General features: G+C 43.3%; 99 protein-coding genes, 2 tRNA genes and 1 other RNA gene (1 of these 102 running past the window's edge). 45 read left to right on the top strand and 57 right to left on the bottom strand.

The features are described from left to right. The 5 genes from H6F41_RS00510 to arsS all read left to right on the top strand — a co-directional run. Positions 1-78 carry the final stretch of a hybrid sensor histidine kinase/response regulator gene (locus tag H6F41_RS00510; protein WP_190401511.1) on the top strand. It extends 1,032 nt beyond the left edge of the window, so only the last 78 of its 1,110 coding nucleotides appear in the window; its start codon lies off the left edge, out of view; its stop codon occupies positions 76-78. An 83-nt stretch (positions 79-161) separates the two neighbouring features. Next, a complete protein-coding gene (locus tag H6F41_RS00505) occupies positions 162-1,358 on the top strand; it encodes a Coenzyme F420 hydrogenase/dehydrogenase, beta subunit C-terminal domain (RefSeq protein WP_190401510.1) in 1,197 nt (398 codons plus the stop codon). A 214-nt stretch (positions 1,359-1,572) separates the two neighbouring features. Next, a complete protein-coding gene (locus H6F41_RS00500) occupies positions 1,573-2,730 on the top strand; it encodes a pyridoxal phosphate-dependent aminotransferase (RefSeq protein ID WP_190401509.1) in 1,158 nt (385 codons plus the stop codon). A gap of 108 nt (positions 2,731-2,838) precedes the next feature. Then, a complete protein-coding gene (locus H6F41_RS00495; protein WP_190401508.1) occupies positions 2,839-3,279 on the top strand; it encodes an Hpt domain-containing protein in 441 nt (146 codons plus the stop codon). Between the two features lie 28 nt (positions 3,280-3,307). Next, complete coding sequence (arsS, locus tag H6F41_RS00490) at positions 3,308-4,300, top strand: arsenosugar biosynthesis radical SAM (seleno)protein ArsS (RefSeq protein WP_190401507.1); 993 nt, start codon at positions 3,308-3,310, stop codon at positions 4,298-4,300. 73 nt (positions 4,301-4,373) lie between these two features. On the opposite strand, the gene H6F41_RS00485 is transcribed toward arsS, so the two are convergent. Then, positions 4,374-5,171, bottom strand: a complete 798-nt coding sequence (locus H6F41_RS00485) for an ABC transporter permease (protein WP_190401506.1) — start codon at positions 5,169-5,171, stop codon at positions 4,374-4,376. A 63-nt stretch (positions 5,172-5,234) separates the two neighbouring features. Between H6F41_RS00485 and H6F41_RS00480 the strand changes: the two genes are divergently transcribed. Then, positions 5,235-6,071, top strand: coding sequence for an inositol monophosphatase family protein (locus H6F41_RS00480; RefSeq protein ID WP_190401505.1), 837 nt, complete (start codon positions 5,235-5,237; stop codon positions 6,069-6,071). 29 nt (positions 6,072-6,100) lie between these two features. Here the strand turns inward: H6F41_RS00480 and H6F41_RS00475 are convergent, their stop codons facing one another. Next, positions 6,101-6,598 (bottom strand): TIGR02652 family protein, encoded by a 498-nt coding sequence (locus tag H6F41_RS00475; protein WP_190401504.1) that lies wholly within the window; start codon positions 6,596-6,598, stop codon positions 6,101-6,103. Between the two features lie 171 nt (positions 6,599-6,769). On the opposite strand from H6F41_RS00475, the gene H6F41_RS00470 reads away from it, so the two are divergent. Together H6F41_RS00470 and H6F41_RS00465 are read left to right on the top strand one after the other, a co-directional pair. Further along, entirely contained in the window at positions 6,770-7,606 is an 837-nt protein-coding gene (locus H6F41_RS00470; protein ID WP_190401503.1) for a DUF3598 family protein, read from the top strand. 105 nt (positions 7,607-7,711) lie between these two features. Beyond that, on the top strand, positions 7,712-9,217 hold the full coding sequence (locus H6F41_RS00465) for a bifunctional aminoglycoside phosphotransferase/ATP-binding protein (protein WP_190401502.1): 1,506 nt from the start codon (positions 7,712-7,714) through the stop codon (positions 9,215-9,217). A 68-nt stretch (positions 9,218-9,285) separates the two neighbouring features. On the opposite strand, the gene H6F41_RS00460 is transcribed toward H6F41_RS00465, so the two are convergent. Continuing rightward, positions 9,286-11,808: a U32 family peptidase gene (locus H6F41_RS00460; protein ID WP_190401501.1), complete on the bottom strand. Its 2,523-nt coding sequence runs from the start codon at positions 11,806-11,808 to the stop codon at positions 9,286-9,288. A 386-nt stretch (positions 11,809-12,194) separates the two neighbouring features. Between H6F41_RS00460 and H6F41_RS00455 the strand changes: the two genes are divergently transcribed. The 3 genes from H6F41_RS00455 (at position 12,195) to H6F41_RS00445 (ending at position 15,279) form a co-directional block, all read left to right on the top strand. Then, entirely contained in the window at positions 12,195-13,094 is a 900-nt protein-coding gene (locus H6F41_RS00455) for a type IV toxin-antitoxin system AbiEi family antitoxin domain-containing protein (RefSeq protein WP_190401500.1), read from the top strand. Further along, complete coding sequence (locus H6F41_RS00450) at positions 13,094-13,963, top strand: nucleotidyl transferase AbiEii/AbiGii toxin family protein (RefSeq protein WP_190401499.1); 870 nt, start codon at positions 13,094-13,096, stop codon at positions 13,961-13,963. Before H6F41_RS00455 ends, H6F41_RS00450 begins: the two co-directional genes overlap by 1 nt. 122 nt (positions 13,964-14,085) lie before the next feature. Further along, on the top strand, positions 14,086-15,279 hold the full coding sequence (locus H6F41_RS00445) for a class I SAM-dependent rRNA methyltransferase (protein ID WP_190401498.1): 1,194 nt from the start codon (positions 14,086-14,088) through the stop codon (positions 15,277-15,279). On the opposite strand, the gene H6F41_RS00440 is transcribed toward H6F41_RS00445, so the two are convergent. The 6 genes from H6F41_RS00440 to H6F41_RS00415 all read right to left on the bottom strand — a co-directional run bounded on the left by H6F41_RS00440 (position 15,276) and on the right by H6F41_RS00415 (position 20,282). Then, positions 15,276-15,971 (bottom strand): hypothetical protein, encoded by a 696-nt coding sequence (locus H6F41_RS00440; protein ID WP_190401497.1) that lies wholly within the window; start codon positions 15,969-15,971, stop codon positions 15,276-15,278. The two genes, H6F41_RS00445 and H6F41_RS00440, sit on opposite strands and share 4 nt — an antisense overlap. Before the next feature lie 40 nt (positions 15,972-16,011). Further along, a complete protein-coding gene (locus tag H6F41_RS00435; protein ID WP_190401496.1) occupies positions 16,012-16,944 on the bottom strand; it encodes a M15 family metallopeptidase in 933 nt (310 codons plus the stop codon). 110 nt (positions 16,945-17,054) lie between these two features. Continuing rightward, positions 17,055-17,465: a VOC family protein gene (locus H6F41_RS00430; protein ID WP_190401495.1), complete on the bottom strand. Its 411-nt coding sequence runs from the start codon at positions 17,463-17,465 to the stop codon at positions 17,055-17,057. After that, positions 17,456-18,814, bottom strand: a complete 1,359-nt coding sequence (locus H6F41_RS00425; RefSeq protein ID WP_190401494.1) for a folate/biopterin family MFS transporter — start codon at positions 18,812-18,814, stop codon at positions 17,456-17,458. Before H6F41_RS00425 ends, H6F41_RS00430 begins: the two co-directional genes overlap by 10 nt. 215 nt (positions 18,815-19,029) lie before the next feature. After that, complete coding sequence (locus H6F41_RS00420) at positions 19,030-20,004, bottom strand: CobW family GTP-binding protein (RefSeq protein WP_190401493.1); 975 nt, start codon at positions 20,002-20,004, stop codon at positions 19,030-19,032. Beyond that, positions 20,001-20,282 (bottom strand): hypothetical protein, encoded by a 282-nt coding sequence (locus H6F41_RS00415; protein WP_190401492.1) that lies wholly within the window; start codon positions 20,280-20,282, stop codon positions 20,001-20,003. The genes H6F41_RS00420 and H6F41_RS00415 overlap by 4 nt, the downstream gene beginning before the upstream one ends. An 82-nt stretch (positions 20,283-20,364) precedes the next feature. Here H6F41_RS00415 and H6F41_RS00410 point away from each other — a divergent pair, with 82 nt between their 5' ends. The 4 genes from H6F41_RS00410 to H6F41_RS00395 all read left to right on the top strand — a co-directional run bounded on the left by H6F41_RS00410 (position 20,365) and on the right by H6F41_RS00395 (position 23,847). After that, the gene (locus tag H6F41_RS00410) at positions 20,365-21,105 is read left to right on the top strand and encodes a metal ABC transporter ATP-binding protein (RefSeq protein WP_190401491.1); all 741 of its coding nucleotides are present in this window, start codon (positions 20,365-20,367) and stop codon (positions 21,103-21,105) included. Between the two features lie 182 nt (positions 21,106-21,287). Continuing rightward, the gene (locus tag H6F41_RS00405) at positions 21,288-22,160 is read left to right on the top strand and encodes a metal ABC transporter permease (RefSeq protein WP_190401490.1); all 873 of its coding nucleotides are present in this window, start codon (positions 21,288-21,290) and stop codon (positions 22,158-22,160) included. A gap of 327 nt (positions 22,161-22,487) precedes the next feature. Beyond that, positions 22,488-23,309, top strand: a complete 822-nt coding sequence (locus tag H6F41_RS00400) for an FAD-dependent thymidylate synthase (RefSeq protein ID WP_190401489.1) — start codon at positions 22,488-22,490, stop codon at positions 23,307-23,309. Between the two features lie 79 nt (positions 23,310-23,388). Continuing rightward, positions 23,389-23,847: a DUF29 domain-containing protein gene (locus tag H6F41_RS00395; protein WP_190401488.1), complete on the top strand. Its 459-nt coding sequence runs from the start codon at positions 23,389-23,391 to the stop codon at positions 23,845-23,847. Between the two features lie 61 nt (positions 23,848-23,908). Here the strand turns inward: H6F41_RS00395 and H6F41_RS00390 are convergent, their stop codons facing one another. Genes H6F41_RS00390 through H6F41_RS00380 form a run of 3 tightly spaced genes read right to left on the bottom strand, consistent with a single transcriptional unit; the run spans position 23,909 to position 26,408 of the window. Next, positions 23,909-24,688 (bottom strand): ABC transporter ATP-binding protein, encoded by a 780-nt coding sequence (locus tag H6F41_RS00390; protein ID WP_199288598.1) that lies wholly within the window; start codon positions 24,686-24,688, stop codon positions 23,909-23,911. Positions 24,689-24,732: 44 nt separating this feature from the next. Continuing rightward, positions 24,733-25,392, bottom strand: a complete 660-nt coding sequence (locus H6F41_RS00385) for a L,D-transpeptidase family protein (RefSeq protein WP_242022855.1) — start codon at positions 25,390-25,392, stop codon at positions 24,733-24,735. A 29-nt stretch (positions 25,393-25,421) separates the two neighbouring features. Further along, positions 25,422-26,408 (bottom strand): branched-chain amino acid ABC transporter permease, encoded by a 987-nt coding sequence (locus H6F41_RS00380; protein WP_190401487.1) that lies wholly within the window; start codon positions 26,406-26,408, stop codon positions 25,422-25,424. A gap of 395 nt (positions 26,409-26,803) precedes the next feature. Here H6F41_RS00380 and H6F41_RS00375 point away from each other — a divergent pair, with 395 nt between their 5' ends. From H6F41_RS00375 to H6F41_RS00360, 4 genes are all read left to right on the top strand, one after another. Continuing rightward, entirely contained in the window at positions 26,804-27,967 is a 1,164-nt protein-coding gene (locus tag H6F41_RS00375) for a GuaB3 family IMP dehydrogenase-related protein (protein ID WP_190401486.1), read from the top strand. 200 nt (positions 27,968-28,167) lie between these two features. After that, complete coding sequence (locus H6F41_RS00370) at positions 28,168-29,493, top strand: glutamate-5-semialdehyde dehydrogenase (RefSeq protein ID WP_190401485.1); 1,326 nt, start codon at positions 28,168-28,170, stop codon at positions 29,491-29,493. 101 nt (positions 29,494-29,594) lie between these two features. Next, complete coding sequence (locus tag H6F41_RS00365) at positions 29,595-29,837, top strand: hypothetical protein (protein WP_190401484.1); 243 nt, start codon at positions 29,595-29,597, stop codon at positions 29,835-29,837. Further along, entirely contained in the window at positions 29,824-30,276 is a 453-nt protein-coding gene (locus tag H6F41_RS00360) for an HNH endonuclease (RefSeq protein ID WP_190401483.1), read from the top strand. The genes H6F41_RS00365 and H6F41_RS00360 overlap by 14 nt, the downstream gene beginning before the upstream one ends. Before the next feature lie 291 nt (positions 30,277-30,567). Here H6F41_RS00360 and H6F41_RS00355 read toward each other — a convergent pair whose 3' ends face one another. Next, the gene (locus tag H6F41_RS00355) at positions 30,568-33,948 is read right to left on the bottom strand and encodes a UvrD-helicase domain-containing protein (protein ID WP_190401482.1); all 3,381 of its coding nucleotides are present in this window, start codon (positions 33,946-33,948) and stop codon (positions 30,568-30,570) included. Positions 33,949-34,216: 268 nt separating this feature from the next. On the opposite strand from H6F41_RS00355, the gene H6F41_RS00350 reads away from it, so the two are divergent. After that, positions 34,217-34,477, top strand: coding sequence for a hypothetical protein (locus H6F41_RS00350; protein WP_190401481.1), 261 nt, complete (start codon positions 34,217-34,219; stop codon positions 34,475-34,477). A 162-nt stretch (positions 34,478-34,639) separates the two neighbouring features. On the opposite strand, the gene H6F41_RS00345 is transcribed toward H6F41_RS00350, so the two are convergent. Further along, a complete protein-coding gene (locus H6F41_RS00345) occupies positions 34,640-34,960 on the bottom strand; it encodes a DUF5615 family PIN-like protein (protein WP_190401700.1) in 321 nt (106 codons plus the stop codon). Position 34,961: 1 nt separating this feature from the next. Further along, positions 34,962-35,180: a DUF433 domain-containing protein gene (locus H6F41_RS00340; protein WP_190401480.1), complete on the bottom strand. Its 219-nt coding sequence runs from the start codon at positions 35,178-35,180 to the stop codon at positions 34,962-34,964. 132 nt (positions 35,181-35,312) lie between these two features. Here H6F41_RS00340 and H6F41_RS00335 point away from each other — a divergent pair, with 132 nt between their 5' ends. Next, positions 35,313-35,624, top strand: coding sequence for a hypothetical protein (locus tag H6F41_RS00335; protein ID WP_190401479.1), 312 nt, complete (start codon positions 35,313-35,315; stop codon positions 35,622-35,624). Beyond that, on the top strand, positions 35,624-35,860 hold the full coding sequence (locus tag H6F41_RS00330) for a DUF2283 domain-containing protein (protein WP_190401699.1): 237 nt from the start codon (positions 35,624-35,626) through the stop codon (positions 35,858-35,860). The genes H6F41_RS00335 and H6F41_RS00330 overlap by 1 nt, the downstream gene beginning before the upstream one ends. Here H6F41_RS00330 and H6F41_RS00325 read toward each other — a convergent pair. Together H6F41_RS00325 and hisD are read right to left on the bottom strand one after the other, a co-directional pair. After that, entirely contained in the window at positions 35,840-36,076 is a 237-nt protein-coding gene (locus H6F41_RS00325; protein ID WP_190401478.1) for a hypothetical protein, read from the bottom strand. The genes H6F41_RS00330 and H6F41_RS00325 overlap by 21 nt on opposite strands. Before the next feature lie 573 nt (positions 36,077-36,649). Continuing rightward, positions 36,650-37,948: a histidinol dehydrogenase gene (gene hisD, locus H6F41_RS00320; protein ID WP_190401477.1), complete on the bottom strand. Its 1,299-nt coding sequence runs from the start codon at positions 37,946-37,948 to the stop codon at positions 36,650-36,652. Positions 37,949-38,115: 167 nt separating this feature from the next. Between hisD and larE the strand changes: the two genes are divergently transcribed. From larE to H6F41_RS00295, 5 genes are all read left to right on the top strand, one after another. Then, on the top strand, positions 38,116-38,946 hold the full coding sequence (gene larE, locus H6F41_RS00315) for an ATP-dependent sacrificial sulfur transferase LarE (RefSeq protein ID WP_190401476.1): 831 nt from the start codon (positions 38,116-38,118) through the stop codon (positions 38,944-38,946). Between the two features lie 9 nt (positions 38,947-38,955). After that, positions 38,956-40,452, top strand: a complete 1,497-nt coding sequence (locus tag H6F41_RS00310; protein WP_190401475.1) for a DEAD/DEAH box helicase — start codon at positions 38,956-38,958, stop codon at positions 40,450-40,452. 194 nt (positions 40,453-40,646) lie between these two features. Then, positions 40,647-41,348 (top strand): peptidoglycan-binding domain-containing protein, encoded by a 702-nt coding sequence (locus H6F41_RS00305; protein ID WP_190401474.1) that lies wholly within the window; start codon positions 40,647-40,649, stop codon positions 41,346-41,348. Between the two features lie 102 nt (positions 41,349-41,450). Then, complete coding sequence (locus H6F41_RS18845) at positions 41,451-43,286, top strand: peptidoglycan-binding domain-containing protein (RefSeq protein ID WP_190401473.1); 1,836 nt, start codon at positions 41,451-41,453, stop codon at positions 43,284-43,286. A gap of 5 nt (positions 43,287-43,291) precedes the next feature. Further along, positions 43,292-44,095 carry a hypothetical protein gene (locus tag H6F41_RS00295; RefSeq protein ID WP_190401472.1) on the top strand — a complete coding sequence of 268 codons (804 nt, stop codon included), beginning with the start codon at positions 43,292-43,294 and terminating at the stop codon, positions 44,093-44,095. Between the two features lie 37 nt (positions 44,096-44,132). Here H6F41_RS00295 and H6F41_RS00290 read toward each other — a convergent pair whose 3' ends face one another. The 3 genes from H6F41_RS00290 to H6F41_RS00280 form a co-directional block, all read right to left on the bottom strand. Continuing rightward, a complete protein-coding gene (locus H6F41_RS00290; RefSeq protein WP_190401471.1) occupies positions 44,133-44,534 on the bottom strand; it encodes a DUF2996 domain-containing protein in 402 nt (133 codons plus the stop codon). Positions 44,535-44,591: 57 nt separating this feature from the next. Then, the gene (locus H6F41_RS00285) at positions 44,592-44,942 is read right to left on the bottom strand and encodes an NAD(P)H-quinone oxidoreductase subunit M (RefSeq protein WP_190401470.1); all 351 of its coding nucleotides are present in this window, start codon (positions 44,940-44,942) and stop codon (positions 44,592-44,594) included. A 204-nt stretch (positions 44,943-45,146) separates the two neighbouring features. Next, positions 45,147-46,157: an RNA polymerase sigma factor, RpoD/SigA family gene (locus H6F41_RS00280; protein ID WP_277873970.1), complete on the bottom strand. Its 1,011-nt coding sequence runs from the start codon at positions 46,155-46,157 to the stop codon at positions 45,147-45,149. 1,145 nt (positions 46,158-47,302) lie between these two features. Here H6F41_RS00280 and H6F41_RS00275 point away from each other — a divergent pair. The 5 genes from H6F41_RS00275 to H6F41_RS00255 all read left to right on the top strand — a co-directional run bounded on the left by H6F41_RS00275 (position 47,303) and on the right by H6F41_RS00255 (position 50,601). Beyond that, positions 47,303-48,106 carry a DUF928 domain-containing protein gene (locus H6F41_RS00275; RefSeq protein ID WP_190401469.1) on the top strand — a complete coding sequence of 268 codons (804 nt, stop codon included), beginning with the start codon at positions 47,303-47,305 and terminating at the stop codon, positions 48,104-48,106. A gap of 220 nt (positions 48,107-48,326) precedes the next feature. Beyond that, the gene (locus H6F41_RS00270; RefSeq protein ID WP_190401468.1) at positions 48,327-48,644 is read left to right on the top strand and encodes a hypothetical protein; all 318 of its coding nucleotides are present in this window, start codon (positions 48,327-48,329) and stop codon (positions 48,642-48,644) included. A gap of 92 nt (positions 48,645-48,736) precedes the next feature. Continuing rightward, the gene (locus tag H6F41_RS00265) at positions 48,737-49,012 is read left to right on the top strand and encodes a YggT family protein (protein ID WP_190401467.1); all 276 of its coding nucleotides are present in this window, start codon (positions 48,737-48,739) and stop codon (positions 49,010-49,012) included. 55 nt (positions 49,013-49,067) lie between these two features. Next, positions 49,068-49,844 (top strand): enoyl-ACP reductase FabI, encoded by a 777-nt coding sequence (fabI, locus tag H6F41_RS00260; RefSeq protein ID WP_190401697.1) that lies wholly within the window; start codon positions 49,068-49,070, stop codon positions 49,842-49,844. A gap of 73 nt (positions 49,845-49,917) precedes the next feature. Further along, positions 49,918-50,601, top strand: coding sequence for a Crp/Fnr family transcriptional regulator (locus H6F41_RS00255; protein ID WP_190401466.1), 684 nt, complete (start codon positions 49,918-49,920; stop codon positions 50,599-50,601). Positions 50,602-50,645: 44 nt separating this feature from the next. On the opposite strand, the gene H6F41_RS00250 is transcribed toward H6F41_RS00255, so the two are convergent. Together H6F41_RS00250 and H6F41_RS00245 are read right to left on the bottom strand one after the other, a co-directional pair. Continuing rightward, positions 50,646-51,653 carry a zinc-dependent alcohol dehydrogenase family protein gene (locus H6F41_RS00250; RefSeq protein ID WP_190401465.1) on the bottom strand — a complete coding sequence of 336 codons (1,008 nt, stop codon included), beginning with the start codon at positions 51,651-51,653 and terminating at the stop codon, positions 50,646-50,648. A gap of 9 nt (positions 51,654-51,662) precedes the next feature. Further along, positions 51,663-52,247, bottom strand: a complete 585-nt coding sequence (locus tag H6F41_RS00245; RefSeq protein ID WP_190401464.1) for a hypothetical protein — start codon at positions 52,245-52,247, stop codon at positions 51,663-51,665. 178 nt (positions 52,248-52,425) lie between these two features. On the opposite strand from H6F41_RS00245, the gene H6F41_RS00240 reads away from it, so the two are divergent. Beyond that, the gene (locus H6F41_RS00240; protein ID WP_190401463.1) at positions 52,426-52,884 is read left to right on the top strand and encodes a single-stranded DNA-binding protein; all 459 of its coding nucleotides are present in this window, start codon (positions 52,426-52,428) and stop codon (positions 52,882-52,884) included. Positions 52,885-52,940: 56 nt separating this feature from the next. Here the strand turns inward: H6F41_RS00240 and H6F41_RS00235 are convergent. The 3 genes from H6F41_RS00235 to H6F41_RS00225 form a co-directional block, all read right to left on the bottom strand. Then, positions 52,941-53,012, bottom strand: a tRNA-Thr gene (locus tag H6F41_RS00235). Between the two features lie 181 nt (positions 53,013-53,193). Then, entirely contained in the window at positions 53,194-54,810 is a 1,617-nt protein-coding gene (locus H6F41_RS00230) for a tetratricopeptide repeat protein (RefSeq protein WP_190401462.1), read from the bottom strand. 72 nt (positions 54,811-54,882) lie between these two features. Further along, complete coding sequence (locus H6F41_RS00225; RefSeq protein ID WP_190401696.1) at positions 54,883-55,257, bottom strand: phasin family protein; 375 nt, start codon at positions 55,255-55,257, stop codon at positions 54,883-54,885. A gap of 78 nt (positions 55,258-55,335) precedes the next feature. Between H6F41_RS00225 and menE the strand changes: the two genes are divergently transcribed. Beyond that, a complete protein-coding gene (gene menE / locus H6F41_RS00220; protein ID WP_190401461.1) occupies positions 55,336-56,868 on the top strand; it encodes an o-succinylbenzoate--CoA ligase in 1,533 nt (510 codons plus the stop codon). Here the strand turns inward: menE and glcF are convergent. From glcF to H6F41_RS00190, 6 genes are all read right to left on the bottom strand, one after another. Then, complete coding sequence (glcF, locus tag H6F41_RS00215; protein ID WP_190401460.1) at positions 56,853-58,226, bottom strand: glycolate oxidase subunit GlcF; 1,374 nt, start codon at positions 58,224-58,226, stop codon at positions 56,853-56,855. The two genes, menE and glcF, sit on opposite strands and share 16 nt — an antisense overlap. A gap of 61 nt (positions 58,227-58,287) precedes the next feature. Next, positions 58,288-59,646 (bottom strand): FAD-binding oxidoreductase, encoded by a 1,359-nt coding sequence (locus H6F41_RS00210; RefSeq protein ID WP_322095852.1) that lies wholly within the window; start codon positions 59,644-59,646, stop codon positions 58,288-58,290. A 43-nt stretch (positions 59,647-59,689) separates the two neighbouring features. Next, positions 59,690-61,297, bottom strand: a complete 1,608-nt coding sequence (locus H6F41_RS00205; RefSeq protein WP_190401459.1) for a serine/threonine-protein kinase — start codon at positions 61,295-61,297, stop codon at positions 59,690-59,692. 208 nt (positions 61,298-61,505) lie between these two features. After that, positions 61,506-62,273, bottom strand: coding sequence for a Ycf66 family protein (locus tag H6F41_RS00200; protein WP_190401458.1), 768 nt, complete (start codon positions 62,271-62,273; stop codon positions 61,506-61,508). Positions 62,274-62,495: 222 nt separating this feature from the next. After that, a complete protein-coding gene (locus H6F41_RS00195; RefSeq protein ID WP_190401457.1) occupies positions 62,496-62,615 on the bottom strand; it encodes a photosystem II reaction center X protein in 120 nt (39 codons plus the stop codon). 109 nt (positions 62,616-62,724) lie between these two features. Next, entirely contained in the window at positions 62,725-63,198 is a 474-nt protein-coding gene (locus H6F41_RS00190) for a phosphate-starvation-inducible PsiE family protein (protein ID WP_242022853.1), read from the bottom strand. Positions 63,199-63,457: 259 nt separating this feature from the next. Between H6F41_RS00190 and H6F41_RS00185 the strand changes: the two genes are divergently transcribed. Next, positions 63,458-64,402, top strand: coding sequence for a LysR family transcriptional regulator (locus H6F41_RS00185; protein WP_190401456.1), 945 nt, complete (start codon positions 63,458-63,460; stop codon positions 64,400-64,402). A 44-nt stretch (positions 64,403-64,446) separates the two neighbouring features. Here the strand turns inward: H6F41_RS00185 and H6F41_RS00180 are convergent. The 9 genes from H6F41_RS00180 to mutS all read right to left on the bottom strand — a co-directional run bounded on the left by H6F41_RS00180 (position 64,447) and on the right by mutS (position 75,240). After that, positions 64,447-64,517: transfer RNA gene (locus H6F41_RS00180), tRNA-Cys, on the bottom strand. A 124-nt stretch (positions 64,518-64,641) separates the two neighbouring features. Further along, entirely contained in the window at positions 64,642-64,866 is a 225-nt protein-coding gene (locus H6F41_RS00175) for an NIL domain-containing protein (RefSeq protein WP_322095858.1), read from the bottom strand. A gap of 64 nt (positions 64,867-64,930) precedes the next feature. Further along, entirely contained in the window at positions 64,931-65,800 is an 870-nt protein-coding gene (gene cysW / locus H6F41_RS00170) for a sulfate ABC transporter permease subunit CysW (protein ID WP_190401455.1), read from the bottom strand. Further along, positions 65,793-66,611: a sulfate ABC transporter permease subunit CysT gene (gene cysT, locus H6F41_RS00165; protein ID WP_242022851.1), complete on the bottom strand. Its 819-nt coding sequence runs from the start codon at positions 66,609-66,611 to the stop codon at positions 65,793-65,795. The genes cysW and cysT overlap by 8 nt, the downstream gene beginning before the upstream one ends. A gap of 46 nt (positions 66,612-66,657) precedes the next feature. Continuing rightward, positions 66,658-67,716 (bottom strand): sulfate ABC transporter substrate-binding protein, encoded by a 1,059-nt coding sequence (locus tag H6F41_RS00160; protein WP_190401692.1) that lies wholly within the window; start codon positions 67,714-67,716, stop codon positions 66,658-66,660. A gap of 195 nt (positions 67,717-67,911) precedes the next feature. Beyond that, on the bottom strand, positions 67,912-69,258 hold the full coding sequence (locus tag H6F41_RS00155; RefSeq protein ID WP_190401453.1) for a hemolysin family protein: 1,347 nt from the start codon (positions 69,256-69,258) through the stop codon (positions 67,912-67,914). A gap of 136 nt (positions 69,259-69,394) precedes the next feature. Continuing rightward, on the bottom strand, positions 69,395-70,924 hold the full coding sequence (gene malQ / locus H6F41_RS00150) for a 4-alpha-glucanotransferase (protein ID WP_190401452.1): 1,530 nt from the start codon (positions 70,922-70,924) through the stop codon (positions 69,395-69,397). A 141-nt stretch (positions 70,925-71,065) separates the two neighbouring features. Continuing rightward, on the bottom strand, positions 71,066-72,352 hold the full coding sequence (locus tag H6F41_RS00145; protein ID WP_190401451.1) for a late competence development ComFB family protein: 1,287 nt from the start codon (positions 72,350-72,352) through the stop codon (positions 71,066-71,068). A gap of 230 nt (positions 72,353-72,582) precedes the next feature. Then, entirely contained in the window at positions 72,583-75,240 is a 2,658-nt protein-coding gene (gene mutS, locus H6F41_RS00140; RefSeq protein ID WP_242022849.1) for a DNA mismatch repair protein MutS, read from the bottom strand. A 252-nt stretch (positions 75,241-75,492) separates the two neighbouring features. On the opposite strand from mutS, the gene H6F41_RS00135 reads away from it, so the two are divergent. Then, positions 75,493-76,575, top strand: coding sequence for a metallophosphoesterase family protein (locus H6F41_RS00135; RefSeq protein ID WP_190401450.1), 1,083 nt, complete (start codon positions 75,493-75,495; stop codon positions 76,573-76,575). A 53-nt stretch (positions 76,576-76,628) separates the two neighbouring features. Here the strand turns inward: H6F41_RS00135 and recN are convergent, their stop codons facing one another. The 8 genes from recN to rnpB form a co-directional block, all read right to left on the bottom strand. Further along, positions 76,629-78,428, bottom strand: coding sequence for a DNA repair protein RecN (gene recN, locus H6F41_RS00130; RefSeq protein ID WP_190401449.1), 1,800 nt, complete (start codon positions 78,426-78,428; stop codon positions 76,629-76,631). Between the two features lie 59 nt (positions 78,429-78,487). Next, positions 78,488-83,959, bottom strand: a complete 5,472-nt coding sequence (locus H6F41_RS00125) for a hybrid sensor histidine kinase/response regulator (RefSeq protein WP_190401448.1) — start codon at positions 83,957-83,959, stop codon at positions 78,488-78,490. A gap of 53 nt (positions 83,960-84,012) precedes the next feature. Further along, positions 84,013-86,370, bottom strand: coding sequence for a methyl-accepting chemotaxis protein (locus H6F41_RS00120; protein WP_190401447.1), 2,358 nt, complete (start codon positions 86,368-86,370; stop codon positions 84,013-84,015). A gap of 82 nt (positions 86,371-86,452) precedes the next feature. After that, the gene (locus tag H6F41_RS00115; protein ID WP_190401446.1) at positions 86,453-86,980 is read right to left on the bottom strand and encodes a chemotaxis protein CheW; all 528 of its coding nucleotides are present in this window, start codon (positions 86,978-86,980) and stop codon (positions 86,453-86,455) included. Between the two features lie 412 nt (positions 86,981-87,392). Next, positions 87,393-88,916, bottom strand: a complete 1,524-nt coding sequence (locus H6F41_RS00110; RefSeq protein WP_190401445.1) for a YifB family Mg chelatase-like AAA ATPase — start codon at positions 88,914-88,916, stop codon at positions 87,393-87,395. Between the two features lie 112 nt (positions 88,917-89,028). Beyond that, positions 89,029-89,313, bottom strand: a complete 285-nt coding sequence (locus tag H6F41_RS00105; RefSeq protein ID WP_190401444.1) for a hypothetical protein — start codon at positions 89,311-89,313, stop codon at positions 89,029-89,031. Between the two features lie 451 nt (positions 89,314-89,764). After that, positions 89,765-92,167 (bottom strand): HD family phosphohydrolase, encoded by a 2,403-nt coding sequence (locus H6F41_RS00100; protein WP_242022848.1) that lies wholly within the window; start codon positions 92,165-92,167, stop codon positions 89,765-89,767. Positions 92,168-92,473: 306 nt separating this feature from the next. Next, positions 92,474-92,922, bottom strand: an RNA gene (rnpB, locus tag H6F41_RS00095) — RNase P RNA component class A. Positions 92,923-93,359: 437 nt separating this feature from the next. Between rnpB and H6F41_RS00090 the strand changes: the two genes are divergently transcribed. Then, positions 93,360-94,109 (top strand): SpoIID/LytB domain-containing protein, encoded by a 750-nt coding sequence (locus tag H6F41_RS00090; protein ID WP_322095851.1) that lies wholly within the window; start codon positions 93,360-93,362, stop codon positions 94,107-94,109. A 132-nt stretch (positions 94,110-94,241) separates the two neighbouring features. Beyond that, positions 94,242-94,526, top strand: coding sequence for a 4a-hydroxytetrahydrobiopterin dehydratase (locus H6F41_RS00085; RefSeq protein ID WP_190401441.1), 285 nt, complete (start codon positions 94,242-94,244; stop codon positions 94,524-94,526). 31 nt (positions 94,527-94,557) lie between these two features. Here the strand turns inward: H6F41_RS00085 and galE are convergent, their stop codons facing one another. The 5 genes from galE to H6F41_RS00060 all read right to left on the bottom strand — a co-directional run bounded on the left by galE (position 94,558) and on the right by H6F41_RS00060 (position 98,494). Then, positions 94,558-95,547 (bottom strand): UDP-glucose 4-epimerase GalE, encoded by a 990-nt coding sequence (gene galE / locus H6F41_RS00080; protein WP_190401440.1) that lies wholly within the window; start codon positions 95,545-95,547, stop codon positions 94,558-94,560. 135 nt (positions 95,548-95,682) lie between these two features. After that, entirely contained in the window at positions 95,683-95,976 is a 294-nt protein-coding gene (locus H6F41_RS00075) for a YlxR family protein (protein ID WP_190401439.1), read from the bottom strand. Between the two features lie 181 nt (positions 95,977-96,157). Then, positions 96,158-97,381 carry a transcription termination factor NusA gene (nusA, locus tag H6F41_RS00070; RefSeq protein ID WP_242022847.1) on the bottom strand — a complete coding sequence of 408 codons (1,224 nt, stop codon included), beginning with the start codon at positions 97,379-97,381 and terminating at the stop codon, positions 96,158-96,160. 53 nt (positions 97,382-97,434) lie between these two features. Then, positions 97,435-97,902 carry a ribosome maturation factor RimP gene (rimP, locus tag H6F41_RS00065; RefSeq protein ID WP_190401438.1) on the bottom strand — a complete coding sequence of 156 codons (468 nt, stop codon included), beginning with the start codon at positions 97,900-97,902 and terminating at the stop codon, positions 97,435-97,437. 373 nt (positions 97,903-98,275) lie between these two features. Continuing rightward, positions 98,276-98,494: an indolepyruvate ferredoxin oxidoreductase subunit alpha gene (locus tag H6F41_RS00060; RefSeq protein ID WP_190401437.1), complete on the bottom strand. Its 219-nt coding sequence runs from the start codon at positions 98,492-98,494 to the stop codon at positions 98,276-98,278. 441 nt (positions 98,495-98,935) lie between these two features. Here H6F41_RS00060 and H6F41_RS00055 point away from each other — a divergent pair, with 441 nt between their 5' ends. Together H6F41_RS00055 and H6F41_RS00050 are read left to right on the top strand one after the other, a co-directional pair. Next, entirely contained in the window at positions 98,936-99,568 is a 633-nt protein-coding gene (locus H6F41_RS00055; protein WP_190401436.1) for a hypothetical protein, read from the top strand. A gap of 135 nt (positions 99,569-99,703) precedes the next feature. Continuing rightward, the gene (locus H6F41_RS00050) at positions 99,704-100,837 is read left to right on the top strand and encodes a glycosyltransferase family 4 protein (protein WP_190401435.1); all 1,134 of its coding nucleotides are present in this window, start codon (positions 99,704-99,706) and stop codon (positions 100,835-100,837) included. A 20-nt stretch (positions 100,838-100,857) separates the two neighbouring features. Here the strand turns inward: H6F41_RS00050 and H6F41_RS00045 are convergent, their stop codons facing one another. After that, complete coding sequence (locus H6F41_RS00045; protein WP_190401434.1) at positions 100,858-104,583, bottom strand: WD40 repeat domain-containing protein; 3,726 nt, start codon at positions 104,581-104,583, stop codon at positions 100,858-100,860. Between the two features lie 367 nt (positions 104,584-104,950). Between H6F41_RS00045 and H6F41_RS00040 the strand changes: the two genes are divergently transcribed. From H6F41_RS00040 to hepC, 3 genes are all read left to right on the top strand, one after another. After that, complete coding sequence (locus H6F41_RS00040; protein ID WP_190401433.1) at positions 104,951-106,051, top strand: glycosyltransferase; 1,101 nt, start codon at positions 104,951-104,953, stop codon at positions 106,049-106,051. Between the two features lie 48 nt (positions 106,052-106,099). Then, positions 106,100-108,283, top strand: coding sequence for a GumC family protein (locus tag H6F41_RS00035; protein WP_190401432.1), 2,184 nt, complete (start codon positions 106,100-106,102; stop codon positions 108,281-108,283). Between the two features lie 522 nt (positions 108,284-108,805). Continuing rightward, entirely contained in the window at positions 108,806-109,726 is a 921-nt protein-coding gene (gene hepC, locus H6F41_RS00030; protein ID WP_190401431.1) for a heterocyst development glycosyltransferase HepC, read from the top strand. Between the two features lie 80 nt (positions 109,727-109,806). Here hepC and H6F41_RS00025 read toward each other — a convergent pair whose 3' ends face one another. The 3 genes from H6F41_RS00025 to pyk all read right to left on the bottom strand — a co-directional run bounded on the left by H6F41_RS00025 (position 109,807) and on the right by pyk (position 113,371). Then, positions 109,807-110,271 (bottom strand): low molecular weight protein-tyrosine-phosphatase, encoded by a 465-nt coding sequence (locus H6F41_RS00025; RefSeq protein WP_190401430.1) that lies wholly within the window; start codon positions 110,269-110,271, stop codon positions 109,807-109,809. A gap of 62 nt (positions 110,272-110,333) precedes the next feature. Then, complete coding sequence (locus H6F41_RS00020; protein WP_190401429.1) at positions 110,334-111,488, bottom strand: iron-containing alcohol dehydrogenase; 1,155 nt, start codon at positions 111,486-111,488, stop codon at positions 110,334-110,336. 110 nt (positions 111,489-111,598) lie between these two features. Beyond that, on the bottom strand, positions 111,599-113,371 hold the full coding sequence (gene pyk, locus H6F41_RS00015) for a pyruvate kinase (RefSeq protein ID WP_190401428.1): 1,773 nt from the start codon (positions 113,369-113,371) through the stop codon (positions 111,599-111,601). A 928-nt stretch (positions 113,372-114,299) separates the two neighbouring features. On the opposite strand from pyk, the gene def reads away from it, so the two are divergent. Together def and H6F41_RS18840 are read left to right on the top strand one after the other, a co-directional pair. Beyond that, entirely contained in the window at positions 114,300-114,866 is a 567-nt protein-coding gene (gene def / locus H6F41_RS00010; RefSeq protein ID WP_190401427.1) for a peptide deformylase, read from the top strand. A gap of 262 nt (positions 114,867-115,128) precedes the next feature. Beyond that, on the top strand, positions 115,129-115,343 hold a 215-nt coding region (locus H6F41_RS18840; protein ID WP_242022845.1), incomplete at its 3' end, for a helix-turn-helix domain-containing protein.

Here is a 115,343-nt window from a genome sequence, read left to right as displayed (position 1 = left end):
GATAGTCAAGAGAATATCGGCACAAATCTCCAGATTTCGATTCCTTGCGATCGCAATTTGCCACCTACCGAAGCCTGATCACCGAAGCATGATCGTTGGGATCGCCAATCACCCAAAAAAGCTATGATCTACCTAGCTCTCTATAGTCAGAAAATAGCAAAATGTCGGTTGTCCCATCCCATCGCAAAGCCAAAGGGCTTGCCGATGCCCAGCGTCGTCCTGCCAAAGAATTATGTAGTGAATGTGGTCTCTGTGATACTTACTACATCCATTACGTCAAAGAAGCTTGTGCGTTTATCACGCAGCATATTGATGAGCTAGAAACGCAATCCCACGGGCGATCGCGGGATCTAGATAATGAACAGGAACTCTATTTTGGCGTGCATCAGGAAATGATCGCCGCCCGCAAAACTGAACCCATCGAAGGCGCACAATGGACAGGCATTGTTTCCACCCTTGCAATCGAGATGCTCGAAAAGGGACTAGTCGAAGGCGTGGTTTGTGTGCAGTCTAGTAAGGATGATCGATTTAAACCCCAGCCCATCATTGCCCGTACCCGCGATGAAATTTTGGCAGCACGAGTCAATAAACCCACTCTTTCCCCCAACCTCTCCATTTTAGAACAGATTGAGCAGTCAGGAATTAAGCGTCTACTCGCCATTGGTGTGGGTTGCCAAATTCAAGCTTTACGCACAGTCGAGAAGGAACTCGGCTTAGAGAAGCTGTATGTATTGGGAACACCCTGTACTGATAATGTGACGCGATCGGGCTTGCAAAAATTTCTCGATACCACCAGTCGTTCGCCTGAAACTGTTGTCCACTATGAATTTATGCAGGACTTCAATGTTCATTTTAAACATTCCGATGGTTCTACAGAGCAAGTACCTTTCTTTGGCTTGAATACCAAGGAACTCAAGGATGTATTTGCCCCATCCTGCATGACTTGTTTTGACTATACCAATGCCCTCGCCGATATTGTGGTGGGCTATATGGGCGCAACCTATGGCTGGCAATGGATTGTGGTCAGAAATGAGACAGGAAAAGAGATGTTGGAATTGATTAAGGATCAATTGCAAACGCAGCCAGTAATTTCCAGTGGCGATCGGCGGGCGGCTGTGCAGCAGGGCATCTCAGCCTATGACAATGCTATGACTATTCCCATTTGGCTAGCTTGGATCATTAGCTTTGTGGTGAATAAGGTAGGGCCAAAGGGTCTGGAATATGGCAGATTTTCCATTGATTCGCACTTTGTCCGCAACTTCCTATATGTACGCCGCAACTATCCTAAAAAATTAGAGGCGCATGTGCCTGAGTTTGCCAAGCGAATTATTGCTCAGTATCAATTACCCAAGCATTAATAGGACTTACTCAAAAATTGGTAAGACCCTCTCCCCTAGCCCCTCTCCCTGAAAGAGAGGAGAATCAGAAAAGGAGCTTACTCCCCTTCTCCCGTTCTGGGAGAAGGGGATGAGGGCAACTTGGTTACTTGACCAGCCATAGTCATTTCGCTTAGGATTTAGTAAAGGCGGCGCATCGCGCCGTCTTTACTTTTTGAAGTGTAGAGATATTACCTTGACTACTGTTTCGCTATCACAACGCGCTATTCAAATAAAAGAATCTCAAATTCGCGAAGCCTCCCGTTATTGTGAAAAGTTTGGAGCAATTAATCTTGCTCAAGGTCTGCCCGACTTCCCTGCACCAGAAGCGATCAAAGAATCGGCAAGAGCAGCGATCGCCGCAGATTTTAATCAATACGCAGATAGTTGGGGCTGGGAAAAGTTGCGCGTGGCGATTGCCGAAAAAATGCACCGTGACAATCAAATTATGATCGATCCTGATACTGAGGTGACGGTCTGTTGCGGTGCAACTGAAGGACTAAATATTGCGCTGATGACCTTGATCAACCAAGGCGATCGCGTGTTGATTTTTGAGCCTTTTTACGAAAATTACATTCCCAACTTGGCAACCGTCGGCGGTATTCCTGAATTTATTACGCTGCATCCGCCGCAATGGGAAGTCACTCAAGAGCTCCTTGAGCCAGCCTTTAAAAAAGGGATTAAGGCAGTGATTATCAATACGCCCGCTAATCCCACAGGTAAGGTTTGGACAAGAACTGAACTCGAACTAATCGCTAAACTCTGCCAGCAGTACGATGTCTATGCAATTACCGATGAAATTTATGAATACATCATCTATGAAGGCGAACATATCAGCTTGATGAGTATTGAGGGAATGCGCGATCGCACAATTGTGGTCAATGGCTTTTCCAAAACATTTTGCATTACAGGTTGGCGCTTAGGCTATACCGTGGCAAATGCAGAACTAACTGCCGCCATGCGACGGATTCATGACTTTATTACTATTTGCGCTCCTGCCCCCCTGCAACATGCAGCTTTGACAGCAATGGAATTTGGTCGAGAATATTTCACAAAGTTAGCTTTAGATTACAAACGCAAGCGAGATTTGCTTTATCCTGCCTTGGTAAAACTAGGTCTATCCCCTGTATTACCGAGAGGTGCATATTACATCTGGACTGATAGCTCGGCGATCGCTGCCGATGCCGACAGTGCTGCCTTCCGTCTTGCTAAAGAAGCGTTAGTGGCGGCTGTCCCCGGTTCATGTTTTAGTCATCCTGAAAGAGAAAAAGTGAATGGGTTAAGGTTCTGTTTTGCTAAGAAAGATAGCACTATTGAAGCGGCGGTCGTAAACTTGAGTAAACTCAAACTATAAGACAATTTATCAATTAAAGTAACCAAAGCTCTTTCCGCCCGCGTCGGGGGTAGAAGGAGCTTCTGGGTTTAGAGCATCTATCTACCTTTCTTGTTGACAATTAAGAATATGCTTCAGCCGTCGGAAAGTTCAAAAAATAATGAAATTGCTAACTCAGATGAATTGCTCAATGCGTATCCAGAATTTGCAGGTTTACCAGTTCTAGATGATTTGACATTTCAAGAATTGCGGGAAACGATTGGCGATGATCTGATATTTTCTGATTTAGTTACGGTTTATCTGAGTTCGGCAGAGGGTCTGCTGGAATCAATTAAGGATGCCCTCAGCAACCAAGACTATCAAAAACTATTTTTATCAGCCCATTCCCTTAAATCAACTAGTGCCAGTATTGGCGCATTGAGGTTAGCAAGTATATCTAGATATTTAGAAATGCTAGGTAAGGCTGAAGATACTCAAAATTTACCCAAAATAGTTGATCTAATTGTTAGTGAATATCCAAAAATGACTGCTGCGCTGCAAGCTCTTGTAATTGGGCTTATGTCAGAATAAGGGGCAGTTAACTTAAGATTTTTGGACTATGCAAACTTCTGCGATCGCAATTACGCCATTTTCTCAAAAACTACCAACGCCACTTGTAAAACAGCATATTTCGGTCTTGCAGATTAATTTGGGGAAAATTTGTAATCTTGCTTGCAGTCATTGCCATGTTGATGCTAGTCCCACTCGTACCGAGCAGCTTTTACCTGAGGTTTGTCAGCAACTAATTGAAATTATTAACCGCTTCCCCCAGATTGAGACCGTTGATTTGACGGGGGGTGCGCCAGAGATGCTGTATGGATTTCGGGAACTGGTCGAAGCGGCGAGAACCCAAAATAAAGAGATAATTATCCGCTCTAATTTGACGATTTATTTTGAAGATGGCTATGCCGATCTACCTGATTTTTTTGTACGGAATCAAGTACGGGTAGTGGCTTCTCTGCCCTGCTATTTAGAAGATAATGTCGATAAAATGCGCGGCAGAGGTGTGTTTGACAAATCCGTTCAGGCTTTGCAATGGTTAAATCGTTTGGGTTATGGCACTGATCCTGATTTAAGCTTAGATTTGGTCTACAATCCACCATTACCAACCACCAATAGGTTTTCCCTAGCGCCGAATCAGCAGGGATTGGAACTCGCTTACAAACAGCATTTACATGATAATTTTGGGATTGTGTTTAATCATCTATTCACGATCACCAATCTCCCTATTGGTAGAAGCAAGTTTCATCTCGAACACCGCAAGTTAGATGGGGAATACACCCAGTTTCTAGAAGATAATTTTAATCCTGCCACGTTAGCGAATCTGATGTGTCGCAATCAACTCTCAGTCGATTATCGAGGCAAAATCTACGATTGCGATTTTAATCAGATGGAAAATCTGCCTGCAAGATTAAGTAATGGTGAGGTTTTGACCCTAGCCAAGATTCTTGATGTTGGGGATTTAGATTTAATCCAAACCATTCAAACAGCTGATTTTTGCTATGGCTGTACGGCTGGCAGTGGCTCTAGCTGCGGTGGGGCTTTACTTTAAATAAGTTTAGTGGTCGCGGCGAAGCCGCGACCACTAAACTTTCTCTAGATTTTGATCGCAATACTCGAAAAAATTAAAACTGACGACGGGCAAAGATGAGAATTGCGATCGCAAGGGTCAACAGGGCATAGCTGAGAATATAAACGCCATTGTTAAACATATCGAATAAACTTGGCAAAATATTGTAAACCGCTTCATTTTTAAGATTTGCTCGCGATAAATCGGGTAGAACCATATAAAAGGTACGGGTTACGGCTTGCAAGCTCGGATTTTTGGAAATTTCACCCAGTAGTAACAAATCGCGACTAAAGTTACCGATGAAATAGGCGGCTAGGGTCAGCAATGAGGCAATCAGTGAACCTGTGAAGGAACCAAAGAAAATTGCGATCGCGCCCAACAGCATAATTTGCCAAAAGATAAAAAAGTTGGCAGTGAGAATTGCAGGCACTGGGATCGGAATTTGTCTAATTGCCATCAGGGCAATAAAAATTGCCGTCATAATCGACACTAATGCACCAACCACAGCCGTTAAGCCCAAATGCTTACCAATCACAAACTCAGCGCGGTGCATCGGCTTGGCAATGAGAATAAAAATTGTGCGTTTATCAATTTCCTTATTAATTAAATTTGTGCCAACTAGCACCGCCACCAGCAAACTCACCACCTCGATCGCTGCCACGCCCACATCAACAATCATCTTTGCCGATGAGTCATAGGAAAACTGCGGCAGTAACATCATTGCCGAAACCAAGATCAGGGTATATAGCAACGACAGATATAGCACCTGCTCCCTAACGGTTTCTCGAAATACATTAGTGGCGATCGCCCAAACGCGACCTAAACTTAGACTAATATTCAGGCTAAAGTTCATAGGTCTACAAAATCCTCATACATCCTAATATGCTTGCATTTTACAGCGCTTTCCTAAAAAACAATGACTAAATGGCAAACAATTCTCCTCTTCATTCAAGAGCTAACTCAACAGGTTGGCGATCGTCTCCTTAACGATTTTGAACAGGCAAGGGTGGCGATCGCCAAGGATGATGGTAGCTTAGTCACCAAAAGCGATCGCTGGGCAGATGCCTATATCAAAGCGTCTCTAGAAAAAGAATTTCCTGAATATGGGGTATTAACTGAGGAGTCCAATCAAACCTTAGGTACGCAGGAATGGTCATGGGTGGTTGACCCCCTTGATGGCACGACCAACTTTGCGAGGGGAATCCCGATTTGGGGTATATCCTTGGGGCTGTTGCATCACGGCACACCTGTATTTGGTTATGTTTCGATTCCACCACTGCGCCAAGATATTTATGGTTGGTCAGATGCAGATGGCTCAGCCGCGTTTTTAAACGGGACACCGCTACATTTGTCCGCAGAATCCCCAGATCCGCAAGCCTTGGGCAATTACTTTTTTAGCGCCTGTTCCCGCAGTCTCGAAAAAATGGGCAGATCCAAATTTCCGTTTAAATTGCGAATGCTGGGTGTGGCAAGCTACAACATTTTGACCGTGGCGCTCGGTTCTACTATTGGCGCAGTGGAGGCGACTCCCAAGATTTGGGATATTGCGGCGGTTTGGGTAATCCTCAAGGCAGTCAGCGCAATTTGGATTTCCTTAGACACAACTCAAGGGGAGAATCCCAATATCTTTCCTTTAGCAATGGGACAAGATTACAGCCAAAGAAATTTTCCGACTTTAGTCGTTAGCCATCCTGAAATTCTCAATGTTGGTCAAGAGATCACCATGCCTTTTACAGTCCGTACAAAAGTTTGAAAGTGGCGCTTTACGCCACTTTCAAATAACTAAAAAGAGCGGAAGTATGGATAACCTTTAGGCACTCCCAATTCCTTATCCAATTCAAAATTAACAATTCCCCATTTTGTCTCCTGTTCTTCAGGAACGCTAAATTCAACAACTAAACCATACAAACGTTGAGAATCAGGATTAGTAGGATTGATTTCGAGATAGGGACGCACTAGCTCACTATAGCGCTGGGCAATAATCACTTTGGTAGCCCGATAACCTTGGGTATATAGCCGATCAATGCTTTCGTGAATTTCAAATCTAAGACCATCAGGATGGGTATGTTGGCGATACCACTCATCATTCCAGAGTCGCCATTGTCGCTCGGATTGGAGATGAACCAAATCCTTACCATTGGGCTGTACCTCAAACGCACCATGTCTTGGGCAAAGATAGGTGTCAGTCAAAATCAAGGCAGGGATAATTTGCCGACAATGGGGACATTTAATTTCAGAACCAAAGATCGGATATTGCTGCGTTGATGTGACTATCCCCATAATTTATTCCGTTGTTTTATCAGAGATCTTAACATGTCCCCAATTTGCCAGAAAATCGTCGTTTCGGGATGATAAGTAGCTAGCCTAAAATCTGTGGCGCACGCTGCGCGTGCGCCACAGGTTTTAGATTTGGGTTTTAATTATGCCTAGTTAACTTAAGGAAAAAAATTTATGCGATCGCAATGGCAATGTTTACTGCAAAATCTCGGTTGTTGGCAAGGCTCTTTTACGCAGCTATCGCCACAGGGAAAATTTTTAGAAGATATTCCTAGCGAAACCAGCTTAGAACTAAAGGAAGATGGTCTGACCATGCGCCAAGTCGTGCGCCGCTTTTATGACGGTCAGCCCAAGGACTTAGTGCTAGAGTATCGATCCCTCAATAAAAGTATTTTGTTATTTGAGAATGGGGCTTTTTCGCAAGGTTCGATTCAATTTTCACCTGTTGCCGAATTTGGTGCAGAACTAGGCTTAATTGCCAATGGGCGACGGTTACGACTGGTGGCACTCTATGACAAGTCTAGCCAGCTCGATCGGTTTACTTTTATTCGTGAAAAATTACCACACAGCAACAGTCCTGAACGTCCACCCCTAACCTTAGAAAATTTATTGGGTAAATGGGAAGGCGAAGCCATCACGATCTCTCCTGATTGGCTCGAACCAGAGGTCATGCCCACCGTAACCGAATGGCGACATGATGGTGAGCAGATAACTATGTCTCTGCAAATGCAAACATCCATGGGAGCGCCCATAATTACTGCGATCGCAAAAACTGATCTCCACAATGCCAATATCCTCAACTTCGAGCAAGATCAGTTGCCAATCCAAACTTTATTTCTACCCGATGGCGCATCCGTCACCTGTCCGACCGACCTTAGCGCTCGTCAACCCTTTCGGATCTCGTTGTCATGGTTAATCGAACCAAACTTACATCAACGTCTAATTCGGGGCTACGATGCCAAGGGAGCATGGACTAGCCTCACCTTAGTGACTGAGCGCAAAGCGTTATAATCAGAGCCAAATAATTATAAAAAGCCTTGCTAAGCAAGGCTTTTTATAATTATTTGCGAATAGAAATTTATGTAATCCCACTGCGATCCAACTGCTACTTAACTTATGTCATTACCGCCGATCATTGAGCAGATGCTCACCCCAGAGTTTTATGCTCATCCTGTGACTGAGCCAATTCAACTACTGCAAACCCATATTTCCTTTGTGCTACTCACAGGGCAGTATGCTTACAAAGTTAAGAAGCCGATGAATTTTGGCTTTCTCGACTTTTCTACCCTCGAAAAACGCAAATATTTCTGCGAAGAAGAATTACGTCTCAACCGTCGGCTTGCCCCTGACCTCTATCTCTCCGTGTTGCCCATTGTCGAAACCGATGGCAAATATGGCTTTGATACAACAGGTAATGGCGAGGCAGTAGAATTTGCGATCTCAATGCCAGAATTTTCGCAGTCAGATCTGTTAATCGAGATGTTTGAAGCGGGGCGGCTAACGGCTGACCATGTCAAACAAATTGGCGAGCAGTTGGCGGTATTCCATCAAAATGCCCTGACCAATGACCATATCAATAGTTTTGGTACGGCGGAAGCAGTTCGCGCTGTGGCTAACGATAACTACGCCTCCACTGAAAAGTATGTAGGGTTGGCTCAAACCCAAACTCAGCTCGATCAAACCCGTAACTACACCGAGCAGTTTTTTGCGGACAATGTCGACTTATTTTGCGATCGCATCGCCAAGGGTAAAGTCCGTGAATGTCACGGCGACGTACATCTCAAAAATATTTGTCTCTATCAAAATCAAATCCAAATTTTTGACTGCATCGAATTTAATGAGCCATTTCGTAACAGTGATGTACTTTACGATGCGGCTTTTCTATTAATGGATTTACAATTCCGTGGTAGAAGAGATCTCGCCAATATTTTCCTAAATACCTATTTGGAAAGAACTGGTGATTATGAAGGTGCAGTGTTGTTGCCGCTCCATTGCAGTATGCGAGCCTATATCCGCGCCAAGGTGACATCTTTCCTATTGGATGATCCGAATATTCCATCTGACGTAAAGACCAATGCCCAAAGGGAAGCGGCGGCATATTACAAACTCGCATGGGAATATACTCAACCCAAGCAAGGCAAATTGATCATCATGTCGGGCGTATCTGGCTCTGGCAAAAGTACCACAGCAAGAAAAATCGCCGCCGAGCAGGATGGAATTTATTTACGATCGGATGCGATTCGCAAACAGATTGCAGGTATTGACTTGATGGAGCGTGGCAGCGATGACATTTACACGCCAGAGATGACAGCAAAAACCTACAGCAAATTGGCAGATTTAGGCGCTTTACTGGCTAGCAAAGGCTTTACAGTCATTCTTGATGCAAAATACGATCGCATTAGTTTACGCAGTGAAGTGATTGATTCAGCAAGTTCTCAAAATATTCCCGTAGAAATTATTTACTGTACTGCACCTACAGAAGTTTTACAGCAACGTTTGCATGATCGGGCTAAGGCAAATAATGATATTGCTGATGCCACAGTTGAACTACTAGCTAGTCAGCAAGCGACCTTTGAAGACTTCACAGAAGCAGAATTATTGCTAGTGAAAAAATCTATCTAAATCAGAGAGTGAGTCGCCCGCAAAGCGGGCGACTCACTCTCTGATTTCTGTATTCATTTGCCTTGCGTCTATTCTTCCAAAGAACCTCTGGTTACACCAAGCTGATTTTGTAACTTTAAATCTTTCCAAAGTTTAGAACCAGAAATTTTGCCAGCTAAAAGTTGTTGATAGCGGTTAATTGTCTCTAATACCTGCGAAGGTGACTCATTAACAAACTCTAAACGGAAATGCCGCACGCCAAGTTCCAGAAATCGCTGCACAAATTCTGCACCTGTTTGAGCAGTGCCATTAAATACCGTATTGCGACAACCAGCGTCAGCTAATAAGACATGTTCGGCTCCCGTGCGATCGCGCAATTTTACATCATGCTTATCGCAGGGACGACCGCAATTAGTGTAATCAGTTCCCTCCGAGAGAAAGGCGCAAAATACGCAATGCTCCATGTGGAACATGGGCATATGTTGGTGGATCGTGATTTCAAACCATTGGGGAGGACATTTTTTGAGTAAGGATTCCAATTGGTGAATGCTGAGATCGTAGGAAGCGGTGAGGCGTTCGAGAGGGAAAGATTGTTTGAAGTAGTTGGCGGTTAAAGGATTGGCGATATTAAAAGAGAAGTCGGCAATGATTCTTGATTCAGCAAAAAATTGCAAATGGTCGTAATTGCGAATTAGATAGCCATCAGCATTACTAGATAGAACTTGCTGGAGAATATAGTTTTCATTGGGCTTGGTAATGCGTGGTGGTGCTACCCAAATACTCGGTGCATGGGCAGCTTTTCGGGTAATTTCCACCGCAGATTTATAGGATGTGGGATCTTCAAATTCGCAATAGATGGTGGCAATATCGGTAGTGAGAACTGCTTTTAATTGTTCTAAATTTCGCACTAAAACAATAGCTTGGGGAGAAATCTCAGGACTAGATTCAGGCTTGGGTAATAAATCAGTATAGGAATGAGAATTTAATTGCCAACGTTTGGGACTGCTGCGAAGGGTGTCTAATTTTTCGACCAGTTCGCGACGGATGCGATTTAATTCACTCACAGGAAGCATCGCCGCACCCTGCAAATGATTGTGCAGAGTTCCCAAACAGAAAGGCGTATTTCCCAATCTTCCCAACTGTTCTGTTAACCGTTCCGTTGTTAAAGGTTTATTATTCGCTGACTCTAACAACATTGCAGAATCCACTTGAGCGATATTCCCTTGAGCATCACGGGCGATCGCCGTTAGAGCTTGTCCAATTTCGCCGTGAATTTCGATGTCAATGGGACGCTGAAAGAGAATCTTTTCGCTGGTATAGGTTTGACGCAATTGTTTATCGAGGTCAGGATCGTTGGTTTTCCAGAGACGATTGCCTACGCGCACACGCCGCAAATCCACATCGCGCCGCCCAAAAGTGACAAGCGTATCTTTTTCAGAATTTTTACCCATTGATTCCACTGCATAAACCCGTCCGCCTTCTTCGCGATCGGCAGGTTTACCCGCATCAAAAACTACACCATCTCCTGCTTTCAGTGGTGATTGCAACCGCAGCACCACCTGTTTATCGCGCCCATCACGAATCTCGGTGATTTCGCCCAAATATACACCACGTTTTTTGCCAAACCTTGCATGGACAAGAGCTTGATTGTCGATACCGTCTAGCCAACCTGTGTATAGACCTCGCGAAAATGCCATTTCTAATTGGTAGCGATCGCTTGCACTCACTTGATTTTCTAAACCCTGAACCACGCGATCGATGGCTTGGCGATATACCTGCGTCACACTTGCCACATATTCAGGATGCTTCAAACGTCCCTCAATCTTTAGAGATACCACTCCCGCCTCGATCAATTCTGGTAAAACTGCTAACCCCGCCAAATCTTGGGGACTAAGCAAATAACGGCGATCGCCTAAATCCATCGGTTGACCATCGACAATCATCTCGTAGGGCATCCGACAGGCTTGGGCGCATTCGCCCCGATTTGCCGATCGCCCGCCCAGCGATTCACTGGTCAAACATTGTCCCGAATAAGCGACACACAAAGCCCCATGCACAAATACTTCTAGGGGTAGCGAAATTTGGCGATCGCCGATCTGCTTTTGAATTTTACGAATTTCGGCGATCGAGCATTCTCGCGCCAACACCACCAAATCGCATCCCAAAGACTTGGCAAACTCTACCCCTGCGCCACTAGTCACAGTCATTTGGGTTGAGCCATGAATCGGGAAATCGGGCGACAAATGGCGAATTAAGCGGCACAAGCCCACATCCTGCACGATCGCTGCATCCACTCCCGCCGCAATAATCGATCTCAAATAGGATTCCACCGAGCCTAGTTCTGACGTAAAAATCAAGGTATTGAGGGTCACATAACCTTTCACGCCGCGACGGTGTAGAAATGCCATCAACTCAGGTAAATCTGCTTCTGTAAAGTTATGCGCCCGCATCCGCGCATTAAACTTTTCCAAGCCAAAATAAATAGCATCCGCCCCATTTTCTACTGCCGCCTTTGCACATTCCCAAGTCCCCGCAGGCGCAAGGAGTTCAGGAGCTTTAATTATGGGACTTGTAAGCTCAGTCTCTAGGGATATTGTAGGATTGACAGACATAGGAAAAATATGGAGTGCTATTTTATTCTAGGCTAATGCACAAGTCTATAGCCCCCATTTGATATCTGAGGAAAGCTTAGCAACACGCTTAAGCAAAGCTTGAGTCTAGCGCTAGCATTAAAAAAAGCTCTTAACCAGACTTTTGTATCTTTCAACCCAAGCATTATTCCTTTCGACAATCTAACGCTCGAAATCACCACAAATCCAGATATTTCTTGAGCTTCTTTTTCCTGCTTAGATATTTTCGGAATAATCTTAAACCTGAGCTTGGTCATAAAACTCACGAAGTTTTCTTGACAAAGCCACACTATAATATTAAAATTACATCCTGAGGATGTAATTTTAATATTATAGTGTGGCTTTCGGCTTTCAAATACCAGCTAATTATGGATGTTATTAAAGCAATCACATTATCACTTGGTAATTTAGATCATCCCATCATCTCTAAATATCAGTTTGGATTAACTGTAAATAAAATATACCGAAGCAAGGTTTATGATAATAAACCTGTAAATCTCCAGAAAGACTTTGCGGAAAAAGCAGATATTTCTAAATACTTAAATCTATTAATAGATGAAGGGGTCTTATTTCCTCATAAAACTCTCCCCAAGATTTTTACTCTTCTTGGTCGATCTAATGGCGATCCTGATGATATAGCCTGTACTGTTGACCCTTTTTGCTATATCTCTCATTTAAGTGCCATGTCGTATCATGGTTTAACAGATCGAATACCAAAAAAATTATTTATATCTTCCCCTCCGAATAATACTTGGCGATCTTTAGCAAAAGAGAAAATGCAGAAAGATTTGGGTGATGATTTTGAAAGCTATTATGAGCATGGTTTGCCAAGATTAGTCAGACCAAACATGAATAAGATTGATAAGACAGAGATTCATTGCCTGAGTTCCAAGCATTTAGGATCATATAAAAATGTTAGAGGAAGATCTCTTAGAGTTGCGACTATAGGAAGGACATTCCTTGATATGTTAAGAAACCCTGAACTGTGTGGAGGGATAAATCATGTATTGGATGTATTTGATGAATATGGAGAGAAATATGTCAGATTGATAACTGACGATATTGATAAACATGGAGAACCTATCGATAAGGTTAGGGCAGGCTACATTTTGAATGAGCGTTTAGGTATTAATAGTGAGATTATTAATGGCTGGTCTTCATTTACTCAAAGGGGGGGATCGAGAAAGCTTGATCCAAGCTCAGAATACTCTCCCGAATGGTCAGACAAATGGAAAATTTCTTTGAATGTTTTTAGGAATAGTGCTTGATGAGTGAAATCGAGGAATATGATATCAAGGACTGGGTTGAAGATGCATCAACTGCAACTAATCAGGCGTTTCGTCAGGCTGTACATACGATCTTGTCAGCAATTGCCTCAGATCGTAATTTAAAAGCCAACATGATTTTGAAAGGAGGTATTTTGTTAGCGATAAGATATAAAAGTCATCGCTTTACAAAAGATATTGATTTTTCTACTGAGAGAAAACGTGGAGATGAAATCACTGAAGATGAAATTCGTAAATCTTTGGATAGTAGCCTAGTCCAGATGGTTGACGAATTAGATTATGGTTTAGATTGTCTTGTACAAAGTAGTAAGTTAGAGCCGTCAAATGATCCTAAATATACATATCCGTCAATTAAGAGGAAAGTAGGATATGCGTATAAAGGGACACCTCAGCATAAGCGATTATTATCTTTGCGCTCACCAGATATTATATCGATTGACTATAGTTTGAATGAAGCAACTCCAAATATTGAGTATTTAAAGCTAAATCTTGAAGATGGCATTTTGGCTTATTCTCTAACAGACTTAATAGCTGAAAAATATCGCTCATTGTTACAGCAAGTTTCTAGAAATAGAAGTCGTAGACAAGATATTTATGATTTAGACTTACTAATCGAAAGATTAGGAGACATTGACAGTTTTGAAAGAGGAAAAATCTTAAATTCCTTAATTTTTAAATCAAAAGCAAGAGGGATTTCACCAGATATAAATTCATTTGATGACCCAGAGTTAAAGTCCAGAGCTAAAAAAGAATATTACACACTTGAAGATGAGATAGAAGGTGAGCTTCCAGACTTTGATGAGTTATTTCAAAAAGTCGCCGACTTTTATAGATCATTGCCATGGTCATAACTATAGATATCGTCGCGATGAATAAGGATATGATGATTTTTCCCTCTGATTTTAGGCATGGTGATTTAATCGATAAACTTCAACAAATCAAAATCAACTAGTAACTGTATAAGAACAAATTAATGGCAAAGCTGCGCGAAATTATTGTTTCTACTCAACTCAAAGAACGTTTGGCTCAAGGGCATCCTTGGATCTATCGGGATAGATTGCCTAGAGAAGCACGTTTTGAGACGGGGGAATGGGTGCGGGTTAAGTGTGGCGGCTGGACGGGATTTGGGCTATGGGATAACAAAGGACCGATCGCGATTCGGATATTTTCGCAGCGACAGTTACCCGATCCGCGTTGGTTGAAAGCGCGAGTACAGGCTGCATGGGAACTGCGATCGCCTTTACGCGAACAGAACTGCACCGCTTATCGTTGGCTCTTTGGTGAGGGGGATGGCTTAGCAGGAATTACCGTTGATCTGTATGGGGAATATGCGGTGGTGCAAACCTATATGGAGGGGGCAAGCGTAGTCCTTGATTGGTTAGTGAATGCCTTGTTAGCAGTGGCTCCTTTACAGGGTATTTTATGGCGGACAAAGCATTTAGAGAATTCTGAAAGTGAAAATCCGCAAGAGAGCAAAACTCAATTGCTATGGGGTAAAGAACCGAAGGGAGATATTACCGTAAAAGAACATGGGCTATTGTTTCAGGTCAATTTGCAAACTGGACAAAAAACTGGTTTATTTCTCGACCATCGTGAAAATCGTCGCTTTGTTGGGGAAATTAGCCAAGGTAAAACGGTACTGAATTGTTTTTCCTACACGGGTGCATTTTCGCTCTATGCCTTGCGTGGTGGTGCGAGTCACGTTACTAATGTGGATATTGGCAAACATTTAGCGGCTGTTGCCGATACAAATGTACGTTTAAACAATTTCGATCGCGATCGCCACAATTTTGTAACTGCGGATTGCTTTGATGTGTTGCATCGCTACGCACAAGAGCAACAAACCTTTGATATTGTGATCCTCGATCCGCCCACTTTTGCCAAGAGTAAGCAAAATCGTTTTGCGGCAATTCGTGCTTACACGAAGCTAAATGCGATCACTCTTAAATGTGTCGCGCCCAATGGTCTACTAGTTTCGGCGAGCTGTACTAGTCAAGTTAGCCCTGAAGCCTTTAAGGAAATGCTTGCCACTGCTGCGGAATCTAGCGATCGGCGTATCCAAATTATCCATGAAGCAGGACAACCCCTTGATCACCCTGTGCCTGCGGCTTTTGCGGAAGGTCGTTATTTAAAATTTGTGGTCGGTAAGGTTAATCAGATTGTCTAAACCAATTGTTTGAGGGATTGCTCAATGGTTTGACAACAATCCTCAACACTTGCACCCTTTTGCATTTGCTCGGCAAGGGCAATTAACACAGGGCGGCGATCGTCTAATAAATTTCTAGCATTGAGTAAAGCCCAACGCTCTTGGGTCATGGGATTGGGTAAATGCGAAATCGCTTTGCGTAACTGTTGCATATCATCTGTCCCACCTTCAGTCTGTCCTTCACACATCAACTGTTCAGCGGCAAGCCCTGCCATATAAACGGTGCTATAGCGATCTAGTAAATTGGCGGACAGGCTGATTGACTCAGGAGCATTGGCAACCTCTATTTCTACGCCCCCTTCAATACCTGTGAATGACTCATCGGCAAGTATTTCCCCCAAAGATTTACCAACAATTCCTGCGATCGCATATTTGACAACCTTGAATCCTAAAACATGAGCAGCGAGAAAATGCCCTGCTTCATGGTAGGAGACCCTCTCGCGGTACTTAGGCGATCGTGCCCTTAACCACACCTGAAAATATGCCCCAAATTTGCCTTGCCAAAAGCCAATATCAATTCCCCATGCACCTAGTAAAGTAATGGCGATCGCGCTGGGAACAATTGGCGGTAAGCCCACCATCGTTCCCACTAGAGACATCATCGTAATCGTAAAAATGGCGATTGCCAGTAAATCTGTAGTAGTAACATTCATGGCAAAGTTCAGAGATAAGGCGAATCTTTAGATCGAAAAACTATGGCTTTTGGATAAAAGAGTTGCTGCGATTGGATGATTTATAGAAAGTTGCCAAGCTGGTGTCATCACCAACAAATCGCCAATGCCAAGGTTCGTACATCACACCTTGTGAATTGTTGGGTGGGAATGACATCTCAAATCCATACCTAGCAGCATTATTGCGTAGCCATTGGAAAGCGGCAGTTTTCTCAAAACTGGGAGAGAGATTGGTGCTAGGAACATTGGCATCACCGATGTCGATGGCATAACCAGTATGATGTTCACTATGTCCGGGAGGGGCGCTGACCTTGGCGCGTTCGGCAGGGGTTTGGTTGCGCTGTTTGCTGATTTCAAAGAAGAGTTCTTGTTGTTCAGAAATCGAGCGGAATCCTGAAATTACGGCAAAATTTACACCATCCGCCTTGGCATCAGCTTCCATTTGCAGATAGCTTTTTGCGGCTGTTTCATGCAATTTAATTTCATAGCCATCACCTGCTCTACTGATGGTACGCAATTTACTGGCAGGAGCCTCTGCATATGCATAATGCCCAAACAAGTCGGCAGGAGCATCGGAAGCTTGGGGAATGTTTGGATTATTCGGGTCTAGTTTGCTGTTTGCCTTGGGTGTAGCACTACTAATAAATGGGGAACCGATGGGAACTGCCGTTGGAGAATTTGCTTCCGCATTGTTGGCGGTTGTTTCTGGTTGAGTATTTTCCGTTAGCGCCGAACTTGTCGATACTTGACTAGTGGCATTTACATTTAAGGCAAACCAAATGCGAGCGCTCACAATTGGTGATAAGAAGGCTAAGACTGCCAACCCATAAGCCCACCAAGGAACTGACTGTAGCGATCGCAGCACTGGATTGGGTTTAGCTACAGCTTGTTTTGCCAATGGTCGATTTGGGGTGCTAACTCGCTGAGCAACAGGGATATCGTTTTGGGTAGGCATAGGTGTGTAAACGATTAAGGTTTTAACCAAGGTTAAATATATAGTGTCTGTTCCTAAATGCCAAAGATATATCTACCTAAGGCATCAATTAGCAACATTGATGGTCATGATCAGCTTGACTGCACAATTTCGAGGATGTTGCCATCGGGATCACTCAGAAATAAAATTTTCTGTCCCCAAGGCATAACTTTTGGTGGTGCGATGATATCTACTAGTGTATCTACTGGATGATTTCCTTGATGCTCGACGATGCGATCGCAAATTTGTTGGTAAACCAGATCAAGATCCTCAACGGTCATCGATAGCAAAAAGGGATTACCACTGATAACTTGTTCGCCACGATCGCCAAATAGCTTTGGTAACCAACTGCGATCGTAAATTCCCACTTTGATGTTGCCACTATAGCCTTCTGCGCCATCAGGTTTGGCTGGTTTATCAAATTTAAAGCCTAAAACATCACTATAAAAAGATTGCGATCGCATTACATCTTTGACAAAAAGCGCGATGTAATCTATTTGCATACATTTTTCTCGTCAGGTAGCCATTTTAGTAATGGCAGTGGCAAGAGGCTGGTCACATTGGCGATTAAAACCAGTAGCCAGAGATTATCGAAATTAGATTCATTAACTCCCAATAAATAGGTCAAACCTGCACCTAATTGAGCAGAACATAGCGCCGAGATATTTAATACTGACATCAACAGCGCAAATAGGGTTGCCTCAATGCCTTCAGGGCAGAGCCTTGCGGCTAAGACAAGTACGGGCATAAAGGCAATCCGTCCCGCAACGGTCAAGATCAAACTATCGCCAAGGCTAAACCAGCGATCGTCTAAACCTAGCAATCGGTTGGTATGGGTAACTAGCAACAGGCTAGTTAGTCCTAACAAAGTGGAGACAATTGTTGTCCAAAAGAAAATTGTGCGAGTAGGGACACCTCGAAAAAAACGTTGAAATAGCCATACGCCCAACAGCCCTGCCCAACTGGCAAAAAATTTAACTGTTCCTAAAAATTCAGGATTAAAATTTAGTTCATTGGTGGTGAAGTAGAAAAAGGCAGTATCAGCGCTCGGTGTGGCTTGCCAAAAGAACAAAAACGCCGCAGGGAGCCAAATTGCTTTGTTGGTAAAGGCTTCGCGGAGTTGGGTCAAATTTAGTTTGAGAGATAGCCAGACTTGCGAATTTCGCGACAAAGCAGGCTTAGTCGTGGCCAAATTGGGGTCAACATTAGGATCGGGGGCAGCAATAAAAATTGTAGACATCGGTGGATCTGCGATCGCAAAAGCGGCTATCCCGACCAGTAGTGGCAAAGTTGCGGTGACCTCAAAGACAAACTTTGCGCCGAAATGTTCTAATAGATATCCACTCAAATAGGCAGAAATGATCGCCCCAATCGATGAGGCAATCCAGCTAAAAGACTGTAATGAGCCTGCATCTCCCTCTGGCTCTAGACGTGCGCGTTGGACAATCAAGGCATCAGTAATTGCATCAGAAAAGGCGAGGGATAGTGAACCTGTGGCAATCATGGCAATCGCCCAAAAGGGAGTGGTAACCCATGCCCCCATGCTCAACCATGCAAAAACCCCTAAAACGCTAGATAGTAATAGGTAAGGTCGGCGACGATAGCCAAATACAGGAAATCCATCAGAAATCAAACCGTATAAGGGTTTGACTGTCCAAGGCAGCATCGCAATGCCAACCATGGAGGCAACTTCCGCAGGACTAAGTCCTAAGTCATCTTTTAAGAAGAAGCTGACAGCAAGTTGTGAAATTGCCATCGCCCCCTGCACAAAATAAATAACAGCGATCGCCCCTAGTTCTGGGTCAAAGGAACGCTCTCGCAAACTTTTGAGCCAGTCTGATTGAATTAGCACGATACGGTTGCCCAAATGTTAAGAAGTTTTAATCTAAGTATATTTTAGCCCCTCTCAAAAAAAATGCATCTGTCTCCATGTACCCTCTAGGGGACATAACCCCAGAAGACGGTTGGCGGCGCGAAGTGCCGCCAACCGTCTTCTGGTGATAACTAACGCTATATAACTCCAAATTGTCGCCCGCGACGCGGGCGGCAATTTGGGACTTTGTTCTTTTAAGTTGCCATGCAGTTTAAAAAATCAGATCTCAATTGCTCTGCATCAAGGTTGCGACCAATAAATACAAGTTCATTTTGACGATGTTCTTGGGGTAACCAAGGACGATCTCGAATTGCATCAAAGAGCATATGCACGCCCTGAAATACAAAGCGCTCGTCAATTCCTTTGATATTAAGAATTCCTTTCATCCGAAAGATATCTACACCTTGGTTACGCAATAGATTGTTGATCCAAGTATTGATTTTCGGAAGATCCAGTTCTCCCTCCGCAACGATGGCAATTGACTTCACAGTATCGTCATGCTCATGGGCATCTTCGCCAAGGAACTCTGGATCGATCTTTAAGGCGCGTTCTAGCTCAAATGCACCGATGCCTAGCACTGCATCCATACAAATGTCTGAGTTTTGAGTGCGATAGATTTTACACATCAAGTTCATGGTTTTGATGCGTTGCTCTAGTTCTGTTAACTCTACTTCAGTGACTAAATCTGTTTTATTGAGCAAAATAATATCGGCGAAGGCAATTTGTTCGATAGCTTCATCGGCATCCCAATGTTGAGCAATGTGCTTTGCGTCAACAACCGTAACTACTGCATCCAGTTTGGTTTTGGCGTTCATATCTTCGTCCACAAAGAAGGTTTGAATGACGGGAGCAGGATCGGCAAGCCCTGTGGTTTCAATTACTAAATGGTCAAATTTGTCACGACGGCGCATCAAATTGGTAATGATCCTGATCAGATCGCCGCGCACGGTGCAGCAGATACAGCCATTGTTCATTTCAAAAATCTCTTCATCGGCATTGACCACTAGCTTATGATCGATGCCCACTTCCCCAAATTCATTGACGATCACGGCTACTTTTTTGCCATGTTCGTGGGTAAGGATCCGATTGAGCAGAGTTGTTTTCCCTGCCCCAAGGTAGCCTGTTAAGACAGTAACGGGAATGGGATTAAAGCTTGCTATGTTACTCATGATTTTTTGGTAGTTGGATTTTTGAGGGCGATGGCAGTGCAGACATCGGTGTAATTGATGTCTGCGGTTGCTTTGTGGATGCGGATGATGAGGGGTGGGGTGAGCATGATTGCGATCGCAGTTTGAATTGGCGGACAATTAGGCTCAGAACACTGCAACTGGCTCAGAGAAATAATTGTGGTGCGATCAATTTGCAAGATTTCATATAGCCAATCCTTGACTTGCTGTGACTGCTCAGCAGTAACAGGTGGCTTTTGCGGAGCGAAGAGATTAATCATCTGTTTCAAGAATTTTGCTCACGATATTTGTGCTTTTTAACAAAGAATGATAATCATTATCATAATACCTTTACATAAAAATATGCTAGAAGTCGAGCATTTGGAAGTTAGTTACCAAGATGTCCGCGTAGTTGAAGATGTTAGTTTTGCGATCGCAAAAGGGCAGATGGTGGCAGTGATTGGACCAAATGGTGCGGGTAAAAGTACAGTTTTTAAGGCAATTCTCGGATTAGTACCTGCCTCTAGTGGTAGGGTGCGATATCAATCGCGATCCTTGCAAAGACAACTAAGGACAGTTGCCTATGTCCCGCAGCGCTCACAAGTGGACTGGGATTTTCCTATAACCGTATGGGGCGCTGTGATGATGTCCCGCACCCGTCACCGCAATTGGTTGACCAGTTGGCTTAAAAAGTCTGCCTGTCATTGCGACATGATTGTGAAAGATGCGCTCAAGCGTGTGGGTATGTGGGAATTTCGCGATCGGCAAATTGGCGAACTTTCTGGTGGTCAACAACAGAGGGTATTTCTGGCAAGGGCAATTGCCCAAGAGGCGGAATTACTATTTTTCGATGAGCCGTTTGTCGGTGTAGATAAAAAAACTGAAGCAGTAATTTTTGATGTGTTTGCAGAATTAAAGGCGCAGAGCAAGATTCTCTTAGTAATTACCCATGACCTTGGTTCTAATTTGGACAATTATGATCGGCTGTTATTGCTGAATAAAGAACTTATTGCTGAAGGCAATCGTGATGAAGTGATTACTTCTCAAAATATCCAACGCGCCTATGGTGACAGTGTGATTTTGATCCAAAAAGAACTTGCCTAGCTACTTAGCAAAGCCAGAGTTAAGGATGAAATTTAAATCCTGATTCCAAAAATATTAGGACTTAGACAAAAATGACTTGAAACTCGCATGACAAAGTAGGGGCAATTCATGAATTGCCCCTACTTTGGGTTCTTTTGAGTAAGTCCTAAATATCTCAAAAACATCTCAAAAAAATAATCGCTATGTTGAATTGGTTAATGGAACCCTTGGGTTTTGAGTTTATGCGAAATGCGATCGCAATTGGCGTTCTCATTGGTATTTTATCGGCAGTGGTCGGTAGTTACCTAATCGTGCAACATATGGGACTCTTGGGCGATGTGGTTGCCCATGCAGTCTTACCTGGACTTGCAATCGCATTTTATATAGGGCTTGACATTTTTCTTGGTGCATTTATTGCAGGAACAATTAGTACCTTTGTTGTGGCTTGGATTCAAGCCCATTCCAAGATCAAAGTTGATACAGCTATGGCATTAGTATTTTCAGGATTCCTTGCTTTAGGAGTCATCCTAATTACTGTTCTCAAAAGCAAATTAGATCTGCACAGTTTTCTATTTGGCGATATTCTAGGCGTTACCAGTACAGATCTGTGGCGGACTTTAATTATTGCGATCGCAGTTCTTGTCAGCGTTGCCATCTTTTATCGTGAACTAATCTTCTATTGCTTTGATCCCCTCGCCGCCAAAGCCATGGGATTACCTGTACATTTCATCCATTTTGGCTTAATGGCAGGAATCACCCTCACAATCATTGCAAGTATGCAATCTGTGGGCGTGGTACTAGTCGTATCGCTCCTCACTGGCCCCGCCGCCACTGCATTTTTATTAGTGAAGGAATTACACCTAATGATGGGTTTAGGAGCAGTAATTGGGGTATTTGCGAGTGTGAGTGGAATGTATGTCAGCTATTATCAAAATGTTCCATCAGGAAGTGCGATCGTCCTAATCATCTCAGGATGTTTTTTGCTAGCACTATTGTTTAGTCCATCGCAGGGAATTTTGACCAAAAGAGCAGTTACGCAGAGAGCAAGAACTTTGCTGCATCTACTTAAGCGCTAATTTCTGATAGTCAGCCTGCATACATAGACTACAATCTTAAAAGTAGCTAGGTAAGTAGCTAAACATAATTAAAACCAAAAATCAGGGCGTGAGTTGCTCGCGAAGTGAGCAACTCACATTTCTGGGTTTTAAGATTATTTATGCTGAACTACTTATAATTAAAACCCAGAGCTAAAACCTGTGGCGCACGCGCAGCGTGCGCCACAGGTTTTAGGGTTTTATATTTAATTGCACCCAGTTACTCATGCTGAACTAATTAGAAATCCTAATTGATGGAAACTCACAACCACCGTTGGGATTGATTTTACGAACTAAGAATTAAGAATCATGTTTCAACCTCAAGCTGCCATCATCGCTGATAGCGTCAATTTAACAGGCAATCGCCTGACTACTTTTGTGCTGACTTACCATCGCATGATTCATTCAGAATTCATGACTCACCGCATGCTCAGCAAAAATAGCAGTAGCAGTCGCGCTATTCCTGTCGAGAAAATGATTAAACTTGTCGAGAGTCAAGAAGTTTATCCATTACATTGGGGCAAAAATCAAAAGGGAATGTCGGCTCAAATGGAAGTGACAGAGGCAGAAATGCAAGCTGCCTCGGCAGTGTGGCAAGCAGCTAGGGAAGATGCCATCCGTCATGCTCGCCGCTTAGTGGAAATTGGTATTCATAAACAAGTTGTCAATCGTCTGTTAGAACCTTTTTCCACAATTACCGTAATTTGTTCGGGAACAGAATTTAGTAACTTTTTTGAGCAGCGCTGCCATCCTGATGCTCAGCCTGAAATCCAAAATTTAGCCCACAAGATGAAGGCAGCCTATGATGCCAGTCAACCAAAACAATTAGCTGAAGGGGAATGGCATTTACCGTTGATTAAGCCAGAGGACATCGCGGAAATTCCAGATATCAATGAATTAATTAAAGTTGCTGTAGGGCGTTGTGCGCGAGTTAGCTACCTCAATCATGATGGAGTTCGCAATCTTGCCGATGACGTGAAGCTGCATGATCGCCTCTTGACCTCCAAACCTGCTCACCTATCACCCTTTGAACATGTCGCTTTTGCCCTTGGCAATTCGGAAAAACGTGCTAATTTTACAGGTTTCCAATCCTATCGCTTTGATGTCGAACGCAATCACGTTCAAAATTGATCTAGGCTTGATCTATGCCAACACGAATTTGTATCCGCGATCGTATTACAAATCGCACCCCTAAAGGAGCAAAAACAAGATGAAAACAGCAATCGCACCAAGAACGACTTTGTATGATCGTGATTTTTACAAATGGGTACAAGAAACCACAGAAAAGTTAAAGGCAAAAGATTTTGACCACGTAGATTTAGAACATCTAATAGAGGAGATTGAGAGCTTGGGAACGTCTGAAAGGAGCGAGATATATAACCGTTTAGCTACCTTATTAGAGCATCTACTCAAGCGAATGTTTGTGGATATGCCGCAAGAGTTCAATGGCTGGGAAAACACAATTCGTGAACAAAGGAAACGGCTGAAACGGGCGTTTAAATTGTCACCAAGTCTCAAAAATTATTTCGCTGAGATATTTGATGAAGCTTTCGTCGATGCTCTTGAAGAAATTCGTAAGGAGAAAGGATATAAATCGGTTGAATTCCCTGACACATGGCAATTCAAGCGTGATATTGACTCAATGCTCAACGTTGACTTTTGGGAATAGGTAAGCAGACCAGCAATAAAAACAGCAAAAGTGCCGCGCAAAGCGCGGCACTTTTGCTGTTTTACCCTTCATCACCCAGATACGCTTCAATCACGGCTTGATCACTTTTAACAATTTCGGGCTTGCCGATCGCAATTAGTTGACCAAAATCTAAAACAGCAATGCGATCGCAAAGTCCCATGACCAACGGCACATGATGCTCAATTAGCAAAATCGTTAAATTAAAGCGATCGCGTAAACTGCGGATGAAGTCACTAAGTTGTCCTTTTTCGATAGGATTCATCCCTGCGGCGGGTTCATCAAGCAATAGCAGTTTGGGCTGGAGGGCAAGCGCACGGGCAATCTCTAGGCGACGCTGATCGCCATAGGCGAAATTTTTTGCCTTGACTTCGGCGCGATCATCTAGCCCCACTAGCTCTAATAGTTCTTGGGCGCGTTCATAGGTTTCCTTTTCCTGTTTAGCGGTGGGTGGCAAACCTAAAATGCCATTCCAGATTCCTGTAGTTGTGCCAAGATGTCTGGCGATCGCCACATTCTCCAATGCTGACAGATCGGCAAATAGGCGAATATTCTGAAAAGTCCGCGCAATGCCCAACTTTGCAATTTGATGGGGACGACGATTAGTTAGCTCTTGTCCGTCGTAGAGAACCTTGCCACTGGTTGGCTCGATCAAACCCGTAATTGTGTTAAACAGCGTAGTTTTACCCGCTCCGTTAGGCCCAATCACGCCAAATATTTCATTCTCCTGCACATCAAAGGAAACCTCATTCACTGCCACTAAACCACCAAAGCGGCGAGTTACTTGCTGAATAGCTAGGGTTGATGGTTGCATTGTATCCATGATGAAGCTCAGAAAATAGGTGCGGCGCTTCTATCTTCTGGGTTTTAAGGCAAAATTTCAATAGTTGTCCCCCGTTGCAACAACGGATAAATTTCATCGACATCTTTGTTTTTCATCGATACACAGCCTAAAGTCCAGTTAATTTTGCGATCAATTAGCCAGTCAGTTCCCGTCTCTACGCCATGAATGCCGATCTCGCCACCAATATCATCCCTAGCATTTACCTCACCCCGCGCCTTTGCCGCTAAAAACTTGCGCCAAGAATCCTTGGTGGGATAGTCCAACAAAATAAACTTTGACCATTCCGAATGGTGATATAGCTCTTGGACGCGAAATATACCTTCGGGGGTGCGTTTGTCGCCTTGGCGCAATTTGTCATCCTTGGGATTTGCGCCCAACACGATTGCATAGGACTTAATCGGTTGCTTTTGATAATAAATCGTCAGTTTGTATTTGGATTTTTCAACCACGATGGCGATCGCAGTTTTATCCAGTTTTTTTAGATCAACTAAATTGGCGATCGCCTGATCTTTATTCAGTAAATCATCACGTAAATTACTCCCTGCCCGCGCTTCACAATTGCCCAAACAGAGAAAATTGCTAACTAAATTAGGATTTGCGATCGCAGATAGCCCTAGTAAACCTGTCAGCAAAGCCAAATAGCTAAAAAATTTGCGTGATTGCTGCATTTGGGAATGTGACATATGGGCTACAACGTCGAGCGTGAGGGAGATTAAGCGCTTTGTTTGGATTTATTCTCGGGCTTGTTTTTGTGAAACATCTTTGCCCAGAGCCTTTGGGCGGTTCGCTTGCACCAAACTAGAAACTCTGGCGTAATGATCCCCTTGGGATAAAAAATTGTTCCCACCACAATCAGCACCCCAAAAATAATTAGTCGCCCATCCTTGAGAAACTGCCCTAACCATAGCGGCATCCCATTCACACTCGCCGCCCCACGCAAAACTTCAGGCAAAGCCGTCAAAATAATGCCGCCAACAACTGGCCCCCAAAAAGTGCGTGAGCCGCCGATCAACACAAATGCTAAAAAGATAATACTGGCATCGAAAGTTCCTTGCCGCGCATTCCATGTATTCAGAAAATGAGCGCTCACCGCTCCCACCATGCCTGCCAAAATCGCCGCAAGGGTAAAGGCTAAAACCTTGTAATAGGTGGGATTGATCCCCATGGAATCGGCAGCTAGTTCATCTTCACGGATGGCAATCAGCGCCCGCCCGACGCGGATCTTTTCGAGACGATACATAAATGTCATGCTCAGTCCCAACAGTGGCAAAGCGATCCAGAGATATGCCAAAGGCGACTGAAACGGTTGCGGAACGCCAAAAATACCGACAGCTCCACCAGTAATCTCCAGATTTAGGGCGACCACACGCAAAATTTCGACAAAGGCAATAGTTGCGATCGCTAAATAAATTCCCCGCAGCCTGAGTACGGGAATCCCTAAAATGACTGCCAAAATTCCTGAAATTAATCCCGCCACCAACATTTCCAGTAATACCAACCAGATCGGGAAATTGCTGGAACTAGCTGGTAAAAATTTGGTCGATGCGATCGCGGCAACATAGCCACCAAGGGCATAAAACCCTGGTGTTGCCAAGGATAATTGACCTGCCATCAGTGGCAAATAGACGGAAATTCCAAGGATTGCCCCAAAAATTGCCGATACAATTAGAAAACCATAGGTATTAAAAAATTCAGCCATTACTCAGACTTTAATGATTTTTGTTGAGGATTTTTAGAGACTTTTGTAGACTAAAGCATGATTCAACTTTAAAAAAATAACCTTGGATCACATTAATTAGTTATGATTAGGCAATCAGCCACAGTATCTTAATAAAGAATTAAGATTTTCTGTAAACCTAATCACAACTCTGATTAACAATCATTCTGCGATCGCAGATCAGAATCAAGTAATTTTCACATCAGCATAGGTTAATGTAAAAACTACTAGACCCATTTCATTAAGTTTTTGCGGGTTAGATTTGTCTTAGGCAAACTAGACCCGACGCATCAAACAATAGAAAACCTTAGCGTAAATCTTGAAAATCAGATTTTTACGCAGATCTTCATAACTATCAATTCTAGAGAGTACAAACAGTGGACATTCAAATTGGGCGCGGTAAAACTGCACGCAGAGCCTATGGCATCGACGAAATTGCATTAGTACCAGGAGGGAGAACCCTCGACCCCAACGTTGCCGATACCTTTTGGGAAGTTGGGGGCATTCGGCGTGAAATCCCGATCATTGCTAGCGCTATGGATGGGGTAGTCGATGTGGATATGGCGGTTAAGCTTTCAGAGCTAGGGGCATTGGGTGTGATTAACCTTGATGGTATCCAGACCCGTTATGACGATCCCACTCCCATCTTAGAAAAAATTGCTTCTGTAGGTGTTACCGAATTCGTCGGACTCATGCAGGAACTTTATGCAGAACCCGTTAAGCCTGAACTGATTCAAAAACGCATTCGCGAAATCAAAGAAAAGGGTGGCATTGCCTGCGCTAGCAGCATCCCCGTCAATGCGTTCAAATATGGCAAAATTGCAGCCGAAGCAGGTTGTGACCTCTTCTTTTTGCAGTCCACTGTCGTTTCCACAACCCACGTTGCCGCCGAAGGACTAGTTTCCCTTGATCTCGCCAAATTCTGTGAGGAGATGCCAATTCCTGTATTGATGGGTAATTGTGTAACCTATGATGTCACCCTTGAACTCCTGCGAGCAGGTGCGGCGGGTGTATTGGTCGGGATTGGTCCTGGAGCAGCTTGTACTTCTCGCGGTGTCCTTGGTGTGGGTATTCCCCAAGCAACCGCAGTTGCCGATTGTGCGGCTGCCCGTGAAGACTTTTTCAAGGAAACTGGCAAGTATGTGCCAATTATCGCTGATGGTGGTTTGGTTACAGGTGGCGACATCTGTAAATCGATTGCCTGTGGTGCTGATGCGGTGATGATTGGTTCACCCTTTGCCAGAGCTGTCGAAGCTCCCGGCCGTGGTTTCCACTGGGGCATGGCAACACCTAGCCCTGTATTGCCTCGCGGCACCAGAATTAAGGTGGGTACAACAGGTTCACTCAAGCAGATCTTGCGTGGTCCTGCGGGACTAGATGACGGTACTCACAACCTCTTGGGTGCACTCAAGACCAGTATGGGTACGCTTGGTGCGGCAACCATCCGCGAAATGCAACAGGTTGAGGTGGTCATTGCACCTTCATTGTTGACTGAGGGCAAGGTTTACCAAAAAGCTCAGCAACTCGGCATGGGTAAATAAATAACTGCCCCCCAGCCCCCTCTCCCATTAAGGGAGAGGGGGAGTAAGACTCATTTCTTGTTTCCCTCTCTCTCTTAACGGAAGGGGGGCTAGGGTTGAGGGTCTTGTAAGCTTATACATAACAAGCTCAAAAAGCATTTACCCGCCTTTAGCGGAGATGTGCTGCGATCGCAATTTAGCAAAAAGAAGTAAACAGTAAAGTGTCTGCAAGTGTATCTGGGAATATCTCGATAGATTTATCTGCGTCAATCCAAAGGACTCGCACGGCTGCGATCGCCTTGGCAAAGTTACCGAGTGCGATAAAAAATGCTGCCTTAGAAGCGATCGCCATTGCCCTAGAGCAACAGTCCGATAAGATTTTAACGGCTAACCAAAAGGATTTGGAGGCTGCCCATGCTAATCAATTGCCTAGCGCCTTAATCGCTCGTCTCAAGCTAGATGCGAATAAGCTGAAGGGAATGATTGCAGGGGTGCGCGACGTGATCCGCCTTGGTGATCCAATTGGCAATCGCCAAATTCATCGTGAACTAGATGCAGGTTTAGTTTTAGAGAGATTGTCCTGCCCGTTGGGGGTGATTGGGGTCATTTTTGAAGCCCGTCCCGATGCAGTCACCCAAATTGCAGCATTGGGGATCAAGTCAGGGAATGGGGTAATCCTCAAGGGTGGCAGTGAAGCCGTAAATTCCTGTGAAGCGATCGCAGGGGTAATCTATGGGGCATTAGAGACGCTATTTGCTCAGCAAGGTGGGGTTTCGCCAAATGTAGTACAGTTATTAACAACTCGTGCTGAGACTTCGGCAATCCTGCATATGGATAAACTGATCGACTTAATTATTCCCCGTGGCTCGAATCAGTTTGTGCAGTACATTCAAAACAATACGAATATACCTGTACTGGGTCATGCCGATGGCATTTGTCATGTTTATGTCGATGCGGCTGCGGATTTAGACAAAGCAATTGCGATCGCAGTTGATAGCAAAATTCAATATCCTGCGGCTTGTAATGCCATCGAGACGATGCTGGTACATAGTGCGATCGCAAATCAGTTTTTACCCTTAGCTTTTAAGGCTTTTCAATCTCATGGTGTGGAGCTACGCGGTTGCGATCGCACTCGTCAGATTATTGACATTACTCCTGCCACCGATGCGGACTGGTCAACGGAATATAGCGATTTAATTCTGGCGGTCAAGATTGTGGACTCACCTGAGGATGCAATCGCCCACATTACCGATTACAGCTCTAAGCACACCGAGACGATTGTCACCGAAGATTTAGCGATTGCGGAGAACTTTATGAGCGATGTTGATGCGGCAGGTGTATATCACAACTGCTCGACCCGCTTTGCCGATGGTTTCCGCTATGGCTTTGGCGCAGAGGTGGGGATTAGCACCAATAAGATGCCTCCTCGCGGCCCCGTTGGTTTGGAAGGTCTTGTTACTTACAAATATCGTCTAGTTGGTAATGGTCATGTGGTGGCGACCTATGCAGGGGCAAATGCTAAAGCATTTACCCATCGGGATTTATGAGTGTGGCGCTCGCCTCTTAGTCTATTCTTTGGGTCTAGCACGAAAAATTGCAGGATAATCACCAATCGCTATAATAAATTATCGGTAAGAGTTAAAAATTTATGACTGCAACACTTGTCAAACCGTCATTATTAATTCATGAGATTTGCGTTGAGAAGGTTGGCAATCTGAATCTGTTTAAGTTTAGCGATCGCCTACAGGATCGGATGGAGTTGCTTCTAGAGAAAAGAAAAGTGGAGCCGCTTTCTGTTGAAGAGATTCCTGAGTTAGAAACTATTGGGGAGCTAGATCGGATTTTTACTCACATTAACGCCATGCTTGCTGCTCAAAATGCCAATTCCTGATGCGATAAGGCAAATTGTCCGCGAACTGGCAAAATTTGTTTGTGAATATTGCCATTCATCAGAGCGACTAAGTGCTTCTCGATTTACGCTCGATCATCTCATTCCTGTATCGCTGGGAGGCTTGGATGATATTGATAATCTTGCGCTTGCTTGCCGCCGATGTAATGAGAGACGTTATAACTTTGTTGAGGCGATTGATCCCCAAACGCAGGAAGTTGTGCCAATTTTTAATCCTCGCAAGCAATACTGGTCAGAGCATTTTGTGTGGGCAAATAATAGTACTGAAATTAAGGGAATTACGGCAGTTGGTCGAGCAACTTGCGATCGCTTAGATCTCAATGATCTGAGATATCCACAGGAGGACTCGATCCGCGCCACAAGACTTTTTTGGACTCAAACAGGACTGCATCCGCCAGAGGGTGATATATGCGAGGTTTAAATAACATAGATTAGAAGGTAAGGATCGGTAGCCTATCCTTACCTTTTACAAATTCTTTTTTATTTTAACGTGAGTTCGGGTTAAGAAAGGCTGAAGCCTATATCTATCAATTGATATTCTCCAGAACAATGCCAAAGTAGCCAAAAATTACAATTCTCTTTTTGAAGTCACTATTGTTAAGCAAAAAACACTGGCTTACAGATGTTTTATTTCCCTTGCAGGGAATGATTTAGAGAGGAATATCGGGCTAAATCCTTAACCCGAACTCACGTTAAGTAGTAAAAGCACTTGTCAGAATGGGATTTCATCATAGTTAGTTATGTCTGGTTCATCTATTTTTGATTGCTTGAAGTTATCGAAACTACAAGTCCATTTGCCATTATTGGCTAGATACGAAGATATAACTTCTTCCTGCTCATTACAAAAATTCACTTCGATACCGTTAGCTTGAGAACTCCAATTGCGATCGCTTAAATATTGCAATCTTGAGCCATCGGCTAGGAATTTCTGGACTGGTTCCACCTTATTCCAAGATATTGATGTGCCATTGTATTTGTATCCTTCAGATTTCAAAAGCTCTTTAATCGCAATAGTAGGATTTTTCCCGCGTCCTTGTTGGTTAGTGACTTTGACGGTAATAAATCGAGTTTCTATGGTGACAACTGGATAATCTTTCCAATCTAGCTCTTGCAGTTGCATTTTGCTGGTTAAGCCTGCAACGAATGGTGACATTTTGAAACTATCTACGACTAGGTATAACTCTTCTTTGGCACGGGTGAGGGCAACATAAAACAGGCGGCGATCGTCTGCAATTAATTTATTTTCATTGTCACCAAAAATACGGAAAAAGATTGAACTAGGATGAATAGTGGGATAGTTATAAGCATCAAGAATAATTACTGCTTGTCGTTCTTTGCCTTTGTATTTATGGGTTGTGGAAATTTCGATGAGTTGTTCTAGCTCTCCAACTAAATTAAGTTTTTTGAGAATATATTTGCGAAATTTATCCAGTTCTTTGATTTGTCTATCCACGCCTTGCAAAGTATTTTTCTTGCTGAGTAGAGCAACTTGTTTCCCTTCTTGGATGAGTTGACCTATTAGGCGAATAATCGCGGCAGTCAAGTCATAGCCATGTTCTTCTTCTTCGATCGCTGTCATTTGAAATTTCGCGATGTTCACAAGCTGAATTTTGCCTTGTAATTGCGTAGATGACTTGGCGGGTATGCCTTTATCGGTCATCAACTGATTACCGATTTCCACAATTTGCGAACCTGATCGGTAATTGGTGGTGATCGGTAAGGTGTGTGATGGTGTGAATATTTGGGTAAAGTTGTTGTAATAGTGCAAGTCTGCACCAGCAAAGCCATTGATGGCTTGCCAATCGTCACCAACGCAGAAAAACAGAGCTTCGGGATTTTGTTTTCTGATGGCTGTAATGAGGTTATGAAAAAGCAAAGAAAAGTCTTGATATTCATCAATCATGATGTATTTAAGCTCTTTCAAGTCTCCTCGAAATTTGCTGCTCAAAAATACGGTATTGCCTTCGTCTACAACTTTTGCGGCTCTTTGCATCAGCCCATCAAAGTCTTCTTCGCCTGTTTGTTGGAGGCGATCCAAGTAGGAGATATAAAAATTCTGGGCTAAATCCAAAAATTGAAACTCTGGTTCGCTTGTTTGAGGATTAGATTTGAAATAACGCTCAATTTTTTCACTCAGTTGATCAGGAGTCAGGCATTGTTTACGACAACGCCCGATAAAATTGGTCATAGATTTAGTAAAGTCATCTATGACACGGTCTTTAACCCTTTCCCAGATTTCTGGAGTGCTGAGACGATTCAATTCAAGACCTAAACCTGTGAGAAGTTCGCGCAAATGGTTTTCCATTCCTTCTCGTCCGTGTGGTTTTAGAATTGCTGGGTTTAATTCAATAAACAAATAATCAGACTGTTCTTCTTCCCAATAATATCGCTTTTGTTGTGATTGTTCATCATAGTTGGGATCGCCTTGCAGTCCAAAATATTCGATTACAATGCCTTTTTTACCATTGACTTCTTTTAAAACCGTAAAGTCAGGATGATAATTAACACCTCTCCACCAAAAGTTTTTTTCATATTTAAATGGAATGTTATGCTCAAATAGAAAATCTGCTATGATCTTTTCCCCTCCAGATTTATAGTTATAGCCGTCAATACCGACTTGTGGTAACGAACGTCTATATTCGATCATTTCTTCTGGCGTTAAATCATATCCACCCTCGGCAATCCTTATCCAAACTTTTCTGAATTTAGCAATCATTAGAGATTTAATCTGTTCAGAATAATTTGGATTTCTGATGTATTCATCAATTACACTTTGCAAGCTACGGCTTTTTGTTTGTTGACCATCTGGCTCATCAAAAATTAGCGTTTCATCAGGATGAACTAAGTGATAAGCCAGTGCATGAAATGTCATGACATAGGGCAGATCATTCTGTAAATGTTTTTGTAATCTTTCTCTAATTTCGTGAGCAGCTTTTCTATTAAATGCTAATAGTAAGATTTCAGATGGTTTAATACCGCAGTGTTTTTGTAAAAATATTGCGCGATTAACTAATGTGGATGTTTTGCCGCTGCCAGCCCTCGCAATTAATTGAACATGACTATTAACTGAGCCAATTGCTAAAGATTGTTCTAGGTCAGGCTTATTTTTTATGTTTGCCTCAGTCCAAGATTGAATAAAGTTTTGCTTTATATCTCTATATTCAAACTGATGGACATGTACTTTGACATATAATTTATAGTTTAATTCGTAAAATTTGTCTGTACGTATATAATCTTCCCTTAAAGTATTTTGTATCTGCTCAATTAGAAGATCTTTTTTCTGCTTATATGAATTAATTTCATCCAATGTAATAGGTGGATATATCTCTTTAAAGAGATTAACAAACTCATCTTTTTTATATTCGGCTTCATCTATGCTAATTCTCTTTTGATGATGAGTTATTATGTTTTTAGCTATAGGCTCATATCCTGAATAAGCAACTGCAATGAAAATTCTTTTACTTAATACAGTTATACGTTTAATTTTCCAATTAATATATTCAAATTTTTGAGTTTTACAGCCTTCTTCGTCAATTAAGACCATATCACCACTTGCTCTCAATACTCGCGGTTTAATACGTTTAACCTCTCTGCCAGTTAGCAATTCCCACGATTCTTCATAGCCTACTATTGTTTTGTAAAAATCTTGTACTGTTTCAATTTTTGTATTCATTAACTGCTGGCACGGAGTAATCATGCAATCATTCAAAAATGTGGAGTCTTTTTCAATCACAGCAATTTTGTTAGTCACTAAATTCAAGTCAAATGTATCGCCAAATAAGTGACTAGCTTCTGATTTAATTGTTGTAGGTGGCAATATTTCTAATTTTTTTGATTCTGTACTAATATTATGAGATGTCTGGCGATTTATGGAAATTTTTTCTTGTAAATGTGCTACCAAACCCTGATATTGCTGATCTAAATTATTTAAGTGTTTATCCTCAGTAAGTTTTTCAAGATGAGATCTCAAACGCTTTAGCTGATCTCTAGGATGAGCTATATCCAGAGATACTTTCTCCGTTACTGATCCGACTGGGCGGCTAAGTAGTGAATTTATTTCATCGATCAGGCTGTTTATCATAGCTTTTGACATAATGCCCCCTAGAAGAAATCCATAATGACAAATAATATTAATCTGCTAGTGTACATAGCCTATTAAAGATGAATAAACAGTGTGATATCGGTAAATATTTAGGATTGCTTGTTATCTTAGCAAATATTAATTGGCAAAGCGCTATATTTTATTTCAATCTTTATGTCGCTAAGTAAAAATCGCCTTAGGGACAAGAAAATCTTTAAATTTTAAAATTGCTACGAGATAGCTTGCTTTATAATGGAATTCAAATTTAGAGGTTCTAGGTATGGATAATAACCACATTGCTACTGCTTGGACTGATGATGGTAATTTGAAGATGAGCATTGAAACTCGTAGATCAATTTCAGGAGATGTTGGACTAGAGACTGATTTATCGGAAGAGGTTTTTTATCTGTCTTTTTTTAAAGGTGAACCAGAAATTGAAATAGGTGATTTGACTGGAATATATGATTTTAAAGATGCTTATATAAAGATTTATCCTAGTAAGTCTGAGATGGATATTTTAAGTTTATCGAAAAGGATATAGCAGAGCGATATGGTAACTCTGTAGCCCTTAATTTTAAAAAACTTGTTAATGGAAGTTGGTTAAGCTGATGTGCATTTAATTTGCATGATTGTTGTGCAATAAAATTACGGCGCAACAATTTGTAGGTTTTGAAGATTTACTGTTATTAAGCAAAAAGCGATCTCATTCTGCAATAATCGTAACTTGCCCCTTACTCACGGAGTCCAGAACTACTAAAAGCTTTGCAGCTAGAGGTTTGAGCGCTGCCAAACTATTTGATGGTGCTTGCAAAACCACTACCGCAATATCAAACTGAGGAAGATTTTGCTGAAAAGATAAATTGCGATCAACCGTCACAAAGACATCAAACTCTTCTACCGCAAGGGCTAAAAGCTTACCGTTTTTGACTCCTGCCCATCCCATCTGCGGAACTGTTTTTACTTCATAGCCAATAATTTCTCTAGCAAATCGACGATCAATACACTCATCCAAAAGAATCCTAATATTACGCCGCCACACTCAACAAGCTTCTTCCCAACTCTTCTAAAAAATAAATAACCTGTTCTCTGGTTACAGTTGGAAAACCATCCAAAAAATCATCAATCGATTCTCCAGCCTTGAGATAATCCAAAAGCGTCTGCACAGGAACTCTTGTATTCGCAAATACAGTTGTGCCGCCCATCACATCGGGAGACCTGCTAATAAACTGTGAATCTCTAAACATAAATTTATGATATTTAGATATATTTAATATTTTAGCAACTATTGATCGGCGATCGCCCCACCCATAAAACTGTCAGCAAGTAATCAAGTGATTAGCTTGTAAGATTACAAAATTTGAATAGACAAATTATACATGAGTCATCTTTTTGATTGTCCATACCTATCAGGTCAAGTAGAACTAAGCGATGAAAGAGAATCACATATTATTCAAAATCATCCGAACACATTACCCGATTACCTTGAGCAACTATCAGATACTTTAGCAAATCCTGATCGCGTTCGTCCTAGCAAGCATGATACCCAAGCATTACTATTTTCTAAGTGGTTTGATACAATTCGTACAGGGCGTTATTTAATCGTGATTACTGTATCTGACCTTGAAGCCAATCGACATTGGATAATTACAGCCTACACAGCGCGTAAACTAGCAGGAAACACACCATGATCGCTCAAAACTTGACCATCCGCTATGACAAAATTGGCGATATTCTCTACATAGATCGCTGTCCGCCCTATGCTGATCAAGAATCAGAAGAAATTGGTGATGAAGTAGTCGCAAGGCTCAATCCTCAGACTGGCACTATTGAGAACTTAGCGATTCTTTTCTTCTCCAAAAGACTCCAAACCACAAATATTTTTCAACTTCCAGTGATCGCTGACCTACAACTTGCAACTTTGTAATATCGACACGCCTTCCACAGATTCAATTATCTTCAAAACTTCTTTTTGTTCATCCTCACTATCCAACATAGCCCATGTTGCAAAGAGTTGATTGATTCTTTCTCGTCTAAGACTTTTCATTTCCAAACTGCCGCCACTAATCTCACTCATGGCAACATCCCAAGCACTTTTGACATCTTTGCCCACAGTTCCGACTTGCTTAATTGCTGTAACCATTGGCTGCACCTATCTATAAGTAGCTGCATTATAACTAAACACAATATCAGGTAATGCTTAGATTTACATAAAATTTTAGTATTAGTAGCGATCATCCTTAAAATTTTAGCAATAATTGTTTTTGTGATCGCACATGTCAGATAAAGCGTATTTTGTCCCGCTTGCTGAATAGATGTACGCGCATCATCTAACTGGCTCAGGCAAAGTTTGCAAGCCCATCTTTTTTCCCTCATTTAGACGTTTGTAAATCCGATCTGGCGCATCATTAACAACCCGAATCTGTACGCGCTTTTTCTGAAAATTTAAAATTTAAGAGCTTATTCCTAGCCGAAAGATCAAGCAGCTTATCTTGAAATTTGCTGATCGTTTGGTAGACAAGCTCTTGACTCATAACAAATTAGGTTTTCTGATTATTTGGTTTCGGTTCTTACCCATCCTATACATAAAGATAAAGACGGCACTGGGCAGATCAACGTATTTGCACCTTTTTTGTCGGCATGAAATGGGTATTTCAGCGCCTATCCCCGATTAGCTGACCAGTGCCAGTTTACCTGCTGACAGGAAATTGTCCTTTCACATATTTTGTAGTCGTAATCTGACGGAATCGCCGTGAGATGGCAAGCCTTCGGCTTCTGTTAGCAGTGCGATCGCACCTGAGACTTCCTTGAGAGCTTCGGGACTATATTGGATGAGACTGGAATGCTTGAGGAAAGTCTCGACACCGAGTGCCGAGGAATAACGCGCACCACCACAGGTCGGCAAGGTGTGATTTGGTCCCGCAAGATAATCGCCCACAGCTTCAGGGGTGGAATGTCCGATAAAAATTGCCCCTGCATGGCGGATCTGATCGACTAAGGTCCAAGGATCTTCGACTTCTAGTTCAAGGTGCTCGGGCGCAAATTGATTAGATAGCTCAGCAGCAGTGCTGAGACTATCGACGACGACAATTAAGCCATAATGTGCGATCGCTTTTTCTGTCATTAGGCGGCGAGGGTGATCTTCCAACATGCGCGTTACTTCTTCCACCACCCGATTGGCAAGACGCGAGTCATTGGTTAGTAAAATTGATGCTGCCATTTGGTCATGTTCCGCCTGAGCCAGCATATCCGCCGCGACATAGGTGGGGTTAGCGCTAGCGTCGGCAATAATTAAGACTTCCGATGGGCCAGCAATGGAATCAATACCAACGCGACCAAATACTTGTTTTTTGGCGAGAGTAACGTAAATATTGCCCGGCCCTGTGATCACATCAACCTTGGGAATGCTCTCTGTACCATAGGCTAGGGCAGCGATCGCCTGTGCGCCACCGACACGATAAATCTCTTCAATCCCCGCCACCTGTGCCGCCACCAAAATTGCAGGATTAATTGTCCGCTCTTGCCCCGGCGGTGTCACCATCACAATCTTTTTCACGCCTGCCACCTTGGCAGGGACAGCATTCATTAATACTGTGCTTGGGTAAGCTGCTTTCCCCCCCGGGATGTAAATACCTGCGGCATCAACGGCAGTATACCGTTTGCCCAAGACCACATCTTTATCGCCAAAATGTACCCAGCTTTTTGGCACACGCATTTTATGAAAGTCTTCGATACGTTGATGCGCCATTTCGATCGCTTTTAGCAGACCACCTTTGACTTGCTGATACGCAGCATCAAGTTCTGATCCACTGACACGCAATTCCGATGCCGTAAAGTCCTGTCCATCAAACTCAGAGGTATAGTGCAGAAGGGCTGTATCGCCTTTGCGTCTTACCGTTTGAATGATTTCCGTGACCGTGGCTTCCTTGTGGATCATCTGATCGTCATAGATGCGATCGCAAATCCGCTTGATTTCGGATTCTGCTTCAGTTCTCTGGGTGACAATTCGTAGCATAGATTGTGACGTAAGAAGCGATGATTAATCCTAGCTTAACCTGTATTCTCGTAAGTTGTGTAAGCTCAAGCTGAAATTTAGTTGGGCAGCGCTCAGTATAATTAAAAAACCCATGGCGTGTGAGCCATAGGTTTTAGGGTTTTATATTTAATTGCGCTCAGCTACCTATGTTAAACGCCACTCTATCTGCAAAGCTCGATCGCCTAAATCAAATTTTCCAAGAGTCTTCAGAAGTCCTAGTTGCCTATTCGGGGGGGATTGATAGCACATTGGTGGCTAAGATTGCCTTTGATGTTTTAGGCGATCGCGCCCTTGCCATTACGGCAAACTCGCCATCACTGTTGCCCGCCGATCTAGCGGCGGCTCAGGTACAAGCTGAGTTTATCGGCATTCCGCATCAAGTCGTCCAAACCGATGAAATGAGTAATCCCAATTACACCTCTAACCCCATTAATCGCTGCTATTTCTGTAAAAGTGAACTGCACGATACCCTCAAACCCCTTGCAAAAAAAATGGGCTATAGCTATGTCGTTGACGGTTTAAATGCTGACGATCTCCAAGACTATCGACCGGGGATTCAGGCGGCAAAGGAACGCGGTGTGCGATCGCCTTTGGCGGAAGTGGGAATTAGCAAAATGGAAGTGCGAATGCTATCGCAACATTTAGGAATGCCTTGGTGGGATAAACCTTCGCAACCCTGTTTAAGTTCGCGATTTCCCTATGGCGAAGAAATTACAATTGAGAAATTGCGCCGAGTGGGTAAAGCGGAACAATATTTGCGGGACTGCGGTTGGCGCGGGGATATCCGCGTGCGCTCGATGGGGGATAATGCCAAAATTGAAGTGCCGAGCGATCGCCTCCATGAATTTATGACGACAATTGCGATCGCAGATCTAACCAGCAACTTTCGTGAGTATGGATTTACGGCAATCACCTTAGATCTAGAGGGATTTCGCAGTGGTAAGCTCAACGATGCGATCATCAGTGCCGTACATTAGACCAGACCTATGCCTCGCACTCCTCAATTAACCTACGATCGCGGCACATTAATTTTGCATCCACCACCCAAGGGCAAGGCATGGATTGAATTTGCCACATGGGATGATCGGATTGAGAAGTTTCGGATTCCTGCCCATCACTATCGCCAATTGATTTTGACGATGCGCTCGGAGGGAATTGCGATCGAGGATAAGGCGCGAGCCTATAGCGAAATCAATCTCACGGCTCACAGCAAAATGGAGCCGTATCTGCATCAGAGTGAGGCTTTGGCGGCTTGGCAAAGGGTGGGCAAACAAGGCTTGGTAGTCTTGCCAACCGCGGCAGGTAAAACCTATCTAGCACAGTTGGCAATGCAAGCTACGAATCGCAGTACCTTGATCGTTGTGCCAACATTAGATTTGATGCATCAATGGTATGCCCATTTATTAGCCGCCTTTCCTGATGTCGAGATTGGGCTATTGGGTGGCGGCTCTCGCGATCGCAGTCCCATTTTGGTGGCTACCTACGACAGCGCCGCTATCCAAGCCGAAGCTTTAGGTAATCTCTATGGCTTAATCGTGTTTGATGAATGCCATCATTTACCAACGGATTTTTTTCGGGTAATTGCCGAATTTGCGATCGCACCCTATCGTTTAGGCTTAACTGCTACCCCTGAGCGTAGTGATGGCAAACATGCTGATCTAGAACTGCTCATTGGTGAGCAAGTTTATCGCAAGTCAGCGGAAGACCTCGCAGGCAAAGCCCTTGCCGATCACAAAATTGTGCAGATTAAGGTTTCTCTTTCCGAAAAAGAACGGGAACTTTATGACTCCCTCATTCAAAGTCGCAATCATTTTTTAAAGGAATCTAAAATCTCTCTTGGTAGTTTGGAAGGTTGGCAAAGATTTGTCCAAGCGAGTGCGCGATCACAAGCGGGTCGTCGTGCCATGCTTGCCCATCGCCAATCCAAAGAGCTATCGCTTGGTACAGAAGCCAAATTACGGGTGCTTTCCGATCTATTAGCACAGCATTTTAGCGAGAGAATTTTAATTTTTACCAATGACAACGCCACGGTTTATCGCATTTCACAGGATTTACTAATCCCTGCACTCACGCACCAAACACCAGTCAAAGAGCGTCACGAAATTTTGACTAGCTTCCGTGAAGGCAAATATAAAACCCTTGTTGCCTCCCATGTGCTGAATGAAGGTGTCGATGTCCCTGATGCCCGCATTGCCATTTTGCTATCGGGTACAGGCTCAGCCCGTGAATATATTCAACGACTTGGCAGGGTGCTGAGACGGGGGACAGAGGCAAATAAACAGGCGATTCTATACGAGGTGGTGACTGAAGATACGAGCGAAGTGCGGACTTCGGAGCGGCGTAGGGGCATTGAGCGACAACAGCAGCCAAATCCAGAGAATGTGATTCAAATCGGCATTGAGTACGATCAAGATATTCGCAAAAAACAGCCTCTCGCGGCGGAAATTTCCGAAGATTACGACATCAATCCCAAAAGCTTGTAAAAGCCTACAGAGCTTTGCGCTGAATTAAAAACAGAGAAATTTTTGAAAGTGCTGCTTCGCAGCACTTTCAAAAATTTCTCTGTTTTTTCCCAAGACCTCAATGGGCAAACCTCATGAAAATATATATGTTTTACCGTAAGATGCCAGAAAAAATCATTTAAAATAAGTTAGACCGTAATCATTCAGTGGCAACTATGGAACTTGCATCATATATATATGCTGCATGGGCGCATGAACAAGCCAGTCAAGATTTCTGCGATCGCAATGGCGATCAAGTTTGTGCAACATTGCCCGCTCCCCCAGTCATTGGCAAATGGCAAGCTTGTTTACTAACTGCGATCGCAATTACCAATGTCGGCAGTTGTGGTTGGTCTGGCAGTGCGGCAGCGAGCCACATCCTAGAACCTGCGGTAAATACTGCGCCTTGGTGCGATCATCTCTATCTTTGTCAGACCGAATATATTTTAGAAGTCCAGACTTTATTAGCTCAGCGCGGTTTTGCGGTTGGTGAAATTGATGGAGTCTATGGTCGAAATACCAAACAAGCGGTGATCGAGTTTCAGAATAGTCAAGCCAGTCTTGCGGTTGATGGTATCCCCGGCGCAGCAACCCTAGCCGCATTAAAAAATTATCCCGCGCAGTCAAAGCCAAGATTACAAACCAAAACGCAAGTCAGGGTCACGCCCACCCGCAATAAAACGGCGCGAACCCAAATTACTAGAGAAATTACTAAAGAAACGACTAGAGAAGTCACAAGAACAGAAAGTTATCGGCAGGTCGTAATTGTGCGATCAGTCAATCCTCATAATTTGCGAAATAGAGATGAGACAGACAGGGACTTGCAAATACCAAATTCCAATCAAAATTCTTCCAAGCCAGACCATAACTCTTCTTAAATTGCTGAAATCATCGGTATCCCTTTGAATTTTCCAATCTTAATCACAAATTTTAATTAAAAAGCAACCCCCTTACAAACTCTAAACACAAGGTCTACAAATATGGAACTTCTCACTTATATCCAAGAAGATGTTATCGATGTTGATTTTGCGATCGCAAGCGATATCCCTGAAAGTTTTCAGGTTTGGCTAGCCAATTTAACCCACAAATCTAGCAAATTGAGTTTGAGCCTACTGCTAGCAGGGACAACAATGCTGGTTGGACTAGGCTCTACTCTCAACGCGATCGCCGCCGATGCCCCATCGTCAGATATGCAGTATGTGCAAACACTGCTCGCAAATAATGGTTTTTATACAGGCGATATTGATGGTGTCGCTGGCACAGCAACTAAAAATGCCATTCTTCGCGCTCAACAAGCCTATAACCTCCCTGCGGATGGCATTGTCGGCAGCCAAACAATTGCGGCTCTCGAAGGTGGCAAAGTCGATAAGTCCGAATCTGTGACTGTCGATGACACCCAAATTCGCACCTCATCCACAGTCATGAATTTGCAAAAGCTTTTGACCGATCGCGGATTTTATAACGGTGCTGTCGATGGTCTTATGGGCGATCAAACTCGGACAGCCATCATCGCTGCTCAAAAAGCTTACAATCTCAACCCTGATGGTATTGCAGGGCAACAAACTCTCGCAGCACTAGAGTCAGATGGGGTAGCAACCAAAGAAAAAGAATTACCTAACAACACCAAAAATAAGAGTGCCGAGATTTCTAATCTCCAAGAGCTACTCCAAAAACGAGGCTTTTATAATGGTGCAGTCGATGGCATCATGGGCGATCAGACTCGGACAGCCATCATCGCCGCTCAGAAAAGCTATGGACTAACCGCCGATGGCATTGCAGGCCCACAGACCATCAACGCTTTAGAGTCAGGCAGTAGCACTGTGACTAAATCCGAAAGTGCAACAGATAAGGATGTAGCGGCAGTACAGCAGCTATTGGCAAAACGCGGATTTTATCAGGGTGCAATTGACGGCATCAGAGGCAAGCAAACCGATGCGGCGATCGTCGCTGCCCAAAAAGCCTATGGCTTAACAGTTGATGGTATTGCGGGTTCACAAACCATTGCAGCCTTAGAAAAAGATGCCAAAGTCGCCACACCTGCGGCAACTACTACTAATCAAGCTGCCAAAAACGCTCAACCCGTGAAAGATAACACCGACAATAACATTACCAATTTGCAAAATCTGCTCACCGATCGCGGATTTTACAATGGACCGATTTCAGGAATTCTGGGTGCAAGAACTAGGGAGGCAATTGTGGCTGCTCAAAAAGCCTATGGTTTAACCGCCGATGGTATTGCTGGCCCAAGAACAATCGCCGCTTTAGAATCAGGTTCGCCTAAACAAACAGTCACAGTTACCCCTGTACCTGTTCCCCCCGCACCTGTCACACCTATTCCCGTAATACCTACGCCCGTAGTAACTGCACCTGTTACACCAACAATCCGCGTAGAACCGAAGCCACAGGTAACACCGATTCCTCAACCCACTGTAGCCGCCGCCCCACCTACCGCAACGCCTATTCCTCCAATTCCTGTAGCACCAAGTCCTAAACCTCAACCCACCGCCGCTGCTCCCACGCCTACAGTTGCAGCCACACCCAAGCCAACTACACAGCCCACAGCCGCCGCAACTCCCACCATAACCACGCCGCCAGCTACCACGGCAGCAGCAAATAACCAAATTGCTGAACTACAACGCCTACTAGCTCAGAAAGGTTTCTACACTGGTAAAGTGGATGGTGTGCTGAGTGGCGAAACGCGCAATGCCATCGTTAGAGCACAAAATTTCTACACGATCAGCCCTGCTGATGGTTCTCCAAGCAATAAGCTGCTCGATGAGTTGAACAAAGACAAATTCATTTCTGAAGGCAATTAATTTCCATGCGGCTCCGCAACGTAGTCATTAGTACAGCGATAAATATTAGTGCGATCGCAATTTTCGCAGCGATCGCACTGAGCTTGCAATTCCCACGACTCAATCAGCAATTGAGTGGTCAAACCAAAGCCACAACGGTCAAAGAAGTCAGGGACGAAGAGGCAAGACTAAAGCTAATCCGTCAATTGCCGTCAAGGGGACTAGGTTTTAATAACATGATCGCCAACTTTACGTTTTTGCAATTTTTGCAATACTTTGGTGATGATGTTTCCCGCAATCAGTTTCAAACAGGTTATGGGTTAAGCCCACTATATTTTGCTAACATCATCGAGCGTGATCCCCGATTCCTAAGTAGCTACATTTACATGTCGGCTAGTGTATCGATGTTTGCGGGGACACCTAGAGCCGCCATTGATATTTATAGCAAAGGGTTAAATTATTTAAGTCCTGAGCAACAGTCTAAAGCCCATTTAGTTTGGCGATATAAAGCAACAGACCAACTACTTTTTTTAGGTGATACCAAGGGTGCGCGGCAATCTTACTTGCAAGCTGCAGATTGGGCAGACAGAGGTAGTCTGATAGACAAAGAAATTTCTGAAGATCTAAAATTTATCGCCAGTTTATCCCGTCAATCAGCGCAATGGCTGGAACAGGAGCGTGATGTTAGTAAAGCTCAAATCGGTGCTTGGTCGTTGGTATTACAAAATGCCACTGACAAGAAAACCGTCGAGACTATTGCTCAAGAACTAGATAAACTGGGCATGAAAATTGAAATTAAAGATGGCATACAAATAATTGTCCCCAAATAGAAATTGCGTCGCCTGCAAAACAAGCGACGCAATTTCTTTAGTTAGCCGTCAGCCACTTCTGGGCATTTAAGCGTTGAATCACACCAAATACCAATAAATCTAGTGGCGCTTTACGCTCATCGATCAAAAATGGCTCAATGGTGCTGGGGGATCGTCCTGCATCGGCACAGGAAAAAGCTTTTTGAGCATTGAGATCGGATTTTGAGAAGTACACCGTAAACTGGCGTAAACCCTCTGCCCAAATTCCTTTTACTTGAGAATTACTAAACTCTAGTTGCAAATCATCAACGCCTTGCTTAGCAAATGCCCTAGTCAAAGCTGGCAAGTAATGCGTGGTAATAAATTCTTCAAAGGGTAGTTCTTCGATCGCAGGTGGCTTTTCGGCTTTAGGCTTAGCGGCGGGTTTTGCTTTTGGCTCTGGGGCAGTAGTTTCAGACATAATTTCAGAGATGAATTTTATAAACTTGCTAATCGGTTACAAACATAAATGAAAAAGCTATTGAGCTTCAGTATTCACAATCTGAGGTAAGCCCATGCTGTAGTTCAGTGAGCGATGATTGAGGTTGTAGGTGACTTCACCTTGCTGTAACAGCGATCGGACAAAATGCTCCAAATCAGAGCCGATGCGACGCAAATTATAATCTGTCAAATCTGCACCCTTGTAATCGGCGACAAGTTCATCAAATTTACGATATACCTTTTGCAGCGCACCGTCTGTCCAGTTCAGCTCATTGTCAGGATCAACATCTAAAGTCAAAGTATTTTCGCTATCGATCAGCTCATCGTTCTGCTCCTCAACGATGGCGGCATAAATCTGAATATGGCGAGTTGTAGATTTGAGCGGCATAGCGGTTTATTTAGATAGGTATTAGAAGATCTAACTCTAGATTATTGCAAATTTTTAGGGATTCCCAAAATGCAAACAAAAAATAAGGGTCGTGCTAAGCACGACCCTTATTTTTTGTTTGTAAGTAGCTAAACATAAATAACCTTAAAAATCAGAGCGTGAGTTGCCCACTTCTGGGTTTTAAGGTTATTTATGCTGAACTACTTAGCTAGCTAGGTATTCCTGCATTCTGGTTTTGCGCTTGCGAAGATAATCCATCGCTTGGCGCTCTAGTTGTCTGACCTGTTCACGACTCAGATCCATCCGCTTACTAATACTGGCTAAGGACATCTCTTGTCCATCCTCTAGCCCATATCTCAAGATCATCACCTGACGTTGCTTCTCGGGCAGCTCCTTCAACAAGCTTTGCAGATCAGTACGCAAAGATTCACGTTCTACATAGATATCAGGAGAGCGACCTGTATCTTCTAACAATTCAGCAAGCTCCGTGTCTTGATTGTCGCCAATGCGTAAATCAAGGGAAATCGGCTGACGCGATAGAGATAGACATTCACGCACTTGATCCGTTTTGATATTTAGCTCAAAGGCAATTTCGGCGACCGTCGCAACCCGACCAAGTTCTTGGGAAAGTTGGCGCTGGGCTTTTTTGATCTTATTCAGCTTTTCCGTAATATGCACTGGTAAACGGATTGTTCTTGCTTGCTGAGCAATTGCTCGCGTAATTGCTTGACGAATCCACCAGTAGGCATAGGTGGAAAACTTAAAGCCCTTAGTTGGGTCAAACTTATCTACTGCTCGCTCTAATCCCAACGTCCCTTCTTGCACTAAATCAAGAAGTTCTAGGTTTCGCTTTTGATACTTCTTTGCTACTGAGACAACCAAACGGAGATTAGCCTCAATCATTTTGCGTTTGGCTCTAGTCCCAACTTTGATATTGCTATGCAAAATCTCTGGCTCTAGACCAACCGCTTCAGCCCACTCTTGCTCAGTCGGTAAGCGATCGCTATTTTGGGCAATTTTTTCCTGCGCCTCAAACAGCATCATCATCTGCTGTACTTGCTTACCGTAGATAATCTCTTCCTCATTACTGAGTAAGGGGATTTTTCCGATTTCGTGCAAATACGTGCGAACCATGTCAGCAGACAGACCGACCTGCTTAGTAGCTTGCCTATCCACTGTCTTTGGTGTGGTTGGGGTCAATGGTTCTTCAGACATATCGCTCCTAATTTTTTAAACTAAGCGTTTTTTATATGGCTTCTCCAAGATCAGAAGGCTGATGACGTAAAGAAGACCTGATTACTTCAAAATTCAAGCCCATAAACTTGACAGATTAAAATCACAATCTTTAAGTTTTATAAATTTACCGTGTCAACATGTAAGCTGACTCAAAGTTGATTTGTATAATACATGATCAACCTTTTTTTCTCTTGCGTCTTGAGTTACATATTATTACGAACTAATCAAAAAAGTCAAAGGGCGGGTATTACTATCTGTCTAAAGATTTGAGCAGGATTTTTATAGGTATTTACACTCATTAATTTTGTTGTTTTGGGATACTTGAGATAATTGGGCTAATGTTATCAATATAATTAGAAAGCCTTTATATTTAGAATCTGTACTAAACTGTTAAGTATGTACTAATTAAATTAAGATTTGATTAGTCTAATTAGACTAAGGTTGCTGACTTCATTACCTTAGTTCTCAATTACTTTTCCTAGAAACATTTAGATATATAGAAACCTTAATCCTGAACAAATAAATTCACCATTAGCAACGAAAAATTGATTACAAGCTTTGGATCGATATTGCTGAAGACTGACTGCAAAAATGGATTACTAAATATCGCTCTACTTGTTTTGCTAACTGGTTACCACTCAAAGACGGAAGCACTAAATCAGAGGTTCCCTTTACTAATGTCTTTGGCTAATCAGTAATGGTAAGTAAATTTAAACTTTCACCTTGTTAATTCAGGTAATATCGATATATATCGACATCAAGTAAAGAGTTCTACTAATTATTCACCTTGGGTAGCATTGCTCACCTTTAATTTTAATTAAGAAAATTTCTGAAGGCATCACCCATCTCTATGAAATGCTAGCGACTAGGTTTATGATTAATTGTCGCAAATGCTTCATTTCAGCGATCGCAAATTTTGATAATCTTTAATGCTAGATAAAAAATCATCCAGTTGGGGGAAGACGCAACAAAAAATTATTGACGAAAACTTAAACATATTAATAAAGAGTATTAATGTGATGAGTCAGGGAAATATATAAAGATGTATAAAGATTGTTGTGACATGGGAACTTGTTAACAACAGTATTCGACTCAAGTCCATATAGGCTTTAGCAATTAGTGGGATGAAGATGATGATTTTAAGGAAACCTAGCATCAAAAAGATAGTTACTTTAAGTGCGCTTTGCTTAACTACTGGATTCGGTTTATTTACATTTACCCCTGTAGCAATGGCGCAATATGGTTTAGGAATATCCAAAGCTGCGGGTACAGGTGGTGCAACCAGAGGTAATGCTGATGGATTACCCTCCGTGACAGTGTTAGTTCCTGAAGATGGAGCAAAAACCCTTAGCGATCGCCCCACATTCTATTGGTACGTTGCTCCCAATTCTGCTAACTCTAAGGAATTGCCAAAACTAACCTTCATCTTGCGTAATGGTAATGAAACATCATCTAAGGCAGTTTTTACCGCCCGTGGAGAGTCAAGTGGCGAAGGGCTTTACAAGTTTACATTGCCTGAAAATGCACCTGCACTAGTGGAAGGCAAGGTACAGCGTTGGCAACTACGCTTGTCTTTTGCGGCTAATGGCGTAGTGGATGATACTAATGTGATTGCCTTGGTGCGCCTTGATTCAGATCCTGAAGTCTCTAAGGCGATCGCCAAGGCTAGTAGCAGCCTTGAAAAAGCCAGAATTTACGCCCAGAATAAATATTGGTATGACGCAATTGACAGCTATACCAGTTGGCTATCCGCTAACCCTGAAGACAAGGTGGCGATTAACGAACGGTCAGAACTATTGCAGCTAGGTTTGAAAAATAATATTGCCTTTAGTGCAGGGCAACCCAATAGTCTTGATAAGCTGATCGCAAAGTTAGACCAAAGCAAAACTGCGATCGCGATCGCATTACAGGCAAGAACTAGCCGCTAGTGCTGCCCAGATTTTGGGCTTTAACGCAAGCCAAAATGATATGATGTGCCAAAATTCTTACTGCTAAATCATTGATTAATCTGCTTTTCCAGTAATCAAGGTGCAAAGGATGATTTCCCCACATTCGGCGGGGAAATCATCCCATACTTTATTAGATTGGAAAACGCGATAACGTGATTTAGTAATATTTCAAGGTTGTCGAGAGCGTTAAGGCAAAGCTATGGCAGATAATTCAGGTAATTTTTGGGGAGGGTTTCTCTTCGGTGCTGCTGTTGGCGGCGTGGTTGGCGCATTGGTGGCAATTAAGCTCACTGAGCCAGAAGACGAGACAATCCTCCAATTGGATGGCGATCAGATCCTTGATAAGTCACCGACTTCTAGTGAATTTGCCCGCCGCAATCTCGAAAAGAAAATCGCACAACTTAACGCGGCGATTGATTCGGTCAGCCAAGAACTGGCGATGACTGAGGGTAAAAATGGTCGTAAACCAACATCGGCGGAGTCTTTGCGAGACATGAGTATTAATTCGGATCAGTAATTACTTAAAGCATTATTTCTGCTGTGTTTAGTAGAATGATTGTAGCTATTTTTAATTTTTCTCAATTGCTCTATAAGCCCCAAAACATCACTATGGCAGTTATTCTTGGCACATTCAGCTCATTTATCTCGATTTATCTTGGTTTACTATTCATTCGTGTTCTTCTAACTTGGTTCCCAAATATCGAATGGTATAACCAACCCTTCGCGGCTCTTAGCCAAGTTACCGATCCCTATCTCAATTTATTTCGTTCTATCATTCCGCCTCTCGGTGGTATGGACTTTTCGCCAATGCTTGCCTTCTTAGCCCTGAGTTTTTTACAACGCGCTCTCGCTCCATTGGCAGCAAGCGCGGGTATGGGCTTTTAATGTAAGCTTATTCTTAATTACTTTGGGTTCACGTTAGGAAATATACATGACGGGTTTGTTAGATCTGAGTGGGAAAACTGCTCTTGTGACTGGGATTGCCAACAATCGCTCGATCGCTTGGGGTATTGCCCAAAAGCTGCATCAGGCTGGTGCTAACCTTGGTGTTACTTACTTGCCAGACGATCGCGATCGCAACAAAGGTAAAGTTGCGGAGTTGACTGATCCTTTATCGCCAGATTTTCTATTGCCTTGCAATGTGCAAGATGACGCGCAGGTTGACTCATTATTTACCTCGGTTGCCGAGAAATGGGACAAGATTGATATTTTGGTGCATTGTCTTGCCTTTGCCAATAAAGAAGACCTATCGGGAAACTTCACTGATATTTCCCGCTCAGGCTTTCAACTCGCCCTTGATGTCAGTGCTTATTCTTTGATCCATCTGTGTCGCGCTGCCAAACCTCTGATGAAAGATGGCGGTAGTGTGATCACCCTCAGCTATATTGGCGGCGCAAAAGTTGTACCTAACTACAATGTTATGGGTATTGCGAAAGCAGCTTTGGAAATGAACGTGCGTTACCTCGCCTCTGATATGGGGCCTGACAATATTCGGGTTAATGCTATTTCGGCGGGACCAATTCGTACCCTTGCCTCTGCGGCGATTGGTGACTTCCATAAAATGTTGCACCACTACGAAGAAACTGCACCTTTGCGCCGTTTAGTCACCCCTGATGATGTGGGTAATGTGGCAACTTTCTTGGGTAGTGATCTTTCTAGTGCGGTTACTGGTCAAATTATTTATGTTGACGCTGGCTATGAAGTAATGGGTGCTTAATTGCATCCTCAAGCTAGTATCTTGATTTCGCTTAAATTCTGCGATCGCAAAAACTATTCCTTAACAAATTTCTATGCAGACGGATACCTTCAAAAGCATATTTCCACTCTTCGAGGCGGCAAGCCACGAAACCTTGGAATGGCTACTGGCTGAGTCCGCAGAGCGAGACTATCCTGCGGGACGGGCTGTACTGATGGAAGATGCTTGGGGTAATGCGGTTTACTTTATTCTGTCTGGCTGGGTAAAGGTCAGATTTTTGCGAAATCAAGAGGCAACCACCCTTGCTGTGTTAGGTAACGGCGACTTTTTTGGTGAGATGGCAATTCTTGACGAGTCACCACGCTCGACTGATGTGATTGCCTTTACGCCAGTACGGGTGCTGAGTGTTCCTGCCCAAAAGTTTCTGGAGTTTCTTTTTAAAGATCCGCAAATACACCATCGCATGTTGCAACTGATGGTGCGACGTTTACGCAAAGCGAACCAGCGCACTCAGTTGCGCCAACAAGTCCCTGCGGTAAGGATTGCTTCGGTTTTGCTAGGCTTAGCAAATACCTATGGCAACAAAAATGAAGCAGGGATTAATATTTTTAATATTCCTGTAGCGGATATTGCTGACCTATCCGAGGTGAGTCCTGAAGATACTGCCAAGGTGTTAGACAAGCTCAAGGAAAAGAATTGGGTCGATATCAACACAAAGCATCAAGTCATGACTATAACCAACGAAAAGCAAATGTCGCAGTTGGCAACATTTCGATAAAAAATAAGGGAGGTGCTTCGCACCTCCCTTATTTATGTAGAACGTTAAATTGCGATCGCAATTTTGCCTGTCATCGAGCTACTTTCTAATAATTGATGAGCTTTTGCCACTTCGGAAAGAGGGAATATATCACTCACATGAATCTTCAACTTGCTTGAATCAAATAATGCTGCACATTCACTCAAGATATGAGCTTGCTTAATTTGTAAGACCGTATTTTGCAGCAGCATCGGCGTTAACATTAGCTCCATGCTAAAACGTAAATTGCGAGTACGGGCAACCTTCCAACTAATATCCACAGGTGGCTCTAAAATCGTCACCAGATCGCCATAAACTCTTACCGCAGGAAAAGTCTGCTCGATTAAGCTGCCACCGACGGTATCAAAGGCAAGGTCAACTCCTTCGCCATTTGTCCAGTCGAGAGATGCCTTTACAAAATCAGTTTGCTTATAGGCGATCGGCAGATCTGCACCCAAACCCCTTACAAATCTGGCTTTAGCCTCAGAGCCAACGGTCGTGCAGACATTTGCACCTCTCAGCTTAGCTAGCTGGATTGCCACATGCCCAACACCACCAGCACCTGCATGAATTAACACATTTGCTGATGATTGTGTTGATAGTTGTAAATTGCCCCGATCATAGAGAGCTTCCCATGCAGTTAACAAAACTAAAGGAGCGGCGGCGGCTTCTTCAAAACTGAGAGATTTGGGCTTATGGGCGGCGAATTTTTCGTCAATAGTAGTTAGTTCCGCATAGTTGCCCTGATGCAAACCTAAGCCCCCATTACAAAAATAGACATGATCGCCAACCTTAAATTTGGTCACCTCCGCACCAATTGCCTCCACAATGCCAGCACCATCACAGCCGAGAATCGATGGCAGGCTGTCGGGCTGGAATGTGCCACGGCTACGCAGTTTTGTATCAATTGGATTGATACCTGCGGCTTTGAGGCGCACTAAAATTTCTGTGGGGGATTGAATCGTGGGTTCTGGCAGATCTGCCATTTGTAGGACATCGGCATTGCCTGCGGCGGTCATTACAATTGCTTTCATGTCTGTATTTTATGTGTTTGGAGAAGCTGTTGGTTTAGATGCAGGGCTAGCAGGAGGCTTACGAATTTCATTATCTTTGGAGCTAGGAGCATTTGGAATAGAGCGAACTTGCCAATCTCCAAAGAACTGATTAATCGCCGTAAACCCAAAAACGGCAGCTCCACTCATGATTGCCAAGATCACCAAAATTGTTGTCCAAGTCTCCACCGATTCGGAAATGCCATAGTGAGAACGATAGGGATCAATCTTGGCTTGATGATCGCGTTCACGAGCGCTGATAGGGCGACGGAACCGTAATCGATGGTTATCAAGTTTTTCTAATAAAATCCAGCCTGACTGAGACTCTTCGGCACAAACACGATTTAAAACTTTGCGATTACGAAAGCCACCACTACTAGTACGCAGGATCTTAAATTCCCAGCCTTTTGGTTGATCGCTAGATGTGTTGGACTCATAGCGAGTGAGGTTTTCTTCTTCCACTTCTTCCCGCCGTCTGTTACTTTGTTTAGCTCGAAATATTCTGTCGATAATCACGGACTGAATCCCAACATCAAGGATGATGGCACTAATGATGATTGCATTGACGGTCAGCATATGTACTGGACTAATACTATTGCAGACTAGCAGCTTGATAATCAGCAAAAGTATACATGCTGACGCAAACTATTGCACTCAAGATTTTGTATAGTCTTTACAGTTTTTGCGATGATTACTTTGCGATCGCGATATGATGGCTAATTAAAATAAGCCATAAGCTTTTGATAACTTTCCTATGAACTCTATAGTCCTGATGGCAGAATTGCTTAGCGATCCTGAGCTGCGCCGTACTCCCGATAACCAAAGCTCGATCGCTTCATTTCTTGTACAATTTGCAGGCGGACGTGCCGAAGATGCCCCCTATCGGATTAAGGTTGTAGGCTGGAATAATTTGGCGGACGAGATTGTTGAGAAATACCATAAAGGCGATCAAGTTGTTGTGGAAGGTCGCTTACGCCTTGATACAGTCGATCGTGGTACTTACAAAGAAAAACGTACTGAGTTAATCGCCCAACGTATTCATAGTTTGGGTAGTGGCAGCAGCATGGCCGTTAGCGCTTCGACATCTGCTCCCCGTAACAAACCAGCAGCAAGCAATCCTACCCCCAGTAATGTCGTGCCGATGGCTAGCTATGCCCCACCTGTAGCACCACCGATTAATGATGCTCCTGACTACGACGATATTCCGTTCTAAGCCCAACAAAAAAGAGGGAGGAATCGCAAAGTGATTCCTCCCTCTTTTTTTCTATAAGCCGATGATGAGATTTGAACTCACGGCCTGCTGATTACGAATCAGCTGCACTACCCCTGTGCTACATCGGCAATAATTTAGCGAATGCAATTATAGCATTATTACTGGCTGATAGGTCAGACAAAAATAGTGAAACAGGAGAAAGCATGTACTGAATTTCTGATATCTCTTCGCACCACCACTTGCACCTTGGATTTCTGCTCTCATTAGTAAAAATCGTGTTGCTGTAGTATGTCCCTACAAAGTCTGGGGTTAACTCTTCTTATTGACAAGAGTATCTGTGACCTTTTTAATTTCGGATGTTAATTGTATTGCTGCATCACGGTCATCCAACTGTTGATAGATTAACAATGCTTTTTGATAAGCATCAATCGATTTTTGATATTCGCCATAGGCAAACCATGCCTCTCCTAAATTAGCAAGTAAGACTGCTTGCTCTTTTGGCATGGTTAAGCTTTGGTAAATTTTTAGACTAGCTAGGTAATTGGCGATTGCTAGTTGATAATTTCCTAAGCCATATTGGGATACTCCTAAGCTACATAAAAGATATCCCCTCATTTCTTCGTCACTGCTGTCTTTGTACAATGCAAGACTATTCCCATAAAATTCCACAGCTTTATGAAAATCATTTTGACCGTAATAGGCATCAGCTAGATCAGACAAGATTTCCCGCTCATAGAAGAAATATTCTTCATTGTTTTGCTTTCTATAATCCTGAGCAATTGTTAAAGCCTTTTGATAGTAACTAATAGCGATCTGATACTGGTTTAGATAAACGTAGCTGCGACCCAGATACTTGTATACATAGTAGGCATCAAGATCATTTATTTCAGCAGGTTGAAAAAGATTTAATGCTTGTAAGTAGTAGTCAATTGCTTGTTGATATTCATTTAGTTCTTCATAACTATTACCTAAAATTGTTAATGTACTTTTGACTTCTTGCCTATCGTTATTACTTTTTGCGATCGCTAAAATCTGTTGATAATAGCCAATAGATTCTTGAGGATTGACTAAGTCTTTATATTCCGATGCTAAAGATCTCAATACATTAATTGATCGAGAAGAGTCATTCACCTGTTTAAAAATCGCTAGAGCCTTTTGACAGTATTGTTTTGCTTGCTTTTGCATAGCTCCAGCCTTATTCGTTTTATTCACTACTTCATAGTCGGAGCGGTAGCGATACAGTCGGCAAAGGGATTGTAGAGCAAGCGCCTCCCCTTGTTGATCTCCGCTTTCTTGAGCAATTGTGACTGCTTGTTGGTGATAGTTCGCTGTGTTGAGTAGATCTGAACGCTCAATTCGAGATTCGCCAATATAGTTTAATAGCCTGCCCTCTAATTTGCGATCGCCTATTTGCCTCGTAATGCTCAAAGCCTGTTCATAGTAGCTGATAGCCCTGTCATACATGCTCAGTCGATCTATCGCTCGACCGATGCCCGCTAAAGCTTGAGCTTCTAATTGAGTATTCTTGATTTTCTTAGCAAGATAAAGAGCTTCTCGGAAAGACTTTTCACCCTCCATAAGGCTAAAATCACCAAAAACATTAACTCGCGTTGTGGCTAGGGGAAATAGCTGCTCATGACTGTAATAGGCATTGCCCATACCAATATAAGCAAGAGCTTGACCTTTGGTATCTCCCAGTTTTTGATAAAGCTTTAAAGCCTGTTTGTAGATCTCAAATGCCTTCAAATTTTGACTGACTTCAAGATATTGCTGTGCTTGATTGAGGAGTCCAGATTCTTCAGATATTTGAGATGTAGAAGAATTAGCCCATGCAAGGATGTTGTTTATAGGTAGGGATGTAGAGACAGCAAAAACACTTAAAAATAGCACGCAAGATGCGATCGGCACAGTGAAGATTTTACGCATAATGCTTTACTGATCGTTTTGAAGACACAATTATTTTCTGTGCCAATATCAAAAATCAGCAAAAACTTTAGATTATTTTTGTAAACGCCTCAGTTCTTCTTGTAAAGCTTCAACCTTGCTCTTGAGGTCATCAACATTATTTGGCTCAGCATTGGACTCAGAGCTAGCATCATCTTCATCATCGATGGAGATTGTCCGAGGTGCATCACTGGAATTAGAAGTGTTTTTGGTTTCAGCAATAGGCTTTTGCGAATTACGAACTAAGTCATCGACAAACTTGCGTGCTTCTTCGGTGGTCATTTCACCGCGTTCGACTAGTTCATCGGCAAGTTTGCTGGCCTGAGTCCGCAGTTCATTTAGGGTTTCGCCTGCTTTTTCACCCGCAACTGTTGCTAAACCCATGCCTAGATAAAAAGCTTTTTGGACGATGCCACCAAATGGATTCATTGCCATTACTCCATAAAATTTTATGATAGTTAATGTGGGTTTTAAACTTGCCACGCTACCTATCATATCGCGGTAATTATGAAATTTCCCAATTGGTTATCACAACGGGCTGTCCAGAAAAAAGATGCGATCGCAATTATATTTAAATCAGATTGCAATAAATCTTGGACATACTCGGAGCTAAATCAAGAGGTCGATCAATGGGTGGCATTTTTGCGATCGCAGGGGATTGGCTCAGGCGATCGAGTTGGCTTGCTGCTCAATAACCATCCGCGATATATCATGCTGGTTCATGCCCTGAATAAGTGTGGGGCGGTTGCTATTTTTCTGAATATTCGCCTCACTGCTGCGGAGTTAAGTTGGCAAATAGAAGATAGTCAAGCAAAATACTTACTGTGCGATCAAGTCACAAATGTGATCGCGTCGGGTTTTCAGCAAGATCAAACCACAAAGAATCAAGTGCAAATTGTAGAAGTTGACCAAACGCTAACTTTTACAGTGAAGTGCGAGGAAATTCCCTCGCTTTCGGCGAGGGAATTTCCTCAAGATATCAACTTAGCTGATGTGCAGGGGATTTTCTATACATCGGGGACAACGGGTAAGCCGAAGGGAGTTCCCTTAACCTATGGCAATCACTTTCATAGTGCGATCGCATCGGCTCTGCATTTAGGAATTGAGCCATCTGATAATTGGTTGCTATGTATGCCGTTGTTTCATGTTGGGGGGCTGGCAATTGCGTGGCGAAGTGTGATTAATGGGACGACCTTGACGCTATTACCAAGGTTTGATGAGCAGATGGTTTTGGATGCGATCGCAGAATGTAGAGTTACGATCATCTCGCTAGTCCCCACAATGCTGATCAGATTATTGCAACATGATCAATGGCAAAATCTTCAGCAATTACGAGCCATTTTATTAGGTGGTGCGCCTGTAAGTGATGAACTGATAGAGCGTTGTCAGCAGTTAAATTTACCAATTATGCCCACCTATGGCATGACCGAAACTGCTTCCCAAATAACGACACTTTCGCCCGATCAAGTTGCGACTAAGCTTGGCTCATCAGGCTTGCCACTGTTGGGCAATCGGATTCGCATTGTCGATATTGATAATCCGCAGCAGGAAATGTCCCAAGGTAAAATCGGACAAATTCTTGTCCAAGGTGCGAGTGTGATGTCAGGCTATCTTAATCATCGTCAGCCTGACGCAATCCAAGATGGTTGGCTATATACAGGCGATCTTGGCTATCTGGATGCGGAGGGATATCTCTATGTGGTCAGCCGCCGTAATGACTTGATTATTAGTGGCGGCGAGAATATTTATCCCCACGAAATCGAAACGATTTTGTTGTCCCATCCTGCAATTAGTGAGGCTTGTGTGGTGGGAATTTGCGATCGCGATTGGGGTGAAAGTGTAGCGGCAGTAATTGTGTCCTCAGAGGATTTATCGCTAGCTGCCGTGAGAACTTTTTGCGAACAAAAGTCCTTAGCCAGATACAAATTACCTAAGCTAGTTAGTGTCTGGAAGTCTTTACCGAAAACCGCTTCAGGCAAATTATTGCGGCAAGAAATCCGTAACAGGTTGCGAGATTCTTTGGATCATTCAAGCTTTTGACCGCGAATTGAATAATCTAATATTTCCATGGGGTGCATTAATAGCGTCTTGTGACCCTGCAACTGCAAATGCTTACGAATTTGGGTAATACAGCCAACATTTGCCGAAGCAATCAACTGAGCGCCTGTATCGGTGAGGTTGGTCACTTTCTGCTCACCCAGTTCATGCCCGACTTCGGGTTGCAAAATATTGTAGATGCCCGCACTGCCACAACAGAGCGAAGCATCCACGGATTCGCGAAGTTGCACATTGGGAATTTGACGTAGTAAACGCCTTGGTTCGAGGCTGATTTTCTGTCCATGCAGCATATGACAAGCATCTTGATAAGCGATCGTCAATGGTTGCTCTTGCAAAGGCGACATCTTCGCCGTTAATCCCACCTTATCGAGAAACTCTTGGACATCCTTCACTTTTGCCGAAAATAACTTGGCTTTCTCGGCATAGTGCGGATCATCTTTGAGAATATGACCATATTCCTTGAGCGTATGTCCACAACCCGAAGCATTAATCACCACGGCATCAAGATTTAAGTCCGCAAAAGCATCAATAGTTTGCTTAGCCAGTTCTAGGGTTTGCGCTTCCTGACCTTGGTGATGGGACAATGCGCCACAACATCCTTGCAATTTGGGAACAACCACTTCACAACCATTGGCAGTCAATACCCGCACCGTCGCATTATTTACCTCTGGCAAAAATACGCGCTGCACACAGCCTAATAACATCCCGACCCGATAGCGCCGTTCACCTTTGGCTGCGATCAATTCAGGAAGAGTATCCTGAAAAGCTTGAGTGGTTAAGGTCGGTAATACCGATTCCATGGCTTTGATTTGTTTAGGCAAAAACTGCTCTAGCCAACCCGTCGATCGCAATAATTTCTGCAAGCCTAGTTTCTGATAAACCAAAAGGGGCGCAAGCAGGACGCGCAGACGATTGGGATAGGGAAAAGTTGAGAAGATAAATTGCCGCAATAGTTTTTCAGGTAGCGATCGCAAATGGTTACGCTCGACCTGAGCGCGAGTTGCCTCAATCAATTGGTCATACTGTACTCCTGATGGGCAAGTGGTCACGCAGGCTAAACACCCTAAGCAAGAATCAAAATGCCCTGCGATCGCAGGCGATAGCGGAATGTCGCCCTCATTAATGCCATCCATCAAGTAGATGCGACCTCTTGGCGAATCAGTTTCTTTACCAATAACCCGATAGCTAGGGCAGGTTGACAGGCAAAACCCACAATGCACACAGGCATCGATTAATTCAGGATTAGGTGGATTTTTGCTGTCAAAAGTTACTGTTGATAGGATTTGATCGAAATTTTGATCGAAATTTGGTTGATCGGAAATTTGCTCGGAAACTTGCATAGTTAAGGTACTTATTAGCTAAAAGTTGATCACGAAAAATATCAAAAAGACTATAAAAAGATTATGAAAACATACGGTCTGGACTGAGTAAGCTACTCGAATCAAACTGTTGGCGAATCTTGCCCATCAGATCACTAGCATTGCCTGTATAGCCCCAAACGTTGGCGTTAAATTTCAATTCATGGGGCGCTTCAAGAATGCTTAGAAAACCACTATGGGATTCGGCAATACTTCTTACCTGAGCAATTTGTTTGGCGATCGCAGTTAAATCTTGACCATTTTCTATTCGCAAAACTCCCAAGCCACTACCCGCATGAATCTGCAAATAATAGGATTGCTGCTCAAAAATTTGTTCGCATTCAGTTAGTAACGTCACTGCGGTAAAGGGCAGTACACCCAGCTTACAAACCACAGCATGATTGTTTTCATTAGGTTTCGGCAAATGGCGAATTTGCTCTTGCCAGATCAACATCTCTAGCAATTGCCAAAATTTGTGAGTATCCTCAAGGACTTGGACTTCTAAATTTAATTCCTTGGCAAGATTGATGACGCGATCGCACTGCTCGATCACACTCGCCTTGAGGCTCGCAAATTGCAGCACTAAGCCCGTACCTTGCCCTAAACCAAGATTTGCGATCACAGATGCCGACAACAAATCACAAGCTGTCGGTGTCAGCACCGAGGTACTAATAGTTTGCTGTGCTTTTGCGATCGCATCCGCCGCACCTGTTACCACCACGATCTGACTGTATTCAGGCAAAGGATACAGCCGAAACGTAATCTTCGAGGCAATTCCCAAAGTACCGTAAGAACCTGTAAGTAATTTCATCAGGTCGTAGCCAGCCACATTTTTGACTACGCGCCCACCCGCCTTGACCACCGCACCATCGGCACGGACAAACTCAATCCCCAAACACATATCGCGCACACTGTTGTAGCGATGTCGCCATGAACCTGCGCTTGCCGTCGCCAAAATACCGCCAATGGTTGCACTTGCCCCATAGGGCGGATCGACGGCTAAAAATTGACCTTGTTTGGCTAGGACTGTTTGCAAGTGATGATAGTTGACACCCGCCTCCACCGTAACCGTCAGATCTCCCACACAATGCTCAATTACTTGATTCAATCGCGAGGTACTGATCACTACATCGGCACGACTCACCAAACCGCCCCAATCCAATTTAGTCGAGTTGCCAAAGGGTAACACCCGCAAACGATACTCATAGGTAATTGCGATCGTTTGAGACAATTCTGCGATCGTTTGGGGATAGATTACACAGGCTGGGGCGAGACAATCGGGAGTGAGGCTATGAATAATGCGCTCGCGTAAATTTGGGGCAATCTGCTCAAAGCCAAACACCCGATCAGCCCCTAATGAGTCAGTAAATATTGTCAGCAGTTGATGATCAGGCAGTCTCACAAATTAATGTCCTTAAATTCAGTCAAAAAAATCCAGTCAAAAATTAAAATAAACGCTTGCTACCATCGGGACGAATCGTACCCCAATTGGTTTTTGCTTGGGCTAACTGCTCATCAGAAATCCTCGCACCCTTCAAATCTGCACCGCAGAGATTTGTCCCATTCAAATTTGCTTGATTGAGATAAGCACCCTTTAAGTTTGCACCACTCAAGTTTGCCCCTGACAAGTCAGTTTTACTCATGTAGGCGGATTGCAAATTGGCTTCCCGTAAATCAGCAAATATCATCGAAGCACCACCAAGATCTGCTTTGATCAACACCGAACGCTGCATTTTGGCATCCCGCAAATTTGCCGCATTCATTTTCGCTTGCGATAAATTTGCACCCTGAAAGCTCGCTCCTGTCAAATCACTATTGCAAAAATCTGCCTCAACGAGCTTAGAGCGACTCATCACAATTCCAGACAAAGTGGCGCTACCAAAGGCCGCCTTGGAATAATCTTGATTAGCAAAATTACGCTTACCCTGATTGTATTCAACAATCACCCTGCGGCCACCTTTCAGTTCGCCAGTGCCACCGACGCGACTATTTCCCGCACGGGTGTTCATCATGCCACTATCAAACTGTGTCCCCTGACTACCCCCATAGCGCTGTTGTGACTGAATGCGGGAGTTAGGAGTTTGTGCGCTAGAGACAATATTGGGCGCATAGTTAGCAGGCGGTGTCATTGCCGACTTGGGCTGCTCTTCAGGAATGCCACCCGATTCCAAAGCTCGTAAAGCTTCTTCTGCCGAACGAAAACGCTGGGATACTGCTTGCTGAAGTAGTTTCTCAAATACTACTCGCAAGCGGTCGCTGAGTTTGACCTGCGATTTCCAATTAATTTCACCCGTATAGGGGTCATGGGGTAAATCCTTTGGCGATCTACCTGTCATTAGATATAAGCAACTCATCGCCGTTGCATAGAGATCACTGGCATAGACAGGTCGCATTGCCATTTGCTCAGGGGGAGCAAACCCTGGTGTACCGATCGCAAAATTAGTGAGCAAGCCACTCGGATCTTCATCCGCCGATGGCTTATTCATTTGACTAGAAACTGCCCCAAAATCAATTAATACCAGTTGCCCATCTTGCTTACGCCGCATGATATTCGCAGGCTTAATGTCACGGTGAATCACGCCGTTCTCATGCATAAACCCCAACACAGGGAAAATCTCTGAAAGGATTTTGCGAATTTCAATCTCGTTAAATACGCCGCGCCGCTCATATTCCTGTTTAAGCGTTTCACCATCAACAAATTCTTGAACTAGGTAAAAATTTCCATCTTCTTCAAAATAATCTAGCAATCGTGGAATTTGCGGATGACTTCCAATTTTGCCAAGGGTAGAAGCCTCACGCTCAAATAGTTCCCTTGCCATTTTGAGGACACTTGCGGATTGCGTATTAGGGCGTAACTGCTTCACAACGCAGGAGGGAAACCCCGGCAGACCTTCATCGGCAGCCAGAAATGTTGCGCCAAAACCACCCTTACCGAGAGGACGTGCCGCACGATAACGATTTCGCAGCTTTAAATTAGAACCACAAGCCGCACAGGTGATGGCAAATGGTTCGTTGTTCGGATTAGTACAGTTCGGATTAACGCAATAACTCACGGTTGATCGAAAGCCCAAGTAATGGTTGATCAAATCAAGTTGTAGGCTTATTGACAGTTTAGTATGTCCTTGCCCTACGAAGACTCTTTGTTTACATGAGGTCTAGTAATTATTAAAGAGTAGAAAATGATCTAGTTCAAATTTACTTGAACTAGGCATGTAAAGATGACAATGACTTAACTCTAGCAAATATTGCTAGTCTAAAAATCTAAAATTCATCTGATTCTGGCATGTCGGAGTTGGGATATGTGGCAGGACGGCTAGAGGGTCTGCGTCTGCGCCCAGATGCAGCTGTACTTCTACCAGCATCATCGTTGAGACTATCTGAGTCTGATGGATTACGACGATTTTTAGGACGATCGCTACTCATATTGTCGCCATTAGAATTGGGATTGCTAGGTTTGGGGCGACGTTTGGGATTGACGGGACGAATATCATTTTCGTCAATATCAATGATTGAGTCATTATTACTTACATCATCGCTGCCACGCTTGGGGCGACGAGAAGAGCGGCGGGAGTCGGCGGTATCACCACGGAGTTCACTGGCTTCTTCGCTATTGGCAAGGGAGCCACGCATCCGACGGGAAGGATCGCGATCGCGGCGAGGGGCAATTTCACGAGTGGGATCAATTTCTACACGGTAGTCAGAGCCAATCGGTTCTTCATCATCAACGAGCGGACTAGAGGGGGATCGACGCGCTTGATTGGCGAGAGCTTGACGCAAGACTAGCGACTCGACGGCAAACCAACCTGCAAAACCGACGACTAGCACCTGTGCTAGCTGTGTGGTAATTTCCATCCGAAAATTAAAGGCCAGCAGGATGATGCCATAGACTAGGGCGATCGCAGAAAAAAAGATGTCGTGGTCGCGGGCTAATTCAGGACGAAAGTTGCGTACAAAATATAAACCCACACCTCCTAACGCGGCAACAATTGCCAAAAGAATCATTAGCGGGTTGCCACCGATGTTGATCATGGCTCTATATTTCTCCTAAATACCTGCATTTTTGCTGCGATTACCAAATATATAAGCAATTTGGTGTTTAAAGACAGACAATTTTTGTCCATCAGTTTTGTCAATCAGTATAGCAATATGGGGCTTTGCCTAGCCTACATTTGTCTAAAGACAAGCAAAATAAAAGCTCCGTCTAGCGGAGCTTTTATTTTGCTTGTCTTTACTTAGCTAATTTGCTGAAAATTAACCACGACGAATGACGCGATCCTTTTGGCTAACGATCAACACTGCGGCGAAGATCAAACCAAGAACTACACCACCTGCAACAAGGCTGAGTAGAAAATTGCTTAATGATTGTGTCATATAGGTATGTAGGTAAAGTTTTGATATACAAACTAAATTCTTAACATAATTTTAGCTCAAAAATCTATGTAGGTATCTCTTCGCACCGACCATTTGGTCAGACCATTTGCTAATGCTTGTGCAGTTTGTTTTGACTCCGCACAATCCAATAACTAATCGAAAGTGATAGCACAGCGACCGCAAGTCCTACTAAATCTCCATCGGCTTTAGAGTCAAAGATGACAATCTTACGCGCCACTGCTGTCAACGCCGTGACAACGACTAGCTCTAATTGAATTGTGTGCTGCTTTAAATAAGCCGTAACATTTTCCATAAGTTCAAGGGCAATCAGCACATTGAGAAACATGCCAAATATTTTTAGCAACGGTACACTCAAAAATCCCTTTGGCTCATTGATAAACAGATCCACAATCAATACACGCAGCAAATCAAATAAGGCAACGAAGATGATCAGTACCAAGGCAATTGCCATCACCTTAGAGACAATATTCTCAACTTTGGAAATTGCGCTGAGAAAGCTATCATCTTTGCTTGCGATCGCAATTTGCCGCATTGCGCCCTTAAATTTTTGCCTCAAACCCATGACTTATACACACCACATAATTACCTTAAATTTTGCGATCGTCAGTACCAGACAGAAACAATACAGCTTGCAACCCAAGAGGATAGATGTCGTCGCGGAGTGCGGTCATTTATCCTCTTGGGTTTTGTTTTGCTATACATAGATGTTTTTCGATCTAGACTGAAGATTGCGATAGAAAAGATTATAGATTAAATGCATAGAATAAATATAGTCAGTAGTGATAAAATCATAGAATCTAATCTATGGTCTTGTCATTCCTATGGTTTATCGCTTATCAGATTCGCAATTAGCTAGTCATATCACTCTGCACCAGTTACAGGTATTTGAAGTGGCAGCCCGCCATGGTAGCTACACCCGTGCGGCTGAGGAATTATTCCTGACCCAACCCACTGTTTCAATGCAAATTAAGCATTTGACCAAGGCTATTGGAATGCCATTGTTTGAGCAGGTGGGGAAAAAACTATTTTTAACACAGGCTGGGCGAGAATTATTTGCTACCTGTCAAGAAATTTTTGGTCGAATATCTAAGTTTGAGATGAGTGTTGCAGACATGAAAGGTCTGAAGCAGGGATATTTAAAAATAACCGTGGTAACAACGGCAAAATATGTAATTCCCCGTTTATTGGGGCCATTTTGCCAAAGATATCCAGGTGTCGAAATATCTTTGAAGGTGACTAATCATAGCGGCGTTTTAGAAAGACTATCTGAGAATAAAGATGATCTATACATCCTCAGTAAAGTACCCGATGAACCTGATGTTAAGTCCCACCCGTTTTTGGCAAATCCTCTGGTGGTATTGGCAAATCATGATCATCCCCTAGTACATGAGAAAAATATTCCGATTCAAAAACTCGCTGATCAGCCATTTATCACTAGAGAGTCAGGCTCAGGGACTAGAGGCTATGTGCAGAAGCTATTTGACGAGCATAATATTACGCCCAATGTGAAGATTGAGCTATCTAGTAATGAAGCAATTAAACAGGCGATCGCAGGTGGTTTAGGAATCTCAGTTTTGTCGCGACATACGATCGCCTTAGAGGGGGCTTCGGGACAAATTGCAATTTTGGATGTGGAAAATTTCCCCATTCCTTGTCATTGGTATGTCATCCATTTAGCTGGTAAGCAACTGTCAGTAGTTGCTCAGGCTTTTTTAGAATATTTGCAGACTGAGGGCAAGCAAATTGCTGAAGATACAGCATGGTAATAAAAAAGAGTTCTCGCACAGCGAGAACTCTTTTTTGTCGTTAAAGGCGGCACCCAGATTCGAACTGGGGGTGAGGGTTTTGCAGACCCCTGCCTTACCACTTGGCTATGCCGCCGAACGGAGAATGATTATAGCAATATAGTGTAATTAGTTGCAAACTAAAATTTCAAATCTTGCAATTAGCTCATATCCAAAATCAGAGGTTTTGCCACCATCTACAAAGTGGCAAAACCTCTGATTTAAAACGCGGTGTTTGAGTCAGGATGATCTTCCCAAATTTCGATATCAAGATCGTTGAGATACGCGAGCGCAGTTTGAAGTTGGGCAGCATTACCAATAAGACTCAGATGAAACCATCCACTACCAGCATTTATCCCCAAGGTTGCTGAGACAATATTCACAACTAATCCATATCGCGCAATTAGATTGGAAATCACAGGCTCATTATGCAATTCTTCAGGAATACGCAGCTTGATATCTTTAGTTATGGGACGAGTATCAACAGGTATTTGTAAACCTCCTTATTAATTAACTACGCGAGTTGGAATTGTGGGTTCTACGTTCCAAAATCTCTTTGAGAATAAGAGTGACAACTGCTAGCAGTGCTAATAGAACCGCCGCCGAATAAGCCGCTTCAGTTTCGTATTGTTTATAAGCTTCTTCAACAAATAGTGGCAAACTTTGGGTCTGGGCAATGATATTTCCCGACACCACCGATACCGCACCAAATTCACCCATAGCCCTCGCATTGGTCAGTACCAACCCGTAAAGTAAGCCCCAACGAATGTTGGGAATCACCACATGCCAAAAGATTTGAAAGTCATTTGCGCCAAGGGTACGAGCTGCTTCCTCCTGCTCATTTCCCATTTCTTCTAGGACAGGAATCACCTCACGGGCAATGAAAGGCATACTCACAAAGATCGTGGCAAGGAGCATCGCAGGGAAGGCAAATACGATTTTGATGTTATTTGTCTCTAGCCATGAACCAAACCAACCAATGCGACCGTATAGCAAGACAATCATCAAACCCGCGACCACAGGCGAAATCGAGAAGGGCAAGTCAATAATGCTGAGTAACAAGGCACGTCCGGGGAAACGATGACGAGCAATTGCCCAAGCCGCACTGAGACCAAAAATTGTATTGAGCGGCAAAGAGATGACGGCGAGAAGAACTGTGAGTTTGACCGCATTTAAGAAATCGGGACGGGTCAAAGTGTTAAGCAGCGGTGCAAGTCCTTTGCTAAAGGCTTGGTAAAAAACATTGATTGCAGGAATCAAGAGAACTAGCGCTAGATAAACAAATGAGATTGTAATTAAAGCCGCAGGAATCCAACTTTTTTTACGGTTAATCTGGGCGGGTGCAGGGAAATCTTGATTTTGGATTACAGCCTTAGACATAGCGTTTACCCCATGCTTGTAATAGGTTAATCGCCAGTAAGCTGACCAGAGAAATGAGTAACATCACTGAACCAATCACGGTTGCACCCACATAGTCATACTGCTCTAACCGCTGAAAGATCAAAATTGGCGTGATTAGATCTTTAAAGGGAGTGTTGGAGGCAATGATGACCGTTGAGCCATATTCACCGACGGCTCGGGAAAACCCAAGGGCAACACCAGTCAAAATTGATGGTGCTAACGGTGGCAAAATCACTTGCGTAAATGTCTGCCAGTTAGTTGCACCCAAAGACCAAGCGGCTTCTTCGATTTCTTTCTCTAATTCCGTGAGAACAGGTTGTACGCTTCTAACGACAAAGGGTAAGGAAATAAACACCATAGCTGTCCAGACCCCAAGGCGACTAAAGGCAACTTGTATGCCAAAGGGTGCTAATAGGGAACCGATCCAACCATTTTCGCTGTAGACCGTGGCGAGGGTAAGCCCTGCGACGGCTGTCGGGAGAGCGAATGGTAAATCGACGACACCCTCTAGAAAGCGTTTGCCAAAAAAGTCATAGCGGACTAATACCCAAGCGATCAAAGTTCCGAATACGCCATTGACTGCGGCCGAGGCAAAGGCAGTCACAAAGGTAATTTCATAGCTAGAGACCGCCAGTGGACTAGTGGCTGTTTTCCAGAAACTCTCAAAGGGTTCGCTAGCTGCTTTGGTGACTAGGGCAATGATTGGCAAAATCAGCAAAAAGGTTAGGTAAACAAAGGTGATAATCCATGTCCAATGAATCTTGGAAAGCATTTTCAAAAATGGTTGCATTTGCGATCGCATTATGGGGATTTTTACTATCGGTCTAGAATTAGATCTAACGTTTCATCTTGGCTTGAATTTGGTCAAAAGCTGCGCCATCAGCGAAGAATTTTTTGTTAATGGCATCCCAACCGCCCAAATCCTTTACAGTTGCAAGATCCTTAACAGGTGGATAAAGGTCAACAAATTGTTTCTCTTTGGCAACAGTTGCCTCAACAGGACGAAAGCCAACCTTGGCAAATTCTGTTTGGGCTTCAGGGGTAAAGAGGTACTTGACAAAGGCCTCTGCAACTTCACGATTACCATGCTTGTCAATATTTTTATCCACCACTGCGATCGGATTATCAATGGAAACATTGACGGGCGGAATCACGTAATTTACCTTTTGTCCTTTTTGGGAAGCAAGGATAATTTCATTCTCATAGTTGATTAATACATCTCCCTGTCTCTGTTTAAAAAAAGCGTCAGTAGCTTCCCGCGCATCCCTAGCTAAAATTGGCACATTAGCGTATACCTTGATCAAGTCGTTAAAAAGTTGCGTGTCATTATCACTTTTTTTAATTAGTGCGTTCCAGATTGCAAGGAAATTCCATTTAGCAACACCAGAGGTTTTGGGATCAGCCGTAATTAATCTAATTCCCTCTTTCTTTAGGTCAGCATAGTCTTGAATATTTTTGGGATTACCTTCGCGTACTACAAGCACAGGAACTGACTGAGAAACAATCGATTGGTTTGGCAACTTTTCTTCCCATCCTTGATTGATCAAACCTGCCTGTTCAATTTTGCTGGTATCTCCCTCTAACGCAAGATGAACAATATCTGCATCCAGTCCATCAATGACAGCACGGGTCTGCGCTCCAGAACCACCATAGCTTTGTCCAAATGTAACTTTCTGATTATGTTCCTTTTGCCATTTTTCCACAAATTTAGGAATGATTTCTTTATAAGCTTGCTTAGTAACCGCAAAGGAGACAAGGGTTAATTGAACATCTTTTTTTTGTTCTGATGATGGATTATCAATACCACAAGCCGCCATCGTCATACTAGTTAATGCGCCAATTAGAAAAAAAGCGATAAAACTTTTTTTCCATCGGTAATTACATAAACTATGCATGTGATTGGCTAACTTTGCGATCGCAGTGACCATCCAACCATCAAAAAAATGTTTCCCTGAACTCATAAGCTTGGTATTTCTCAAAGAGCAATCTACGATATTCTTGTGGGAATACCGTATAAGAACAATACAATACTTTATCTTCAAAATCCATCGAAAATAGGGAGGCGCAATGCGCCTCCCTATTTTTAAAGTTTATGAACGTTTGGGACTATTCTTCGGATCTTCGTCAATCGGTAAGGCAGGGGGGGATAAGTTTACTAGAACTTTATCCACACGATTGCCATCCATATCCACGACTTCAAAGCGCAACCTTTCCCATGTGAAATGCTCACCCACCATCGGGATATGACGGAGATAAGTCATCATCAAACCGCCAAGGGTATGATAATTATGATCTTTTTCGTAGGGTAGTTCTTCAACTTCCAGAATCTCCTTGAGGCGATCGCTAGAGACCATGCCATCGATCAGCCAAGAACCATCTTCGCGCTGCATCGCGTCAGGATCACCTTGGCGATCGCTTGATGGCAAATCACCCACAATCGCCTCCAACAAATCAGTAAGCGTAACAAGTCCTTCAACGCCACCATATTCATCGGTAACCATCGCCACACGATCGCCTGATTGTTTGAACTGCTCCAAAACACTCAACGCACTGGCAGTCTCTGCAACGTATAGCGGTGGGCTACTTACTTTCACCAAATCAATTGGCTCACCATGTAAACTTGCATTCAGAAATTCTCTAATTTCCACAATGCCCACACAGTCATCAAGATTTTCTCTTGCGACAGGAAAACGCGAATGTCCACTTTCCAATACTTCACGTTGGGTTTCTTCAAAAGGGGCATCAACATCGAGCCAGTCAATTTCAGTGCGTGGAGTCATTAGGGATTTAATGGGGCGATCACCTAACCGAAATACTCGCTCCACCATGTCATGCTCAGCCTCCTCAAACATACCTGACTCAGCGCCTTGAGCGATCATTACCTTAATTTCTTCTTCAGTAACTTGCGCTTCTTCATTGGCTTGAATTCCTAATAGGCTAAGTAGTGCTTCAGTAGAAGCACTGAGTAGGTAGACCACAGGTGTACCAATGTTGGACAAAAAACGCATTGGTGGCGCAACTGCACAGGCAATTCTCTCGGCATTGCTCATCGCAAGACGCTTGGGTACAAGTTCACCAACTACCAAAGATAGATAAGTAATGATACCGACAACGATCGTAAAACTCAGGGTTTCACTATAAGGTTGGAGAATCTCGACGGTATTGATAGATTTCTCAAGGGTATTAGCTACAGTTGCGCCACCTAATGCACCGCTTAAAATCCCGATTAAGGTAATCCCAATTTGGACGGTTGACAAAAAATTATTGGGTGAAGCAATCAGCCTTAAAGCTGCTCTGGCTTTTGCATTTCCTTCCTTTGCCCATTGCTCTAGGCGCACTCTACGAGCAGATACGATCGCTAGCTCGGACATCGAAAAAACACCATTGGCAATAATTAGCAAAATGATGATTAAGGCTTCAAAAGCGAGGGAAGACATTTTTTTTGGTCAGAACGACTTTATGGGAATCGTTTGTGAAATTTATTAATAGTAGATATATATTCTCATACCAAATTTTGTGTCAAGTTGCTTAAGACTAAAATAAAAGGGTTCGCCTAGCGAACCCTTTTATTTTTTATCGGCTATAAAGTTGGGTAACTTCGAGGAGTCGTTCGCTAAGCTCTTGACTGAGCAAGTCAGGATCGCTATAACGCCAGCCCCAGTTACCCGTCGCTGTGCCGGGAGTATTCATCCGCGCACTGTTGTCCAAGCCCAGCACATCCTGTAAAGGTACGATCGCAATTACCGAGACTGCCGCCATTGCCATCTTGATGAGTACCCAATTAATCGGCTCACCTGCGGCAAAGCCGACAATATATCTGTAAAACAAATCCTTTTCGTACTTGCTTGCCCTTTGCCACCAACCCACGGCCGTGTCGTTATCATGAGTTCCTGTATACACAGCACTATTGCGGACATAGTTGTGTGGCAAATGAAAGTTGTCCGAGCCGCCGCCAAAGGCAAACATGAGTACCCGCATTCCCGGAAATCCAAAGTCATCGCGCAATTTATCAACTTCAGGAGTAATTACACCGAGGTCTTCGGCAAGAATTGGTAACTCACCCATGACCTCATTGAGCTTGGTAAATAGTTCTGTTCCGGGAGCAGTTTCCCATTCGCCTTTAATCGCCGTTTCTTCACCTGCGGGGACTTGCCAAAATGCCTCAAAACCTCGGAAGTGATCAATGCGAATAATATCAACGTAGCGGTTTAAAAAGCGGAAGCGATCGATCCACCATGCAAAATGCGTCTCTTGCAGATAATCCCAGTTATAGACAGGATTTCCCCAGAGTTGACCTGTGGCACTGAAATAGTCAGGTGGTACTCCTGCCATTTGTGAGACTTCGTAGGTATCAGGATCAAGGGCAAAGTTTTCGGGATTTGCCCAAACATCGGCGCTATTGTGAGATACATAAATCGGAATATCACCAATAATTTGAATGTTTCGCATATTGGCATATTGTTTGAGTTTCAGCCATTGATCAAAAAATATGAACTGGACAAATCGGTGAAACTGAATCTGATCTTGCAACTCTTCCCGCTTTTGTTGCATTGCCTGCGGCTCACGTTTTGCGATCGCAGGTTCCCAATTATTCCATGTGATTTCAGGATCTTGCTCATGCAAGGACATAAACAACACATAGTCTTCGAGCCAGTCAGATTCTTCGTAGCAAAATTTTTTGAACTGTTCTTGAATCAAATAAAGATCATGGTGATGCTGGAGATCTTGATCGACATAGCCTTGCTGGAAACGCTCAAAGGCAAGCTCTAGCAATTTGCGTTTGTATGGCATTACGGCATCAAAGTCAACACGGTCTTGAGCAAACTCAGGCATATCTTCCCAATCCTCTTCTTTTAGCAAATGTTGCTTTGCTAAAAGTTCAGGACTAATTAAGTAAGGGTTACCTGCGATCGCACTGTAGCTCATATATGGAGAATTGCCGTAACCCGTGGGGCCAAGGGGAAGCACTTGCCATAGTTTTTGACCACTACGCGATAAGAATTCAATAAACTGATAGGCTGCTTCTCCTAAATCACCAATTCCAAATTTGCTGGGCAAAGATGTAGGATGCAGTAAAATTCCGCTAGCACGTTGAAAAGCCATACACACAAATTCTGAGATCTGGCTTTACTTTACAGCTTTACAGCGCTTTGCGCTGAACTAAAACCCGTAGGAATTTTTGAAAACGCCGAGAATCGGCGTTTTCAAAAATTCCTATGTACTTAACATGCAGCTTCTAGCTATTTAAATAATTCCATCAATTGCCATCTCTTCACGGGTGTAAGTAATCGGAAAATCTAAGAAGGAGGCATAGAGAGCTATTTCAGCAACTGCGGGAAATAGTCGCAAGGTACTAATTCCCAGATTTTTAGGATTATCAGCCAACCAGCCAAAGGCTTCTTTGGTATGGGTTTTAACTACTAAAACCTCGCCACTTTCAGACTCCACCAAAGAGAGTTCGGCATCTCCCGATTTTAAGTACATTTCACTGTAGATTTGTCCCAGCATCCGCCACTGTTGCCGCCAAGAAGTGAAACCTTGTTTTTCATATTCAAGGGCAGATTCTACTAAGGTAGCGACATTACGCCATGTGATATCACCTCTTTGAAATATTTGCCTTAGCTGTTCAATGGCTTGTTCGCACTCTTGCTCATACTTTAGCAGGGGTATGGGATCGGTAGGGCGACGGGGAGTTTTGCTCAAAGTCATCAAAGATTGAATAACTGTTGATTCAATTTGCGTAGATAGACGTTCTTTAGCCTTTTGGGTTTGCCAGATTACACCCTGCTCACTGGTAGCATACATAGCAGGTAGACGATTCAATGCATGGGCAGAAACATCGTCAATACTGACCTTGCGGGGTAAGACGTTCTCCATGTGATTCAATTGATTAGGAACTTCTTGAGTTACCAAGCTTTCTAAGACATTCACCAAAAAGTAAGAGGCTGAAATCAAATAGGAATTAAGCTCAGGATCGGGTAATTGACTATTTGTTGCGGTTTGCCAATCTCGATAATCATCTTTGGGCTGCTGGGCGGTATGGGAGATGCTGCCCTTACGTTGTAAATATCCTTTGATATCCCTTAATCGTTGACGGTCGGTAATACTGACGCTAGCTAAATCTGGCTTGCTAACCACTGAACCGAGTGCTTCTTGAAAAGCTTGGGGTACAGAATTCCACAACAAGGATGGCTTATTAAATAGTTTTTGAAGTTTGACTAAAATATGGGCAGGCGTTTCAATTTTTTCAGAAGCAATTTGTGTTGATTGTCGTAAAGGATCACGCCTTACACCTAACAATCCCTGTTGCACTGCGCTAACAATCTGATGTTTAAATTCATTATGCGCTCTTTTCCGTTGTTGCAGCCAACCTCTACTAGTGCTTGCATACAATGTGGGTAAGCGATTTAGAGCAAAAGCAGCTACTTCGCTTACACTAATCTCTTGGCTTATAGGTTGTTTAAGTTTTTTAATTTGATCCTGCACCTCTAAGACAACGATTTCCTCAAGGGCGTTTTTGAGGCTAGTCATAAGTTTTTTGCTGCTTTTTTGCTAATAGAGATTAAATATATTAAGGGTTTTGTGAATATTTTAGCGCTAAGACTAGCATGATTTTATTCTAGATATTCTAATATTGTTCCCAGATATATTGAAGTTAATACATCTAGTCAAACTTAATAAAGAAATCGACCTGTGAAACTAAGAAATAGCGGTGTGCGGCAAAGCCACACACCGCTATTTCTTGACGGGGAAGGGAGTAACTACTTATCACTAAAGATATTTAACTGTGATTGTTCTAGATTTGGCATGTCTTTATCCAATTTCTGCATCATGTTATTAGTTGAGTTGCCCGATCGCAATCCCGTGGCAATGTGACTATTTTTGGCAATTTGGGCGAGTACCTGTTTTGCTCGACTAATCACGCTAGGTGGTAAGCCTGCTAAGCGCCCGACTTCAATTCCATACGATCGATCTGCACCACCAGCTTGCACTTGATGCAAGAAAACAATTTCATCTTCTAATTCTTTGACCGTAACCTGAAAATTAGCCACATTGGGTAAGAGAGTCGCCAGTTCATTGAGTTCATGGTAATGGGTCGCAAAGATCCCGCGTGCTTTGATTTTATTAGCAATATATTCAGCAACTGACCATGCAATCGCCATGCCATCGAAGGTAGAAGTGCCACGTCCAATTTCATCGAGCAGGACGAGGGAGTTTTCTTTAGCATGGTTAAGAATATTCGCAGTTTCATTCATTTCCACCATAAATGTTGATTGTCCCGTTGCTAAGTCATCAACAGCACCAACACGGGTAAAAATGCGATCGCAAATTCCTAAGGTTGCTGATGCCGCAGGTATAAAGCTTCCCACCTGTGCCATCAGTTGAATTAATCCGACCTGTCGCAAATAAATACTTTTACCGCTCATATTCGGGCCAGTTAACACAATCAGATCGGGACAATCGGGAGACTGTTGATCGTGACCGAGATATGTGGAATTAGGAACAAAAAAGCCTGCGGGGAGTGATTGCTCGACGACAGGATGACGACCATTGTCAATTGCTATAGAGCGATCGCTAGTAATTTCGGGGCGGCAATAGTTATAGGTAACAGCAACTTCCGCAAGACTACACAACACATCGGCGGCAGCGAGAGCCGTGGCAAGGGTTCGCATCGGTTCGATATGTTTTGCAGCAAGAGTTCTTAACTCCACAAATAAATCGTATTCTAATTGCTTCAATTCACTATCAGAATTGAGAATCCGCGTTTCCCGTTCCTTGAGTTCGGGGGTAATGTAACGTTCCTCATTGGTGAGGGTTTGCTTGCGAATGTAATCCGCAGGGGCTTGCTCACTTTTGCCGCGAGAAATACTGATGTAATAGCCAAAGGCTTTATTAAATCCAACTTTGAGGGTGTTAATGCCCGTGCGTTCCTTTTCCTGCTTCTCAAAGGAGGCTAACCATTCCACATCATCGCGACTCTGTTGGCGCAGTCGGTCTAGCTGCTCGTTTACACCTGAACGAATAATATTACCTTCAGTGATATAAATTGGTGGTTCTTCAACGAGAGTCTTTTGTAATTGATCACCCAGTTGCAGCAGTTCCGATGGCACTGACTGTAACGCTTTTAAATAGCGCGAATGGGATTTAGCAACCACATCCGCAACATCGCGCATTCTGTCTAGGGATACAGCTACAGCAATTAAATCGCGACCATTTGCCGTACCCGCACCGATGCGACTGCATAGCCTTTCTATGTCATAAATTTGACTCAAACAACTTCGCAAATTCTTACGGAGAGAATGTTGTTTGTAGAGTTCTGTAATTGTATCGAGTCGTTCATTAATCGCGGCGATATCCTTAAGCGGTTGCAATAGCCAACGACGCAAGGCACGGCTACCCATGCCTGTCGTGGTTTTATCCAGCGCCCATAGGAGTGAACTGTAATAAGTCCCATCGCGCACGGTTTGAGTAATTTCTAAATTGCGGCGCGTTTGATTGTCGAGAATTAAATAATCTGCGATCTCATAAGTAGAAATACCTTGCAATGGCATCTGCACACTTTTTTGAGTGGATTCGAGATATTCTAAAATTCCACCTGCGGCGCGAATTGCTAAGGGTAAAGATTTACAGCCAAAACCTTCTAACGATCGCACGCGGAATGTATCAAAAATCCTTTGCTTGGCTTCGGCTAAGGCAAAACTAGATTGCGATCGCGGTGTATAGCAAAAACTCTCAGGTAAAGCGCTATAGGGCTCAGGTAAAGTCGATTGTTTCTTTTGCGAAATTCCTTCCCAGAATGCTTCGGCTTTTTCAGCTTTGGACCCCCGAAATAATTGCGGATTCGGCACATCAATGGGAATGAGAACTTCCGCAGGTTGTAAGCGTAATAATTCTTGAATTAAATGATCAATGCTATTTAACTGGGTAACGGAAAACTCGCCTGTGGAAATATCGGTATAGGCTAAGCCCCAATTTTCTCCACCATTTGCGATCGCAACTAAGTAATTATTTTTTTTCGCCGCTAGCATTCCCTCCTCGATTACAGTTCCGGGGGTAATCACTCGCGTGACTTCACGGCGGACTAAACCCTGTGCTTCTGAAGCCGCTTCCATTTGATCACAAACTGCGATCGAGTAGCCTTTTTCGACTAATTGATTGGCATAGCGATCAAGGGCATGGTGCGGAATCCCTGCCATGGCAATTCGCCCAATTGCCTTACCCCCATCGCGTCCCGTTAGCACTAATTCCAATTCTCGCGAAATTAGTTCTGCATCCTCAAAAAATGCCTCAAAAAAATCCCCTAATCGATACAACATCACCGCGTGGGGATATTGATCTTTCATTTCGATGTAATGCTGCATCATCGGTGTGAGGGCAGCACGATTGACTTGAGCAGACGACAGAACTAATTCAGCCATTCAAATTTTGGACAAAAACAATGTAACCAAACCATTGTAAACGGCATTTTGGCTTTGTATAGCTAGCTATAGCCATTTACGTTAGGACAAATCCAAAACCCAAAATAGAGTTGCGGCGCGAAGCGCCGCAACTCTATTTTGGGTTTGCGTTTTAACTTGCTTGACTATAGCTACATAGCCAAGATCTTGCGATCGCCTATATCTAGCTATACCCTATAATCGTAAAGGTAATTATTCATGGTTTGGATCTAGGTGGCACTTAAGTTTAAATTTGCGATCGCTTCCGATTTGCATATCGCATTGCCCCACACGATTTGGCAACATCCTGCGCGATTTCATCTCGTTGAGTACAGCATCCCTGCCTTTGAAGAAGTGCTTTCGCAATTGGCTAATTTAGATTTAGACTTTCTGCTCTTACCCGGAGATCTCACTCAGCATGGTGAACCTGAAAACCATCGATGGTTATCAGAACGACTAGCACAGCTTCCCTATCCTGTGTATGTGATTGCAGGAAATCATGATGTTCCTAAGCTAGAAACCTTTGATAAATTTACACCGCACTATACTAAATTTGGTTTTGAGTCTGGGATTAGTGACCCCCATAAACTCTATTATGAATGCGAAGTATTACCTAATGTCCGCTTAATTGGATTGAATTCTAATCAATTCGATGTCGATGGGCAGCAAATTGGCTGGATTGATGATGAACAGTTGTTTTGGTTGGAATCGGTTCTCGCAAATCAAGATTATGAATTGAATCTAGTGACGATTCATCATAATGTGTTGGAACATATGCATGACCAGTCGCGCAATGCCTTGGGCAAGCGCTATATGCTGGGTAATACCGAGCGGTTGTGCAAGATTTTACATCAGGCAAATGTCAAGCTTGTTTTTACGGGACATTTACATGTACAGGATATTGCCTACAGCGATCGCTACGATCTCTATGACATTACTACAGGCTCTTTGGTGAGCTATCCCCACCCCTATCGAGTTCTCAACTATACTTCTGATGAATCAGGTGAGCGTCTAGAAATAGAATCTTTTCGGGTCAAATCGATCCCTGAACAAGAGGATTTCTTACATTTCTCGCGTGAGTGGATGGGCAATCACTCCCATCCTTTTGTCCTGAGATTACTGACGCATCCACCTCTCAATTTGCCACTAGAGCTAGCTGAAACCCTGACCCCTGAACTCCGCTATTTCTGGGCATATATTGCCGATGGTGATGCTAAATTTGAGTTTCCCAATTTCCCTTTGGTGGCAAAAGAATATTTTGAGGCTTTTAGTGACATTCCTCCCAAGGATAACAATATTACGCTAGTTCTTAAATAGCTACTCTCACCATTCAAGCTGTGGTACAGCCTACGCTAAAGCTTGGAAAATAATTAAGAATGTGCCTTGATCGCGGCGGCTTGTTCTAGTAACGATTCCGCAAAGGCGATTGCTTGCCCTACCGTACTATCAACTTCTTCCTTAACTACATTTTTTGATTTTTCCTTTTTAACTTTACCCTGCTCAACACTTTTACCTGAAGCAATTTGGGCAAGCTCCTGTTTCCGTTCCTCTAGTTCCAAAAGACGAATTTGGACTTGCGTACGATCGCAAATCACTTGTTTGCTGACGTGGAAATGACGATCGGCAATCGCGGCAATCAGTGGCTGGTGCGTCACACAGAGAATTTGGGCAGTCCGACTTAGTTGCCAAAGCTGGGTGGCGATTGCCTGAGCAACGCGACCTGAGACCCCCGCATCGATTTCATCAAAAACCATTGTGCCAACTTTACTATGGTGGGATGCTGTCATAGTCTGAGTTTCTTGATTTTTTTGCTGCACAAAGCAGGTTTTTAGGGCTAGTAAAAAGCGACTCATTTCACCTCCCGATGCAGTTTCAGCGAGGGGTTGTAAAGGTTCACCAAGGTTAGGGCTAAACTCAAAGACAATGCGATCGCAACCTAGGGCAGTCGGTTCAGTTGGGTAAATGCCCACTTGAAACCGCACTTTTTCCATGGCAAGCATTTTCAAGGCTTCAATTTGGGACTGTTCCAGTGCGATCGCAGTTTGTCGCCGCAATTCCGTTAATTTTTTACAAGCCTTGAGTAATGCCTGTAAATCTGCCGAGGCTCTACGTTCTAAATCCTCAATCGAAATACTTTGATCAGTTAACTCCGCCAGTTCCAGTTGCAGCTTTTCAGTGTAGGCAATGGCTTCAGGTAAAGTGCCATATTTGCGACAAATTTGCTTAATTTGGTTAATCCGTTGTTCGATCGCTTCTAATTGTTCAGGGTCTGACTCAAGACGATTCGTATAATTATTAATTTGTCGTCCCGCTTCCTCAACTTGCGCCAGTGCACTTGATACCAATTCGAGAATGCCCTCAATGTCCCTATCAAGGGTCGTCATTTCCGTCAGGATCGATTCTGCTTGCCCCAATAAATCGGCGCAAGCATTGCCACCATCATTCTGATAAAGTGCCTCATAAACAGCATAGCCCTGCTTTTGCAGTTCTACACTATGGGCGAGCCGATTGCGATCGCTTTCGAGGTTTTCTAATTCATCGGGATCGCCTAAATTCGCCGATTCTAGTTCTTTGAGTTGATAGCGTAACATATCCAAATGCTGCAAACGATTACGCTCATTTTGTTGTCGTTCAAGCAAGGCTTTCCGTGATCGCTCTTTGGTATCAAATAACTTCGCAACCTTTTGTCTTTGTGCCAATAAAGCCTGACTAAAAGTTTGATCGCCAAAGCTATCCAGCCATTCCCGTTGTTGGGCAGCCTGACTCAGCAAGATCGTCTGTCCCTGTGCCGTGATTTCTACAAGGTGATCGCGCAACTCTTGAATCTGCTGCTTATTGACAACTACACCGTTAACGCGAGTACGATTGCTCCGTACTGTAATTTCGCGACTACAAATCAAGGTTTCGGCATCTAGGGCATCAATTTCCTGAATTTCTAACCAATGGGTAATCTGCGGACTTGTGGAAAAAGTTGCTTCAATATTGGCACGAGTCGCCCCTGTTCTAATCATCCGCGCCGATACCTTGCCACCTAGTGCTGCGTCCAAAGCATCTAGGACAATCGATTTGCCTGCACCTGTTTCCCCTGTGAGGATATTCAGCCCTGCATAGAGTTCTAGCTCGAGGCGATCAATTAGGGCAAAGTTTTCAATTTTGAGGCTCAGCAACATAATTTTTGTGAAGGTTCTGCGGTTGTAATTTTGCCCTAGGGCAAAATTACAACCAAATTCTAGATTGGCAGAGTTTCTCCATTGAGCAGGCGCTTGGAGGCACTGAGTAATTCTTCTTCAAGGTATGGCTTGGTGAAGTAGCCCTTTGCTCCAAACTGGATGGCTGACTGACGGTGACGATCGGCTCCGCGTGAGGTCAACATCGCTACAGGAATATGATTTAGACGAGGATCTTCTTGCAGTTTAGATAACAGTTCCAATCCATCCATCCGTGGCATTTCAATGTCACAGAAAATCATGTCACAGGGCAGCCCTGCACGCAGTTTTTCCCACGCATCCTGTCCATCTTTGGCTTGCTCAACACGATAGCCAACCTTAGCAAAGGTTAGTGATAACAGTTCACGTACTGTAATCGAGTCATCGACGATCAGCACGGTTGGGTCAGCCGTTACATCTTCTTCGACCATCGGCTGAATCGTCATACCAGAGGTGAGCGGACGCAAGCGACCACTGGCAATGTCAAATAGCTCAAGTACGTTGGCGATCGCCATCACGCGACCATCCCCTAGCACCGTTGCCCCTGCAATTCCCGCAGGTTGAGGAATTGGCCCCTCTAGTTGTTTGATTACAATTTCATATTCACCGAGGAATTGATCGACCTGTAGCGCCATGTAATTAGTATCGTTGCGAAGCACAATGATACAGACTTCATCGTTTTCCTGTTTACCATAGACATTGCTGCGGCTAAGGTGACGACTATAGGAGAGCAAGTTGGAGAGATGTTGCAATGGTAAAACTGTATCGCGCCAATTTAGGAAAGATTGTCCATGTTCATCGGTCATAATCTGGCTAGTGGGAACTTCCATCATGTCCTCACAGCCATCAACAGGGAAGGCAACACGGGCGCGATCGCTAATACAGAAGATCGCCTTAGAAATACTGAGCGTTAGGGGTAAGCGAATTGTAAAGGTTGTCCCTTTACCCAGTTCCGACTCCACAATAATTGCGCCCCGAATATCATCCAAGCAGGTTTTGACCACATCCAGACCAACGCCCCTGCCTTTAAATTCATCGGCTTGGGCGGCGGTACTAAAGCCAGCTTCAAAGAGTAATCCGTAAACTTCTGTGTCATTGAGTCGATCAACCTCAGATTGCGATCGCACTCCTTTAGCAACGGCACTCTTCTTAACTTTTTCAGTGCTAATTCCCGCACCATCATCACTGATAGAAATAACTGTTTGGTTACCTTGGTGATAAGCCCGTACAGTGAGACGACCAACTGGCATTTTGCCAGCCGCTTGGCGGGTGGCAGGATCTTCTAAGCCATGGTCGATCGCATTATTGACAAGGTGCGTGAGTGGATCGGTCAGGGACTCTAAAATTGCCTTATCAATTAAGGTTTCTCGCCCAAATATTTCTAGCTCCGCCTGTTTACCAGACTTCAGAGCGCGATCGCGAATTCCTCTCGGCAAGCGATCAGTAATCTGTGCGAAGGGAACCATGCGCGACTGTTTCAAATCGTCTTGGACTTGTGTGGTAATTGTCCCCAACTGGCGAGTGACCTGATCGGTTTCACCGACCACAAACTCAATGTCCGAGGCTGATTCGCGCACTCGCACGATCAACTCAATAATCTCTTGAGACAAAACGTGGAAGGCATTGTAGCGGTCAAATTCAATCCCTTCAAACTCATTGGTCACAGAGCTATTATTAGAACTAGAAAATGAACTGGAAGAGACTTCTGCATAAGCTCGGCTACCCCGACCTGCGGTGAGGGAAGCCTCCAACAAAGAGCGATCGTATTGATCACGCATTCTTTGTGATACATCTCCTAATAATTGCACTTGGTGCAATAGATTGGTGATGAACTGCTGCAAGCGCTCTTGCTCCTGTGCCAAGAGATTGCGATTGACAACCAGTTCCCCCACAAGGTTATTCAGACTATCTAGATACTTAACATCAACCCGCATGGTTGAGTCTACTATCTTCTGTTTGCGTGCCGTCGCAATAGGGCGGTTTGCTGCCCTAGTTTTGATGGGGCCAACATCCTTGGCAAATGCTGTCTGGAGCATACTCTCCAGTTCATCAAAATCATCGGTAGATTTTGGTTGAGCCATGTCCACGACTCTATTAGCAGGTTGCACTTCCGTCACAGGTGCAGCTAAACCACCCGATTCATCGCCCAGTAAAGCTTCTAAGTCATCAAAATTGATATCGTCATTGAAATTTGCGGAGGGAGGCTGTGTTGGAGAAGGGGTAAATTGTTGATTAAAATTTCCACCAGCATTATTAATATCCTGAAGCGGGTTGCTCACCTCGCCAATCATGGCTTCTAGATCATCAAAGTTAAACTCATCGGCACTTGCAGCCATTGGCTCACCTGCATACTCAGCATTACTAAGTTGGTTGTCGCTTGTAATATCTAGCGCTACATCTATATTCTGATCTATATCAAAATCTGATGTTTCAAATCTATACTCGGCCGCGTCAGTAATTCCATTTAGAGCATCTAGCTCACTTATTTCGTCGAAACCAATGGGAGATTGATCACTAATATTTGCGATCGCAATATCATCGTCGTCATCTTCATTGGCTTGTAGCAGACTAATGTCATCGCCATCCTCCTCATCACCTTGGAAGAAATCCGCCAAATTATCAAGACTGGTGCTGACGGTAACATCATTTGCGATCGCGATACTAGTATCCATGTCTGATCTTTCTGAAAATCCTCCAAGATCCGCATCGACTGTACCTTGGTCATCGACTTCTGCAAAGAAATCTAGGCTCGGCTGATCATCTTTTCCTGAAATGTCATCACCAAAATCACTCCAATCATCAAGATTATCAATATCTTCTGAAGTATCAAAGAAATCACCTAGAGATTCAGCATTATTAGCAGCAGTGGATGGCTCTAGAACATCTTCGACAAACCGCGACTCACCGACACTTTCCGATGGATGATCAAAGAAATCACTTAGTTCATCAGCATCGTTAAAATTGTGAGAACTAGTCATCTCTACTTGCTCCGCAAGTTCATCTGCTAAGACTTCATGATCTTCTTCCATATCAAAGAAATCACCCAAGTCATCTGTAGTAGTGAATTCTGCATTACTTAATTCATAGTCAAAGTTTTCCGCATCATGAGTGAAGTCAAAATCTGTTGCAGGTGATTCAGAATCCGTAAAGAAATCCTCTAAATCAGCAGTATTACTAAATTCTCCATGGGAAGAACTAATTTCATTTAAAGATGCGTCAGATTCAGAACTAGCAAAAAATTCATCAGCACTAAGTTCTGGCTGATTCAACTCTGGCGGACTAGTTTCTTGGGCAATCTCGGCAATGTTGTCGATGGAATCACTAATCAAAGCATTATGTATGTCATCACCTATGCTGTCTCCAGTAGTTCCATTGTCATCCGCGGCAAAGAAGTCACCTAATTCATTCATGCTATTGATATCATGAGATTCACTGACTTCATCATCATTATCAAATCCCAACTCTGCAAATATACCGAGATTACCAGTGTCGCTAGTATCAAGGTCACCACTTTCTAGAATTTCGGGATAACTATCATGGGGCTCAATCTGTTGTTCTTCATCAAAAAGCTGCCGATTTTCAACAAATGCGTCCTGCTCCTGAACATCTTCACCCGAATCCTCCAACAAAACTTCTTCAAGGCTTGCACCGATCGCAAAAGGATCATCAAGCAAGGTCATCTCTTCTTCAAAGAAAGTTAAAGCAAAGGGATCACTTGAATCATCATCTTCCATTGCGATCGCATCAAGTCGCTCATCAAGCGTCTCATCGGCATGGAGATCTTGAAGAGCTTGAGGCTCTATTTGCTCATTTTTAGGCAGATCTATTGCCACATCCTCAGTGATGTCAACAGGTTCACCGACAACAAACTCGCCAATCTCATCTAAATTGTCAACTTCTAGCGCAGTCTCAGTTTGAGAATCGACAATAACTGCGTCGGTAAAGCCATCCGTAAAATCAATCGGCTCCTCTTCTGTCAGCTCCTCCATCGCATAATCAACGGCATCAGTAAAATCTAGATTTGGTAAACTCTGATCTTCGGCAATATCAAGGCTAACGTCCAAATCTTCGGGAAATAGGTCATCAGCAACTTCTTCAGGTTGAGATGGCTCATCAGAGAAATCTCCAAATAGAAGATCCATACTTGAGTCTTCATTGTTTGTCTCAGCCCCAAAGAATTGACTAGTTGGAGAATCATCACCTAATAGATCCGCAAAATCATCTCCCCCCATACTGACATCACTACCTTGCTTTGCCATCTGATTCTCAACTGTTTGCATATCCTCCCAAGCAGTATCAAAATCCAGGCTGTCATTCTCAAATAGACTGGCAAGGGTTTGCAATTCAGGAGCCTCCATCTTGAGACCTTCCCCTTCATCTATTTTCTGATTTTCATCAATGTCGTACTCACTTTCCATCCAATCAGTTTGATCAATTTGACTATCGTCAATACTGGTCAGGTCAAACGCATCTTCTGCATTTTGTTCCACAAGAATGGCAAACTCTGATTCCTGTTGATCCAGACCATCCCAATCTAACTGATCGACAGCGGCATCATCATTTGGCTCTGAATCTACGAATGCCAAATCTTGATTAATATCTGACGATGATCCTTCCGTAATATCACCAGCCGATGTCGTGAAGATGGTACTAACTTCATCGTCTTCATCAATAACGGGTCGATAGGGCAGTAGATTTTGCAGTTGCTCAGACACCGTAACTTCCGATTCCCGCTCCGTCAACACCAATTCCTGAGCATCCTTGATCTCCCTAATTAAGATTGGTGCAAGGTTACGATAGGAATGATCTTGTTGTGCGATCGCAGTTTTAATTTGAGTGATCAAATAATTCCAGTTAGCTAGTTTAAAGGTATCGCCCACCTCCTGAAAATAATCGCAAATCCCCTGTAACTGCGATCGGCTATCGGCGTTATCTTCCATCCGAAATATTTGGAGCATATCTCGCATTTTGGTCGTAACTTCCTGTTGAAACACGACTTTTTTAGAAGGTGCTAATGGTTCTGCAATAATTTTGTCTACAGAAGAATCAGACTTGTCTCCATGCAAATCTTGGACTAATTGATTGAGATATGACTCCAATTCCGCAAATATTGGCTTAACTCGACTATTTGTCTCAGCCGTCAGTTCTTCTGATATTTCATGATTACTTTGCAGTTCATCTAGCAACTCGGCTAAAGGATCAAACCCTGCTAGCAATAGACTCTTTAAACGCTCATCTACCTTGATCTGGGAATTTTCTTTAATGATTTTAAAGAAATCTTCTAATCGATGGGAAACATGCTGGATGCTACTGACTCCCAACATTGCCGAACCACCTTTAATAGAGTGAGCGGCTCGAAAAAGTTCATTAATGGATTCAGAATCGTCGAGGATATCTTGCAAGTTTAATACACCTTGCTCAATCGTCTGGAGATGCTCACGGGCTTCTTCGATAAAGTAGCCCATAATACGCTGTTGTTGCTGGTCTGAGTTCATAACAGAATCCTCTCAAAGATTAGGGTGTAAGTGGTGAGCTAGAGGTAATAATCCTAACGACCTCCTCCAATTGTTTTGTCACCCGAATCAACGCGGAATCTTTCCACAGAATCTTGTAAACTGCGTGCAACACCCACTAGATTTTGGAGCGATGCCGACACTCTTTGTGACTCTTGGGATGTTTCTTGAGCCGTCAACTCAACTGACTGCATAACCTGCGACACCGTTCTTGATGTCTCGGTTTGTTTAACTGTATCTTCGGTGATGGATAGCACCAAAGTTTCAATGCGATGGGAAACCTGAATGATGTCTGTAAGCGATTGTCTTGCCTGTTCAGCCCTTTTCGTACCATCAATAACCTGCTGTGTGCCAACTTCCATCGCCTGTTGCACATTACTAGTTTCACTCTGAATTTGCAAAACAATCTGTTCGATTTCCTTCGACGCTTTAGCCGCCCGATCGGCAAGCTGGCGCACCTCATCCGCAACGATCGCAAAACCACGACCTGCATCACCTGCCCGCGCCGCCTCAATACTAGCGTTAAGTGCCAATAGGTTCGTCCGTGAGGCAATTTGCGAAATTAAACCCACAATCTTAGAGATTTCTTGCGATGACTCACCAAGGCGTTTGACCTTCCGCGTGGTTTCTGCCACCGTCTCACGGATATCCATAATACCTGATACTGTGCGTTCTACCGCTTCCCCACCCTTGATTGCAGTCTCTGATGCTAGCTTCGCAACTTGATCGGCTTCACGCGCACTTTCAGCTACACGCTGAATCGACTCAGTCATCATTTGAACTGAATTCAAAGTGGTACTCAGTTCCTCGGCTTGACGTAATGCATCCGATGACAAACTACGGGCAAACGCTTCATTTTCTCGCGAACTTTCGTTCACCTGCTGCGCCGCAATTTTGACTTGGTTAACAATTTCACGGAGGTTTTGAATCGTTAAGTTAAACGAGTCAGCAACCGCGCCTAACACATCGGCGGTAACTTCGGCCTGTACGGTCAAGTCACCTCGCGCCGCCCCTTCTACGTCGTCAAGTAAACGAATTACCTGACGTTGTAAATCTTCTTTGGCTTGTTCCTGCTCCGATGCTTTGCGCTGGGCTTCACTAGTATTAGAGACAATCGATTGAATCATTTGGTTAAAGCTAGTCGCCAAGCGTCCAAACTCATCTTCGCTATAAATAGCAGCACGAGGACTCATATCGCCACGGATTACCGCTTCAAATTGAGCTTGTAAATTTTCTGTGGATTTTTCAATTAGTTTAGAAGAGCGCTGACCGAGACCCCATGCAATCGCCCCACTTGCCACCGCCGCCGCACTTGCCATCATCCAGCCCGTGTTGCGTAACTGTTCGCGTTGTCCCTGATCTTTGATTGTCCCCGTCGCAAAGTTAGTCACTAACCCTGCGGCAACCATCGCTACAACCCCCGATGCGATCGCAGTAATTACATTCTTGGTCTTGAGAGGCATGTTGTCGAAGGGGGAAAACAATCCCACTTGATCGGCAGCTTCAACCACCACGTCATGATTAGCTCTCTTAGATGTTGCATTTACCGAACTGTTGAGCGCCCCCAGTCCAAATAGCTCCGCTTCATTCTCGATTTGCCTTGTTGGGCTTGGTCTAGGTGACATCATGTCTTGGTTGGCGATTGATGTCGTATTTGCCCCTCCTGAAGTCGAAAAATCTTGGTTACTAATCCCTGTACTAAAATCTGCCATCGATAAATCGGATACCATCTGCGTGGTGTCAGATTCTCCGAATGAGTTGGAAAAGCTAGAAAAAGACGAATTATCGATATCATCGAAGTCATCAAATTCATCCATAAACACAACGTCGTTATCGTTCTTTCCAATACTTGGAGCGAGAGGATCGTAACCAGTATTAAAGTCAGGCTCTCCTACAACTTGCGTTTGATCGGCATAGCCGTAGCCACTAGCATCATTCGCACTAAAATCATCAAATGCAAACTCATTATTGAGATTTGATGGACTACTTAGCCCATCTCTATACTCTTGATCCCAAGACTCTTGACCATAGGTTTCTTGACTATAGTTACCATCCTCAAAGGCATACTGACTGCTAGTCATACCGTCTGGGTTATAACCATTAGTGTCACTATCTAGATCTAGCCTTTCCTTTGCTGCAGCAATACCACTATGGGCATATTCCAAAATTGAGTTGTCATCGGTTAACTTCAGAACAGTCTCATACTCACCAATTGAATCTTGGTAACGTTCGAGGGCTAGGTTAATGTGAGCATGGAGTAAGCGGTACATCGGATCGCTAGGACAAGCTTGAACCAGTTCCTCAGTCAATTTGCCAGCTTGAGCGTAGTCTCCCTGCATATAAGCCAAGGAAGCTTTTTCATATTCTTTTTGGTGCTGTGTGCTTAATGCCATCTGTGCTTTCTCCTAAAATCCCTGACCTTTGCTCGAAATCATCTACTATTTACAACCGTTTAACCTTATAGCCACATTGTGGCTATGATGCCCATCGTGCTGACCGCAAAATATTGACATGATCGAGCAATTTCAGAGGCTCGCTATCTTCCATTGTCCACTCACCTTTAATAAACGGAGCCATACTATCAGAACTACCTCTAGAGACACTTAGTAGTCCTGAATCCAGCCAAGCCATTACACCAATTTGTTCTACCGCTAAGCCTAACATCATGCCCTGATCTTCGATCGCAATGATCGAAATTTCTGAGCGATCCGTATTTACAGGGGTAGATCCTCCCAAGAATTGCCCTAGATCTCCTACCCAAATTACTCTACCGCGAATATTAACCGTACCTAATAATAGAGGCGAAACATTTGGCATCGGATTAATGCGATCTGGTGCATATTCCAAAACTTGGCTAACGCCGATGGCAGGCAAAGCAAACTCAATGCCAGAAGCTACAAAAAATCTTAAATGTAGCTCACCTTCTGGCGCTTCAATACCTTGATGATCAAAGTCATTTACTTGATCCTGTCCGCCAGGGAAGAATTCTTGGTTTCCGACCATAATTTGAGCATCTCTACCTTGCAAAATAGCAATTTTCTAAGGGCGAATAAATCGCATTTAATATCTTCAGTTTTTTTAAATAGCACATTGCTTATTCAAGCATTGATAACCCTGAGGCAATCTTAAAGCATTGATAGTAGCTAACAGACCTTAAATAATCAAGAATTGTCTAGACTTTTGATGTTTTTATGCCGACCCCTCTGATTTTTTGTAGTAGCTGTTTGACTGTACTAACTAAACTCCTGTGGCTGAAGACGAAAGTCAAGACACAAATTAGCATATATGGCGCTTTGTGCTTATGGTTATCAAAATATCATGAAGTTGATAATTCCATCTGTAGTTGAGTGATCAAGGCTGAATAAGAGTTGCGGCGCGAAGCGTCGCAACTCTTATTCAGTTATGAGATTTGAGATCAAGTCACCCGATCAAGGGTGCGATATTGAACTGCTTCGGCAATATGGCTCACTTGAATATTTTCAGAATTAGCAAGATCAGCGATCGTTCGCCCTACTTTAAGAATGCGATCAGTCGCACGGGCAGACAAGCCTAACCGCTTAATTGCCGCTTCTAATAAATCGCGTGAGGGATCATCTAATTTGCACCATTGCCGCAAATGTCTGGACTGCATCTGAGCATTGCAATTTACCTTAGCTTCTTGCTGAAAGCGATTTTGTTGAATTTGTCTTGATGCCTGCACCCTCTCTTTGACCACACTTGAGTGTTCTCCCTCTTGTGATCGCGTCATTTCTTCAGGCTTTAATCTGGACACAGTTACTTGCAGATCAATGCGATCCATTAAAGGTCCTGATAGCCTTGCCCAATATTGTTCGCGCTGGCGTGGTGTACAGGCGCAAGGCTGAATCACATCACCGTAATAACCGCACTGACAAGGATTTGTACTTGCGATCAGTGTAAATTGGGCTGGGAAGGTCACTGATTGACGGGTGCGGGAAATACTCACAAATCCATCTTCTAAGGGCTGGCGTAAGAACTCCAATACGTCTCTCTTAAACTCTGTTAGCTCATCCATAAATAGCACCCCATTTGTGGCTAGGGTTATCTCCCCTGGGCGTGGGAAACTGCCACCACCAACTAGTGACGGGCCAGAGGCGGAGTGATGGGGACTACGAAATGGGCGATCGCAAACGAGTCCTTTGCCTTTTAACAAACCAGCCACTGAATGAATTCGGGTCACTTCTAGCGCTTCGTCGAAGTTCATATTTGGCAAGATGCTGGGTAAACGTCTGGCTAGCAAGGTTTTCCCAGACCCAGGAGGACCGACAAAAATTAGATTATGACCACCTGCGGCAGCAATTTCTAGAGCGCGGCGGGCATGTTGCTGACCTTTAACATCCTTGAGATCTAGTTTTAACTCGCTTTGATGCCACTTCATTTCAGGGTCGGCAACTACAGGCGCATATTTGTCGGGTTTGGCTAAAAAGTCTCCTACCTCTGTAATACTCTGTAATCCGTATACAGATAAGCCCTTGACTAGGGCAGCTTCTTGAGCATTTTCTTTGGGAACAACAATGCCAACTATGCCCAGTTTTTGAGCTGCTGCTGCGATCGGTAATACTCCTGAGACTGGACGCAGTGATCCATCTAGCGAAACCTCGCCCAAGAATAGATGATCACCTAATAGTTGTGGATCAACCTGTTCGGAGGCGGCAAGAATGCCAATACTGATTGGAAGGTCAAAAATGGGACCCTCCTTGCGTAGGTCGGCAGGGGTAAGGTTAATGATAATCTTCCGCATTGGGAAGGCATAACCAGCATTTTTGATGGCAGCTTTTACCCTTTCACGACTTTCTTGTACTGCTGTATCTGGTAAGCCTACTAAAGTAATGCTTGGCAATCCTCCTGAAACGTCGACTTCTACACCGACTTGAATTGCATCTATACCTAAAATTGCGGCACTCCAAACCCTTGCTAGCACTTTTTACCTATCTAAAACATAAATCATGTAACAGTCTTGATCTTATAACGTCAAGACAGGGAGATCGTAAATCAGTTGATTTCTATAATAAGGATCTGTGATGCTTACAAATCTAGCGCTCATTTAAACTAAAGGACCGCATATTGATTTCTTGGAGTTCCGTGATATTTTCATGGTTATGCATGGCAGAAACTGACTCATGCGTAGAATCATTTAAAAAATTGTTGAAATTATTAGGTTGCCAAGATGTCTCAAAGGGATGGGTCGCTAGACTACAAGATTCCCATGAAGCAAGTACAGGAACGTCTAATCTTTCACAAAAACCACCTCTTCTTCCTTCAGGATTGTAGTTTTGACACAATCGACAAACTGTAACTGAGTTGTCTGAAGAGTTCATATACATTAATTTGGCTTTGCCAAATTTTATAATTGAAAGGAATTTATTAATTATCATAATTATCTCAGGTGAACAATCACTACCTATCAAGCCATAGACTTTGCCTAGATTAGCTTTCAGCGATCCCAAATTAAATCTAAATTTAACAATGTCTTAATTGATTTCTGTAATGCTTTCATAACAATCAATCTAGACATTTTTACTGTTTAGATCAGCTTTTTAAATAGTAAAGAGAATATAGAGTTTTTTATTTTTAGAATTACAACTAAGTGTTTATACTCAAAAAATACAGTCAAAAATTTGTGCTAAAAATACATCAATAAAATTTAACTAATGTAGCAATTTTAAAGTTGTGCTTAGGAAACAAACCCAGAGAATAAGTTGCAGCGCAAAGCGCCGCAACTTATTCTCTGGGTTTTGATGTGTCTTACTTTGTCGTAAAAGCAAATAATTATTTCAAAGCAATTTTTTTGCTTCCTGTTTTCCCCTGTGCTATGGCTGAATCTTTACTTTCACAAAGATGATCTGGCAAAGCTGAACCTGATGGATCGAGTTTGTCGGCTAGGTGTGGATACTTAATTCTGCCGTGGTTGCGTTCTTGCCATACTTTAATAAATACGGGGGCAATGCGATCTAAGTCTTGCCAAGTTAAGGAACAGTCCTTTAGTTGACCATCATCCCAGCGAGCTTGAAAGATACGCATCAGTAGGGTTTTAGCAGCTTCTAGTGTGGTTTCTGTCCCTAAAGATCGTAAAGCGGCTTCACAGGCATCGGCTAACATTACAATCCCTGTTTCACGAGACTGGGGGATGGGGCCAGCATAGCGAAAGTCTGACTCGGCGACATGATCTGAACGTTTTTGGGCTTGACAATAAAAATAGGTAATGGCGATCGTGCCTTGATGTTCGGGAATAAATGCTTGCAGCATCTCAGGAAGATGATACTTTTGGGCTAGTTTAATGCCACCTGAGACATGCTCTTTGATGATTTTGGCGCTATTCCAAGGATCATTAATTTGGTCATGGGGATTGGGTTGCCCCATTTGATTTTCGATAAAATACTCAGGTCTGAGGGTTTTGCCAATATCGTGATACAGCGTACCTGTTCGCACAAGCGTTGTATCTGCACCCAATTCACGGGCGGCTGCTTCTGCGAGGTTGGCAACAAATAAAGTGTGTTGAAAAGTGCCAGGGGTTTCGGTGACGAGGCGACGTAGGAGGGGGCGGTCAAGATTGGCGAGTTCAGCTAGTCGAAATGGTGTTAGGGCGTAAGAAATGTGCTCTAGATAGGGAATTGAGCCAAGGGCAACTATGGCGGAAATTAGTCCGCCCGAAGCATACTGAAGTGCCGTAAGTACGATCAATATTGGCGGTGCTGAACCTGTAACCATGGCGATTGCAATATATACAGCCGCCTGTACACAGCCAACTAATAGCCCTGTTGCGGCTAAATGAGATCGCGTTAAGGGGCGATTGGTAATTGCCGCAGCCACAACTGCGCCAACTAGTACGGGCAATAGAATCAGCAGGTCAGAACTAATCGCGATCGCTAATAGCCCTGAAGTAAGCACAGTAATCAGCAATGCTAATCGGGAGCTATAGAAGCTACCAATAATCAAGCCCATCGAGGCTAGTGGCACAAACACGAGCGTACTGGGAGAAGACATCAGCACCGTTGCTAAGGTGCTGCCTGTACAGACAATTCCCAGAGCCAAGAGATCCTTGACATGCAATTTAACCTTTAGTAAATATTGCCATCGTCGATTGGCATAGGCGAGAATTGCAAAGGCGATCGCAGTGCTTGTCCCCATCACTAGCAAGCCCTTGAGGTTGATTTGTCGTTGGGTCATCTTCAGTTCATCCAAAATGACAAACTGACGCTCCGTAATTTTTTCGCCACCTTTAACAATTAAATCCCCTGACTTGATCACAATGGTTTGGGGTTGCACGGACTCAGACGCTTTAATGGCTCTTTCCGCAGTCCCCACGTAGTCAATGGTCATATTGGGCTTAGTGGTGGAGGCAAGCAGCGCCATTGCCATTGCCCGATGCTCAACATTAGCTGGCAAATTGTTTAGGTTAGCAATCCTAATTTGCAGCATCTCATTGGGCAACCCAGCGACAATGCCTGATGCTTGTAGGTCGATCAGAGCTTGCCTAGTTAGTTTTTTCGCGTTTTCCCATTCTTCATTGGTCATTTCCAATAGACGATCGCGAAACATCTCTGGCCCCTTTGCCGCTTGCTCCTTGGTCATAGAGTAAGCCTGACGAACTTCCGTAATCTTCGTAATTAAGTTTTGATAGTCTTGGCTCGGTGCTTTGATTTTGTAAAGAGCTAGCTCTGAAACTGCGATCGCAGAAGTTACTTCCTGAGCTTCTTGATTACGTTCGAGCAAATTGGTAATAGCGCTAGGCTGACCATTGGCAATTAATGCTAGCCGATTGACCCGTTCTTGCAATTGCATCCATTCTAGATCGGGAATTTGCCTGAAATACCTTTGCACCGCATCACTTAGGATGTTGCGATCAACATAGGGCAAATTCCCTGAAGATATCCGCAAATTGTCCCCCACCCTGAGCATCTCTTCTAGGTGTTTGAGCGCATTAGCATCGCTATCAGGTTTACTGCGATAGACGGGAACTACTTGCTGTCTAGCGGCTTCCTTGGCTTGCTTAGTTGCCTCAATATCCGTCGCCTCTATGGTGCGCGGCGATCGTAAATCCTGATCAACAAATGTGCCGACCCCCAACCTTGGCTCAGAATAAAAACGCATACTGAGGGTGGACAGGAGACAAGCAAAGGTAATTCCGATAATCGCTCTACCAGACCACTTTTGCGATATGCGTCGGGTCATGTTAGGGAGCGCTGATGATTGGGTGGGAGCAATTCCCATAATTTAATTACTCTAGTTAAAAAGGGTTCGTAAGAACAAATGCAGGTTGAGTTTGCTTGAACTTGGCGATGGCTTCATCTTGAGATCACAAAACTTAAGCGATCATGTCTAATCTCCAGATGTACCAGGTTTTAAGAGTGGGTTTTAGTCAAAAAACATAAACTATATCTATTTTTTTAGTGTTTTCTGAATATTCTGTAACACAACAGCAATCCCAAAAAAGAGGTGATGGTTAGTCTTGTTTGGATATTTTATCGGATTTGTTGATAGAAAGAGTAAGACATAAGCCGGGTTCTGTTTTGGGAGTTGATAACAACTGCCCTAGCGGTTATCTATCTGGGATATTTGTTACCAAATACCTCTTGCGGCACACACTTAACTACGCTTGCCACGCTTTCGCGCACTAAACGCAGTTAAGTCACGGAAATAATGTCTATTGAAGATCGCAACACTTATTTCCTCTCGCCTTGCTTCCGACTGGGGTTTACCGAGCCAGAGCCTCACGACCCTGCTGGTGCGCTCTTAACACACCTTTGCACCCTTACCTAACCGAAGTTAGGCGGTATCTTTCTGTGGCACTATCCTCACGATTGCTCGCACTGGGCGTTATCCAGCAGCCTGATCTTCTTGGAAGCCCGGACTTTCCTCAAAATCCGTACTTAAAGCAAATTTTCATTATACTTTAAGACTAATTTCGCAACTGCTCGCTTACTCTTTCCATCTACCATTATGTACTACAGGTATGGCATAGCAAGCTTTACAGGAAAGATTGTTAGAAAGCTTACAGGATGGAGTTTGATCTGAAAATACTCAAAATGTACACTCCACCGTATTTACAGCTTGGAAACATACACCGACTTAGTTCAGTCTTTTAGTTAGACTCTAAACAATAGCAAAAATAAATCAAATTCATGTCAAAGCCAGTATGCGATCGCAAAAATAATGTTTAGCAATTGTTTATCAAACGTAAATTGTTTTGCTAAACTATGTGACTAGATAAGGATTAACTAAAATATCTTAGTTAATCCTTATCTAGGCTTTATAAAAAGTTCACTATATTCTTTGCTTACAGGTGTGAGTGGTTAGCTAAATAATGATGAAACACTTATCCAAAGGGCTATACACGCTAACTTTGTCCCTAATATTAGTAATAGTGGCAGGAGTCTCTCAGGCTGCTGCTTCAAGTTTATTAAGGGTTTTGGTGAAGGAAGAAAATAGCTCCAAAATGTCTGTAGCTGTCACCCAGCCATCTACCCTTCAAGCCGCAGGACAAGCAAGCCGTCGTCTCGACCCCGGTCAGTGGTATACGCTACCACTTACATCGACCTATCGCATTACTCCTAGCAATAATGGACTAGTGCAAGTAGGTAGCAATCTTTATCCTGGTGAAGTCGAACTACGGTCTTGGAATAACAAGGCAATTGCGGTGAATGTGTTATCACTCGAAGAATATCTCCGCAGTGTTGTTCCTAGTGAAATGCCCGCTAGTTGGCACATGGATGCCCTGATGGCGCAGGCTGTTGCTGCCCGTAGCTATGCTGTCAATACGCAGCGTCAGCGCAAGTGGGGTGAAGCTCCCTACGACCTAGTCAGTGATACCCGTGATCAGGTTTATAAAGGCTTTTACCGCTTTGATCCGCAAACAGGTCGAGCCACACCGCTAATTCATAGCCGTAGCGATCAAGCCGTTGCTTCAACCGCAGGTTATATGCTCCGTCCGGGGTTCAAAGGTTATTATCGCGCCCGCCTTCCTCGAAACTGGATTAGCTGGGGTGGTGGCTATATGCCCGTCTCTGATGGACAGCACCTTGATCAAGAAATGACCCAACAAATGGCTGAAAATGGCTGGAATTGGGTACAAATTCTATCTTGGTGGTATCGAGATCAACCAATCAAACCATAAAAGTATCAAAAGCGAGTCATGTATGACTTGTTTTTAGTTTAATTTTGAGTTTAACAAGGGCGACACTTAGTGTCGCCTTTATTTTTTAGATATGTGTCAATATAGAGCCTAACTCTATATTTTGTGAAATCTATGGCTATTCAAAAATTGTCAGCAGTCGAAATCTCATCTGCGATCGCAAAGTTGGCAGGCTGGGCAGTGGTTGATCATAAATTGCAGAAAAACTTTAAATTTAGTAACTTCGTTGAAGCCTTTGGCTTTATCAGTAAAGTGGCGATCGTGTCCGAAAGTATGGGACATCATCCTGAGCTTTTCAATGTCTATAACAAGGTCAGGATTGATCTAACTACCCATGATGCCAATGGAATCAGCCTTCTCGATGTTGAGCTGGCTCAAAAAATTGATAAACTCATCTAGAAACAAAAGGGACGCAAAGCATCCCTTTTGTTTAACCATGGCGCTTTTGATGCCACTGCCAAGCATGTTGCAAAATTAAATTTAGATCTGCATATTTAGGTTGCCAATTCAAGATTCTTCTTGCCTTGTCAGCACTGCCCACTAACGCAGGTGGGTCACCCGCACGGCGATCACCCATGACCACATTAATCGCTTTGCCCGTAATCTGCTTTGCCGCATCAATCACTTCTTTAACTGAGAAACCATTGCCATTACCCAAATTAAAGATTTCGCTCTGATTGCCATCAAGTAAATATTGCAAACCTAAGACATGAGCTTCTGCGAGGTCAGTCACATGGATATAGTCGCGAATACAAGTCCCATCGGCTGTCGGATAATCTGAACCATAGACAGTGATTGCTTCACGCTTGCCCAAAGCCACTTGCAAAATCAAGGGAATCAGATGGGTCTCAGGGTTATGATCCTCGCCAATTTCTCCTTGAGGATCAGCACCTGCAGCATTAAAATATCGAAAAATTACTGACTTTAACCCATAGGCAACATCGAAGTCCTGCAAAATTCGCTCAACCATGAGTTTGGTTGCCCCATAGGGATTAATTGGTGCTTGGGGATGCTCTTCGGTAATGGGAATCTGTTGTGGCACGCCATAGCTAGCACAGGTTGAGGAAAACACAAAATTTTTGATATTGGCGGCCACCATCGCTTCGAGCAAAGATAAAGTCCCCACCACATTGTTGCGATAGTATTTGTCAGGCTGACTCACTGACTCCCCAACATAGGCATAGGCAGCAAAATGCATCACTGCACTAATTTTGCGATCGCGAAATAATTGATCAAGCAAATTGCGATCGTTAGTATCACCAACAATCAACTCAGCCCCTAAAGTTGCTGCAATATCTTGATGACCATAGACAAGATTATCTAAAATCAAAACCTCATAGCCAGACTGTTGCAAAGCTTTTACAGCATGGGAGCCAATATAACCAGCTCCACCTGTGACGAGAATTGTATGCTTGCTCATAAGTTTTTGATTGTTTTTAAATAATTCTATGATGGGTACTCAGCAACAAAATTACACTACATTATCTAGTTCTTGCTAAGAACACAAACTAAAAACAAATAGCAGCGCACTGCGCTGCCACTTGTTTTTTGGGCTTTACAAGGTTTCAAGTCGAGATTTGAGAATATCAAAAATCTCAGGAGGAATATAGGTGCGGAGCGCTCTCCCTAAACGATTCTTCTTTTGGGCAATTTGCAAACAATCCAAATTTTGACATAAATACGCCGAACGCCCCATACCATGATCAAGTTGGATCTGAAATTGATTAAGGTGTTGATTTTGATCATGATCATTGCCAACTGCGATCGGTACACGTACCACACGCCAAAAATGATCGCGCCTAGCGACACATTGGCAACTCACGCAACGACGGTGTAGTTTCAGAGCCAAACTCAATTACTCCCACTTTCCTTACTTCTGATTCCAAATTTTATAGCTATCGCCACTTATACAACGCTTTGCGCTTACTTAAAACTCAAAAATATTTTTGTACTACTTAAAGCCTCAATAGGCTGTAAATAAACAAAAAGCGAGTTGCGGCGCTTTGTGCCGCAACTCGCTTTTTGTTTATTTAATAATTTTCGTCATCATTATCTTCCTCATCCTGAAGATCCGCCGCAGTCAAAACATTGTTTTGAGCCTTCCTTTCTTCCTCTGCATAATCATATTTAGACAAATTTTTAATGTCAATTTTCCAACCCGTCAAGCGAGCTGCCAAACGCACATTCTGACCTTCCTTACCGATCGCCAAACTGAGTTGATCTTCAGGCACAATCACATGGGCAATCCTTTCATTAGCATTGATCAAACGGACTTCATGGATTCTGGCAGGACTTAACGAATTTGCAATATAGGTCGATGGATCGGGAGACCAACGGATTACATCAATTTTTTCGCCCCGCAATTCCGAAACAACTGCCTGAATCCGAGCACCCCTTGCACCAATGCAAGCGCCCACAGGGTCAACATCTCGCTCTAGGGTGTCAACAGCAATCTTCGTCCGAGGCCCCACCGCCGATGAAGGAGGATTGGCTTCTCTTGCCACTGCCACGATCCGCACAATTTCTTCTTCAATTTCAGGCACTTCATTGGCAAACAGATAAACCACTAAGCCAGCATCGGCGCGAGATACCAATAGCTGCGGTCCACGACGTGAACCTTCAAACACCTTCTTGAGATAAACCTTGATTGTAGTATTGGGGCGGTAGGGTCTTTCGGCGACTAATTGTTCTCGCTTAGGCAGTTCGGCTTCGACTTCAGGCTGACCAAAACCACTGCTCACTGCCACAATCACTGAAGTTGTTTCAAAGCGAAGCACCCGACCTTGCAAAACTGTCCCTTCAATATCCTGAAACTCTTCTTGAATAATCTTGCGCTGCTGATCTCTGAGTTTTTGAGCCAACACTTGCTTGGTCTGGATCGCTGCCATTCTTCCAAAGTCTCCCTGCTCTGGGGTGACATCAACTACTACTGTGCCGCCAGCTTGGGCTTCAGGGGCAACTTCACGTACCTCTAGCAAGCCAATCTCATGATCAGCATTACTGACCTCATTGACAATAGTTTTGGTAGCTAAAACCCGAAATCCTTCTCCTTCAAGATCTAGCTCGACATCGAAATTATTAAAATATTCCTCTTCAAAATTAATGCCATCAGAACGATAGGTTTTGCGAAAGCGCTCATAGCCCTTTAATAAAGCTTCGCGGAGGGCATTTTGGACAGCATGTTTGGGTAGATTGCGCTCCTTACTAATCACCTCAACCATTTGTGCTAATCCAGGCAAATTCAACAATGACATAGGTTTTTCTCGCTGTTTATTCTATTTTTATTTTGTTGTCTTAATTTTGGTATCTATTCCGAATCTGCTTTTGCTAGCTCAACACGATCAATCAGATGGCGGGGAATATTAACAATTCGACCTTTGATACTGATCGCCACCTGTGTGTCATTGCGTGACACCAGATGCCCAGTCCAAGTCTGCTTACCATCATGGGGAACTGTAGTAAAGACATTGACCATAAAACCTTTAAACGCCACAAATTCGCGATCGCCCTCTAGATGCCTTTCTGCGCCTGGACTAGAAATCTCCAACACATAGGCTTGAGGAATCAAATCAATCGCGTCAAGAGTTGGCTCTAGGGCACGGCTCATTCTCTCACAGTCATCTAGTCCCGTATTTTGGTTAGGATTACGAATATCGACCCGCAGCACTACAGGATTTTTATTAGTATGCAGTACGACATCGACGACCTCTAGCCCAAGGGGCGAGGCAACTTCTTCAGCAATTTGAGAGATTTGCGGAATTAGAGGGTGACTCATAAGGGATTACGGTTTTGGACTTTTTAGTGTGAGCTTTTTAGAGGTTTTGAGCTTGATTGGTATAAATCATGGGAACAAGCCGTCAAGAGCAAGTTTAAAAACAAACTTAAAAACAAAAAAGTGGACAATATGTCCACTCTTTGAGTGCTTTGATCTTAATGCGATCGCAGAAACACCAGCATCACAGTTGTGATGTCCTAGGTATTGTAGATCTGAGTGCTATCTGCAATACCTGCAACAGATAAAACTCAAATTAATCGCTTCGGAGCTTGTGTGCTACAGGGCAAACACAACTATTTGCGTATCTACTCTATTTGCTTGCCTGTTAGCGCTAATCCCAATATTATCATGCAATGCGATTAAGGTAAAAATCTTAAATCACTAATTCTGGACGTTCTTCTGGCAAGATTGCACCTTGAATCGGACAAACCTGCAAGCAAACGCCACAGTCAATGCAGATATCGGCATCAATCTTAAACCAAATCGTTCCTTTTTCATTCGCGCCTTGCCCCTGCTCAATACAAGCAACTGGACAGGCTGGCACACAGTCAGCTATGCCCTCACATATGTTTGAAATAATCGTATAAGCCATACTAAATATGTAGCTCAGAGAAATAAAGTAACTTTGTATATAACTTATATATAACTTATATATAACTTTTTGGCGAAAATTAATGCAAGGTTAGGGGTTGTACTTAAAATTTTTTCGTGTAACATATACCTATTACCTATGAAATCATAGCAAAATACAGTAAGTCATACGAAATCCTCTGCTCAAAGGTCTAGTTGTACCCCTGCCCCAATGAGATTTACTCTAATCGGTGGTAATGAGCCTAAAGAACCGAAGTTCTTTGGAGATAATGATGACAAACTTCTAGTAGTTCTAGTAACTTGACCATGACGAGGTTAAGTGGTGGTGGTAGTTTGTAAGACCGCACTGGCTATTACAGCGTCAATTAGATTTTCTCAACAAGTGCCTGCTTCGAGCAAGCCACTCTTGTTAAACCCATCTATATTGATTGCAATAAAAATTATGAAATCTTCTGCACTTACTCTCGGATTAGGAATTGTCGCTGCTGCTAGCTCTGTTGTGATTGGAGCATCTGCAGAAGCTGCTACTCTCTTGTTTCATGGTTTCAACCTTAACGGTAGCCAGTTTGAGTTTGACTTTATTCCTCCCACTGACGGTGCTTTTAAATCACAACTGTTTGTGACTCAATCTACTCCGTCTACTGTGGTACAAACTTTGTTTGTTGAGCCTAATAGCAATGATGGATCTGTAACCCCTAGTGGCATTGTTGGGTCTGGCAGCTGGGCTGCGACTTCTGGTTTGTACATCATAGGATGGGGTACTAAGGGTCTTGCTGAAGGTAGTTCTATTCCTGTTGGTTACAATTCTGTCTACTCTAATTCTGTTTACCCTCCTAGTAACACACCACACTTTAGGCTAACAGGTTCTAGCCCTAGCAGTGACGGTTGGTATACCTTTACAATTGAAGACATTATTAATGGCGGCGACAGAGACCATAATGATGCCAAATTCAGAGTCCGTGCTGTTCCAGTTCCAGTTCCTGCTGTCGTTCCTGGTATTGCCTTGGCTGCTGCTTTCTTTGGTAGCAAGGCTCTCAAGCGCAACAAAAAAGAAACTAGCGCAACTATCGCCTAGTTATCACTTGATAAATATTGCGTTACCTGTGTCAACGTAGTATTTAAAAAGAGATTATCCATATCTTTACAAAGCCGAAGGTAGTACTACTACCTTCGGCTTTTGTGTAACACACAACCGATATTTAGAAAAATTATGAAAACATTACAGCTAGGTACAGGCTGGTTTCTAGAAGAGGCGGGGGGATTGGCGAGGGTTTACTACGGGTGCGTCAAGCATTTACCCCAAGTTGGGGTTGAGGTAAATGGTTTAGTGATTGGATCTGAGCATATCTCTGCCACTTCGGGAGGTAAGGTACAGCCATTTGCGATCGCAAACAGCTCGATCTGGAAACGATTACTAGGGGTAAGAAAAGCAGTTAAGCAAATATTGACAACTTCGCAGTTTGATGTGGTCACATCTCATTTCGCACTCTATACATTTCCTGTACTAGATCTCCTTGGCAAGCGACCATTAGTAATTCATTTTCACGGACCTTGGGCTTTAGAGAGTCAAGCAGAGGGGGCAAGCAAGCTATCGGTCTGGGGGAAATGGGTAATTGAGAAGTTGGTATATCAGAGAGCAAGTGCCTTTATCGTCTTGTCGGAATCATTTCGACAGGTTTTGCATCAAAGCTATGGTGTACCGCTAAACAAGATTTTTATCGTTGGGGGAGGGATTGACACAGCAGAATTTAATCTGGATTTGACGCGGGAGCAGGCAAGGAAGAATCTTGGTTGGCAAAGAGGTCGCCGCATTATCCTGTGTGTGAGGCGATTGGTACAGCGTATGGGGTTAGAAAATTTAATTGCGGCGATCGCAATAGTGAAGGATCAATATCCTGATGTCCTATTACTAATTGCTGGTAAAGGGGCAATTGCAGACAACTTGCGATCGCAAATTCAATCATTACAACTAGAAAATCATGTACAACTATTGGGATTTATTCCCGATCAAGACCTTGCAATCGCTTATCGAGCCGCAGAGATGAGTATTGTGCCAACCGTTGCCCTAGAAGGATTTGGACTAATTGTAATTGAATCCTTAGCAGCAGGCACACCCGTATTAGGCACACCAATTGGTGGTATTCCTGAGATTTTACAACCGTTTTCTCAAGATCTGGTTTTAGAAGGTAGCACCACAGACCAATTAGCTAAGGGCATGATTGAGGCTCTGTCTGGTAAGCGGCAGATGCCCAGTGCAGAAGCATGTCAAACCTATGTGAGACAAAACTACGACTGGCAAGTAATTGCTAAGCAAGTCAAATCAGTTTATACACAAATTTTATAACTTTCGCCACCCACTAATTTTTACTCCTCAATCGCGCCCAACGCGATCAATTTTGCCTTTTGGGCAGCAGTGAAACCCGTTGCCTCATTAATATTTAGCCCCTCATAGGGACGTGGCTCACGATAAGTTGTTACACAATCACCAGTGGCAACATTCCAAAGTCGAATCGTTTCATCGCGGCTACTACTAACCAGCCACTTACCATCGGGTGAAAATGCGATCGCATAAATATTCCCAGTATGTCCAACTAGCCGTTTAACCACATCACCACTCTGCCAATTCCAAATGATTATTTGTGAATCTTCTCCTGCACTAGCTAGTAGTTCAGTTACAGAATTAACAGCAATAGTTAGAATATTATGACCATTACCAATTCGTTCAGGAATTAACTCATTACTTTTGGTATCCCAACGATAAACCGTCTTCTCTCCACAAACAAAAGCCAAATCTGACCTTTGCGGTACGAAAACTACATTAGAAGTCAACACAAATGACTGCTCAATACTTTGAATACATTGCCCCGTCTTAGTATCCCAAAGCCTCAGCGTTTTATCACGGCTACTACTAATTAGATGGCGATTATCAGGACTAAATGCGATCGATACAATCGCTTCCCTATGACCATGTAAAACTTGGAGACATTCCCCAGTCACAATATCTCTTAGTTTGATCACCTTACTAGTTTCTCCAGTCGCCAACAACTTACCATCGTGACTAAAGATTAATGTCCTTGCTAAATCAGGATGCTCCGTAACTGTGATTAAGCAATTACCACTACTAACGTCCCATAACTTAACAGTACAATCCTCCGCACAACTAGCAAGTAATGTGCCACTAGGGCTAAATACAACTTCCCAGACATGTCCAGCATGTCCTTGCAAAGTGCGAATACATTTACCAGATTGCACATCCCAAAGACGAATAATTGAATCATCTCCCCCACTTGCTAACAGGCTCTGCTCTGGGTTGAATACGACCGACCTTACAGCATTTGTATAGCCCTGTAAGATCCGAAACTGCTGCCCCGATGTAATCTCCCAAAGATTTAATAGATGCTCATTAAAATTTTGATCGATGTGACCACTACCAGCATTAACAGTGCTTTTATCTGTCCATGACCTACCCGTATGACCTTGAAAAGTTCGTACACATAATCCTGTATCTATTTCCCAAAGCTTGATCATTTCATCACCACTACTACTCGCCAAAATTTGACGATGGGGATGAAAGGCTACAGAGCGTACCCAATGATTATGACCTGTTAGTACCTTCACACATTGACTAGTGTGGAGATCCCAAAGTCGGATCGTGCGATCGCCACTACCCGTTGCTAATATCGCACCATCATGACTCAACCCCACCGCAAACACTGTATGGGTATGACCAGTAAAAGTCTGGACACATTTACCTGTCTCTATCTTCCATAATTTTGTAGTTTTATCTTCACTGCCACTAGCTAATACATTACCGTTATGGCTAAACGCAATTGACCACACAATATCTGTATGACCAGTCAAAACTCGCAGACATTTTCCCGTCTCAATGTCCCACAAACGAACTGTGCAATCATCACTGCTACTAGCTATTAAAGTACCCTTAGGACTAAAGACAACAGATTCGACAATATCTTCATGTCCATGCAAAGTCTTAATACATTGTCCTGATTTCCATAGACGCACAGTACGATCAGCATGACCACTAGCCAAAACTCTACCATCAGGGCTAAATGCAACAGACTGCACTGCACCGATGTACCCTTGTAAGGTATTTAAGCAATCCCCTGTGGATACATCCCATAACTTAATTGATTGATCAATACTGCTACTCGCTAGCACAGTACCTTCAGGATTGAACGCTACAGAGACAACCCAACCTTTATGACCACGATAGGTGAGAAGCGGTCTCCCATCACTGACTTGCCAAAGATGGATATCCCCTCTAGTATCCCCAATTGCCAGTAATTTCCCATTCGCACTAAAAGCTACTGACAGGACACCACCAATTACCTCAGCAAAAACTGAGTTAATCACATCAGTCTTTGCAAAATTAACTTGATGCAACTTGACTTCAGCCAAATAAGCTTGGCGGATTGCTAAATACGAAAAGTCTGCGCCCGTGAGATTGATCCCAAGATGGCACAACAGGTTAATAATATTGCCGCCACCATACCCAAAAGTCGATTTAAGCTCTCCATCTGGTCGCAACTCGCGTCGGCGCAACTCTTCTAATGTTCGGAATAATTCCTTTGCAATCATTTGCTTACTGCCCAAACGACCCAATAACTTGGCAACTAAGGGTTCCAAAATTAGGAGAATTTGACTTTGGCGAATATAGTCCTTTGTCGTAGCTTTAATTAGGGCATAGTGGCGCAGATAGAAAAGTTGTTGATTTAACTTCAACTGAATATTAGGTAACAAGCCTAAAGGCTGTTCTTGGATAATTTCCCGATAAATCTGATCAACTAGTGTATTGGTGACAAACTCCATAACCACAGGTTGCTGAGTAAAACCCGTAGCCGTATGCTCAACTAATGACCGACGCTTGAGAGACTGGAGCGACATCATCAGTTCATTTTGATCAACTGTTGGCACAATATCGGTACGCAATTCGTCGGGCTGGACTGGCTCACGATTAATTGCTAACCAGAGCATTACTTGTTTTTCATGGGCGGTCAGCCTTTGATATTGCTGGCCAATTAACTCACTGATGCCACTAAAAATGATGGTTTTCTGTTCTAGAAATCGCTCAATACTACCTGAGTAAATTTCTTTGATTGAAGTTGCCGCAATCTTCAGCGCCAAAGGATTACCTCGATACCAATCCACTAGGCGATGTAATTCCGTAGAGATAGATTTGACACCCTTATCTTCCAGAACCCTTTCGGCGGCAATTTCGTCCAATCCGTTCAGTTGCAAAATTCTTACGGGCAAAACATCACCCTCTAAAGTCGCGACTTCTTCTGGCATCTCGCGACTGGTAATGACAACACAACTGTTGTGAGAAACTTCGCCAATTTTCCTTAACAAAGAGCCGTAGCTTTCATAGTCTTTACGATATGCACCAGCTTGCAGCTCATCCTTTAAAACTGATTCAAAGTTATCTAATACTAGTAAACAACGATAACGCTGCAAATACTCCATTAAGCGAGAAATTAAGGCTTGGGGATCACTAGTATCGGGAATTTCTTGTTTTTGAGATAGGAAGTGAATGACTGAGGCTAAGGTTGCGCTTGGCGTATTTACATTATTTAGAGATCGCCACATTACAAAATCAAACTTATTTTGTAAATGGTGAGCCAATTTGACAGAAAGAGAAGTTTTACCCAATCCTCCCATCCCCAAAATTGCAATCAAGCGACAGTGATCAACCTCAATCCAATTTTCTAAAATATTAAGTTCAGACTCTCGACCATAAAAGAAGGTAACATCTACCACTTCTCCCCAATCTTGATGACTAACTGCTTCGGGGGAACTAGCGTCTAGACTTACTTTTCTGGACTCCATCTGACGACGAATCACACTTTGTAGAGAATTTTTGGTCACTTTTTCCCCAAATGTCTCCGTCAACATATGCCAGAGCTTATGGCTGGCTAACTTGATGTATCCAGGTTCATAACCACTTTGCTTAGCAATTTCGCCGTAGGACATTCCCTGCCACACCGCTAAAAAGATCGATTTTTCGACTTGATTAAATCCCCGTTTTTTTAACGATAACTCTGCAAATGTCATCGCTTCATGGGCTTTCATAGATGCGCCTTAGATGTGTCAGGTGTACTAAGTAAATGAGTATAACTTTGAGGATAACTTTTGTATAACTTCATGATTTTTATTCTAAGTCGTTTCATGATGTGTTGTACTTTGTAGTAGATATTTGTTATATCGCCTCTGAATCTCGATAGTTTTTACAGTCTAATGAAGTAAGGGAGCATCTTCCTGTCTAAGATGAGAAAACGAAGATCCTATAGCAATTCTCATGTTGGTGAGTTACAGACAAGGGGCTTAAGCCCTTTGTTCAGCTAGCCTGGTGTGTAGCTTCCTAGACTGAAAACCGCTATATGTATCTCGGTTGATTAAAAAGCGCTATAACAAATTTATTCATTTCTCCCCAAATTACATGAAAGTAGCTCTAGTTCATGACTATCTTACGCAGCGCGGTGGCGCAGAAAGAGTATTTGAACTGCTATGCAAGCATTTTCCAGATGCAGATATTTATACATCTGTGTACGATCGTCAAAATACGATATTCATGGGAGATCGAGCAGTACGTACCACTTTTTTGCAGAATATAGTAGGTACTCGCAAGTATTTCAGATTATTTGCGCCATTTTATTATGCCGCTTTTAGTGGATTAAATCTTCAAAAGTATGACTTAATTCTAAGCAGCAGTGCTAGTTTTGCTAAAGGTGTTCAAAAGCATCCTGATGCAATCCATGTCTGTTTTTGTCATAACATTACACGTTTCCTTTGGGATACAAACACATACTTGCGAGAGTATGGGATGTATAGCTTTCTGAAACCTATAATTGAGCTATTTTTCAGGAAGATGCGTCAACAGGATATTTTTTATTCTCAATCTCCTGATTACTATGTTGCCAACTCCACAACCGTTGCCAAACGCATTAAAGCAACTTACAACAGAGATGCTGTAGTGATCAATTATCCAATTGACGACCAACGCTTTGTGTTTTCAGATCAAAAAGATGATTATTGTCTTGTATCTTCGAGACACCTTAGTTACAAGCGTCTTGATCTTATCGTTGAAGCCTTTAATTCTCTGTCAATGCCACTCATAATTACGGGAGAAGGGCCTGAGACAAAAAAATTGCAGGCAAAATCAGGTGCAAATATCCGATTTCTAGGACATGTTAGCGATCGCGATCGCTGTAATCTTATGTCAAAAGCAAAGTTTGTCATTATTGCCGCTCTAGAAGATTATGGACTTGTACCAATCGAAGCCAATGCTAGTGGTACACCTGTGATTGCCTACGGTGCAGGTGGTGTTATGGATACCCAAATTTCAGGATTAACAGGCATACTTTTTGAGGAGCAAACTGTAGAATCTTTAAAAAATGCAGTGATAGAAGCCCAATCTATTGTTTGGGACTATTCTAAAATTCGAGATCATGCCATCTCTAATTTTTCAGAATCCGTCTTTTTTGCTAAGGTAGATAGGCTACTAGCAGAACTCTGTATAGATAAAGAGCATAGGGCATAGTTTAAAAGCTAAAAGGTTTACTTTCAGAACTACACAAAGGATAAATGCATGAATGTAAATGCTGCTCAAACAACTAATTTTGCGATCGCAGAGCAAGATCTTGGTTATGGCAAAATTTTTGCTGTTCTTGCCCGCAGGCGATTCTGGATTTTGGGTGGCTTGGGACTAGGCTTAGTCATAGCAGTGTTCATGAATATTAATACTAAGCCCCGCTACACCAGTATCATGCGCTTATTAGTCGAATCAGCCTATAGATCCAGATCTTCGACATTTATTGATTCCAATGTTCAGGTTGACTATGCCACACAGCTAACATTGCTACAAAGCTCTTCCATGTATCAAAAAGCTGCCAATTTACTAGCGGCTGAATATCCTGATATTACTAGTGAGGAATTACAATCCCTAGAACTGGGGATGTTAGGAGAAAAAGAAAGCCAGACCAAAATTGTCGAAGTAAAATACACCGCTCTAGATCCTGTTAAAAGCCGACAGGTTTTAAAAGCATTTCAAAAGGTATACACAGATTATAACCGTGAACAGCAAGAAAAGCGTTTGCAGACGGGCTTAGCGGGGATTGACGAACAAATCGCCGATCTCAGAAAAAACATTGATGAAACTGCTGGGGCAATTGAAACATTTCGACGAAACAATAACTTATTTGATGCAACTCAGAGAGTGACCGAAGTCACATCAGCATTAAATGGCATCGAACAACAACAGCGCAGTACCAAACTGGAATATGACCAAGCAAGTGTACGTTTACAATCTTTACAACAAAAATTAAACCTATCTTCTGAAGATGCGGTTTTGTTGACACGCCTAAACCAATCCCAGCGATATCAAGCACTAGTATCAGAAATGCAAGGTATTGAAGTGGCACTTAATCGCGAAAAAGCTAGGTTCCAAGTTAGCACTCCTATAGTTGAGGCTCTTGAGTTGCGGTTTAATCAACAACAAGCTAGCCTCGAAGAGGAAAGAAGAAGCATTTTAGGAGATGCAGATTTATCCAGAGCATCTCAATGGAATGGGGATCAACTGAGTGGGGTTGACCTTGCGCTAGCCAATCAAATTGTAGAAGCCCAAACGCAAATGACTTTGTTGCAATCAAGGCTTGAATCCCTAGCATTACAGGAAAGAAATCTCAAAGCAGAAATTAATCGTTTGCCCAAGTTATTGGGGGAATATGAAAATTTACAGCCCAAGCTCCAAGTCCAGCAAGAAACATTACAAACACTGATCAAAAATCGTCAAGATCTCACCCTAGAAATTGCCCGTGGTGGCTTTGATTGGCAGATTGTTGAGGAGCCAAATCTTGGATTTACAGATTCAGGGGACGCTTTACGCAGAAACTTATTGTTAGGGCTAGTTGCGGGGCTATTTATCGGTGGAATGGCAGCCTTTATCCGAGATATGCAAGATGATACTGTCCGCACCTATGATGAACTTGAGCAACAGATTTCTTCCTTGTCACTATTGGGCATGACTCCTCAGTACATGCAGGTTGAAGAGTCAGGTGCGAATTTCATGCCCCAGTTTCTAAAAGGGCAGACTATTTCCCCTCTTACCATTGAAATAGTGCAATGGCTACCGTTTCGCGAATCTTTAGATCTGATCTTTAAGAACATTCAGCTCAGCAGCTATGCACAAGAGCCGAATGTTCGCTCAATTGTCATCACATCTGCGATCGCAGGGGAAGGTAAATCAACAATTGCGCTTGGTTTAGCAACCAGTGCTGCCCGACTGAATAAACGGGTATTACTGATTGACGGTGATATGAGAGTCCCAACTTTACATAAAAAACTCAACTTACCCAATGATCGGGGATTATCAACCTTATTGGCTAGCCAAGGCAGTATTAATAGTCAAGAAGTTATTCAATCTTCTAACTCAACTATTGATATTCTCACCGCAGGACCAATTCCCAGTGATTCTGTGGCTCTCCTCAGCGCTGAGTGTATGCAGCAATATATCTCTAACTTTGAGCAGGAATATGATCTGGTAATTATTGACTCACCGCCTGTGCTAGGTACAGTTGACACAATTCAAATAGCCTCTTGCAGTGGTGCAACTATTGCCGTAGCACGTATTGATCGGATTACCCGTGGTGAATTTTCGCAAGCAATCTCAGTTCTCCAAAAGCTAAATTTAATTGGTGTTATTGCCAATGCTGTGAAGGAACTACCCCACACCTATAAATCAGTCGCAGTCAAAGACGATGATGATGACGAATAGTTGATTTAAGTCGCTAGGTACAATTAAATATAAAACTCCAAAACATGTGGCACACACTGATCGTATATCACATGTTTTGGAGTTTTAACTATATAGCAAGGCAAGAGTTCGCTAGTACAAATCAAAACGCCAGAAGACGATTGGCTGCGCGGAGCGCAGCCAATCGTCTTCTGGTTTTATGTCCTAAGCAAAAAAAGTTTTGCTATATCTAGCTAATTAGCAATAGCTGAAAATTTTCATGAATGAGGTTTTGGTGTTGGTCATCTCTTGCCTATGAAGATGGCTATAACTTTTATATAACTTTTAGTATTACCTTTTACTAACTTATGGTAGTTGCTATCTCTGTGAAATTAGTAGATAAATATATATAAGGAAAGCTACACAGTATTTATGTAGATCGTTGGGTAGCAGAAAATTAAGCACAAATACGCAGACAGTGGAACTAAATTCTAGATGTATCCGTCATTGCTGCAATCCATCATAAATCTGGTATTGCCATATCGTTAAACATAGAGGGAAGAAATGACTGGTCTAATCGTCAATAAATTGTCAAAAGATGCACTAATCAATCTCCCCAAAAGATCGATATTAACGAATGCATCAAATTATTTATACAAATGTAGACTGCTCGTTAACTCCCTACTAGATAAGAGCTTGATAGGGTTAGAGTCTGTCAAAAACTCACTAGATCAATCACTAGATAACTTTGCTGATAAGAATATGATTCTAGTTGAACCTGAGATCGGCGAATTGAAACTCAAGAACTTAGCAGATGTATGCCAAAGATCAAATAAGTCGGTATTTTTAAATCTACCAGAGGCTAGTGAGCTTCCTCAGCACAACCGAGCTATATCATGGAGTATCAAGCGTATTACCGACTGGCTAGCAGCATTAATCATCTTGATTATCCTTAGTCCTATTATGCTCATCCTCGCCGCTATTATTGGCGGCACGTCACAAGGGGATATATTTTTCTATCAATGGCGTGTTGGCGAAAATGGTAAGTTATTCCGAATCATCAAGTTTCGCACCATGATTACTGATGCGGATAAGTTACACCATCTGGTGATGACTGGTCAGACTGGACTGCATAAATGTGAAGATGATCCAAGAATTACCAATGTTGGTAAGTGGATGCGTAAGTACAGTCTTGACGAATTGCCTCAACTTTTTAATGTTTTACGGGGAGAAATGAGTCTTGTGGGTCCCCGTCCTTGGGCTTTGTATGATGCCCTTAGGATTAGTGGTGATGGCAAAAGAAGATTAAAATCATTGCCTGGTGTAACAGGTGCTTGGCAAGTGAGCGCAAGATCGACCATGCTTGATCTCGATGCGGTTACGGAGTGTGATTTAAGTTACCTGCGTAGTTGGAGTTTATGGTCAGATCTAAAAATCCTATTAATGACTGTTCCGAAGGTTTTATCTGGTTTTGGAGCGTGTTAGACAAATTAACCACTAGAAACAAGTTGCGGCGCAAAGCGCCGCAACTTGTTTCTAGTGGTTAATAATGCCGATAAACATCGCTATTTTAATGATTTGAGTAATCCTGTACAGGCATCAAATAGCAAATCAATGACGTAATTAAATCCGTCTGAGCCGCCATAGTAGGGATCAGGCACTTCTTGATCATTGTGAGTTTGGCAGTAGTCACACATCATCTTTACCTTGTCCGTAAATTTACCTTGCGGATCAAGGGCAAGAATGTTGCGATAGTTATCTTTATCCATTGCCAAGATCAAATCAAATTCTCGCAAATCCATTGCTTCGAGTTGTCTTGCTGAGCCAACAAAATTTAACCCTCTTTCTTTTGCGGCAGCACGCATACGACGATCGGGTGGTGCACCCACATGCCAACCACCAGTTCCTGCGGAATCACAGACAATGCGATCGCAAAGTCCTTCCTGCTCCAGCAAATGATTCATAATATTTTCCGCCGCAGGGGAGCGGCAGATATTGCCAAGGCAAACAAAGAGAAGTTTTTTGGTCATATTTCTATTCAAATAAACTCTACACAAGGTGCTGCAAAGCAGCACCTTGTATAGACAAAAAATTAGGCGCAGAGCGTTAAAACTTGCTCGACAACCTTGGGCGTGACATCTTGATGTTCACCTAGGGCAATAAAACCGCGTTGTTTAAAACGATCGGTAATTAGAGGAATTACATCTAGTCCCACACCATAGTCTGACAATTTAGTACGCACACCAACAGCTTCAAAAAATTCACGAGTTTTTTGAATTGCCTGATCAATTCGAGCATCTTCAGTACCATCGGATAGCCCCCAAACGCGATCAGCGTATTGCAGCAACTTTTGGCGTTTGCGATCGCGCTGCACTGACAGCATATTCGGCAACACGATCGCCAAAGTCTGAGCATGATCGATACCATGCAATGCCGTTAGTTCATGACCAATCATATGGGTTGACCAATCTTGAGGGACACCTACACCAATTAAGCCATTGAGCGCCATCGTCGCACACCACATCACATTGGCACGGGCTTGGTAATCATGGAGATCCGCCAAGGTTTTTGGGCCCTCTTCGATCAAAGTTTGGAGGATTGACTCCGCCATCCGATCCTGTAGTGGCGCATTAGCAGGATAGGTCAAATACTGTTCCATCACATGGGTATAAGCATCAACAATCCCATTGCTCACTTGGCGTAGTGGCAGTGAGTAGGTCGTTTCAGGATCGAGGACTGAGAACTTAGGAAATACCAAAGGACTTGCAAAGAAAAGCTTCTCTTGGGTTGCCGCCTTGGTGACGACAGAGTTCGTGTTCATCTCTGAGCCAGTCGCGGGTAAGGTCAACACTGCACCGAAAGGAACTGCCGATTTAACAAGTGCTTGTTTTGCCAAAATATCCCAAGGATCACCTTCAAAGGGAACAGCCGCTGCAATAAATTTTGTGCCATCGACAACGGAGCCACCTCCCACCGCGAGCAAAAAATCAATTCCTTCGGCGCGAATTAGTTCCACGGCTCTCATCAAGGTTTCTAGATGGGGATTTGCTTCAATGCCACCAAATTCCAGAAAATTACGACCTGTGAGAGCAGCTTTTACCTGTTCGTAAACCCCGTTGGATTTGATACTACCACCGCCATAGGTGATCAGGATTTTGGCATTAGCAGGAATTTCTGCCGCAATATTTGCAATTTGACCTTTGCCAAATAGAATCTTGACGGGATTATAAAAAGCAAAATTTTCCATGATTAACTCATAAAACATTAAAGTTGATGCTCATACCCTGAGCAAGGAGCTTAAGCCCCTTGCCTATGTAATTGATTTACACAAGATACTTTGCACCAACTTTAATATAACTAAAACGCTAGATCGTCCGACCGTGAGCCAGAGTAGATCATCCCTTTGCTGAAGTTGACGCTCAGTGGCTCGCCATCACGAATAAAGCCCGTAGCATTTTTAACCCCAATCAAAACAGGGATGCCCAATCTTCTACCAATAACTACGGCATGGGATTCGAGGCTATCATCTTCCGTAATTACCGCCGATGCCTTGCGAATAACGTCGATGTAGTCAGCATCGGTGCGATCGATGACAAGAATTTCACCTTCATGGAAATCGCGGACATCTAAGTGATGGAATGCGACCCTAGCACGACCATGGACGATGCCAGAGCCAATGCTTAGACCTTTACCCACCACTGAAGAGACAAACTCCACCTTAATCAAGTCTGTAGATCCTGCTACGTCTTGCAATGTACCTGCTGACATAACAACGAGATCGCCAGCCGTTAGCAGCTTCATCTCTTGCGCAAGATTGAGTGCCGCTTCAAAGTTTTGTCTGGCGGAGGGTAGAGATACTAGCACTAGGGGCTGGACACCCCAAACCATTTGCAATCGTCGCGCCACTTGGACATTGGGCGTAACTGCCAAAATTGGGATTGGTGGTCTGAATTTACTGACGTTGCGAGCCGTAGAGCCTGTTTTGGTCAGGGTAACGATCGCTGCTGCATTTAATTGCATGGCAATATTACCAACCGCTTGACTGATCGCATTGGGAACTGCACGTCCCATACTTTCGAGAGGCTGCATTTGCAAGTCTTGTTCTCTCTCAATTCTGACAGCAATTCTTGCCATGGTTTCCACAGCCAAAATCGGATATTTACCAACCGCAGTTTCGTTAGAGAGCATCACAGCATCAGTTCCATCGATAATCGCGTTGGCTACGTCCGAGATCTCCGCACGGGTTGCACGAGGGCTGTTTACCATACTGTCGAGCATTTGCGTTGCGGTAATTACGGGAATACCTAAACGATTAGCGGTTTTAATCAGTTGCTTTTGGGCAATTGGTACGTCTTCGGCAGGGATTTCTACACCCAAATCACCACGGGCTACCATCACACCATCGCAGACGGAGAGAATCGCTTCCATATTGGCGATCGCTTCGTGCTTTTCGATTTTGGCAACTACACTCGCTTTCCGACCAGAAGCGGCAATTAGTTCTTTAACCTCAAGGACATCTTCAGGGTTACACACAAAACTTAGGGCAACCCAATCAACGCCTTCAGACAGCCCAAAGCGTAAATCTTCACGATCTTTATCGGTCATCGCACTGACGGATAAATGCACATTGGGGAAATTCACCCCTTTATTATTTGAGAGCGTGCCGCCAATGACTACACGACAATATAAATCACCTAATTCAACATTTACAGCTTCGACGACCATCTCCACTTTGCCGTCATCAAGCATGATCACCGCGCCCACAGGCACTTCTTCAGCGAGAGTTTCATAGGTGATGCAGCTAATTTCTGATGTACCAGGGACTTGGCGGCTGGTGAGTATAAATTTATCGCCTCTGTTTAATGTGATTGGTCCATCTTTAAATACCCCAAGGCGAATTTTGGGACCTTGTAAATCCTGCAAAATACCGACAGGTTGATTTAATTCACTGGATACTTGGCGGATATTACAGATGCTGCGATGGTGGTCAGCATGAGTGCCGTGGGAAAAGTTGAGGCGAAAAGTGCTTGCGCCTGCTTCAATAAGCTGGCGGATCATATCGGGGCTACTGGTCGCGGGTCCAATAGTAGCAACAATTTTTGTGCGACGAAAAGTTTCTCTAACGGTCATGGATTGTCAGCTAACGGCGAACCTCAAACATACCAGAATCTCATGACAATTCTTCAAATTGTCATTACTCTTTGGTTCATAAGTGACATTAAGGGATGATTCTCAGCTAAGCGAAAATTTCACTATCCTTAAACCCACGCCATCCCATGTCATCAACATTGTAAACTTCATAACCTCTAGATAAAAAAGGCTGCTTGAGTTTTCTAATCAGAAGATTTTCATCCAATATAATCATCAAGCAGAATACAGCCTATTGAGGCTTTGAGTAGTGCAGAAATATTTTTAAAAGCGGCGCGAAGCACCGCTTTTAAAAATATTTCTGGGTTTTAATAAAGCGCAAAGCGCTGTATTTCTGAGCAATTAATAATTTAGCAGCACTTTCCAAACCCCTCATGAATTGTGATTTTAGATAAGAAAAATCATCAATAAATTCGGCTAAAGATCTCTCATCTTCAAGATAGTCAAAAAAAGTTTACAAAGGAACTCTCTTTCCCTTAAAAACTAGAATTCCACTCATAATATCGAGATCGCGATGAATAATCCCTTTGATTTCTAATAATTTATAGAGATTTCGACACTAATGAGGTACAGTCAAGGGGCTTAAGCCCCTTGACTGGTATAGGTTGCAGTAAAATCATGCATACCTCACTAGGTCAAAAATTGCTATATCTAATCATAAATTTCTCTACGATCTCCAATCTGATGAATAAAAAGCATTACGTCCAATCGTTGGAGATAATAAAGTGCTTTCTGCTACTGACACACTTCTAAAGCTAAAGTGGATATGAACCAAACAGTAAATCCAAAAAACAACTTAAGAGCAAAATCAGTAGGTAGGAAGCTATCTGATTTGATAACAAGTGACGATAGCTATATGTCAAAATGAGAGTAGTTCTGTATAAGCTTATTTTTGACAAGCTCACTGGTAATGTCTGCAATCTCCATCAAAGTTCCCAAACAAAAAATCAAAAATCCACCCCTAGACATTCATACATTAGGCGATCGCGTTTTGCGCCAACCTGCCAAACGAATTAGCAAAGTAAATGACGAAATTCGCCAGATCATTGTGGACATGCTGCAAACCATGTATAGCAATGATGGCATTGGGCTTGCCGCGCCACAGGTTGGTATTAACAAGCAGTTACTAGTTATTGACATCGAATTGAAGGATGAAGACAAACCACCTCTAGTCATGATTAACCCTGAAATCAAAAGTTCAGGTGGCGATCTGGTCAATGGGGAAGAGGGATGTTTGAGTATTCCTGAAGTCTTTCTTGATGTTGTCCGTCCCGATCGAGTTGAGGTATCCTATCGCGATGAGGATGGCAGACCTAAGCATTTAATTGCTGAGGGATTGCTGGCTAGGGTAATTCAACATGAGATGGATCATCTCAATGGGGTGTTGTTTGTGGATCGTGTTAAAAATGCGATCGCACTCAACAAAGAATTAAGCGCCCATGGTTTTACATCTAGAGATGTGCAAGCAGTTAAGTAATTATTAGTAGAGAACTTGCCGTGCAAAGCGCGGCAATTTTTTTTTAAGTAGCCATGCAGAATTATTTACACATATCCGAACTAATGGGAAGATTCTAAGAATCACCATATCCGAACTAATTACTGTGAGACTAATTGAGCCACTTTCGCCCGAAACGACAAAACTACTGTGGCGAATCTATCGTCAAAGTAACCGCTTTGCAATTCGGCAACGAGCACACTGTATTCTTTTGAGTGCTCAAGGCATGAGCATAGGTCAACTAATGCAAATTTTCGATGTGAGTCGCAAAACGATTCATAACTGGTTTGTGGCATGGGAAACACAGAAGTTAGTGGGATTGTGCGACCGAGCAGGAAGAGGACGTAAACCAACGTTTACCCCAGAGCAGCAAGAACAGATAAAACAATGGGTGAATGAATCGCCGAAACAACTCAAACGAGTGCTGCAAAATATTGAGGAAAAATGGAAAATTAAGGT

Origin of the sequence: Pseudanabaena mucicola FACHB-723 (assembly GCF_014696385.1) — a bacterium.
GTDB lineage: Bacteria > Cyanobacteriota > Cyanobacteriia > Pseudanabaenales > Pseudanabaenaceae > Pseudanabaena.
The sequence above is the reverse complement of the archived record's forward strand: the minus strand, read 5'-3'. Positions and strand labels throughout refer to the sequence as shown.

Bases quoted from the DNA above. Each gene is read 5' to 3' on its own strand.
- H6F41_RS00505 (WP_190401510.1), top strand. From the start codon at position 162: ATGTCGGTTGTCCCATCCCATCGCAAAGCCAAAGGGCTTGCCGATGCC.
- H6F41_RS00495 (WP_190401508.1), top strand. From the start codon at position 2,839: ATGCTTCAGCCGTCGGAAAGTTCAAAAAATAATGAAATTGCTAACTCA.
- arsS (WP_190401507.1), top strand. From the start codon at position 3,308: ATGCAAACTTCTGCGATCGCAATTACGCCATTTTCTCAAAAACTACCA.
- H6F41_RS00485 (WP_190401506.1), bottom strand. From the start codon at position 5,171: ATGAACTTTAGCCTGAATATTAGTCTAAGTTTAGGTCGCGTTTGGGCG.
- H6F41_RS00480 (WP_190401505.1), top strand. From the start codon at position 5,235: ATGACTAAATGGCAAACAATTCTCCTCTTCATTCAAGAGCTAACTCAA.
- H6F41_RS00475 (WP_190401504.1), bottom strand. From the start codon at position 6,598: ATGGGGATAGTCACATCAACGCAGCAATATCCGATCTTTGGTTCTGAA.
- H6F41_RS00470 (WP_190401503.1), top strand. From the start codon at position 6,770: ATGCGATCGCAATGGCAATGTTTACTGCAAAATCTCGGTTGTTGGCAA.
- H6F41_RS00465 (WP_190401502.1), top strand. From the start codon at position 7,712: ATGTCATTACCGCCGATCATTGAGCAGATGCTCACCCCAGAGTTTTAT.
- H6F41_RS00460 (WP_190401501.1), bottom strand. From the start codon at position 11,808: ATGTCTGTCAATCCTACAATATCCCTAGAGACTGAGCTTACAAGTCCC.
- H6F41_RS00455 (WP_190401500.1), top strand. From the start codon at position 12,195: ATGGATGTTATTAAAGCAATCACATTATCACTTGGTAATTTAGATCAT.
- H6F41_RS00450 (WP_190401499.1), top strand. From the start codon at position 13,094: ATGAGTGAAATCGAGGAATATGATATCAAGGACTGGGTTGAAGATGCA.
- H6F41_RS00445 (WP_190401498.1), top strand. From the start codon at position 14,086: ATGGCAAAGCTGCGCGAAATTATTGTTTCTACTCAACTCAAAGAACGT.
- H6F41_RS00440 (WP_190401497.1), bottom strand. From the start codon at position 15,971: ATGAATGTTACTACTACAGATTTACTGGCAATCGCCATTTTTACGATT.
- H6F41_RS00435 (WP_190401496.1), bottom strand. From the start codon at position 16,944: ATGCCTACCCAAAACGATATCCCTGTTGCTCAGCGAGTTAGCACCCCA.
- H6F41_RS00430 (WP_190401495.1), bottom strand. From the start codon at position 17,465: ATGCAAATAGATTACATCGCGCTTTTTGTCAAAGATGTAATGCGATCG.
- H6F41_RS00420 (WP_190401493.1), bottom strand. From the start codon at position 20,004: ATGAGTAACATAGCAAGCTTTAATCCCATTCCCGTTACTGTCTTAACA.
- H6F41_RS00415 (WP_190401492.1), bottom strand. From the start codon at position 20,282: ATGATTAATCTCTTCGCTCCGCAAAAGCCACCTGTTACTGCTGAGCAG.
- H6F41_RS00410 (WP_190401491.1), top strand. From the start codon at position 20,365: ATGCTAGAAGTCGAGCATTTGGAAGTTAGTTACCAAGATGTCCGCGTA.
- H6F41_RS00405 (WP_190401490.1), top strand. From the start codon at position 21,288: ATGTTGAATTGGTTAATGGAACCCTTGGGTTTTGAGTTTATGCGAAAT.
- H6F41_RS00400 (WP_190401489.1), top strand. From the start codon at position 22,488: ATGTTTCAACCTCAAGCTGCCATCATCGCTGATAGCGTCAATTTAACA.
- H6F41_RS00395 (WP_190401488.1), top strand. From the start codon at position 23,389: ATGAAAACAGCAATCGCACCAAGAACGACTTTGTATGATCGTGATTTT.
- H6F41_RS00390 (WP_199288598.1), bottom strand. From the start codon at position 24,688: ATGGATACAATGCAACCATCAACCCTAGCTATTCAGCAAGTAACTCGC.
- H6F41_RS00385 (WP_242022855.1), bottom strand. From the start codon at position 25,392: ATGTCACATTCCCAAATGCAGCAATCACGCAAATTTTTTAGCTATTTG.
- H6F41_RS00380 (WP_190401487.1), bottom strand. From the start codon at position 26,408: ATGGCTGAATTTTTTAATACCTATGGTTTTCTAATTGTATCGGCAATT.
- H6F41_RS00365 (WP_190401484.1), top strand. From the start codon at position 29,595: ATGACTGCAACACTTGTCAAACCGTCATTATTAATTCATGAGATTTGC.
- H6F41_RS00360 (WP_190401483.1), top strand. From the start codon at position 29,824: ATGCCAATTCCTGATGCGATAAGGCAAATTGTCCGCGAACTGGCAAAA.
- H6F41_RS00355 (WP_190401482.1), bottom strand. From the start codon at position 33,948: ATGTCAAAAGCTATGATAAACAGCCTGATCGATGAAATAAATTCACTA.
- H6F41_RS00350 (WP_190401481.1), top strand. From the start codon at position 34,217: ATGGATAATAACCACATTGCTACTGCTTGGACTGATGATGGTAATTTG.
- H6F41_RS00340 (WP_190401480.1), bottom strand. From the start codon at position 35,180: ATGTTTAGAGATTCACAGTTTATTAGCAGGTCTCCCGATGTGATGGGC.
- H6F41_RS00335 (WP_190401479.1), top strand. From the start codon at position 35,313: ATGAGTCATCTTTTTGATTGTCCATACCTATCAGGTCAAGTAGAACTA.
- H6F41_RS00325 (WP_190401478.1), bottom strand. From the start codon at position 36,076: ATGGTTACAGCAATTAAGCAAGTCGGAACTGTGGGCAAAGATGTCAAA.
- hisD (WP_190401477.1), bottom strand. From the start codon at position 37,948: ATGCTACGAATTGTCACCCAGAGAACTGAAGCAGAATCCGAAATCAAG.
- larE (WP_190401476.1), top strand. From the start codon at position 38,116: ATGTTAAACGCCACTCTATCTGCAAAGCTCGATCGCCTAAATCAAATT.
- H6F41_RS00310 (WP_190401475.1), top strand. From the start codon at position 38,956: ATGCCTCGCACTCCTCAATTAACCTACGATCGCGGCACATTAATTTTG.
- H6F41_RS00305 (WP_190401474.1), top strand. From the start codon at position 40,647: ATGGAACTTGCATCATATATATATGCTGCATGGGCGCATGAACAAGCC.
- H6F41_RS18845 (WP_190401473.1), top strand. From the start codon at position 41,451: ATGGAACTTCTCACTTATATCCAAGAAGATGTTATCGATGTTGATTTT.
- H6F41_RS00295 (WP_190401472.1), top strand. From the start codon at position 43,292: ATGCGGCTCCGCAACGTAGTCATTAGTACAGCGATAAATATTAGTGCG.
- H6F41_RS00290 (WP_190401471.1), bottom strand. From the start codon at position 44,534: ATGTCTGAAACTACTGCCCCAGAGCCAAAAGCAAAACCCGCCGCTAAG.
- H6F41_RS00285 (WP_190401470.1), bottom strand. From the start codon at position 44,942: ATGCCGCTCAAATCTACAACTCGCCATATTCAGATTTATGCCGCCATC.
- H6F41_RS00280 (WP_277873970.1), bottom strand. From the start codon at position 46,157: ATGTCTGAAGAACCATTGACCCCAACCACACCAAAGACAGTGGATAGG.
- H6F41_RS00275 (WP_190401469.1), top strand. From the start codon at position 47,303: ATGAAGATGATGATTTTAAGGAAACCTAGCATCAAAAAGATAGTTACT.
- H6F41_RS00270 (WP_190401468.1), top strand. From the start codon at position 48,327: ATGGCAGATAATTCAGGTAATTTTTGGGGAGGGTTTCTCTTCGGTGCT.
- H6F41_RS00265 (WP_190401467.1), top strand. From the start codon at position 48,737: ATGGCAGTTATTCTTGGCACATTCAGCTCATTTATCTCGATTTATCTT.
- H6F41_RS00255 (WP_190401466.1), top strand. From the start codon at position 49,918: ATGCAGACGGATACCTTCAAAAGCATATTTCCACTCTTCGAGGCGGCA.
- H6F41_RS00250 (WP_190401465.1), bottom strand. From the start codon at position 51,653: ATGAAAGCAATTGTAATGACCGCCGCAGGCAATGCCGATGTCCTACAA.
- H6F41_RS00245 (WP_190401464.1), bottom strand. From the start codon at position 52,247: ATGCTGACCGTCAATGCAATCATCATTAGTGCCATCATCCTTGATGTT.
- H6F41_RS00240 (WP_190401463.1), top strand. From the start codon at position 52,426: ATGAACTCTATAGTCCTGATGGCAGAATTGCTTAGCGATCCTGAGCTG.
- H6F41_RS00230 (WP_190401462.1), bottom strand. From the start codon at position 54,810: ATGCGTAAAATCTTCACTGTGCCGATCGCATCTTGCGTGCTATTTTTA.
- H6F41_RS00225 (WP_190401696.1), bottom strand. From the start codon at position 55,257: ATGAATCCATTTGGTGGCATCGTCCAAAAAGCTTTTTATCTAGGCATG.
- menE (WP_190401461.1), top strand. From the start codon at position 55,336: ATGAAATTTCCCAATTGGTTATCACAACGGGCTGTCCAGAAAAAAGAT.
- glcF (WP_190401460.1), bottom strand. From the start codon at position 58,226: ATGCAAGTTTCCGAGCAAATTTCCGATCAACCAAATTTCGATCAAAAT.
- H6F41_RS00200 (WP_190401458.1), bottom strand. From the start codon at position 62,273: ATGATCAACATCGGTGGCAACCCGCTAATGATTCTTTTGGCAATTGTT.
- H6F41_RS00195 (WP_190401457.1), bottom strand. From the start codon at position 62,615: ATGACACAATCATTAAGCAATTTTCTACTCAGCCTTGTTGCAGGTGGT.
- H6F41_RS00190 (WP_242022853.1), bottom strand. From the start codon at position 63,198: ATGGGTTTGAGGCAAAAATTTAAGGGCGCAATGCGGCAAATTGCGATC.
- H6F41_RS00185 (WP_190401456.1), top strand. From the start codon at position 63,458: ATGGTTTATCGCTTATCAGATTCGCAATTAGCTAGTCATATCACTCTG.
- cysW (WP_190401455.1), bottom strand. From the start codon at position 65,800: ATGTCTAAGGCTGTAATCCAAAATCAAGATTTCCCTGCACCCGCCCAG.
- cysT (WP_242022851.1), bottom strand. From the start codon at position 66,611: ATGCAACCATTTTTGAAAATGCTTTCCAAGATTCATTGGACATGGATT.
- H6F41_RS00160 (WP_190401692.1), bottom strand. From the start codon at position 67,716: ATGCATAGTTTATGTAATTACCGATGGAAAAAAAGTTTTATCGCTTTT.
- H6F41_RS00155 (WP_190401453.1), bottom strand. From the start codon at position 69,258: ATGTCTTCCCTCGCTTTTGAAGCCTTAATCATCATTTTGCTAATTATT.
- malQ (WP_190401452.1), bottom strand. From the start codon at position 70,924: ATGGCTTTTCAACGTGCTAGCGGAATTTTACTGCATCCTACATCTTTG.
- H6F41_RS00145 (WP_190401451.1), bottom strand. From the start codon at position 72,352: ATGACTAGCCTCAAAAACGCCCTTGAGGAAATCGTTGTCTTAGAGGTG.
- mutS (WP_242022849.1), bottom strand. From the start codon at position 75,240: ATGGCTGAATTAGTTCTGTCGTCTGCTCAAGTCAATCGTGCTGCCCTC.
- recN (WP_190401449.1), bottom strand. From the start codon at position 78,428: ATGTTGCTGAGCCTCAAAATTGAAAACTTTGCCCTAATTGATCGCCTC.
- H6F41_RS00125 (WP_190401448.1), bottom strand. From the start codon at position 83,959: ATGAACTCAGACCAGCAACAACAGCGTATTATGGGCTACTTTATCGAA.
- H6F41_RS00120 (WP_190401447.1), bottom strand. From the start codon at position 86,370: ATGGCATTAAGCACACAGCACCAAAAAGAATATGAAAAAGCTTCCTTG.
- H6F41_RS00115 (WP_190401446.1), bottom strand. From the start codon at position 86,980: ATGGTCGGAAACCAAGAATTCTTCCCTGGCGGACAGGATCAAGTAAAT.
- H6F41_RS00105 (WP_190401444.1), bottom strand. From the start codon at position 89,313: ATGAACTCTTCAGACAACTCAGTTACAGTTTGTCGATTGTGTCAAAAC.
- H6F41_RS00100 (WP_242022848.1), bottom strand. From the start codon at position 92,167: ATGACCCGACGCATATCGCAAAAGTGGTCTGGTAGAGCGATTATCGGA.
- H6F41_RS00085 (WP_190401441.1), top strand. From the start codon at position 94,242: ATGGCTATTCAAAAATTGTCAGCAGTCGAAATCTCATCTGCGATCGCA.
- galE (WP_190401440.1), bottom strand. From the start codon at position 95,547: ATGAGCAAGCATACAATTCTCGTCACAGGTGGAGCTGGTTATATTGGC.
- nusA (WP_242022847.1), bottom strand. From the start codon at position 97,381: ATGTCATTGTTGAATTTGCCTGGATTAGCACAAATGGTTGAGGTGATT.
- rimP (WP_190401438.1), bottom strand. From the start codon at position 97,902: ATGAGTCACCCTCTAATTCCGCAAATCTCTCAAATTGCTGAAGAAGTT.
- H6F41_RS00060 (WP_190401437.1), bottom strand. From the start codon at position 98,494: ATGGCTTATACGATTATTTCAAACATATGTGAGGGCATAGCTGACTGT.
- H6F41_RS00055 (WP_190401436.1), top strand. From the start codon at position 98,936: ATGAAATCTTCTGCACTTACTCTCGGATTAGGAATTGTCGCTGCTGCT.
- H6F41_RS00050 (WP_190401435.1), top strand. From the start codon at position 99,704: ATGAAAACATTACAGCTAGGTACAGGCTGGTTTCTAGAAGAGGCGGGG.
- H6F41_RS00045 (WP_190401434.1), bottom strand. From the start codon at position 104,583: ATGAAAGCCCATGAAGCGATGACATTTGCAGAGTTATCGTTAAAAAAA.
- H6F41_RS00040 (WP_190401433.1), top strand. From the start codon at position 104,951: ATGAAAGTAGCTCTAGTTCATGACTATCTTACGCAGCGCGGTGGCGCA.
- H6F41_RS00035 (WP_190401432.1), top strand. From the start codon at position 106,100: ATGAATGTAAATGCTGCTCAAACAACTAATTTTGCGATCGCAGAGCAA.
- hepC (WP_190401431.1), top strand. From the start codon at position 108,806: ATGACTGGTCTAATCGTCAATAAATTGTCAAAAGATGCACTAATCAAT.
- H6F41_RS00025 (WP_190401430.1), bottom strand. From the start codon at position 110,271: ATGACCAAAAAACTTCTCTTTGTTTGCCTTGGCAATATCTGCCGCTCC.
- H6F41_RS00020 (WP_190401429.1), bottom strand. From the start codon at position 111,488: ATGGAAAATTTTGCTTTTTATAATCCCGTCAAGATTCTATTTGGCAAA.
- pyk (WP_190401428.1), bottom strand. From the start codon at position 113,371: ATGACCGTTAGAGAAACTTTTCGTCGCACAAAAATTGTTGCTACTATT.
- def (WP_190401427.1), top strand. From the start codon at position 114,300: ATGTCTGCAATCTCCATCAAAGTTCCCAAACAAAAAATCAAAAATCCA.